This is a genomic window from Dyadobacter tibetensis Y620-1 (genome assembly GCF_000566685.1).
Classification (GTDB): Bacteria; Bacteroidota; Bacteroidia; order Cytophagales; family Spirosomataceae; genus Dyadobacter; species Dyadobacter tibetensis.
The window spans coordinates 173015-288357 of sequence record NZ_AZQN01000001.1; the positions used below are offsets into that span (position 1 = coordinate 173015).

Genomic DNA, 115343 nt, shown 5'->3' on the forward strand with positions numbered 1-115343 from the left:
CAGAACTTTGAATTAATGAGAGATCTTGCATTACTAGAATTATTGGATGTGCCTTTGCTAGCGGGTGTCTCCAGGAAGTCGATGGTCTGGAAAACCCTAGGTTGTACAGCGGAAATGGCCTTGAATGGGACGACCGCGTTGCATATGGCTGCACTGGAAAGAGGAACGTCTATACTGAGAGTGCATGATGTGAGAGCCGCTCATGAAGTGATACAACTCTGGACGGCTATTACCAATTAACGGTTTATTTTTTTGTAACTTTGCAGAGTATTTTTATAAATTTTATGCGTATCGGTTTTTTGGATATACACTGGACAGATGTCCTGGATATTTTTTTAGTAACAATTTTACTTTATCAGGTGTACACCCTAGTGCGTGGCAGCATTGCCAGTAGGGTGTTTATGGGGTATTTGTTTGTCTACTTCTTTTACTTGGTGGTTAGAGGGCTGGGCTTGGGGCTGATGACGGCCATTCTGCAATATTTTATGGGGGTAGGGGCAGTGGCACTCATTGTGATATTCCAACAAGAGATTCGTAGGTTCCTATTAATAATAGGTAAGTCTACCATTTATACCAATAGTGGTTTGTTGAAAAAAATCCTGGGAAGTGCGGTTGTTGATGTTAAATCACATAATTTAAAGGAAATAGTCGAAGCATGTAAAGCCATTGCAGCCAGCTTCACGGGAGCTTTGATCGTGATCAATAAGAAGGATGATCTGGGGAAGTACATCGAAACGGGAGATATGCTGGATGCTAAATTGTCTAAGCCCCTGCTCGTTTCCTTATTTAATCAATACAGTGAGTTGCACGACGGAGCGGTCATGATCATTGACGGGCGCCTTAAGGCAGCGCGATGTGTACTACCTGTTGCCGATGGGATTGATATTTCGTCTTCTTTAGGATTTCGACATAGGGCCGGTATAGGTATGAGTGAAGCCACGGATGCGCTGGTGATTATCATTTCGGAGCAAACGGGTAAAATTTCACTGGCTATAGAGGGTGAGCTAATTTCCAACGTGCCTGTTTCGGAGCTCTTCACCAGACTAGAAGAATATCTTTCTTCTGACGTGAAACTCTTGGCAGAATAAAAAAATGAAGAATTTATTAACTTAAATATTTGTCAATTTACCAGCTTATCTCTATTTTTGCAGACAGATTGAGAAAAGACTCATAATATCATTATACAATGGCAAATCATAAATCAGCATTAAAAAGAATCCGTGCGAACGAAACAAAGCGTTTGCGCAACCGGTACCAGCATAAAACTACCCGTTCGTATATCAAAAAACTACGTGATACTACTGACAAAACTGTAGCGATCGAAGTTTACAAGACTGTGGCTAGTATGTTGGATCGTTTGGCAAAGAAGAACATCATTCACAAGAAAAAAGCTTCTAACCAAAAGTCAAAATTGGCTAAGCATGTAAGTACCCTTGCTGTTGCTGCTTAAGAAGTAAAAGCTTATATAGAAAAGCCCTGATGCGTAAGTGTCAGGGCTTTTTCGTGTCTGCATGGATAATTTCTACCCGGCACGTTCCACAGAAATCCTAAGGTGTTCATCTAATTAAACCGGCCAATTCTTCCTATTGGGCATTATTTATAGTATATTGCGTTATCGTGGAAGAAACTTTATGTAGGCCTTTTGGTATTATGGGGTTTCTTTCGGCATGTAAAAAGGCATGGATAATGTCGAATTTTTTAATCTAACTTACTTTAATTTTTATGAAAAAAATCGCCCTATTTGCCGGTTTAATCGCCATGGGTCCGGCAGCAGCCCTTGCCCAGTCTACTATTGATTTCAATGCCAAAGGAATTGTTGTTCTTTCCGATGGAGACATGGAAGCTTCTGCTTTAGTAGATGGTAAATTACTGACCGACATCGCAGCGAAAGATCAACTGACGACCATCAAATTTCCTGTGGTAAGAGGCACTAAAGGAGTGGGAAGTAGTATTATTTCCAATTCTGCCATTGGTTATACTAAGACAATGGCTGTTCCAAGTTTTGGAAGATTAGCCTTTGTTTTGGAAAATAAACTAAAACCTGCCGATGGTACCTCAGAATATAAAGATATACTCTCTGAATTTCCGGTTGGAGAGAAGCTATATGTGGTAGACATCTCTAACCTGGCTGATCCCAAAGCCAAATTCGGCTTTCCGGTAGGAAAAAATCCTACGGCTATTGATATAAATAAAAATGAACTTATCATCTCTACCCAGGACGCTGGTAAAGAGTTAGTATTTATTGAAACTGCTGCCGATGGAAAACCTACCCGATTTCTGAATCTGCCGGCAGCCTTGGATAGCACCACACACATTGTGGACTTAAGCTGGCACCCGTCGGGAGACTTTATCGCTTACACACTTAATAATAATGAGGTGGGTATGTATAAGGTCATTCGGGAAGCCGGTAAATTGAAAAATGTAGACCAGGTAGGTAAGGCCATCAAGGTTGGCGTGAAACCTACTTTCGGGTCTTTCTCAACTGACGGCAAGAATTATTACGTGGTAGATGCTAAAGGAGAGCAAGGGAAATCGACAGAAGCAGGAGAGTTGATGCTGGTGAAATTCTCTATGGATGGCTCTACTGAACACCAGCTGGCAAGCCAAACCGCTGTAGGTGTGAATCCCGGTTCTTTTGCCATTAGTCCTGATGGAAGTATGTTGGTTGTTGTAAATGCAGCCAAAAGCGGTTCTCAATGGACCGAGGCTGGTTCGGGCGTGGGATCTTCCTTGACTTTGTTTAAGATTGGAGCGGACGGAACATTGTCTAAAGTTGCTGACTATCCATTCGAGGGAATTTATCCACGAAGTGTAGCCTTCGATAAAGATGGGTCGAATCTTGCCGTTACCGTCTTCGAGTATCTTGAGTTTGGAACTGGAAATGGAGCGGTTGAATTTTGGACAGTAACCAAAGGAGAGACGCCTTCACTGAAAAAACAAGATGCGAAAGTAAGCCTCGGAAAAGGCGCACACACTGTGCGGGTAATACCTTGATCTAGGGTTAATTTTTTAAGAAATGATTGCACTGGGATCTCTCTTCACGAGGGATCCCTTTTTTGTGCAATCTGCTCTGATACCATCGGCTTCGCTGGATGATTCAGATTGATATTATATTACCCTTGTATTAATGCCTGTATTAACTGCAGTGGAAACCAAGGATTGGAAACCTGTTTTTTTGACTTGAATTATTCGGTGACACAATTGACTTCAGAGCACACCATTGACTGAGATTGATCTTGTGCACAATAAACCTGCGAAAGAGTTGGCCTATAACAGATGAAACCTTAGTATTTTGCTGTAAGAAACATGTTAAATCAGCTTAGATTATGTAGTTTTGCACTTTCGTTCATAAAAAAAGTGATATACAATGCTTACGGTACAAAACGTATCTTTAAGGTACGGTAAAAGGGTTTTATTTGATGAAGTGAATATTAAGTTTGTACCCGGAAACTGTTACGGTGTCATTGGTGCCAACGGAGCCGGGAAATCAACTTTGCTGAAAATTCTGTCGGGGGAGATTGAGCCTCAGACCGGTTCAGTTTCGATGAATCCTGGAGAACGGATGGCATTCCTTAAACAAGATCAATTTGAGTTTGACAGTTATTCGGTAATGGATACTGTGATACTAGGCCACGAAAAGCTCTACAGAATAATGAAAGAGCGGGAGGCCATATATGAAAAAGCTGACTTTACTGATGCTGACGGAGAAAAGGCAGCCGAACTGGAGGCCGAATTTGCCGACCTGAATGGATGGGAAGCAGAGACAGAAGCCGCTCAGCTATTAAGCGGACTCTCTTTGGGAGAAGAGCTTCATGGCACCATGATGGCCGACCTTAACTCTAATGATAAGGTTAGGGTTTTGTTAGCCCAGGCTCTCTTTGGTAACCCAGATGTATTGCTGCTCGATGAGCCTACCAATAACCTGGATGTTGAAACGGTCTTATGGCTGGAGAATTTCCTCGCGGACTTTAAGAATACGGTTATCGTTGTTTCACACGACAGGCACTTTCTGGATGAGGTATGTACACATGTTGTTGACATCGACTTCAACAAGGTACAGATGTTCTCGGGTAATTACTCCTTCTGGTATGAATCTAGCCAGTTGGCTATGAAACAACGCCAGGATGCTAATAAGAAGTCAGAGGAGAAAAAGAAGGAACTAGAGGAATTTATTCGTCGCTTTAGCGCCAATGCTTCTAAGTCAAAACAGGCCACATCGCGTCAGAAGCTATTGGAAAAACTTACGATTGAAGACATAAAACCTTCTTCAAGGAAGTATCCGTACATTGCTTTTAAGTCGGACCGGGAAGTTGGCGACCAGATTCTTGCCGTGGATGGTCTGGCCAAGACTGCCGATGACGGAACGCCGCTATTTAGCAATCTCAGTTTCAACGTAAATAAAGGTGATAAAATAGCCTTTATAAGTAAAAATGTGATGGCTGTCAGTACGCTTTTCGATATCCTTAACGAGGAAGATAAAGCGGATAAGGGGACTTATACATGGGGAGTAACGATCACTAAATCGTATTTCACCAAGGATCCTACATCCTTCTTCGAGGTGGACCTAAATTTGGTAGACTGGCTTCGTCAGTATTCCGAGGAAAAGGATGAAAGCTTTATCCGTGGCTTCTTGGGCCGAATGCTGTTTTCAGGTGAAGAGTCTTTAAAAAAGGCAAGCGTACTCTCAGGAGGTGAGAAAGTACGTTGTATGCTCTCACGGACTATGTTGTCTGGTTCGAACGCGCTGATTATGGATGATCCTACTAACCACTTAGATCTGGAGTCCATTACAGCCTTGAATAATGGTTTAATTGATTTTACAGGCTGCTTACTGTTTTATTCTCACGATCATCAGTTCGTGCATACCGTAGCCAACCGAATCATTGAAATCGGTCCAAAGGGCGTTCTCGATAAGCTGATGACTTACGATGAGTATTTGAAAGATGACTACATCAAGGAGCAAAGGAAGCAACTATACTAGTTTACTAGTTACATTTTGAAAATACAATAAAAGAGGAGCCATCGAGCTCCTCTTTTATCGTATTACTTAATATATTTTTCATATTGTTTGATGACATCGGCAGGAGGGCCGGTCCATACATTGGGCGTATTGCCCACATACCCGATGTCGTCAATGCCTATTTTAGAGGTGTAAAAACCTGAAGCAGTCAAGTTTCGCATTAGGGTAAAAAAGGCTACTCCTTGGCTAAATTGAGGTTTGGCTTTTTCAGGATAAGCGATATCGTCAACGATATTAATCCGTTGTTTGTGGGTCAAGGCCGTAAAGTTTTTTTCGAATCGTTTATTGGATTCTCTGTCCAGCCAGCGCAATCCACCCCGAAGGGGAACCTGATGCTGAGGCATATCTTTGGCAATAAATGCGATGAATTCGGGGACTCCAGCACTGGTAGCACTTCCCGATTTTTCGTCTGCCGGGATGATAATATCGGAAAGAACGGCAATGGTGGCCAGCTCTTCTTTGGTCAGAAATTCCTCCTTCATGAGTCGGGCATCCCGGATCGCTTCCTCCTTGGTACGACCACCAGGAATTACCAAATCCTCATTGGGAAGACTCGGGGAAGAATCCAGCTTACGCTGCTCGGCCAGTCCCACTTGTGGGTTTATAGCTGCTAATCCCAGGGAGCTTAGGGTCAGCGCTCTAAGTGAGTCTCTACGTTTCATAATGTTAGTTAATCGACTTAATGATTATATTTTTTTCTTTTTGACTTGGTCAATAATATAGTCCGAGGCACGCCATGACAAGGCCAGAATGGTCCAGGTAGGATTCTTATCGGCTTGTGAGACGAATGAGCCACCATCTACGACAAAGACATTCTTAGCATCATGAGCCTGTGAGAACTTATTTAGCGCCGATGTCTTTGGATCATTACCCATACGTACGGTTCCAACTTCATGAATAATTCGTCCCGGAGCTTCTAATCCATATTGCGTATCGGCTCCTGGCTTATTACCGTTGGGCACCCCACCTAAGGCATGAATCATTTCTTCAAAGGTTTCCTGCATATGACGGGCCTGCTGTACCTCATAGTCCGACCAGTTATAATTGAATCGCAGAACAGGAATGCCATATTTGTCAACAGTATTGGGATCTATTTCGCAGTAATTATTATAATTCGGTACCGCTTCTCCGCGGCCAGCCATACCGACATGTGCTCCATAGAATCTACGGTAATCGTCCTTTAAGCTTGCGCCATAGCCGCCTGCCGCGCGCATGGAACCATCCGATGTCGGGTATTTACCATTCATTGCTTCTATGCCAGAGCCGAAGCCATAGCTGGGCATTCCCATTCCACCTCCATATTCAATATGGTACCCCCGAGGGAAGTTTAACTTCTTGTTGTCCAGCCACCAAGGGGTGTAAACATGCATGCCACCCGTTCCATCTTCATTATATCTCTTGCGCTCCATAAGATGAGGCAAGAAGGCACTTCTGGAAGCGCCGGTAGAATCGTGAAGATAACGACCAACAACGCCACTGGAGTTGGCTAATCCATTAGGGTGTTTGTCCGATTTTGAGTTTAATAATAAACGGGCGGACTCCCCCGCACTCGCCGCCAGTACCACAGTCTTAGCTTTAATGGTATGTTCGGTTAGCTTTTCACGGTCTACATACGATACACCCGTGGCCAGACCAGTGATCGGATCGGTAAGCACTTCCCGAGCCATGGCATTATTAATCAAGGTAACGTTTCCTGTTTTCAGGGCAGGTATTACCAGTACTGAGCTGGAAGAGAAATCTGCATAAGCCTGACATGCTCTGCTGCACTGTCTACAGTAGAAACAGACTCCTCGTTCGTTATTAATCGGTTTAGTAAGAATGGATAATCGTGATGGAATTACCGGTATGTTCGCCTGTTTTCCGGCTTTCTGAATGAACATCTCGTGAAGTCGGGGAGCGGGTGGAGGAAGGAAGATGCCATCGGGCTCATTATCCATATTCTCCACCGTGCCAAAGACACCTATCAGCTTATCCACTTGATCATAATAGGACTTAACGTCATCGTAACCAATGGGCCAGTCGTCTCCCAGACCGTCTATGCTTTTTCTTTTAAAATCTTTTGGGCCAAATCGCAGGGAGATTCTTCCCCAGTGGTTGGTACGACCTCCTAACATTCTGGATCGAAACCAGTCGAACTGTGTTCCATTTTTACGGGTGTAGGGTTCTCCGTCGATCTCCCAGCCACCCCAAGCCGCATCGAAATCGCCGAAAGGACGGTGGTTACCCGCGCCCCGTCGCGGTGACTCCCAAGGCCATTTGAGTTGAGTGATATATTTAGGGTCGGCAGGGTCAAAATACCCTCCAGCTTCCAGCAAGGCAACTTTGGCCCCAGCCTTCGCCAGCTGATAAGCAGCCATACCTCCACCTGCTCCCGAGCCTACAATGCAGACATCGAAAACAGCTGGTTGTTCTTTTATTTGAAACATAGTCTCGATTTGGGTTAAGAAAAATTAAGAATGAATAAATATATGCACTGTAATCTAAAAGTTGAGGGAAATCAGGAATTATTTAAAATAATTTAAAAACATTCTAAGTGGCCTAACTCTAAATTATGGTCATTTAAATCCTTAAATAGTCCTGCTGGTCGACTATAATACTGGATATTGTCAGAGAAGGGCCCCTGCAAAGGGTAATTGATTTTATTATCTTTACATTTTTATAATCATATTCCCGTGGCAGAAATTAACAGAGATCTGGCGTTGGCCAAAAAGATATTAGACCGAGGCGACCTTGTGGCCATACCCACGGAAACGGTATACGGCCTTGCAGGAAATGCTTTAAATGAACAGGCAATTCTAAAAATATTTGCAACTAAAAACAGGCCAGCTTTCGATCCTCTAATAGTTCATACGCACTGTATGGAAAATGTGGAAGCCTTGGTGCGATCTATACCCGTTGCTGCGCGACGTCTGGCGGAGCAGATCTGGCCTGGCCCGCTTACGCTGTTACTACCCAAAAAATCTCAGGTTCCCGATCTGGCTACTTCAGGTCTGGATACAGTTGCTATTCGTATTCCAGCACATTCCTTAACCTTAGAACTACTACAAAGCCTTGAGTACCCCCTTGCTGCTCCTAGTGCCAACCCATTCGGATATATAAGTCCTACCACACCAGAACATGTGAATCAACAGCTTGGAGACCAGATTGAGTTGATTTTGGACGGGGGAGAGTCCCAAATCGGAATAGAATCAACCATCATAGGATTTGAAGGTCAGCAACCCATCATTTATAGGCTCGGAGGCTATGCCTTAGAAGATATTGAACGCTGTGTGGGGCCGGTAAGCATGTTGCCTCATTCTACTTCTAACCCGCAGGCCCCCGGTATGCTGAAGAGTCATTATGCTCCGAGAAAACCATTTTTTCTCCGATCCCGGGAAAGCCTGAATAAGGGATATAGAGAAGGAGCAGTATATTTATTGTTCTCAGAATATTTACCAGACATAGATCCATCTTGTCAATACCTGCTATCGGAGACCGGAAATATGAATGAGGCCGCTAAAGCACTTTTCTCAGCCCTTAGAAAACTGGACCAAATGCCCATATCCCAGATATTTGCCGAAGAAGTTCCGAATACAGGCTTGGGAAGAGCCATAAACGATCGCTTGCGCAGAGCAGCAGCCGTTTAGTAAACGGGGAGTAAACTGTACGGTTCTCAGGTATAAAAGTGTGTGTGGAAATTCATTAAAAAAACTTCCTCAGTCGATCTTGTGATTGCGGTATACAACCAGCGTATAAACTCTACATTTACCTGCTCCTCGGGTAAGTAGCCTTGGTCTATAAAAACGGCATTCCATTGCCCTCCCTGCGATTTATGGCAGGTAAGCGCATAGGCAAATTTTACTTGTAAGGCGTTGAGGTAGGGGTCTTTTCTAAGGGCCTCCATCCTTTCTTTTCTGGATTTGATATCTATGTAATCTTGCATTACACTGTCGTAAATCTTTCGATTTTCCTCCGATGAAAGGGAAGGGCTAGCGGAATGCAGGGTGTCCAGCATGATCTTAGCTTCGAAAGGAGGCTGTTTCTCATAATCGGTCAATCGCAGTGTCGCATCGGCAAAACGGGTTCCATGCATTTCTTCAATATTTCTTAATTTGAGAAGTTCCACAAAATCACCATTGGCTATAAAACCTGCCGGAGCATCTTCAGAAAGTATACTATAGTTATTTCTTACCACCATTAATCGATCACCGGCATCCACTTCATCTTCCGCAAAATGGATGGTTCTGCGGATATATTCATTATACTGGACGGCTGACTTGTTCGATCGGGTAAGGATGATTACATTTTCTTGGCCGTATTTGTCGTAGGCATAGCGAAGTCCCTCTTCCAGCTTGTCTCCCGTCATTCGATAAAGGTCTTTGAAGCCCTTAGTCTGTATGCTAATCTGAGGCTTATCCATGGTAAGCTGGTTGCGCAGAGCAGTAGCGTTAAATAGAATGCCCGAATGCTCCTCTTGCCGCATTACCTCTCTAAGTTCCTCTTCAAAAACAGACATATAATATGCTTTCTCAAGATAGGGTAGATCCAGAGCCGGACTGAGCTGCTGGCCAACAGGAGGTAGCTGGGCAATGTCCCCAACCAGCATCAATTTATTGCCGGGATTTTCATAAACATACTCTACCAGATCTGCTAGCAGACTCTGACTGCCAAAATCAGCCTCGTCGGTAATCATTGAAGCTTCATCAACGATGAATAAGGTATTGTCATGATAATTTTTTTGACGCTGGAAAACTAAATTCCCTGAATTAGGGTCGGCCGTCTGTTTATAAATTTTCTTGTGAATGGTTAAGGCTATTCTCTCGGCATAACTGGACATCACCTTAGCGGCTCGGCCTGTTGGAGCCAGAAGGACTGCATTAAAGCCATATCCTTTTAGTACTTTTATTAAGGTGCTGATAATGGTGGTTTTTCCGGTACCGGCGTAACCCTTCAAAATAAAACAATCGCGATACCGCTCCAGTCCTGGCTCATCTACCAGGTAATCGTCCATTTTTTTAAAGAAACGGAGTTGACCTTCCGTTGGCCGGAAGGGAAAACGCTGCAAGAGACGTTCGGACGGTAAAGGATCATTCTTTTTCATATCTGCGAAACTACATCTGGATGTGTCATTTTCAAAACGGGAAGGTCAATAAGAAAATATAGCAGGTTGCATTTGGATTATTTGGTCATAAATTAATATATTAGGATGCAATTTATACATAAATCTAACCTACAAGAGTATGCAAGTATTTCAGATCCTAGAAGGTAAGACCATAGATACCATTTATTCGATCGGGGAAAATAATACCGTTTTCGAAGCTTTGGAGCTAATGGCCAATAAGAATATTGGAGCTGTGCTGGTTATGGACGGAGATAAGCTAATCGGCATTTTTTCTGAAAGAGATTATGCTCGTAAGGTAATTTTGCTTGGAAGAGCCTCCCGAGATACCTTAGTAGGAGCTGTGATGACGTCCAAGGTAATAACCGTGGAAACCGATCAGAAAATAGAAGACTGTATGCAAATTATGTCTGATAAACATATACGACACCTTCCTGTTAATAAGGAAGGAAAACTCGTTGGGATTATCTCCATCAATGATATAGTCTCCGCTATAATTAGGGAGCAGAAGGCGCATATTAAATCCTTGGAAAGCTATATTTCTGGAAGCCCCCTTTAAGCATTATTCTTTCATTCATTGCTCATATCACTGCTATCGCTATCTTTGTGGCCCGATGGCGAAGGATCAAGAAGAATACGGTAGTGAGATTACTAGCCGATATGGAAACCATATTCGGGTAAGAGTCAATGGTCTATTACTGGTCGATGACCAACTTTTGTGCGTAGGGCATCAGATGAGTTCCAGTCCCAATCGTTTATTCTGGGCTCCTCCTGGAGGTGGACTGGCATTTGGTGAACGCATGGAAGAAGCCGTTCAGAGGGAGTTTCTTGAAGAAACAGGGCTTTCTGTCTCCGTCGGTGAAATGATATCTGTAACAGAATTTATCAATGATCCCCTCCACGCTGTAGAACTGTTTTTTAAAATTACTAGTCATCACGGTATTTTACAGAAAGGAAAGGATCCTGAGCATGATCGGAAAGATCAGATTATTTGCCAGGTCAAATTTATTCCCGTTTCTGAATTAAACCGAATGCCCCCCGAACAGGCACATGTAGTATTACGGAAATTTAGGTCTTTTGAAGAAAGTGGATCCTGGAAAGGATTTCTTCATCGTTAAGTTTATTTGCAGACCTTATTTTTTAGTTTTTAATAATTAATATGACACATTCAGAAAACCAGATAATAGAGATTATTCCTAGCCTGTTGGCTGGCGACGCTTCCTTTGACATAGAATCCATCCCTTTTAGTACGCTATGCATTGAAGTTGACGAAAGACGTATCCGTTTTTGCATCATTCGTGACGAATCTTTGGAATGTGTTTGGATAGAAGATTATGGGTTCGATAAGGTGTTAAGTTCCCATGAGGTATTTGAAAGACTAAAACGCATTTTTAAAGGCCATCTGCTGTGGTCGTCCAATTCCTGGCTGAATGTACGCATTGCGATTAACTCCCATGCCTTCAGTTTAATTCCTTCTCTGCTATTCGATGAGCAGGGTGTGGAAGACTATCTTAAACTGGCCATGGGCCGTCCTGTAACCGATGATGAAACTGTTTTATGGCACGAAGTTCCTTTAGTTCATGCCCATAATGTTTTTAGTGTTCCCACTTTATGGTACGATTGGATTATCAATCATTTCAGCTCTTCGCATATTAGTTTTTATCATATTACTAGTCCCCTGATTATCGGATCTCTGGTGAGTCATGCTGAAAATGAAGTGCTAAAAATTGTATCTTTATACTTTGAGGCCGATCATTTTACTATGATCATTAGTGATAGCAACCAACTACTTTTTTGCAATCGTTTCAAGTTTCAACATGCTTCTGAGTTAACGTACCTGGTGTTATTTGCATTAAATCAACTCAATATTACTCCTGATGAAGTTCAGCTGATTTATTACGGGGAAATAGCATCCGACTCCGAACTGGTAGTAGAATTAGCTCGATTTATCCCCAATTTATCGATTGGTAGGGGGCCAACCACTCTGAAATATAGCAGACGTTGTGGAGACATTCCAGGTCATCGTTATTTTGGTTTGTTCAATACTTTTCTGGTCTCCTCCTAGTTGGAAATAGATCTGGAATGAGTCTGTCTAAGGTAAGGATGACTTCGTAAATGCATGAAATTATAGCTATAATCGTACTTTATTGTTGGTAAATGAGGTCATTATTGAAATAAATGCCTTTACTTTCGGAAAAAGTTGTCTCCAATAATTCTGGAATCGAATTGTTTATGAAAAAAATTGCATTGTTCCCGGGTTCTTTCGACCCTTTTACAAAGGGTCATGAAGATATAGTTCTTCGTGGTTTACGAATCTTTGACGAGGTAGTCATTGGCATCGGAACCAATTCTACCAAGAAGCGTTATTTTCCATTAGAAGTCATGAAGGAACTGATAGAACGGACCTTTGCAGATTTTCCCAATATAAAAGTCATTGCCTACGACGATCTTACGGCGCATACGGCGAGGATGCTTGATGCTCGGTTCTTATTGAGAGGATTGAGAAATACGACCGATTTCGAATATGAAAATGGTATTTCTCAGGTCAATCGGTATGTATATGAAGAAATAGAAACGGTGTTTTTAATCACTTCTCCCCATCTGGCCCCGATCAGTTCGAGTATAATCCGGGATTTGCATCGTTACGGGCAGCGTGTAGACGACTTCCTTCCTTATTCTTTGAATGAATTGAATGAATTAAATCAGGATCAGTAGTGGTCTTATAATCAAAGAAGCCCTCAAAGTTCAAGGAATCTGCGCTCTGAGGGCTTTCGATTTTAAAGACTATAGGCCTTGCTCACTTCGAATTTGTGTCTTAGCCAAGGCAGAGATTACATAGCGAATAGAGCTATAGGAGTTTACCAATACTGTTTTTGAATCCTTCGGTGTGAGCCACTCCAGTTTTTCGATCTGTTCTTCAGCCTGAGGAGACATGGCTGTATCGTCGGTACAATCCAACAAATACCATTTCGTTTTCTTTAAAATTCTGCAATTATTATAGTGATATGTATGCCAGGTAGTACATATCTTATCTTTGATTAAGGCTTTCACACCAGTTTCTTCCTCAATCTCCCGAACCGCAGCAGATTTACTATTTTCGCCCTTATCGAGTTTGCCTTTGGGTAGGTCCCATTTTTTGCGCCTATACATCAGCAGATATTTATCATCTTTGATGACTACTCCTCCAGCGGCCTTGATGACCTTATACTGTCCTTTAATTTTGTCCTCTAAAATCGATTTTTCACGAGTTGCCATCGTAATGGATAACAAATCTTTAGGGACCTCTTTTTCCATCGCCTCTATGAGCTGAACTGCGACGGATCCCGTAGTGTTTAGGAACAGGACATGACCCGTTAGCATGGAGACGGTGAACTTCGTTAAACGCAAATCGACAATATTGTCGAAATGAGCCGTGTCCTCAGCCGAAAGGCGGCTGGTTCGTACAACTTTGCAGGGGCGGTCGTCAAAAAATATGATCATAGTTGGGTTGCTACATTATAATGCCTTGCAAAATAAGTAAAGAGTTTAGTTTAGACAGCCATAATTATTGATAAATTTGCAGTTGGAATAAATTTATCTTTCTTGGAACTTCTAATAATATTATTTTTGGTTATTCTCAATGGAATATTTTCCATGTCTGAGATAGCACTCGTTTCTTCTCGTAAGTCTAAATTAGAGTCCGCAGCTAAGCATGGCGATGCTTCCGCCCAGGCTGCTCTTAATCTGGCTAATTCTCCCAATCGATTCTTATCTACAGTTCAAATAGGCATTACACTGATAGGCCTTTTGACAGGTATGTACAGTGGTGATAATATCACTTCGGATTTTGAAGCTTTTATTGCGAAGTTTGGCATATTTGAGAAATATAGCCATACCATAGCGGTTGGAGGGGTACTGGTGCTTATCACTTATCTTTCACTCGTATTAGGGGAGCTCGTACCGAAACGCATCGGGATGTCCAAGCCAGAAGCTATTTCTAAGTTCATGGCCCGACCGATGAATATCTTGTCTAAAATTACCGCTCCATTCATTACCCTATTAAGCTTTTCGAGTGATATGATAATTGGGCTGCTTAATATTAAGCAAAGTGAGAGCTCTGTTACTGAAGAAGAAATTAAAAGTCTGATGCAGGAGGGCACCAGCGGCGGCGTTTTCGAGGAAATCGAACAGGAAATTGTACATAATGTATTTCAACTCGGAGATAGGAGGGTGACCTCCTTGATGACCAACAGACAGGAACTGGTTTGGCTGGACATAGAAGATACGGCTCAGGAAAATAAAAACAAGATTTTTGAAAGTCGCCATTCCATTTATCCCGTAGGGAAAGGTTCGATCGATGAAATTTTTGGCTTAGTCTACGTCAAGGATTTGATAGCCACCGATATTGATAAGCAACTGGGAGATCTCGAGTCAATTATGCGAGATCCGGTATATTTGCCAGAAAGCAACCGGGCCTATCAGGCCTTAGAAAAATTTAAGGAAAATCGTGTCTACTTTGGGGTGATCGTCGATGAATATGGTGGCATCCTGGGTGCAGTAACCATGCATGATATCATGGACGCCCTGGTGGGGGACATTTCCGAAGATCTGGAAGAGGATACGGAAATTGTAAAAAGAGAGGACGGATCCTATCTGATTGACGCCCAGCTCCCATTTGACGATTTTATGCATTACTTTAACATCAATGTTCCTGAACAGGAAAAAAGAGAATTCGAAGGTTTTAACACCCTGGGAGGTTTTGTTTTACATGTGTTAGAAAATATACCAGTAACCGGTGAGCAATTCCAATGGAAACATTTTGATTTCGAAGTAGTGGATATGGATCGCAGTCGTATAGATAAGTTGTTGGTAATCAATCATAAAAAAGAAGAATCTGAAGATTAAGATGGCAGAAATGAATAAGGAAGTAGCAAAACAGGTGGCTGGGCATTTGCTACAGGCACAGGCAATTAAGCTCAGCCCGGAAAAACCGTTTGTCTGGAGTTCTGGTTGGAATTCACCCATTTATTGCGATAATCGTGTGGCTCTTTCCTACCCTCAGACCCGTAACTATATTAAAGAGGCCCTTGCAAATGTCGTTAAGGAGCAGTTTGCTGGGGTAGATATCATAGTAGGCGTTGCCACCGGGGGTATTGCTATGGGTGCTCTGGTAGCAGATATTTTGGGTCTTCCCTTTGCTTACGTGCGCCCGGAACCCAAAAAACATGGAATGGGTAATCAGATTGAAGGCCGGATTGAGGCAGGTCAGACGGTGGTGGTGATTGAGGACCTGATCTCTACGGGGGGGAGTTCGCTTAAAGTAGTTGATGTACTGCGGGCTCAGGAAATAAAGGTGGCTGGAATGGCTGCAATATTTACCTATGGATTTGAAGTAGCTGCCAAGCAGTTTTCAGCCAAGGAGGTCGATCTTATCGTATTGAGTAATTATTCGGCATTAATGGAAGCTGCCTTGGGTCAGGGGCTCATTAATAAGGAGCAGGAGGCGCATTTGTCGGCATGGAGATTAAGTCCTGACACCTGGGGTAAGTAAGCCCGTATGGTTAGAATATTCGTTATCAAAAAGGTCAGTGCTTTACAATTAAGCACTGACCTTTTTACTATAATTGCTTTAGAAAATCAGCTTCTATGATTATCCAGTTTTTCAAAAAGTCCTCCGAAAGCCTCTTCCTTTACCCCTTCTGATTTCAAAAATTCGTGAGGGAAGCCGAGTTCAATAGCGCTTGCAAGGTTAAGCCGGTCAATCATTTCCTTGGGAAGTTTAAAATCCAGACAGCCTAGTAAGTCCTTCATTTGAGTGGCACGGGAAGCACCCAGAATAGGGATCATCACCTGATTGCGGTGGCGGGTCCAATTGATAGCCACCTGAGCGGGTGTAACACCCATTTCATCTGCGATGTCCACCACTGTTTGTGCTATCGCTGCGCTTTTTTCATTTCTTCGAGAACTATCGTCTGGCACACGACCCGATTCTCCCCTTAGATATTTCCCGGTAAGAGCCCCACCGCCGATGGCTCCCCAGGGAGTAACGGCCAGATCCAGGGCTTTGGACATAGGCAATAAATCCCTCTCCGGGGTTCTCTGAAGTAGTGAATATTCGAATTGAATGGCCGTAAAGGCATTCCATCCGCGAAGATCGGCAATGGCGTTGCTTTGCGATACAATCCATGCCGGTGTGTCGGAAATGCCAATGTAATGAATGATGCCCCGGGAAATCAGATCGTCGAGGCCACGTAACACCTCTTCAACATGAGTAGTGGTATCCCAGAGATGTACCCATAACAGGTCTATGTACTCCGTATTAAGTCGTTTCAGACTTTCCGTTACCGAACGAAGCATATTTTTTCGATGGTTACCAGCATAGTTCAGGTCTCCATTCCGATCTTTCAGGGTGAATTTAGTTCCTAAAACCCAGTGGTCGCGATCCGCTTCGATAAACTCTCCAATATATTTTTCGGACGTACCCTCGGTATAGCGGTTGGCAGTATCAATAAAATTGCCACCTGCATGGGCGTAATTATCGAATATTTTAAAACTTTCATGCTTGTCAGCTCCCCATCCCCATTCTTTGCCAAAGGTCATGCTACCCAAGCACACCTCAGAAACTCGGAGACCAGAACGGCCTAATAATTGATAGCGCATTGATTTAAGAATTAAGGTTTAATTTTTATCACTTGTGAAACAAGAAATTTGTTAATGAATTTTCTGTTGCAAAGTTATACCCTAAGCCGGCAAATGTCTTTATATTGCTGCAAAATTTGAATTTTATTACCCCCCTTCAATGATTGATGCCTCTTATCCCTATTTTGACGTTAATTTAAGTTGGCTTTCCAATAATTATCGATTGCTATTGGAGGCGCAGGATGAAACTGTGCCTGTTCGGGAGAGAATGCATTTTCTTGGTCAGTATGCCTACCAGACCAACGAATTTTTCAGGGTGCGTATTCCTACCATTCTCGCTATGGGCGAAGTGAGTAGTGATATCCGGGCCAAACTGAACCTGTTTCCTCAATCACTCATCGAGCATGTTCAGGAGACTATGGAAAACCAATTGGTAGAATTTCATAATATTCTTCAAAACGCCGTACTCCCCCAGCTATATGAACAGGGTGTACACCTGTATTTTCAGGAAAACTTTGTGAACGAACATCAGGAATTTTCCCGGTATTTCTTTATTGAAAAGCTATTTCGTTACCTGCAGCCCATATTTTTGGAAAGTAAGAAAAGTGCAAAATTTGCCCTGTTTGAACCCAAAAGGCTGTATCTGGTAATCCGGATGCAACGATTGCTACAACCCGACGAAGATTTATATGCAACGGTGAATATTCCTACTGACCTGTTTGGCCGGTTCATCGAATTGCCGGAACTTGAGGGTAAGAAGCACTTTGCTTTCGTGGATGATATTATCAAGGAGAATTTAAACATTCTGTTTCCTGGTTATGAAATTTTAGATTCATACGCATTTCGGGTAGAGAGTGAGCTGGAATTCAATATTGAAGATGAGTATCCCACGGCAATTGCACAACGTATTTTGAAGCAATTGGACAAGAGAAATTTTGTGCTGCCCTTTCCCTACTTTAACGAATCGGGAGTGCCGGCGAATATGCAAAACTATCTCGTTACCAAACTGGGGATCAGTCCTAACGAATTGAATGATTCAGGCCCTTATATTTTTATGCAGGACCTGATGACATTTCCTTCAGTTTCAAAAAAATTAGAATATCCTCCAATACGCCCCATACAAAGCAACCTCTATCAGGATCAGATATCTGTATTCTCTGATTTGCAAAAAGGCGATAGATTATTGCATCTGCCTTATCATTCATATGAACCTATTATCAGGTTCTTTAATGAAGCTGCTGTCGACCCTCTTGTTAAGGAGATCCATGTTTCCTTGTACAAAATTAGTCCGAACTCTTTTGTGCTTAATTCGCTATTAAGTGCGGCTCGTAATGGGAAACGCGTTTTGACCTATGTGGAGCTCAATAATAAGTTGGATATGCAGGAGAATATTCAGTGGTCTCGCAAAATGCGGGAAGCGGGGGTGAAAATAATCCTGAACAACCCGGCATTAAAAGTACATGCTAAAATAGCTTTGGTAAAGCGAAGAGGGCAGAAGGGGTGGGAGCGGTATGGCTTCTTAGGTACTGGTGGGTTTTACAAGCTTACCAGTCGGGAGATCGTAGATCATGCATTGCTGACGAGTCATAGGGAGATTACCAACGAATTAGAATTACTCTTTGGATTCCTTTCTACCCAAGAAGAGCCTAAAAAATATAAATACCTTCCGTTTAACACCCTGGGGGTAACTCAGTTTAATCTTCAAAAACGATTGTTTGAACTTATTGACAGGGAAATTATAAATTGCAATGCGGGGTTGAAGTCGTTTATAAATATAAAAATCAATCAGATTCAAGACCATCACCTGATTGATAAACTATATGAGGCAGGACAGGCCGGGGTCCCTGTGCAGATTATCGTCAGTGAAAGTAGTTGTGTTATTCCTGGTTTACCATCAATTAGTGATAACATTACCGTTTACAGACATATTGATCGATTCGTTGAGAATACCCGAATTCTCCATTTCTGTAACCGGGGGGATGACGAAATTTATCTTTCTTCCTGCGACTGGACCTTCAGAAACCTGCATAGACGAATGGATATCTGTTTTCCAATATTAGATGACAACCTAAAAAATCAACTTAAAGTTGTTTTGCGCAATTATCTAAATGATAATCAAAAATCTGTACGTCTGGATTTGTACCAAAACAACCTGTCTCTTAAAGACGATGGGAAGCCTAAATTGAGAGCTCAGGACAGTAATTACCGGTTGGTAGAGAAGTGGAAAAAGCATTCGAAAAATAGACGGAAGGATGAATCTGAAACCGATTAGGATTGAGCTACTACCTACTAACTGGGGATAGAGTACGCTGTGGGTATCACTAAGAGTCATGCTACCATCCTGCAATGGTCCTGAACAAACTCAGGCAGGTTCCTATTTGTTTTGAGTTCTAGAGGGTTACTGTTTATATTTGAGCGGTTTTATATACACTACACAGGTCATTAGTATGGGAAGTGCAGAGCGTCGTGAAAGGCTCAAGATAAAAGTTAGAGCAGCTATCATCCAGACAGCTAAGGATATTGCAAATAAATCAGGATGGACCTCGGTGTCCATCCGTAAGATTGCTGATTTGATAGAATATAGCCCACCTATCCTCTACGAATATTTCGACAATAAGGACCAACTTCTGGAAGCCATTCGCCAGGAAGGCTTCGACCAGCTTGAAACAGACTTTCAATCAATAAAAACTCATTATAGTAATGCGGAGAAACAACTGATCGAAGTGGCCCGAAGTATATGGAATTTTGCGGTAACTCAGCCCGAGGTTTTTCAGGTTATGTTTAATCTGGAAGGTGCCTTTTGTGAATCTAAGCAAGTATACAGCCGAGCCATGAATATAAAAAACAATCCGGTTTGGGAAATGATTGCCCAGCTAAGGCCGAAGTCGGCAGAGGCCGTAACCAAGACATATTATGAGTACTGGTGCCTTACCTATGGCTTTGTAGCCATAACGATGACCACACAGCCTTCTTATGCCTTTCCCAAAGCGGAGCCCCTGTATATGGAAGGGATTCGCAGATTTATTAAAGGGATATTATAAACTCAAACGGCGGTTTGCTGCCTTACATCAACCTTACTTTGGTGGTAGACCAACGAATTTGCCGGAACACTTTTTACCACCCATGCGTTGCCCCCTATAATGGAATCATGGCCTATTATAGTTTCACCTCCTAAAATAGTAGCATTAGCATATATTACCACATTGTCTTCTATGGTAGGATGGCGTTTTTTCTGAGCCATAGATTTAGAAACATGCGTTGCACCCAGGGTAACACCTTGATAAATTTTTACGTTTTTCCCAATTACCGTAGTTTCTCCGATGACGACTCCAGTGCCATGGTCTATAAAGAATGAATCGCCGATGACTGCATTGGGGTGAATGTCAATACCAGTTTGACTGTGCGCATATTCCGTAAACATTCGGGGTAGTAAAGGGATGCCATAATGCGCCAGGCAATGAGCAAAGCGATACGTAGCGATCGCAGTGAAACCGGGGTAAACAGCTATGACTTCCTCAATGCCTACGGAGGCCGGATCATTTTCCGTTATTGCACGGGCATCTAGCATCAAACTCTGATAAACCCCAGGCAGTTGATCGAATAGCGCATTTAAAATATCGGTTTTAGAACTCGTCAACTGTGGTTCCAGGGGAGTAAGCAGACAGTCTAACTTATCCCTCAAAAGGGCATATGCTCGTTTAATATCCCTATCCTGCCGATCCTTTTCGCAGTCTTTACTGATAGGAAATAAAAAGTTAATCAGGCTTTGTATGAAATGACCAGCATCCTGACGCGAAGGTAGGTGATACCGGAAAGAATCATTTTGTTTACTAAGTAAGTCTAGAAAAGCTTTTTCTTTTTCTGTTATCATCAATCCTGATTTTTAATTAGGGCCCGGATGGGTACGTTTTTTTATATGCTAACAGTAAAACCTCGGTTTTAAGTTGCGTCATCGTAAAATTACTTAGGTCTAAACTTTAAAACACCATTATTTTTATGTAAATTAAAGCTGGTGTGCCCATTTATACCGTTTTGCATATGTTTTACCGTCACTTTCTTCTTCTTTTAGTCTTTTTTTCATCTTTTTCCTGTTATTCCTGTTTCAGGAGCTATATCATTACGGAGAAAGATGTCAGGAAACACTATGCTCATAAACCGGTCAGACCTACCAATACCATCATCAAAAATGATACCTTATCTTTAGGGTTAGCCTCAGTGGGTGCCGATACTCTACCCATGCTTCTACTGATACATGGCGCTCCGGGTTCTTGCTGGGGTTATATGAACATTATGGATGATCCTGAATTAAGTAAGCGTTTTCATATCGTTTCTGTAGACAGGCTGGGATACGGAAAATCTAGGATGAAGAAGATAAAAACGGTGACCTCTATTGAAACGCATGCCCGAGCCTTGTTGCCAATTTTGGAAATGAACAAATCTGGCAGGAAGATAACCGTCCTTGGGCGGTCGTATGGAGCCCCCATTGCTGCCACCCTCGTATCCCTTATGCCCGACCATTTTAAAGAATTAATTATGGTATCTCCCGTTATTGATCCAGAACGTGAAAAATTCTATTGGTTTTCTAAATGGGGACGTATGTCGGTAATTCAATGGTTTCTACCCACCTCATTTAACGCCGCTACGGCAGAAAAGTACAGCCACGCCGATGAACTTAAGAAAATATTGCCGGTTTGGGAACGGCTTAGTATTCCTACTACTGTAATACAGGGAGGTAACGATTGGATATCAGACCCAGCCAATATTGATTTTGCCAAAAAACATATAAAGGTTAAAAAGGCTCAATTTATCTTACTCAATAATGCCGGTCATATGATCACCTATACCCATATGGCTATGATCAAGGAAATGCTGATGAAAAACGCTCTTTTTTCAGACCGTTTAAGTATTTTAGCTCCTCAGGATTTATCGGTTACTGACTCCAAATAATGGTTGCTTCTGGGTTAGAGTCTTTTGACGCGGCCTAACGAACCAAACCTTAGTGATCTTTTTCGACAGCATAAAAGAAAACGACCGGACAAAGTCCAGTCGTTTGTCTGTAACATAATTAACCTATATTATTGATGTCGAATTCGGTTGAAAACGACATTTATCCTTATAATACTGACGATAGTTTATGCTCGTTACCACGAAGGCTTTGAAGTATTTTTCTTTTTATTATAAGATTTGGGTGAGAATCTATCGACTCCTGTTTCATTTTTGTGCAAAATAATACCCATACATTTAGTACATGTATGGGTATAAAGTCCTGTTCCGAAAAGAAAATCTTTGTTTGCTGAAGTTTTATATTATTTAATAACGACTTTTTTTACTGCAGTACCCTTGGCAGAAACCGCTTTAATAAGGTATAGGCCTGAGCCATGTTTTTTCAAGGAAAATGAAGACTCCGAAAGATGGACTGCCGATTTCTGGACTTTCTCTAATTCCTGCCCATTAACATTCAATACCTTAATAGTTACCGGCAGCGCATCCTGGCTGGAAACTATAACCTTAATCTGGTCATCGGAAGGGTTGGGGTAGGCCTCTATAGTTATCTTAACTGCTGAGGCTTCATCCGGGTTGGACGAAGGCCGATTCATTGCCACCTCGGCGGATTGATATGCAGGAATCTCAATCTTATCTCCCGGTTTCTCCACTACTCGTACAGCTGCTTCCTGGTAAGACTCGGAAATTTTAATTCCATTACGCCATTCCGTAGCAATTATAGCATAATAGAAATCTCCGGAGCGGGTAGGAGCTGTCCAGTTTAATTGATTGGAACCATCTATATAAAATACGCCTTCCTTTTCAACATCATTAGGGTAAGTAAACTGTTTGGCCTGCATACGCACTCCACAGGTTCCTGGCGAAGGTATGGCAGTTCTTGCCAACCGATAAGAAAGGCTATCCGACTCCAGGTCTGTTCCTTGAAGAGAAACGGCATAGGCTTGGCGCAACCCAGCCTCCCGAACCAGGGGGCTGGATAAGGGGGTACTATTAGGGAATTGAGTATTGATGACGGTCCAAAGAAATACATTTTTATGTTTGCTTTCGGACCTATTTAAAAGTGAAGCACTTCTAGGTGGCGAAGAAACGGCAATTTGATAGGTGCCAGACTCCACATAGGTATGAGTACCCGTATAAGTTAATAGCGTCAATCCTTCAGCATCCGTAGCGGGCTGTGAATTCGTCAAAGAAAAATTAGAGGTTTGTCCGTCGCCAAAACAGACCAGAAGGTCTTGAGTATCGACCTCTTTGCTGGAAAGATCTGACAATAGCTGAACTTCAATCTGATAGGTTTGTCCTGAAACATGTTTCACCTGAATCGCTCCACCTATAATGGGTGAAGCTTGGGCGGGAATGACAAGTGAAATTATTAGCAACAAAAGGGTATAGATCATTCTCATATTTGTACTTTTTATTTGAAACGTCAAAATAGAGCTTTTTGTATCGAAAATGACGTTTTTTGTTTGTTAATCTTAATATATTTCCAGCTCGGCTATTTGCAATGAGGGTTTAAGGTCACTGATTAGAACAACAAAAAGAATGCTCTAATAATTTGCCAACTTATATTTATACAGATGATCCGCTACTCCCTCATTGGATTTCTAAATTTGTCTATATTGGCCGTTATTATTTTAAGCCTATGAAGCCAACATACCCTCGATACCACCTTAATAACTTTTCTGGAGAAGAAAAGGAATCCTTGTTTTATATGACCAGGCTGCAAAGACTGGTAAAAGACTTTAAAGGGATCAATAAGGCACATACACATTCATTTTATCTGGTCATGTGGATTACGAAAGGGAAAGGCATTCATACAATTGATTTTAAATCGTATCAGGTAAAAGGTCAACAGCTCTACTTTTTAACTCCAGGACAGGTTCATGGATGGGAATTTTCTCAGGATATTGAAGGGTATAATCTTTATTTTGACTATAATTTCTTTCAATCGCGATATCCTGGAAGACTATTGCAATATCCATTTTTCCATTCGCATCAGCATAAACCGATATTAGAAACCGATTTTGACAGAAATTTGACGGCTAATCTTTTTGATTATGCCTATGCCGAATATAAAGTCAAGCGGGTTCAGCAAGGCGAGGTATTTCTTTCATTCCTACATATTATTCTAGAATCTGCCAACAGACTTTATCAGCAGAATCTTCCCATTGGTGACTCTACTTTTTATGACCGAATTATGCAATATGAAGGGTTAATCGAAAGGCATTTTATAGAAATCAGAGATATCAAAACTTACGCTGCTTTAATGAATATAAGCCCAAATCACCTGAATCATATTTGTAAGTTAGTATTAGGCAAAACAGCCAGTCAACTTTACTATGACCGGATGATGATAGAGGCTAAGAGGCTACTGTTGCATACCGAACTTACTATCAAGGAAATTGGCTTCCAGCTTCGATTCGAGGATCCGTCCTACTTCGTTCGTTTTTTTAAAAAACACAGTCAAATTACTCCTCAAGAATTTCGGAGTCGCATGACTTTGGTATGATCCTACAGAATGGTAAAAGAGGATTCCTGCCGCAATTGGCAGAAATCCTCTTTATAAAACAAGGGTGCCTGACAAGGGTGCCTGTTTTATTTTTTCATTTGGGCTTCAATAACCGCTATAGCCACCATATTTACGATTTCTCGAACGGAACTACCAAGTTGCAATACGTGCACCGGCTTTTTCAAACCAAGCAGAATAGGTCCTATAGTCTCCAATTCTGCCGCTTCTTTGAGCAGGTTATAGGCAATATTGCTGGCCGAAAGATTAGGGAAAATAAGGGTATTGGCTCCAGCATCGGCCAGGTCACTAAAGGGGTGATTCTGCTTCATCAGGTCCGAATCGAAGGCTAGGTGTGCCTGCATTTCCCCTTCGACGATCATTCCTGGATTACGTTCTTTCAAAATGGCCGTAGCTTGCCTCATCTTTTCGGCATCTTTACCTCCTGCACTTCCGTAATTGGCATAAGTTACCAAAGCAATTCTGGGCACAATATTAAAACGCTCAATTGCCCGAGCCGTAAGTTCTGTGATTTCTACGAGCTCGTCCACTGTAGGATCAAGGTTTACAGTCGTGTCGGAGAAGAATAATGGGCCTTTCGGAGTCAGTAAAATATACATACCGGCTACCTTAATAACCCCTTCTTGCTTACCGATTACGTGAAGAGCCGGCCGGATGGTATCGGGGTAATTTCTTGTCAATCCCGAAATAAATGCATCAGCTTCTCCCGATTCCACCATCATGGACCCGAAGTAGCTCTTGTAATACATAGTTCGTTTTGCTTCAAAAGGGGTCATACCCTTTCGTTTTCTCTTATCGTACAATTTTGCGGAATACCGCTCGATCATGGAACTGCTGGTTTCAGAACGAGGATCAACGATACTGATCTCGGAAAGATCGAGATTGTGCTCCTGAATAAGTTTGTGAATAGTTTCCTGATTTCCTAGTAGGATGGGTATAGCAATCCCTTCGTCGCGAACCTGCTGAGCTGCTTTTAGAACCTGCACATTTTCTGCATCGGCAAATACGACTCGCTTAGGATCAAGCTTGGCTTTGTTGATGATGACTTTGGGTAGCTGGTCATTCTTTCCAAGGCGTGCGGAGAGCTCTTGCTCATAGGCGTCCCAGTCTGTAATAATTTTTCTGGCAACCCCACTTTCGATAGCAGCCTTCGCTACGGCTGGAGCTACCGTCGTCAATAATCTGGGGTCAACGGGTTTGGGGATAATATAATTGCGGCCAAAGACCAAGTTAGTCTCATTATAGGCAAGGTTTACGATATCGGGTACCGGTTTTTGAGCTAATTCGGCCAGAGCATATACTGCTGCCAGTTTCATTTCCTCATTAATTTCGGTAGCTCTTACATCCAGAGCACCCCTAAAGATATAAGGGAAGCCCAGTACATTATTCACTTGATTGGGGTAGTCCGATCTTCCCGTAGCCATAATAACGTCTTCACGGGCCTCTACTGCATCTGGGTAAGGTATTTCGGGATTGGGATTGGCCATAGCCAAAACGATAGGATCCTTAGCCATGGATTTTACCATGTCTTTGGATACAATGTCGGCTGTTGACAGACCTAGGAAGATGTCGCAACCCACCATGGCATGCTCTAAAGAGTCATAGGCGTTTTCGGTAGCGAACTGCTTTTTCATTTCGTTCAGATCTTCCCGACCATTATAGATATGGCCTTTAGAGTCGAACATAGCTATATTTTTAGGGTCTACACCCAGGGAAATATAAAGCTTGGTGCAGGATACGGCCGATGCACCGGCGCCGGAAACAACAACCCGGATGGTTTTGATATCTTTCTTAACCAACACGAGTCCGTTGAGCATGGCCGCAGCACTGATTATGGCAGTTCCGTGCTGGTCATCATGCATCACTGGAATATTCAGCTCTTTCTTGAGACGAGCCTCGATTTCAAAACATTCCGGTGCTTTTATATCCTCAAGGTTTACACCTCCAAAAGTAGGCTCAAGGATTTTTACAGTTCTGACAAACTCGTCGACATCTTTGGTGTTCAGTTCCAGATCGAAAACGTCGATATCAGAATATATTTTAAATAAAAGGCCTTTTCCTTCCATCACTGGTTTTCCGGCTTCGGGACCAATGTCTCCCAATCCGAGCACGGCGGTGCCGTTGCTGATTACGGCCACAAGGTTTCCTTTAGCGGTATACAGATAAGCATTTTCTACGTTGGCAGCGATTTCCAGACAGGGCTCAGCAACCCCTGGGGAGTAAGCTAGCGAGAGATCGCGTTGGGTATTAGTCTCCTTGGTGGGAATTACTTCTATTTTCCCCGGGCGACCTTTAGCATGGTAATGAAGGGCGTCTTCTTTTCTGATTTTTTTGTTCATACCTACGATACGATTATTTGGCGCAAGGTACAAACATTCAGGATAATCCCTGCAAACCCTATAGGATTATCCGGTCATATTATGGTTAGATTCGAGCTAAAACCTTATAGATCACCTCACAAGGAATTAGTCTCTTTAGGGTCTTTTTGGATTGAGGATGGTACCACTAAACTGTTTTTTTTTCTCTTTCACACTTACAGCTCTTCGCTTCATGAGGTGAGCCATTACCATGTATGCACCGAACATACCGATATAGATATACATAGATGCTGTATTGGTAATATTGCCATGGAATACGAAAAACAGGGCTGTATTAAGTATAGTAACCATCCAAAGTGTAAAGGAGGCCCAGAAATGGTTAAAACCATTGTCGATCAACAGGTGGTGCATATGGTTGCGGTCGGCAATAAAGGGGGAACCACCCCGGGCAATACGGACAATAAATACTCGTAATGTGTCGAAAATGGGAACAATGAGTAATACCAGGACAATGATGGGAGCGTTGAAATAGGCATTAGGGTCATGCAAATAGCTGACATTCAGGCTCAAAAACTCAACGGCAAATATAGATAACAAAAATCCCACAATCAATGATCCTGTATCGCCCATAAATATCTTGCTGGTTTTTGAAAAATTGAATCTTAGGAAGCCCAACAGGGAACCCGACATGGCGAAAGCCATACATCCAAAAGAGAAATGCTCATTCATGATAAACCAGATGCCGAATCCTAAGCCCGCAATTAGGCTTATGCCGCCGGCCAGACCATCAATACCATCAATGAGGTTTATGGCGTTGATGATAGCAATAAAGATAAATACAGTCAGAGGAATGCTTACATAGTCTGGTACATGATGAATATTGAAGATACCATAAAAATTATCTACCTTAAAATTACCCATAGCTACCAAAATCATGGAGGCGAAAATCTGGATTATCAGCTTTTTGGTAGGGTCCACTGCAAGTATATCATCCTTCAGTCCAAGGAAAAACAGAATGACCAACCCTGTAACCGAGAGACTTAATAAATTGGCATCTACTTGGTTATTTGCGTGAGGCCATAAAAAATAGCCTATAAGTGTGGATGCAAATATGGCTATCCCCCCCAAAGTAGGCGTCTCTGTTTTATGAGAGCTCCTGAAGCCCGGTTTAGCCGTTAAATTGAGCAGATTCGATAGATTGATGATGACAGGGATTGCCACAATCGAAAGGAAACAGGCAATCAGAAATGAAAGCACACATTGGTAAATGTCATGGTGCAACATTGATTCGTAATTTCCTCCCTGCAAAAATTGAATGGGTAGCATGTCTTCCATATATACAAAAAGATTAAAAATCTTAGTTAATTTTTAGGAATGCGCTTATCGTAAATTTCGATATATTTTATCATAAATCGAAACTTAATAGAATATTATTCCAGGATGTCCCTCCTGCAAACGCTTTCCAGAATCTTATAATTATAAAAACTGTAGTATTTTTCTTAGCGGCTTCATATATAGGGTATAAAATCTTGGTTTTATACCATTTACCCGCCAAGCTTTCCGGTCGTTCTGATTAGCCTTGAGCCGGTTGCTCAAGGCACTGTTGCTTACTCCTCCGGCCCTCATCCGAATGAGCACGCTAGGGATATAGGCCAGCTTGATGCCTTCCTTATGTATCAATCGGAGCATCAGCTCATAGTCGGCCGCACTGCCCATGTCGAGCCGGAAATTTCCATACCGATTGTAGCAGGTCCTTCTAACGAAAAATGTAGGATGTGGGGGCATCCAACCGTTCAAAAAAGCACCCGACTTATATTCTCCCGACTTCCATAACCGGGTCACTTTGTCTATGTCCTGAGCGTGCACATATTCCAAATCGGCATAGCTTGCGTCTACGGAAGGGTCAGCGAAGGCCTGAGCGACCAGGGATAAGGTGTGGGTACTCGTATAAAAATCATCTGCATTGAGAATACCAATAACCTCCCCACTGGCAAGCGCTATCCCCTTATTCATGGCATCATAAATCCCTTGATCGGGTTCACTGACCAGGTGGTTAATCTTATTTCCATACGATCGAACCATTTCCTGGGTCCCATCGGTAGAGTTTCCATCTATAATGATGTACTCTAAGTCAGGGTAGTCCTGACTCAATACCGAATCGATACAACTTTGTAGTGTCTTTCGCCCGTTAAAGACTACTGTTATAATACTGATTTTCAATTTAATATCCTTCTTTTTTTCGTGAGTATAGCTGGATTTCCCTGATAAATACCAAAGGATTCCATATCCTTGGTCGCTACTGAATTGACGGTTAAAATGGCATGTTCACCCACGGTAACTCCGGGACAAACAATGGCTTTAGCTCCAATCCACGCTCCTCTGCCAAGATGTATGGGTCGAATCAGCAAATCAAAGGCCGACTGGGTATAGTCGTGGTTTCCGGTTAGCAAATAACAGCCTTGGGATAAACAACAATCCGACTCAATGGTGACCATGCCCAGGTTGTCGATCCATACCTCTTCTCCAATCCATACCGTCCCCGTTATTTTAAGAAACCAGGGATATTTAATATTTACTTTAGGTTTGATCACCACCCCGGGGTCAATTGTAGCCCCAAAAAAACGAAGAATCATTCTTTTCCAAGCCATGGGAATGGGGAAGTAGGTATTAACAAATAAATTCGAACATATGTACCAGGCGAGAATTTTTAGTTTACCTCCTGGCCTATACCAACTATTATTGTACAGGGACAGATTGGTTTGGCTTTTCAAGGTCTTTTCCATATTCTGTCCTAAAATGTTCTATAATTGCTTCTTTATTGGTTCCTGCTGCACGATATACTTCATAAATCTTGGCGTCGACCAGGAAGCGATACCAGAATCCCTGTAAGAAATGCCATATAAGGCCCTTTTTCCCATCAAGGAATCCCAGTTTGAAAATATACCGATATACAAAGTAAATAAATGGCCGGGTAAAGAGGGGGAAATTGGCGTATTTAATCTTCAGAAAACGGGTCTTTTGTTCTTGTGTCCCGAAAAAATTAGGTGTTACGGTTTCTTTGTTGCCGAAGTTATACTTAATATTGAGCAAGTCTATTACTTCGCGGATTGCATAATTATTATGCTTCTGGGTCCACCAAGTTAAGTTATTCAAATTGTGATCGACAATATCATGCTCAAAGGTTTTGCTTATTCCTCCACTTAGCTTGATGTGCTCGTCCATCCATAACTCTTCGCATGTTCCCTTTCCTTGACGCCATACCCGCAAAAGCCATATTGGATAGTAACCACCCCTTTTTATCCATTTATCCATGAACATGACCCTTCTTTTTACATGATATCCGCTAACCTGTTCGGCTGCATGAGGCAGGGTCTGCTTGATTTCTTGGGCAAGTTCAGGAGTGATATATTCATCAGCATCCATGCGCATAGACCATTCCGTATCGGCAAATGGCGTATGGGCAATGCCATAATTAAACTGAAATGCGTAGGAGACCCATTTATGCTGAGTGACGACAGCCCCCAATTTCTGAGCAATCTCAACGGTGTCATCAGTTGAATACGAATCTACAATGAAAATTTTATTCGTAATCTGTTGTAAACTACGGATACACCTTTCTATATGTTTTGATTCATTATGTGTTAGTATGATGACAGATAAATCTACCATAGCTAGGGAATAAGGGAGCGTCGGATTAGTGTGTTGAATATTTTCAATAACAAAGGTAATTACATTTTCTTAACATTCTTGTATTCTTCTAATAACTGATTCGCAATGACCCTGATATCAAAATTCTTTCTAACCATTTCCTGAGCGTTAAATGCAAGAGTTTGGGCATAGGTACGGTCTTGTAATATTTTAAGGATTCCCTCTGCCACATCAGGTACTTCCAATTTGCAAAGATAAGCGGCTTCGTGCCGTTGTATATAGTCTCCGAAGCCTACACGGTCAGAGACTAATGCCGGGACTCCCGAAGCCATCGCTTCCAGGACAGCTATGGAAAAGCCCTCAGAGTAAGAAGGTAGGGTAAACATATCCGCATCAGCCAGGGCTTCTTTTTTTAGGCTGTCGGTAAGCATTCCTACCAGTTTCACCCTTCCCTCCAGCTTATGACGCCCAATAAATTCTCTCGTAGCCATTTCGTATCCATCATCGGGGCCAGCCAACACAAGTAAGGCATCCGGAATTTGCTGCTCAATTTGCTTAAAAGCAGGTAGCAGTAAATCCAATCCCTTTTTTATATTCAGTCGGCCCATGAAAAGGATAATCTGCTGGTTTTCTGTTATTCCATGCCGTTTTCGGAAAGCCCCCTTCGCAGGAAGCTGCTCATATTCTTCCAGTTTCATGCCATTCGGAATTATTTTTAGATTTTTAGGCCTATTTCCTAAATAGCGAATGACATCTTCTTCCTCATCGGTATTATTGATCTGGATCAGATCGGCCTTGGCAAGTATGTTTTTTTGGTATAAAAAAGTGACTATATCCTTTTTCCACTTGTGATGGGCAACGGCCCATTTATCTAATAATCCGTGAATGGTGATCACTTTCACGGCACGATTCGAAATGATAAAAGGTGCCAGACTACCGAAATGCCAGATTCCGTGCATATGTATCACATCATATTCATCAGCATGATTTTTCAGGTACTGGTACATGGGTATTGAAAACTCTCGATATACCTGACTTATCGGGGTGCTGCGGGCACAAGAAATAAGTTTTGCTCCCTCGGGTACCGGGTACATTTTTTCGCCAGGAGTCATCGGACTCAATATATCCACCTGGTGACCCTGTTTGAGAACCTCAAGCGTATGATCATAAATAATACGGGCAGGGCCGCCAATGGCCCATGTATATGCACAAATATTGAGGATACGCATGTGTATAATTCTATTTATTTTATTTAATACTTTTTATCAAGCCGTTTGAATGTATCTACCATTTCGTCGGCCACTACTGCACTGGCGAAGGGTTGGATCATTTCCCTGGAAGCCTGCCCCATCTTTTCAAGGGCTTCAGGGTGATCTATAAACCAGGTTAGCCTTTCGGTCAGTCCATGTTTGTCGCGGGGTGAAAAGGTAAAGCCATTTACGCCGTCATGAACGAGATCCGGGCAGCAGCCACAAACCTCAGATACCAGCACGGGCATGCCACATACCATGGCTTCGTTGACCACCAATCCCCAGGGCTCAGATAGGCTGGGAAGGACGAGAACCTTACTCTTAGCAAGATAGTGAGGCACTACATACCAGGGATGGCTTCCTTCCAAGATGATATTGGAATGAGCGGCTGCAAGCTGACTGATCTCTTCTTCCATCGGACCAGCACCAACCAGACGTAATTTCCAATGATGTCCCGGCCTGAGCACACTGAGTGCAATAAAGGCATTTATTAACGTAATAAGATTCTTTTCAGGCGACAGTCTTCCCACATATATAAATGCCGGTTCCTGGCTTACCGATGTCTGCGATGCTGCTCGATGATGGGCTAATATTTGCTCTTCATCCACAACTGCAGCATGACGCACCGCTATTTTGTTGTCGGGGACACCCAGCGATTGTAAATATTGAGCGGAACTGCTACCGAAACAAAAACAGGCATCAGCGGTATTAACAATGAATCGTTTAATACTTTCTTTAACCGGCGATCTTTTATGATCTGCTGTGGAGGATTCAGATGAAAGTACTACTCTGACCCCTCGAATCCGGGCATAGAACATAAGTAAAACTTGAGCCCAGTCAAAATATCCAGTGATGTTGAGTACGGTAGGTTTAAATTCATGATAGGTACTAAACAAACTGGTAATCCGCTGTTTAAAAGTCACTTCTTCTAAACTCTGATCATGCAGTACTCGATAGGGATAGTTATAATTATACTTTTGATCATTGCTCTGCATGTTTTTACGGCTGGCCTCATAGAGGGCAATTTGAGCTACCATCATGGTGCTCTCAGTCTCTTTATCCTGCAAAGACTTATAAATTTCAGCAAAGAGTTTGGACTTGTAGTGTGCCCATAACTGATTATGTACGATTAAAATTCGCATCATTGCTGGGCGGTTAAATAGTTTAGAAACAGTGGGTAAAGCTGTTTTTCCAAAAATTTTTGCCCCATGCTATTATAATGTACTACATCCATGGGGCGATAATAAGTACTATCGATACCAAGTTCGAATTCGTTAACCAATCGAATATTATTATGTTGGGCAAACTCTATAATTGACTGTCCCTGTTCATTAAAATGACCTAATGCGAGCTCTGAAGTTTCAGGATGAAGGTAAATAAAGAATGGTATTCCTTCTGCTTTGGCTATAGAATCTAGTTCCGCATAGCCAGGATTAAAACCAATACCGTCCTTCTGTATGCCCTCATCAGCTATTTCTGTTGGTGTAGGGTTCGGGTCCGATGTAGGTATCGTGGTTTCTATTGTTTCAGGAGTTTCCTGAAATATTGATGCCATGGGTTCGAATATGCCTTTTTCTAAGCCATACCAGATAATATTGCGATAACGATCCCATAACTCTATAAGAGCCAGTGGATACTGCTTTTCGGGATAGCCCGAATCGATACCTACAGGGCTTATATGAGACATGATATCGTGTGCATCATGACTACTGGTGACCAAGCAGATTAACTTGGCATTGAAGGTTCCATATTTCTTGAGATAAGCTGCTATATTATCAGGCCCCCAGGATCCAGCAGATATATTCAAAACCTTGATTCCAGAATAACCTTCCGCCCTAAATCTTTTTTGAAGTAGGGTGGATGCAATGCTGTCCTGATCTGTCATACTTCCGCCATTGACTACGGAGTCTCCAATCAGTAGGATATTTAGCGTATCGGTAGGCTGAATTTCTTCGTTCCTCATGGAGAAGCTATTGGTTTTCACCACATTCCCAAAACGCTTGACATCCTGATTAGGCGCATAAATATACTCAAAATCTGGATGACTTATATAAAGGGGAGAGTTGCAAAAACCAAACTGGAAACGCAAGAAAAACTCCAACAATCCGGCTAAGAGTAAGATAAGTAAGACAAACAGAAGGATGTTTTTTAACATATGGTCACGCGACATTCTGAGTCGTAACAGGCCGCAAATTTAGAATTACTTTTTATATTATACCTTTTAGTACTAGCTAAAGCCTAATCAATACGTATGCTACAGTGACTTTAGATCATTTCTATTAATTCTATCCTATTTCCAAATGGATCCCAGAAAGAGAAACGCTTACGATCGGGTATTTGACTGTCGGGACGGATCTTTACCTGAGCCTCCAGCAGCTTCAGACGAGCCGCCTCCAGGTCGGTCACAACGAAAGCAGAATGCCTTTGTGACAGGGGACCAGGCTGATCTTCGGCTCTGATATGGAGTTGGATATTGCCTATTTGATACCATATAGCTCCATTGGGAATCGGGTAGCCCAAATCGGTTAATTCTTTCAGACCTAGTGTACCTCCGTAAAAAGCCCTTGCTTCATCTTCCTTTCCAGGAGGAAAGCAGATCATGACGTGGTCTATTCTTTCAAAATTTATATTCATGTTAAAGGAAAGTGAGCAAGGATAATTGTCCTATTGAGTGCTGAAATACTTTTTAACCCAGGACTCATCCGCTTTGATACCAGCAATTAGATGATCTAAAGTATCGAATTTTCTTTCCGATCTGACGAATGCGTGGAGCTCAATGGTCAGTTCTTCTCCATAAATGTCCTTGTCAAATTCGAAAATATTTGCCTCGATTGTTCGAGATATTCCGTCTACCGTAGGGCGCACGCCGATGTTGAGCATGCCTGTATAGATAGAATCTTTATGAGTGGCCTTTATAGCGTACACGCCATTAGCCGGGATGAGTTTATATACCTCGGGAATCTGCATATTAGCCGTGGGAAAACCAAGCTTTCGGCCCAATTGCTTTCCTTTTACAATCGTACCCGTTATAGAATAGGGCCGTCCGAGGAGTTCCTGAGCCTCATGGACATTACCGGAAAGCAGAGCACGACGTATTCTAGAGGAACTAATGGCCATATCTTCAATGTCCTGACGCGGAATTTCCTCCACTTCAAAGCCAAAGCCCTGACAATTGGATTGTAAAAACTCGAAACTACCCTCCCGGTTTCTTCCAAAACGGTGATCATAGCCTATTACCAACTTCTTGGTTCCGATCTTTTCTACCAAAATTTGCTCAATAAAAGCCAATGAAGAAAGCTCAGAAAAAGACCTGGTAAATGGTATAATCACCAAATGGTCGATACTGAGCGCCGATAATAGGGCTATCTTTTCTTCTATAGTTGTCAATAATTGTAATTCGTGGGCAGGTTCAGAAACCACCATCCTGGGGTGTGGCCAATAGGTTACTACAACCGATTCTCCGGCTTGCTGTTTACTTAGTTCGTTTAAACGGGCCAAGATTTTCTGATGGCCTAGATGCACTCCGTCAAACGTGCCGCTGGTAACAACGGCATTGGGGAGCTTCTGTAATGTATCAAGGTGCTGGTGAATTTTCATTACTCTGTTGGCAAATTGAGCTCTTCTCTTTTTGCCTGAATAAAGGCGGTAAGGTCTGAGGCCTGTTCCACAGAAAAATCTCCAATACGGGTGCGCCGCAGAGCGGATAGATATGCCCCACTGCCCGTTAGGCTACCAAAATCGCGAACCATGCTTCGTATATATGTTCCTTTGGTACAGATAATTCTGAAATGAATTGTAGGAAATTCATTCGAATTTATTTCGAAAAGACTGATGGTTACCGCTCGTTTTTTAATTTCCACAGTTTCACCTCTGCGGGCTTTTTTATACAGTCGTTCTCCATCGACCTTAACAGCTGAATAGATAGGAGGGGTCTGCTCTATATCTCCGGTAAGCTTCATTCGGGCCTCTTCCAAAAGATGCTCGTCAATATGATCAAGGGGGAATTCTGCGTCAAACTCCGTTTCCAAGTCAATAGAAGGCGTTGTTTTTCCCAGTACAAAGGTGCCTGTATATTCCTTTTCCTGTGCCTGATAAGTGTCAATCTGCTTGGTTTTCTTGCCTGTGCAGAGAATCAAAAGCCCTGTAGCCAAGGGATCCAAAGTTCCAGCATGACCAATTTTTTTGAACTTACAGGCGCGCTTTAATTTATTGGCCACGTCGAAGGAGGTCCATGTCAGAGGTTTGTCAATTAATATTACCTCACCTTCGTCGGGAATGGGTTGTTCTGTATTCAAAATTCTATATTATTCATTTAGAGATAGGGTAGTCTATACAATGTCTAGCTTATACCCAGAAGCCAAAAGGCCCAGCAATACCAGCCCCAGTACGATACGGTAGTAGCCAAATACTTTAAAACCATACTTGGTCAGAAAGGAAATGAAAAACTTAATGGCCATCATGGCTACCACAAAGGCTACCAGGTTTCCGATCAATAAGGTTTGAATATCGGATGCTTGAATGGTATCGTAGGTCTTCAAAAGTTTGTAACCCCCTGCAGCTGCCATGGTAGGAACCGCAAGAAAGAAGGAAAATTCTGCAGCTTGTTTCCGTGATAATCCTTGTATCATACCACCAATGATAGTAGACGCCGACCTGGATACACCGGGTATCATGGCTATGCATTGAAATAGGCCAATTTTCAATGCTTCAAAATAGCTGATTTCTCTGTCCTCAGCATCTTCATTAGCAATGCGATCGATAAATACGAGTATGATACCCCCTACCAATAAAGATACGGCTACCACGACCACGCTTTCCAACATCGCATCGATCAGATCGTTGAGCAAAAAGCCAAAAAAGGCTGCCGGTAAGAAAGCAATAAAGAGTTTGAAATAAAATTGTGTACTCTGAAAAAATCGTTTCCAATAAAGTACGATCACCGACAGTATGGCCCCAAACTGAATGTTCACGGTAAACATTTTGGTAAACTCCAAATGACTGATCCCCATAAATGATGAGGCGATAATCATATGTCCGGTGGAAGAGACTGGTAAAAATTCTGTGATTCCTTCTATGATAGCCAGGATAATTGCTTGCCAGATTGTCATGCCTTAGGTTTACGTAAAATAGCCCAAAATTCGATTACAAAGCCCAAAATGGTAATTAGAGGCCCTACCGTTAATCCTAAGATGCCAAAGCCAAATTCTTCAGTGTCCAGGGTCATGATCAGGAATCCACCCAATATGATGGCGATGCCCACCAGCATAGTAGTATAGTTGCTTGCCGCAAAGGGCATTTGCTCTTTAGCTGGACGGAAGCTGTTCTCTGTTTTTCGAAATTCCATGTAATACGTTAGTTAATAATTTATACAATTAATAAAGTTGGTCAAGGGACATTTTCAAATACCGGTTCAAGGACTGATAGGTACTGGCAAGACCGATTAATAGACCCAGAATGACCACTACCCCGACCAAGATGATCAGTTTGTCGTACTCCTGTAATACTGCCAATCCTTCAATATTCTTCACAGCAAGTTGTTGCAAGAAAATAAGAAGGGCAGAAGCGACTATTCCACCGACCAAACCTTGCATGGCTCCGCGCATTAGATAGGGGCGTTGAATGAATCCGTCAGTGGCACCAACCAGTTGCATACTCCTTATTAGAAAGCGTTGAGAGTAAATGGCCAACTTAATAGTATTATTTACTAGCAAGACAATAATTACCAGCATAATCAGAGCAAAACTGGCAAGCACCGTATAAATCTTGGTAACGTTCCTGTTGATATTATCTGCTAAATCTTCCTGATAGACCACTTCATAAACCCCTGAAATAGTTTCCAAATCCTTTTTGATGGCCTGAAGTTTAACCTCTTCAAAAAAGTCTTCTCCAATTTTTATCCTGTAACTATCTCTCAACGGGTTTTCTCCCAGCAGGGTGGTAAAATCTTCTTTGGTCCCTTCAATAAATTCCTTGGCGGCCTCCTCTTTAGAAACAAAAGAAATAGCTTGCGTATCGGATCCTTTGAGTACATACGCCTTCGGTTGTATCTGGGCCAGTATAGAGTCCTGGCCTGGCTTGGATACATCCTTATCAATAAATACCCGTACTTCAATATTTTCCCGGATAATGGAAACCAGTTTTTTGGACTGAACAACGAGAAGACCACAAAATCCTATCAGGAATAAGGCAGCACTTAAACTCATCACAATCATGGCGTTAGGATAACTGCCAATTTTCTTTTTCTTAGGCATATAGCAAGTAATTTCAGTCGGTCCGAAACGCAACCTGCAGAATCGAATGAGACAAAAGTAGTATTTAATCGGCACTCTGGCCATTTATATAGGCCGCCTTAACTATTTTTAACGGTTGACCCTTATTTTAATTGCGGCTCCCCATTTCATCTCTAATTTTTGCAGCTTTTTCATAGTCCTCATGAAGCAATGCTTCATCTAATAATTTTTGTAAGGCATCGAATGACATGTCCCGAAGTTTCTCCTGCTTTTTGGGAGCATCTACATTTTCGATGATTTCTTCATCATCATCGGACTCCTCCTCCAGGTCAGTGTTGGCTACCAGTCCAGCTTCCGACATAATGGATTCCGTGGTGTAAATGGGTATATCGAAACGTAAGCCAATAGCGATGGCATCGGAAGGGCGGGCATCGACTTCCACTTCTCTTACTTTGTCGGTACAGATTATTTTTGCATAAAAAATACCTTCCCTAAGTTCCGAAATGAATATCTCCTTGAGCGTATAGTTCATACCATCGGCAAAAGACTTAAACAAATCGTGCGTCATAGGTCGATTGGGGACGATATTTTCTATCTGAACGGCAATAGCCTGGGCCTCGAATACGCCAATTATGATTGGTAGTCGACGGTTTCCCATTTCTTCTCCTAATACTAAAGCGAAGGAGCCTGCCTGCGACTGGCTGGGACTAAGACCCAATATTTCTAACTTAATCTTTTTCACGTGATATATAATTTGTTAGCCTTCAGGATTTCAGGCCTTTCTTTTATTGCTAATCTGATTTATCGGGCTTCTCAGTCCCAAACCTCAAGTCATTCCTATGCCTCACAGGTTTGATTGGTATAGATGGATCCCAATCTGACGCAAAAATAAATAACCTGCCCTGCATAAAAAAATGCAAAACAGGTTATCTCCGGGAAGTAATACAATTAATGTTACTACAATCGTTTTAAATGGCTCAAATTCTTCTTATTAGCTGGCGCCAAATGGTCTGAACTAATTTCGAAATGAAAATCTATCGATTTTTAATTGCTTCTGTAAGTTTCGGAAGAATTTCGAATACATCACCAACAATACCATAATCTGCAGCCTTGAAGAAAGGTGCTTCAGGATCTTTGTTGATAACCACAATACATTTGGATCCATTTACTCCTGCCAGATGCTGAATGGCTCCCGAGATTCCACAGGCAATATACAAATTGGGTGCTACCTTAATTCCGGTTTGACCGATATGTTCATGATGAGGTCTCCAGTCTAAATCAGAAACTGGCTTCGAGCATCCTGTGGCTGCCCCCAGGGCGGAGGCCAGTTCCAGTAGGGGTTGCCAATGTTCGGGTCCTTTCATACCCCGTCCCCCGGACACTATTATGTCTGCATCGGTGAGCAGGATGTCGCCTGTTGCCTTTTCAGTGTCTTGAACGGTGGCTTTAAAGTCTTTATCATTTAATGTTGGCGAAAAGGTCTCTACGACTGCGGTGTCGGTAGTAGGAGTCACTTCGATAGTATTTTTATTTACGACCAATATCTTGATCTTCGAGGTAATCCTGGTGTCGGAAAAGGCTTTCCCGGTAAAGATGCTCCGTTGGACTGTAAGGCCATCACCATCAAAGCTGGGAAGTGCAGTTACACCCGATACGATTCCAGCCTTTAATTTTGCAGCGGCACGGGCGGCAACCGCATCTGCCAGTCCGGATTTGGCGAGAATAATCAGTTCACTAGATTCCTGCTGAATTACCTCGGCCAATATGCTGGCATATGCCATGCTATTATCATGCTCTAATTTGGAGTCAGCAGCATGTAGTACCCTGGAGGCTCCGAAGTTTCCTGCTTTTTCCGCCTCAGAGGGGTCTATATCACCCATGACGAGTGCGGTAACCTCGCCACCTTGCGCATTAGCTACCGCTTTAGCATAAGCAATAGCTTCCTGAGCATTTTTCTTTATCGCCTTGTTTTCTGTTTCTATAAATACGAGAATAGACATGATGTCGGTATTTTTAATTTTCAAATAAATTGGATCGGGATCTGTACCTTAAAGTACTTTTGCCTCGGTCTGTAATAAATTCACCAGACTGGCCACATCATCGGAGCTTATCATCTTACAAGCCCCTTTGGGTGCAGGCAAACTGAAACCGGTTGGCTCGGTATGACTCTTTGCATCGGTCGGCTCTACAACAGTTAATGGCTTGGACCTTGCCGTCATGATACCGCGCATATTGGGAATTTTCCATTCAGCGATTGGCTCCTGACAACCCAGTACTAAGGGGAGGTCGCAAGTGAGTAACTCCTTTCCCCCTTCTATTTCCCGGGTAATCGAAGCTGTACTTCCATTAATTTCAAGTTTCATAACAGGAGAATAGGAGGGTATATCTAGCATTTCTCCTACGAGTCCATGAACGACCCCACTGTTATAATCCAGGCTTTCCCGTCCCATTAAAATGAGATCATACTGACCTTCTTTGGCGATGGCAGCAATCTGCTCAGCGGTGCTGTAGGAATCTATAGGTTCCATATTGATTCGGATAGCATCGTCGGCTCCGATGGCTAAGGCTTTCCTTATCTGGGGTTCAGCATCTGCCAGGCCGACGTGGAGCACCGTTAGGGTTCCTCCACTCTGATCTCTTAGTTCAACCCCACGAGCCAGAGCATAATCGTCATAGGGACCTATAATATGAGGAAGGCCTGCCTTGTTAATGGATTTTTGATCATCGCTGAGTGATATTTTAGCTGTCGTGTCGGGTACGTTGGTGATACAAACTAATATTTTCATGTTTCTTTTCGATTCTAAATTGATTTTTCTAAGGCTATCTTTGTGATGCAATATACAGAAAATCTGAAATAGTATGCAAGCATAATAAGTAGTTATGGAAAATTCATTATTAGATAATTTATTGGCATTTTACCGGGAAGACCCTGAAGATCCTTTTAATATTTATGCTCTGGCATTAGAATACTTAAAGTCTGACCTGCATCAGGCAGCTCAACTCTTTGATCGTCTGTTAATAGAGTTTCCCGACTATCTGCCTACCTATTATCATGCTGCGGCCTTGCAGGTAGAAATGGATAAAATTGATAGGGCAGAGGAGGTTTATGAAGCGGGAATTGCTATGGCCCAAAAACAGGGGAACGGTAAAGCAAAACAGGAATTGGTGAATGCCTATCGTTCATTTCTGGATGAACTGGAGGATTAGAGGGGCTAAGGATAATTTGGTTTTCTCCTGTATTTGCGCTAATTTTACGCATAATTGTCGGCGAGCATTTCAATTGACTCTTTTAGAGTAGCATTACATTTCCTCTTGAATTTTTAAAAGCGAATCGTAGTATATCAAGATCTTCAGAAAATGGGGATCATATTTTTATAATGTTTATGGAAAAAGATAATTTTATACCTCTGGCGGTAAAATGGGCCCAGGCACATGGTTTTAAGGAAATACAGGCCAATATGGAAGGCTATGATACTCCTACGGCTTATGAGCGTGCGGCGGATAACGAGAAATTTATTCCAGACGTAACTGGGGTAAATATGTTTAACAGACATTATCTGGAGGTTTCTTTGAAAACCGATCAGCCCCGAGGAAGTGTTTCCAAATGGAAGCTTCTTAGTGAACTGGCAGGTATGAAGGGTGCTAAACTATATTTACTGGCTCCCAAAGGCCATGTGCGCTTCACCAAAGAACTGGTTTTGCAATATAATATTCCTGCTGAAGTTGTGAAAATAGACTAAGGCTGTGGTTGGTAATAACCTCGTGTGGCTATTACCAACCATTTTTATTTTTTAAGAACGATTAGCTGCTTTTCCTCGACCATTTGTACGAGGTTTTTTTATGTCTAAAAGTAGGTGCTCAGTGTGTGGCCTGGCCTATTCCTTCTTCAACATTTTCAGTAACCAATTATTCATCTGATCCCTTTCTTCCGGATAAGTCCAGTGGCCGGTATCCTGGTAGAGGGAAAGTTCTTTTGCTGCAGTAATCATGTTATAGGCAGCATACATGGACGTAGGAGGGCAAGTTTCATCGTTAAAGCCCCACATATAATGGCCGGGAATTTTTATTCGGCGAGCAAAATTCACTACGTCATAATACGGGATTGTTTTTAACTTCTGTTGATAGTTATTATGGTCTAGATTGGAATCGCTGAAGTAATGAGGCCAGCCTCCGGCTCGTCCGTGTAGGTATCCCGTAACATCACTAAGCGCCGGATAAAATGCCCCAAGCCACTTCACCCGAGTGTCCAATCCTGCCGTAATTATGGATAAAGCGCCTCCCTGACTTCCGCCGGTAACGGCCAGATTCTTCCCGTCGTATTGCGGCAGACCAGTTAAAAAATCGTTAGCTCTTATGCATCCCAGATACACTCTCTTATAGTAGAAACGGTCGCGGCTGTCCATGTCGAAATTCCAGTATCCGGACAGGGCACCAAAACGTAGATCATTATATAATCCTGCATCCATGGTGACAGGAATGCCATGAATACCTATCTCCAAAGTGATGATACCCTTTTCGGCCATATCTATCTGACCATAATAAGGGCGCACTCCTGCTCCAGGAACCCTGAGGAGGGCAGGGTACTTGCCTTCTTTTTTAGGTATGGCTAATATCCCGTAGATCCGCGAGTCTTTCGAGGTATTTTGTAGGTTAACATGATAAACATTCACTGTCTCTGTACAACGCTCGGGAAGTAGGGTCATACGTGCATCAATAGGCACTTTTGCCAATTCCTTTCTGGCCTGGTCCCAAAAAGTATCAAAGTCAGCAGGATTATCAACGGTAGGTTGAATCTTTTCTGGTTCAAATCCCGCCGTGGCGATTCCTCGATATCGCTTGCCATCGATATTTATGGTTACAATGCAACGGAGAAAACCGGGCTTTTTCAGAGTACCCGCATCAATAGTGCCTTGACCATTTTTAAGGACCTTTTTTTCAGACATCGTCGCGGGCATTTTTTCTGGCCCAACTTCATAACTGATCTCAGCGTTAGGTACTAAATTGCCGTAATGATGAACTTGAACATTAAACTGAACCTTCTGACCCGTCTGGTAGGTCCAGTCGGGTCGATCGGGAGACACAACTATTTCGTAAGGAGTTTGGGTGGGTTGGGCGTTAATCTGCAGGCAATACAGAGAAACTAACAATAATAAGATTAGTTGGCGAATTTTACTCATTTTTCAATTAATAAACGTGTGAAAATATAGGCTTCAGGGCCTGTTCTAGCTTAAGAAGGCTAAATTTGACTAATTTTACTTTTTAGTAAGCTAATCAGGATTTTAAGGAAGACTAATTGTTATGGCCGAGTTAAAACGTATCAATAAATTTATAAGTGAAACGGGCATTTGTTCCCGACGCGAAGCCGACAAATTGGTGGAGGCAGGGAAGGTAAGCCTGAATGGCCGAATCGCTGTACTGGGCGATAAGGCTGGGACGGAAGATATCGTTTTAGTAAATGGAAAACTTCTAAAGCCGAAAAAAACTCCAGTCTATATCGCTTTTCATAAGCCAGTAGGAATTACTTGTACTACGGAAAGAGATATTAAAGGAAATATAATAGACTATATCAATCATCCCGAGCGAATTTTTCCTATAGGCCGGTTAGATAAGCCTTCCGAAGGACTTATTTTCCTTACTAATGACGGCGACATTGTAAATAAAATTCTCAGAGCGGGGAACAATCATGAAAAAGAATATCAGGTAACGGTTCATAAGCCTATTGACTCGACTTTCGTTAACAAGATGTCAGCGGGTATCCCCATCCTGGACACTGTAACAAAAAAATGTATGGTTCGTAAGGATGGACCTTTTACTTTTACCATCGTACTGACCCAAGGTTTAAACCGCCAGATAAGACGTATGTGCGAATATCTAGGCTATAGGGTTACCCGATTGAAGCGGGTACGCATCATGGATGTTACCATCGAAGGTATTTCTGAAGGCAAATGGAGAAACCTGACCTCAGCGGAATTAGGAGCCATAGAGGAGGCAGTTGCTAAAAGTGTAAAAACGGAAGAAGGCTCCATGCTACAGGAATGGGATAATGAATAAGCTCATAAATAGTGAAGGATACTCATCCACTTACTTTTTGGGTTGAAATGATATTGAAATTCGGGAATATATGGATCAGTTCGTTAATTTGTAGGTTACTACCTGGTATCGGGCCCTTGAGGGCTTTTACAAATTAATATTCCTAAACCATGCTTAAAAAAGTTTTTACTACCGCATTGCTCGCCATATCCGGATTGGGCGCTTATAGTCAACAGCTTCCCATTTGGCAGAAAAATTTTGATCAACAAAAGCCCGTAGATTGGCAATTACAATCACAGGGGAATGCAGCCAAAATTTATTCAGATCATGATGGACAGGATTTGATCCTCTATAATGGATTGGTAAAACGTAGTTTCCGGATTGTGCCAGATCTGGTATGTTTCGAATATAAAAATATGTCGAATGGACAGCAGCTTCTAAGGTCTGTCACCCCCGAAGCGCTCATTACACTAAATGGCCGTGAATATCCTGTAGGAGGACTTGAGGGGCAAAAGGAAAAGGCCTATTTGTTAAATTCCTGGCTAAAGGATATGAGCAGGTATGATAGCGCTTTTCATTTTTTTGATTATCAGATAAAAGATTTGGATCCCATCATAGACTGGAAACCCAAAATGTGGACTCCAAAGACGGGTATCCGTCAGGCTAAAGGCAAGGAGTTGGTTTTCCTATTCAAAAGCAAGCTTTCGCAACTGGAAGGAATTAATATCAAGGTCCATTATGCACTTTACGACGGTATTCCCTTACTCAGTAAATGGGTGACTGTTACCAACGGTTCCGGGAAGGAGGTGGTTGTCGATCAAATAATGAACGAAGTGCTAGCCATTGTAGAAGAGGAAAGTGCTGTAGATGGCAGTCATGCGGCTATGAAAACCCCGAATGGCTTGTATATAGAGAACAACTTTGCCTTCAACAATTCCATGCGGGCGCATCTCAGTGACCAGGCTACACATTGGCTGCCCGATAGTAGCTATACTTCGCAGGTGCATTATAATTTTCAAACACCAGCACTATTGAAAGTCTTTCCCCCGAAAGGGTATGGGATGACTCTTTCAGGTGGACAGGCCCTCACATCTATACGCACCTTCGAACTCTTACAAGATAGTTATGATCGTGAGCGTAAGGGGATGGCCCTGAAGAAAATGTATAGAACTCTGGCACCCTGGGTTGCCACCAATCCTATCTTTATGCATCTGGTAAGCAAGAATGATCAGGAGGTCTATACGGCCATTGATCAGTGTGCCGACACAGGCTACGAAGCCCTGATACTAAGCTTTGGAAGCCATTGTAATATGGAAGATACGTCGGCTCAAAATATAGCTAAATGGAAGTCAATTGCAGATTATGCCCATAAAAAGAATGTTTATATAGGCAGCTATAGCTTATTTAGTTCCCGTAAAATTGGGCCTGAAACCGATGTGATAGATCCTGAAACCGGATTGCCTGGAGGGGCATATTTTGGTAATGCACCCTGTATGGCAAGTGCCTGGGGATTAAATTATATCGAAAATCTAAAGAAATTTATGATTTCAACTGGTTTCGATATTTTTGAAAATGATGGCCCATATCCTGGTGATGTCTGTGCTTCGCAGGCCCACCCAGGGCATCGAGGACTTGCCGATTCTCAATGGAAGCAAATGCAATTACAAAAAGGTCTGTACCGCTGGTGCAATGAAAATGGTATATATGTCAATGCGCCAGACTGGTACTTCCTGGACGGAACCAACAAAATTGCCTTGGGATATCGGGAGGTTAACTTCTCCCTATCCCGGGATCAGCAGAAGATATTGAACCGGCAAAATATCTATGACGCCATGTGGACCGAGACGCCCTCGATGGCTTGGGGGTTTGTTCCTTTGACAAAATATCAAGGAGGAGGTCCTGAAGCCATTTTGGAGCCTTTATCGGATCATTTAGACGCCTACGAGCAATTGATGATGCAATATTATGGCTCTGGCATACAGGCATGTTATAGGGGCCCCCGACTATATGATACTGAAAAGACTAAAGATAAAGTCATTGAAGTAATTACTTGGTACAAAAAATATAGAGATATACTTAATTCGGATATCATACACCTGAGACGTGCTGATGGTCGAGACTGGGATGGAATACTACACGTAAATCCAGAAACACCTCAAAAGGGGCTAGCCATGCTTTATAATCCTACTGATCAGGAAATTGTCCGGGAAATTGATTTACCATTATATTTTACAGGTAAACATCAAACTGTGCTGGTAAGGGAGAAGGAAGGGGCATCCCGGAGCTATAAAGTTGGTCGGGATTATGCCATATCGGTTCCGCTAAGGATACCTGCCAATGGATATACTTGGTTGGTTCTGGAATAAACCCATTGGTGCTAGTGTAAAGAGCAGGGGAATTTTCCTGGACTGCAAGAAATATTGATGTCTTCCGATTCTTGTATGAATTTTTGGTTTTACCCAATAGATTAACTCCCATAGGCTGGGAAATATGGTGATCCATCAGTTTTCTTAAGGCACGATTTTTATTCACTTTAAGGAGTAGTAAGATATAAAAAGGAAAATAATTTCAAAATTTCTTAATGATATTCATATGAATCTGAGCCACCAACCAGTCCCGGGAGTTACCCCTCCCGAAGCCCCTGACGAAAATCCTCTCCTTCCGGATATTCCAGAAGCTCCTCAGCCCGGTATTCCGGAAGAAAATCCCCCATTGGAAGATCCTGTACTTCCTCCTTATGAGCCTACGCCAGAACGACCACCTGTGGAGCCGGATACACCGGAACTAGACCCCGCCACAAGTCCCCGCTAGAAAGCATCCTTGGGGAAATGTTTTATAAATTAATTAAATAATGATACAAGACCAGCTAGTACAGGATAGCTGGTCTTTTTTGTGCTGTTATATTGCTCTTGCATAATTTATACTATTATTATTCAGGAGCTGATCCCTTGTTACTCCTATTTTTTTGAAAAATACTTCAAAAAAATAGGTTAAGATTCTTCAAATGGACGCTCCTTTAGGAAATGAACGGCAGAACATGGCGCAACGGTTGGCTTACGAAGAAGCACAAAATTTATGGCAAGAGTATAAAGATGGCGATATCACTGCCTTAGGGAAGATTATGGAAGGGTATTATTCCGACCTGTTCAATTGGGGATTGCGTTTTAATGCCGATCGAGAGATGATAAAGGACTGTATTCAAGAAACCTTTTTGACTTTGTGGAAAAAGCAGGAAACCATAAGAACCGTGGAAAATGTTCGCGCTTATCTCATGGTTATGATCAAGAGGAGGGTATTGTCCGAAAAAAATAAGCAACAAGGGGATGTGGCTATAGATAGGATAGAGGGTTATGAATTTTTAGTAGAGTTCGCCCCCGATCTAAGGTTAATAGAAGAGGAACATGAGGTATATCAAATAAAAAAACTATCTCATCATATTAATCGCCTGCCCAATCGGCAAAAGGAAGTGATTTATCTGCGCTTCTATCAGAATCAGAATTTCGAACAAATTGCCGAGACCATGCAACTAGGAAGGCAGTCGGTTTATAATCTATTCCATAAATCTCTGAAAAGTCTTCGGGAAAACTGGGCCTACGGCACCCTGCTACTTCTGCTCTGGTGGTGCTAAGGAGTATGGCATCGTCTTAAAAGTGAAAGTAGCCAAATTACATTATCATAAGGTCATGAAAAAATACGAGAAATATGGAGTGGAGGACTTTATTCAGGACGAAGAATTCCGGAGTTGGGTATTGGGCAGCAGTCAATATGAGCTACTATGGTTCAATTTCATACGGAATTATCCTGAAAAGAGAGAGGAATTAGAAGAAGCAGAACGGTGGATTCGTGCCAGCCGAGTCTCAGAGGCACCCATTTCTAAACAAGAGATAAGAAGTGAAGTACAGCGATTTCTGAACAGGGCACAGGATGGAGTATCGCATTTCAATGAGGTTGGCAGAAATGAGTCTGTGTTGATCAAGACGAATGAAAAGCCGAGTCACATATGGTTCCATGCAGCGGCGGCAAGCCTGATTATACTGACAGGATTAATAATTGGAAACCACTATTACCGCATGCCTTCCCCGGCTAAGGTAAACAACCTGGTAGAGACCTTTAATCATACGGGAAAACCCCTTCCCATTTTCCTTGCCGACAGCAGTGTAGTAGTCTTAAGTGCAAATAGTGCCTTGCGCTATCCGTCACGGTTTACCGATTCTGCACGGATCGTATATCTAAAAGGGGAGGCTAGCTTCTCTGTTGCGCATCAGGGACAGCCTTTTTTAGTGTTTTCCGGAGAAATGATCACTAGGGTATTGGGAACCAAATTTGTGGTCAATGCTTTCGAAAATCATAAAAAATATACGGTTCAGGTATTGTCAGGGAAAGTATCTGTTTATCAGGGCAAAGAAGGGGGGCGGAATCCTGATCTGGCCTCTAAGGGGTTAATATTAACGGCCAATCAGGCTGCAATTTACGAAAGGCAGGATCAGCAGCTGTTTAAAACGATAATTGCAGATCCCCAAGCATTGGATGAGCGACTAAAGCTAAAGGACCGAACCTATGACGAGGTGCCATTGCCCAAATTATTTGAGGACCTCGAAGCCTTATATGGAATTACTATTTTATTCGATACGGCTGCATTTAGAAAATGTCGTATTACTGCAACTTTGTCTACCGAGCCTTTATTTGAACAATTAAAGGCGGTATGTAAAACTGTTTCGGCTACTTACGAAATAGTTGATGGGCAGATCGTAATCAATGGAAAAGGATGTTAAAGATATTTTTTTTACCAACTAAACCCGTAGCCTTATGAAAGTTGTTTAGCAGCATAATATCGGCAGCAGACTAGCTACTGCCGACCGGTCGATGGAAGTAGTGTACGCTCGCCAAAGTTATCACTACTACCGATAGTTCCTTCAAGAAACGTTAACCAAATCCAAACATATGAAAAAAATAGCGTTCAGGCAATTTTGGACAATACTTATGAAATTTACATTTACACAAGGATTGGTGATGCTCCTACTAATGAGTGCTTCCTATGCTCATGATAGTAAAGCACAGGAATATCTAAACAGGCGGTTATCGCTCAATGTGGAGAATGTTGAGATCAAATCGGTGTTAGCAGAAATTGAGAAAGCCACAGAAGTGCGATTCGTTTATAGTTCTCAAGTGATCAATAAAGCGCAGAGGATCACGCTGAAGCAAAACCAAGTCAGTCTGGCAAGTTTACTGGACAAGCTTTTTGAGCCCTTACAAGTTCGTTATGAGCTTATGGGGCGAAAGGTCATATTAACCAAAGGGTCTGATCGTGAAGCTCCTGAGATGGAAGGTGCGACGGGAGCCCTACTGCGACTAATAAAAGGTCGTGTGTTAGATGAATCAGGAATCCCTTTACCAGGTGTAAGTGTGGTAGTGAAGGGAAGTACTCTAGGCACCAGTACGGATGTTGAGGGGCGGTTCGAATTAGAACTTCCCACAGATGCATCTGTGCTTGTCTTTAGTTTCGTAGGTTTCAGGAGTGAAGAGGTTGCCTTAGGAAAAGCAAGCGAATTGGACATCATGCTGCGAGTAGAAAATAAGGCATTGAATGAAGTTGTGGTAGTAGGTTACGGAACGCAACGTGCGAAAGATCTGACCGGAGCAGTAGCTACACTCCACCAGGAAGTAGTCAAAGACTTACCCGTCTCAAGTCTCGATCAGAAGATGATTGGCCAGGTTGCAGGAGTTCAAATACAACAGGTTTCCGGGGCTCCTGGAAGTGGAACCTCCGTACGCATCAGAGGTAGCGGCTCATTAGGTGCAGGTAATGAGCCTTTATATGTAGTGGATGGCATGCCGTACTCGGCGGGCCTCAACCAAAATCTTAATCCTTTGATGCTTATCAATCCCAATGATATTGAGTCTATATCTATACTAAAAGATGCGTCTTCTACGGCCATTTATGGATCCAGAGGATCCAATGGCGTGGTGCTGATTACTACAAAAAAAGGGTCATTCAATAAGACACAAATTTCATTTTCAGCGATGTCTGGCGTACAGACAGTACCCCAACGTGGCCGACCTGATTTAATGAACCAGCGTCAGTTTGCGGAGTTACAAAGAAACAAAATCGATATTGCGGTGTTCCGCTCAGAGAAGAGAGCGGCAACAGAGAACGATTACCCTGTGGAGTATCGTAATCTGGACAATCTGAATGGTTCGGGGACGGACTGGTACGACCTGATACTGCAGAGTGCTCCTATTCATGATTATAATGTCAATGTACAAAAAGGTGGAGAGGATTCGCGGATGAACTTTAGTATGGGCTATTTCAAGCAAGATGGGGTGTTGAAACACACTGGTGTTGAGCGTATTACCAGTAAGGTAAGTATGGAGACTACGTTGAAGGACAAATTTACAATTGGGGGGACGCTTCAGCCTACTTACATCAAGCAAAACAGAACCAATACCAATTCCAATAGGGAGGATGTGATCGGGATAGCCAATTGGGCCAATCCGACCATGTCACCATATGACGCCAATGGGCAGCTGATTCCCTATATCCGGTCACCACAGAGCAAATATCACTCGGCATGGAGTTTTGCCAATCCACTTTTTGTCCTGCAGGAGTCGAAACAAATTCAGGAACAGTTCCAAAACCTGGGAGTTGCATTCATCCAGTGGGACATACTACCGGGCTTGGTCGCCAAGTCCTCTTTAAATACGATCTGGTCCACGTCAAAATATTTCCAGTTTACGCCCAGCACCGTAGGTGGGTCCAACCGCCCTCCGGTTGCGGGTACGGGACAGGCAAGTAGCAATAACGGGACGAGCTTCAATTGGTTGATAGAGAATACGCTAACTTATAACAAGAATTTTGGCGATCATCGAATCAATGCCTTATTGGGCTATACCGCACAGAAAAGCACGAGTGGAGCGGTTAATATCGATGCCGGCCCCTATTCCAATGATCTGGTTCAAACTATTAATGCTGCTCAAGGCATTACCAATTGGGATCAAAATATTAATGAATGGAGTATCATTTCTTATCTGGGTAGACTCAACTATGGTTTCCAGGATAAGTATTTATTGACCGCAACGCTTCGGTCAGATGGATCCTCCAGATTTGGCTCACAAAACCGTTTTGCGTATTTCCCATCGGTAGCAGGAGCATGGAGGTTGTCGGAGGAAGAATTTCTTAAGAATAACAGCGCAATTAAAGATTTGAAACTGCGTGCCAGTTTTGGAACCAGTGGCAATAATAATATAGGCAACTACTCACACCTGGCTCAGATTCATCAGGGTTCCTATGCCTTTAATAATACCCAGGTAGCCGCTGCCTATGTAGGTTTGCCTAATCCTTATCTGACTTGGGAGGAATCCAGCCAGATCGATGCCGGGTTAGATTTGGAGTTATTTCAGAATAATCTTTCCTTGACCCTGGATTTCTATAGTCGAAAGAGTAAAAACATGCTTTTGAATGACGTGATACCGGCCATCACCGGGTTCAGCAATCAGATTGTCAACAAGGGGAATGTTCGAAATCGTGGTGTAGAGTTAACCCTGGGTGCAAGCCCCATTTCCGGTCCTTTTAACTGGGATGTAAATTTAAATGTGGCCATAAACCGAAATAAGGTTCTTTCATTAAATGATAATAGTGATCGAATACTCTCAGGATCTAATGACGGGAATCCAACCCATGTGAGTGTGGTTGGCAAGCCTATCGGGCAATTTTTTGGGTTTGAACTGGAGGGTGTATATACGGCTGCTGATGTGGCAAATCCTGATATTATTAAAACAACCCAGGTGTATGAGGGAAATCCAAAGTACAAGGACGTTAATGGAGATGGGGTTGTCAACGACCTGTTAGACTACACCATTATCGGTAACCCTCATCCAAATTTCACTTTTGGTTTTACCAACAACTTTAGTTACAAACGGTTTAGTGTAGGGCTGATTGTTAACGGTCAGCAAGGGGGACAGGTGATGAACGGACTCCGTCAGACGGTTGATAATTTACAAGGATTCTTTAATGTTCGTCAGGCCTGGGTCAACAGATGGGTAAGCCCCGAGCAGCCAGGAGACGGGATGCATTCCGGCGTTCCTAAACTCACGCCAAGTTGGGGGCACCGGGTAAACAGTCTATGGGTAGAGGATGCCTCATTTATACGGATTGCCAATGTTTCCCTGGGATATACCCTTCCCGATGCTTGGGTGAAAAAATCTGGATTTATTAACGGATGCAGAATTTATGCCACTGTTCAAAATCTGGCCATGTTTACCGCCTACGAGGGAGCAAATCCTGAAGGACAGTCTCGCAACATTAATAATACCTTATCCCCGGGTTTCGATATGTCCTCTTATCCCCTGGCTCGTACTACCTCATTTGGTTTAAACCTTTCATTTTAAGCAAAACCTATATATCGATATGAAAAAAATAGCGATGATGTTTCTGGCTTTTATGGCCAGTTCATGCTCCGACTCATTTTTAGAATTATATCCTAAAGATGGATTGAGTGAAGGGAATTTTTATAACACTCAAGAATCCATTATACTATTGGCAAATGGTTGCTATCTACCCATGCGTGATTATGAAAAGTCCCAACACTGGGTATTAGCCGAGCTAATTTCCGATAATGGAAGTCATCAGAATAATGTAGTCACTGGTGAGGCCACCCGGGGCGTTATTGATCAATTTATTCTGGTTTCCGATAATGTTGCTTATTTACAATTTTGGCAATTGTCCTACAGCGGAATTACCCGATGTAATAAATTACTTGCAGAATTTGATAGGGAGGAGATTGTCTGGGAAAACAAAGCTATCAAACATCGGTCAGCCGGTGAAGCTTTATTTTTACGCGCCCTTTATTATTTTAATCTCGTTCGGCAGTTTGGAGGCGTGCCATTGGTAACCACCCCGTTGCCTTCTCAGGAAGCTGTAGGAATAAAACGTTCTACTGAAGCTCAGATATACGATCAAATTATTGCTGATTTAAAGGCCGCTGACCTGCAATTTCAACAAGCGGCCTCTGTAAAGGAAAATGGTAGAGCCAATCAGTGGGCTGCTAAGGGGTTGTTAGGTAAGGTTTACCTGACGCTCCGAGATTACCCCAAGGCGGAAGAGCAGCTATTAGCAGTAATTAATTCAGGCGCCCATCAGTTGCTTGGAAATTATGCCGATATTTTCAACCCGGCCAAAAAGGATTACACCGAAACATTATTCTCTATACAATATTCTGAGTCGAGCGCCGAAACGTCTAATCGGTTTATTTTCTGGTTTGCTCCTCATACTTCTGGAGGGCAGGTGACCAATAGGCCGAACATAAATATCATAGGGGCTGGTTGGAACCAACCTACTGCCGATTTGATAGAAGCCTTTGAGCCCGGTGATAAGAGAAAACCGGTTTCCATAGGTTTTTGGGAGGGACGCGACTGGGATAATCAGGTTCGGCCCATTGCCTATGTGAACAAATACAAGCCACCCATATCGGATCCTAATGATCGGAGCAGTGATAATTTGCCGGTATTACGCTATTCTGATATCTTGCTCATGTATGCCGAAGTTCTGAACCAGCAGGGCAAGGTAACAGAGGCAATCCCATTTGTTCAGGAGGTGCGCAATCGGGCTGGGCTTACTGCGGAGCTAACTGGACTCAGTCAGGCTGAACTGGAAAAACTAATAGCCAAGGAACGACAGGTTGAATTCTGTTTTGAAAATCAAAGGTGGTACGACCTTAAAAGAACTGGTAAAGCCGTAGAGGTGATGACCCGGCACGGACAGCGGGAACTACTGTTAAAGCCGTATTCTTATGAAGGTGCCTATGTGATTACCCCCAACAAACTATTGGCACCAATACCAGTCAATGAAGTTTCGGTGAATAAACTGACGCAAAATCCAGGCTACTAATTGCACTTTAGCCCCTGGAAAAATGCTCATTTCGGGGAGTTTTTTTAAATTAAATTTCATTAAATATGATCCATTTCAAAAGTAGAAGTTTATTCTGCTCATTATTACTTTTCTGTTCTGTACTGAACCTCCACGGGAAAGCAGCACCACCGAAACCCAATATTGTATATGTACTGGTAGATCAGTGGAGGGCGCAGGCCATGGGCTTCACAGGCGATAAAAATGCTTACACGCCTAACCTCGACCGCCTCGCCACGAGCAGTGTGGTGATTAAAAATGCAATTTCAGGAATGCCTGTTTGTTCTCCCCATAGAGCATCACTTCTCACAGGTCAGTATCCCCTCACGCATGGGGTATTTATGAATGACGTATTGCTTGGTACTGACTATATCACCTTGCCTAAAGTTTTCAATAAGGCGGGCTATGAAACAGGATATATAGGTAAGTGGCACCTGGACGGACATGGACGAAATTCTTATATTCCTCCTTTAAGACAACAAGGTTTTGGTTATTGGAAGGCCCTTGAATGTACCCATAATTATAATAACTCATATTATTATGCCGGATCGTCGGATAAGAAACTGAAGTGGGAAGGCTATGACGTTATAGCCCAAACTCAGGATGCCTGCTCCTATATAAGTACCCAGGCAAAAAAGCGTCAACCTTTTGTCCTGTTTATCTCTTTGGGAGCACCTCACGATCCTTACCAGACAGCGCCTGATAGATTTAAGGCCATGTTTGAAAATAAAGATCTGGAAATCAATCCCAATGTATCCCCTGCGCATAGAGAAAAGGTAATTCGGGACTTGAAGGGCTATTATGCCCATATGGCAGCTATTGACGAATCGGTAGGGGTATTATTGAAAAAAATAGACGAAAGCGGTATTGCAGAAAATACAATTTTTGTGTTTACCTCTGATCATGGTGATTTGCTTGGTGCCCATGGGTATTGGAACAAGCAGCAACCTTATGCTGAAAGTATTAAGGTTCCCTTCTTGCTGCGCTACCCAAAGGCATTCGGGGCGGAGGGGAAGACTTCAGAAATACTGTTGAACTCACCCGATATTATGCCTACCTTACTTGGATTAACAGGGATTGATATCCCCTCATCGGTAGAAGGGGTGGATTTTTCAGAGGTATTAAAAGGTAAGAAGAAGGATAAAAAAGACTATACTTTAATTTCCTGTGTGCAGCCTTTTGGTCAATGGGCCCGGCGCCAGGGCGGTAAGGAATACAGGGGAATCTTTACGGGGCAGTATACCTACACCCGCGACCTTAACGGACCGTGGCTGTTATTCGATAATGACCAAGATCCATTTCAACTCAATAATCTAATTGGAAAGCCTGAATACGCTTCCCTTCAAGCGGATCTGGAAAAGAGATTATCCCAAGAGTTGCTGGAGCGCGGAGATAAATTTCTACCTGGAATGGAGTATATCAAAAAATGGAACTATACGGTTGACGAAACAGAAACAGTACCTTATGTAAAAATGAATTATGAAGGTAAGCCTTTAAACGAAGAAAGCCGGGACAAATAGGTTTTTCGCTTCAAATGTCGTCATTTATAATAAACAATTAATATACTTCAATGAAATACGCAGGAAATGCCTTAGTGATGCTCCTGGCTGCATTTGGACTAGTCGTACTGGTAGCAGCCAGACATGAGCCTAAATACCCCCAAAATTTGGACAAGCCAAATATAATTTATTTGCTTACTGATGATCAACGTGCAGATGCGATGGGTGTTATGGGTAATTCCATTATCAAGACACCCCATCTGGATCGGCTGGCTAATGAGGGAATTCTATACCGAAACGCTTATGTCACAACTTCTATATGTTGTGTGAGCAGGGCCACTATGCTAAGCGGCCAGTATATGTCTCGCCATGGAATTAAGGACTTCTCTACCAGCTTTAGCAAAGAAGCATTTGACAATACTTACCCGATGTTGCTTAAGAATGCCGGCTATCAGGTAGGGTTTATCGGTAAATTTGGCGTAGGTGCTCCCAAAGATCAGCCGGCTTCAGCTTTTGACTTTTGGGCCTGTACCACCAAGTCCCAGCCAGATTATGAAATGAAGGATGAGAACGGTAATTATTTACACCATACCGATAAAGTAAGTAACGATATCCAGGATTTTCTTAAAACCACGGACAAAAAGAAGCCCTTTTGTCTTTCGGTAAGTTTTAAGGCACCACATGTCCAGGACAATGATCCTCGCCAATTTATTATACAACCTCGTTACAAATCTATGTATGCTGCTGATAGTATAGCAGAAACGGAAAAGATGGATCCGAAATATTGGAATGAATTTCCGGATTTTTTCAGAACCGAAAAGAATATTGCCAGGGAGCGCTGGCACTTACGCTTTGAAAATAATCGTATGTATCAGGAGAGTGTCCGGAATTATTATAGATTGATCAGTGGTGTTGATGAGGTTGTAGGAAAATTGGTTAGTTCTCTTGAAAAACAAGGAATGGCTGAAAATACTGTGATTATTTTTATGGGAGATAATGGCTTTTATTTAGGGGAATATGGACTAGCTGGTAAATGGTATGGTCATCAGGAGTCTATCCGGGTTCCTCTTATCATATATGACCCTAGAAACCGGCAGATACAGGGAAAGAAAAGCGACGAAATGGCGTTAAATATTGATATAGCACCTACAATTCTGGAAATGGCGGGTGTGAAAATACCTGCCAGCATGCAGGGAGTGGACCTGGTGAAAATGGTTAGTAAGAAGGGCAAGTCGCTTCGTAGACACGAATTTTTCTATGAACATACCTTCATGGGCGACCCAGGCATTCCTAAGTTGGAAGGTGTAGTACAGGATCGATATAAGTATATGAAGTTTATCGAACATGATTATGAGCAACTTTTCGACTTGCAAAAAGATCCTGATGAGCGTTATAATGCGGCAAATGATCAGGCTTATCAAAAGGTACTGGCTACCATGCGTGCCCGACACAAGCAGCTGAGTCAGGACATGAAATAATTTCGAAAACTACCGAAGATGGAAAAAAGGCCTATACCTTAATTGACTTGGTATAGGCCTTTTTTTGTTGTATTTACAATCGACTCAGGCTTCGTGCAATTAGTTCGGTCCATTCCGGTAGTTCTGGAATGCCAGGTTTCCTTTTACCAAAATACTGATTAAACAGGGTTCCAAACTTGTCAATAAGTTCTAGCCCGGTTACAATTCCAGCTTCGCTCGGTTTCCTGACCACCCAGGCTTCGGCAATAGCATCTTGTCGAAGGTGCAGGTTAAAGGTTGGATCCATAATATTAAGCCATGGACCCATTTCGAATATTTTATGGATGGGCCCGGTATGAATTTGAATACAATTGCTGTTAGACACGAATACCATAATGGGTACTTGCTGTTCACTGGCATTTTTGAATAGGGTATTAATGTCCGAAGGATTAATCCGGTAAGCATAGCCTTCAGGGGCGAGCCTCAGGGCCTGCTTACGGGTAAGACCATATTTATTTAAAAGAGTAAAAAAGTCATGGGTGTCTTTTAATGCGAGCCACTCCGACTGAAAAGCATGTTGATCGATTTCAGGAAGTATCTCTGGCTCTACTAATTTCTCGGGTGAGGTCTTAATGTTTGTTTCCAGCTCTTGTACAGAAGCGGTATAGCGGTTTATTAATTGATGGTACTGCTCAAGGTTACTGGATTCGGTCAGGTATATTTTGTGAGCAGCTTCGCCATAGCTGTTATAAAATTGTAGGCTACGCCGTCCTTTCTCTTCGACAGCAAAGCCGAAACGCCAATCGCCTAAAAACAGGCGAAGGTCAATGTCAGTCCCAAGAACCAGACCCACATGTCCCTTGAAGGAAATATTTTCATACACCCCTTTACGCTCATGGACGACATGATCGTTCCGGGTAAGGGCCATGACATGGCCCAAACTTCCAACTTCCTTAATAATATCACGAAAGTCACCAGCAAGAAGGGTAACTCCTTCTCCCAGGCCGGTGGCCAATAATTGGGCCTCCGAAGTACCCAGGTTATTTGCAGCATCTCGTATACGAATACTAGGATTTTCTATCTGATATTGAGACCATTTCTGTTTAAGTTCGGTTACTCCTGCTGTGCTCATAATAAATTGGAATTAATGTAAAATTGTAAATTCTTAGTTGCCCTGAGAAGCTATATTTTTAATCTGAGGGACGATCATAGCTTTATTCATATCCGGTTCCAGATGGACTACCCGCACGGGAAGACCAAAAACCTTCTCAATATTTTCTTCCGTCAGAATTTGCTGTGTTGGCCCAAAATCTTCTACTCTGCCATCCTTCAATAGAAGTATTTGATCGGTAAACTGGCTTGCCAAATTCAAATCATGGACTACGGCAATAACGCCTGCCCCCTTCTGTGACATCTCTCTTGCCAAAAGAAAGGTATCGTATTGATGCCGTAGATCCATGCCCGTAGTAGGTTCGTCAAGTAGTAAGAAGGCCTGGTTGACATCCCATATTTGTGCCAAAGCTCGAGCCAGTTGCACCCTTTGCTGTTCCCCCCCAGAAAGGGTAGGATACTGCCTCTCCGAAAGACCATCAACCTTTACTTTTTGCATTGCACTCCGAATGATGGACTGGTCCAACTGGCTGGGGTGGGAGGAATAATAGGGGTACCGTCCCATCCCTACAATTTCTTGAACAGTAAAGTCCAGATTTACAGCATTTTGTTGGGCCAGGACTGCCCTTTTTTGCGCTAAATCGGCACGCTTATATTTCCAAAGCTCCTGACCATGGAATGAAATCGAGCCGCTCGTTGGGCGATGTTCACCCGATAATAATTTTAATAATGTGGATTTCCCGGCACCATTGGCACCCAGGATTCCCCAGAAGCTACCCGGCTGAAATCTGGCATTGATCTGTTCTAGTAAGAGACGTTTCCCTCCTTTGGCTTTGAAAGACAGGTTTGTAACTTCCATCATCGCTGTTTAGTTTTTTGTTTCCAAAGTATATACATGAAAAAGGGAGCGCCGAGTAGCGCTGTAATAATTCCAATAGGAATTTCCGATGGAGCTGTCAGGGTTCTGGATAAGGTATCAGCCAAGGTAAGCACGATGGCGCCTCCCAGAGCCGAGGCCTTGAGCAAAGTCCGGTGGTCGGGCCCCAGGGTGTTTCGGACCATATGGGGAACTACTAACCCAATGAATCCAATGGTGCCCGCCACAGCCACGGAAGCACCTACACCTAAAGTGGCCAGCAGTATGACCATCCTACGCAAATGAGTTAGATTGACGCCTAAGGCTCTTGCCTGACTTTCACCCAAAACCAAAAGGTTCAGCGACTTACCCAGGAGGGGAAGTCCCAAAACTGATAACAAAATAAATGGAGCAACTGCAGCTACGGCAGTCCAGCTAGCTCCACCAAGGCTACCCAGGCTCCAGAAGGTGATACTCCGCAGCTGGTCGTCGCTGGCCAGGTAGGTCATAAGTCCTGTAAATGCGCCTACCAATGCGTTAATGGCGATGCCGATTAATAAAATAGTGGCCGCTCCGCCATTGCCCGTGATTGTAGAGAGCTGATAAACTAAGAAGGTGGTTAATGCAGCACCTGTGAAAGCGGCTAACGAGAGGGTATAAGCTCCACCATATTCGTTAACAATGCCTAGGAATCGAGCATTGAGCATGATGATTAGGACAGCAAAAAGAGATGCTCCGGAGGTTACTCCAATAAGTCCGGCATCTGCAACAGGATTCCGGAAAAGCCCTTGCAGAGCGGCACCAGATATGCCAAGTCCAGCACCTATCAATACAGAAAGCATTACACGGGGTAGTCTTATGATCCAGAAAATAACAGATTTTTGTTCCTCAATGATTTGTAATCCTTCATATCCCAGAGGTTCAGCGATAAGAGTAATAATTTCGGATATGGTAATATTAACTGCTCCAAGTCCGGCAGAGAAGGCCATTGTAATTAATAAGCATAGAAAAAGAACCCAAAGAACCATAGGGCCTTTTCGAAGAAAGCTGTAGTAATTAGCATGCTTAGTCAGCTTATTATCAGGGGGCATCAGGATACTCTCGTTCATGTTTTTACTCGATTTTTTGTGAAAGTTCCATGGCTGCCTGGCCCAACCTGGGGCCAAATCCGGTGAGTAGTTGCCCATCCATACTGACGATTTTTTTGTTTTTCCCCGCATTGGTAGCCGATACACCAGGAATTTTAAGCAGTCCTTCCGGTCCTTCAAGGCTCTGGAGGCCACTATCGAAAAGAACAAGGACGTCAGGATTAGCCATTACCAATGACTCGGCGGTTAATGGTTTGAAATCACTAAATCCTTGCACTGCATTCTGATGACCTGTTAAGGTAAATATTTCATCAAGGGAAGTTTCCTGCCCCGCTACCATTAATGTCCCGGTTCCTCTGGCGTAGATAAATAAAAGTTTTTTTGGCTTGGTTGGTTTCATGACGGTCTTTAAAGATTTTTCCAGTTCGGCAACCATTTTTTCCGCCTCTTTTGATTTCTTAAAATACCTTCCAACCGCTCTAATTAATGCGATAGTGCCTGCTTTAGTATACTGCTGTTTGAATGCCACTATCGCAATTCCACTGGCCCGTAACTGCTGAAGTACGTTCGCTGAAACGGGACTCTGATCAGAATAAATTAGCACGTTGGGACGGAGGGCCAGAATTCCCTCTGCATTGAAGCTTCTATTATGTCCTATTTTAGGAAGATTATGTAATGATTCGGGATAAGTGCTCGTCACGTCCACCCCTACCAACTCCCCGGCAAGGCCTAAACCTGCAACAATTTCGCTCAGTGTGCCATTACACGAAACTATTCGTGCTGCGTTTACCTCCACCGACCAGAATAGCAAGAGGCACACTAACAGGCTTCGGTGATATTTTATTGATTGCATAATTGTTTTTTGATTTAATAGTTTTGCTAAGGTGCAGGCCAATTAAAATTCTATGGTGACCTCTGATTTTTTACTTTGCCGTAGAATAAATACCGGAATCCGGTCACCGACTTCATGGGCTCCAAGTACCTCCATATAATCATATATGTTCTGGATATCCGTCGCACCCATCTGGATGATGATGTCTCCCGCCCGAATTCCAGCCTTATCGGCGGGGCGTCCCTTTGTAACTGCATCAATTTTTAGCCCCTTCTCACTAAAGCTATAATCAGGCATTACACCCAGGGTAACCTTGAACGATGTTCTGGTATTATTTTGGTGGGGATTTCCTGCTTCTGTATATACTAGGTCGTAGGATCCCTGGTCCAGACGATATAATAGCTTGGTAATAACCTGTAGGACCTTGGACTCGCCCCAGTAATTTATTTTTTCTATATCGTCGGAAATCTTATGGTAATCGCTATGGGTACCCGTAAAAAACTGCAATACGGGAATTCCCTTTAGATAGAACGAAGTATGATCGGAAGCGCCTATACCGGAAGAGTCAACTGTAAGCTTTACCTGCTCCTCTCGGACGATTTCCGGCAATAGTTTTCCCCAGGATGGACTGCTACCAAACCCCGAGACCATTAATCCCTTTTCCGGCAAATAGCGACCAATCATGTCCATATTGATCATTGCTTTTATATTGTCCAAGGCAATGGTTGGATTTTCGCAAAAATATTTGGAACCTAAAAGCCCTAACTCTTCTCCAGAAAAAGCAATGAAAAGGTAGTTGTATTTCTCTTTACGGCCATTTTTAGCTAATTCTTGGGCTAAAAGTAATAATCCTGCCGTTCCCGAAGCATTGTCATCGGCTCCATTATGAATTTGATTTTGACTTTCTGGCGTTAAGGAACTGCCCTGAAATCCCTTTCCTAAATGGTCGTAATGGGCACCTATTACCAAGGTTTTATTAGATCCATTATCTAATAGGCCCACCACATTACGACCTAATACTTTATGGGGGATAGATTCTATAGCGATTTTAGTTTCGAAGGTCTGAAAAAAAGAGCTACCCTCTCCTGCAGGCTTGAGTCCTGAGGCTAAAAAGGATGCGGCTATATAGTTGGCAGCTCTTATTTCACCTAAGGTGCCGGTTCCACGCCCTTCAAGATCTTCGGAAGCCAAATACGAAATATGTTTCCGGATACTCAGGCTATCGAAAGTTTGAGCCCGGGTATGAAGAGTACTCAGTAATAGTAGGAAAGTAAATAAAGTTTTCATGGAATGGGTATTTAAAAATGGCCTTGCCGATTGGCTAAGGAATATCTAAAGGTATAAAAGCCTGCGTCTTCGGTGGGAACCAACTCGGGCATTCCCCGATAATAGCTAAGAATTTGCAATTTAACATAATTCCCATCCGTAGTCTTGAGAAGGATGCTCCTTTCAGGGATTGGGAGAATGGCGTGTTTGCCCATGTCATATAGATACCAACCATTCCCTGATCCGGGAGCAATGACGGTTTTAGCCCTAGTATCCAGAAGATATCCATCCGTCGGAGCCACCGAAATGGAGTCAAACCATTGGTTTACGACCTGAACCATGACCTGTCTCGGTTTAGTCCTTAGGCTGTTCACCTTAACCGTCGTTTTACTGAATGCTATATCCCAGTCCTGGTTTTCTTCTACGAGTACACCAAGGTCTAAGTCGTAATACCGAAAGGAAGAACTACGGGCATCTATATCCTTGGCTATCTTTATGATGGGCGAGGAGGGTAGATTCTTTTGAATAAGTAACTCCCTTAATTGGAGGTTGGAAAAAAGGAAAACGATTAAACCATTAATTAGTAGGGTATTCATGATATGAAGGTTTGTTGGGGAGAAAAAGATTCCTCCCCTTTTTTTTGTTTATCCGTTTTTCTTAACCAAGGAATATTCAAATTTAGGTTTACCTCTTTCACCACCGTCATTGGAATGGAAACTAAGGAATCTAAGTTTGTAGATATTCCCGGTAGTGTCTTTGATGAGATAATAACGATCGGTGCGTACACCCACTGGCTCTGTTGAAGAGGAGGTTACCCTCCAATTGGATCCTATTTTGTATACGTCATTTTCGAAAGTGATTCCCGCTAAATCCGCCTCCGTAAAATTGCTATATGAAATTTTACTAGCCATGACTTCTGCCGCTTCTACGCCCGAGTGTTGATTGATAGCTATCAAATCGAAGAAGGCATAAGGTATGTTGGTTGTCCCGAAGGCCGTTTGGTATAAGGCATAGGACCAACGAAAATCCCATTGAGAAGATGCTGGGCTAAAATCCACAATTTTTGCCTCGGTGGAAAGCTGAACATATTGAAAATGGTGATCAGCTCCTTTTTTAATTTCAATTGTTTTAAAACTTTGGTCTTGAATGCGTGCATATTGAAGCAAATAGCCATCATTGCCTTTCCGTAGGATTCTTAGTTTCCACCATGGTCTTACAGGAAGTCCACCCCCAGTGCCAGGATTCAGGATATACACTTGGTTTTCGCCATCGGAGGGGGAAATTCCAGCAATCACCGTTTTAGAAAGATCTCCTAATGGATCATCAATTAGATTGAATGATTCAGGAGTATAACCTAGCGACCAATTGCCTGCTTCAAGGGTGTCGGCGGCTGTCACTTGGTTGAGGTCTGTTTTGTTAGTAAGGCGGGCTGTTGCCGAAGTGAGGTTATTGATTATAACTCTAAATTCTTCTCCATTCGAAAAACCCAGGTCCCAACTTGACCTCCCTACGGCGGTCTGCCTGTTATTGCTAAGATCAACAAATACCGCATTTCCAGCGCTGGATCCAGATTCATTACCAATTAAGCCATTAAGTTGCAAGGTAGTTCCGATAGAAATGATGGGTCCGAATTTTAAGAGCAGGTTGCCTGTACTGCCAATTATTACGGGAGCAGTGACCGACTTAATCTTAAAGTTTACCGATTCGTCTCCATCTAGGAGTAAATCACTAGCTTTTTTGATAATGAATTCCGTCTCCGACTTGCCTTTAGGAATGCGCAGTTGGATACCGCTCTCACTGGCCTGGGGTGAGGTAGTGAATTCTGTACCATAAGTTATTCCTGAGGTTGTCAGATCAATTACGAGAGAAACGTCTTCAGTTGCTTCTCTATTCAATTTAAGTTTAATGGATAGCTCCTCATCTGTCTCATTCATTCCTTGTTCGCTGGCTTCGAATTGAACCAGCTGATCGGGTAGAGATATTTCATTATCCTTGCAGGAACTCCAGGTTAGGGATAAAAATATAAAGGCCAGGCAGTAATATAATTTTGTGTTCATGATTGGGAAGTTTATTAAGATTTATTTATTGATTTATTTTGGCCCAGTTATAAGCAAGTCCAAGAAAAAAAGATCGGCCATAGGCCAGGGGGATGTCGGCAGTCGACTGATGCCCTCTTCCCCCTGTCAGTGCCGAGCCACTGTTAATACTGGTGACATTGAAAACATTTCGAATTCCACCATTCAATTTTAAATTCCATCCCAACTTTTGGGTGAAAGTCAGGTCTGCCATATTATAAGCTGCCCTGTTTATTAAGCGATACGTATCATCAGAGGGGGATTCATATAGGGGCTGCTTGCCTGTGTGCTTAAAGGAAATACCTACTGTGGTTTCTGTTTTCTTAAATTGATACGATATGTTGCTATTGACTTCGGGTGTCCAGTTAAAATTGTTGCTCTCACCATTGGTAAGCGCATCGGCTCCTAAACGATTGTACCTTCCGATGTATTGAAATCCTATACTGGCCGAAACCTGTTTGAAGAATAACTGATTGTTCCAACTTGCTCCGGTGGTTTTGAACTTTTCAATATTTAAATAGGTGGTAATAGCAGGGTTGTCCGCCCTTATTGCCGTTCCAATAAGATTCTGGAAATGATTATAGAATCCACTTAAGGTCGAAGTAATACGAAGGGGGCTCTTGAATGGAATTCCTGCAGTTAATGAAGCATTAAAACTGTTGGAATGTTCAGCTTTTAGGTTTGGATTTCCCTGAATAGAATGTGAGGCATCGAAAAACGAAAAATAGAGTTCACGAAGATCGGGAGAGCGGAATCCCCGGGCATACCCCATTCGCAAATCTAGCCATTTGCTGATCTGAAGCTTGCTGTTGATGCTAGGAACGACGGGTGGGGCAGTATACTGGCTATTTTTTAGAAAACGTAGCCCTGGCCTTACCTTTAGCCTGCTTATTCTGAATTCAGGCGATATATACAGGGCAGTCTCTCTAATAGAAGGTGCGTTCACCTGTATACGTGCTCCTTTACTTTGGTTTTGTGTAAAGTCGATTCCGCCTAGGAGGGTTAGGTGTTTGGAAAACTGATAGACCACTGTGCCTCTGCCAAACGTGGTTTGAAACGTGGATCGGTCCTGGGCTCCTGCGTCCATGGAAAGGATTCTATTACCAGTTGTAACATCCAGGTTAGAGCTTTGAGTCTTTCGGCTGTAATCGGTAAAAGCCCCTTGTACTCCTAGCTTTAACCGGTCACTTATCTGATAGGAACTGTGAAGTTGATGGAACCAACGCTTGGTCAAGTAATATTTATCTGCAGCCATCTGAGTATTAGTATTAACGTCCCCCAGGCTCCGTAAGCTTTCATCGGTACCATTGAGACGATAGCTTATTCTTATTTTTTGGTTGTTATATCCGATTCCTGCACTTCCCAACCATTGTTCCTTGGGCATCCAGGCCTTGGCTCTTCCTGGCTTATCACCCTGCCATCCTCCAAAGTTGTTTCGACTTAGGCTACCCTCCAGACCCCATCCATTTTTCTTATAGCCCAAGGATAGACTGGCATTATGCACCCCCGACGATGTGAAAGGTTGATATTCATGGGCAACCGTTTCTTCCTGAAGCCGTGCATTTATCTTGAATATATGGTCGTCGGACCTTTTTGATATAATATTAATGACACCAGCCAGGGCGTCGGTTCCGTACATAACAGACATGGGCCCTTCAACAATTTCTATACGCTCAATCTGATTAATGTCAATCTGCCCTAAACTTTCCCGGGTGGCTCCTCTATCCGTCATAGGTACTCCATCCAGCAGGATTTTAACGTTCTGGCCTGACATACCTAATAATTCTATATCGGTCGTTCCTAAAATCAGATCATTGGAAAATCGAATTCCTAATTCTGTATTCAGAATAGCCTGGAGATTGGTCCCCCCCCGAAGCTGTATCTGCTCCTGACTGATGACCCTGGTCTGATAAACCGTTTGTTTTAGACTCTGGGGATAAAGGCTACCTGTAACCACCACTTCTTCGAGTAGATTACTGCTGTCCTTTAAAGTAATACTGGATAGGGTCAGATTATTCCTGGGTTCCATTTGAATCTCCTGTCGGAATTCTTCTTTACCTAGCATGCCAATAATTAGTTCATATCGTCCCGGCTTAATCTGCAGGCTGAACTCACCATTTTGGTTGGTAAATGTGCATTCAATGAGGGGGAGTACTCTAACCTGTGCTTTAGGTAGAACCTGTCCCCATTGATTAATAACTCGTCCCTTCAAGAAAGCGCTTTCATTTTGTGCTTGTAGGGCAGTACATTGCCCCATAAGCAGTATACTTAACAGGAAAATATATCTCATATTTATTTAGACTAATTATATTTTACAAAGGAAGTTTAATTTGGACTAATTCCAAATAGAAATAATTTATTTTTCATTTTCAGGATGGCGAATTGACATAATATCAGATAAATTATAACAAATTGACTTTATAGTTGCTGATTAGGGTAGATGCACCTGCACCAGACAAGGTTCATGAAGAATTCGCTAAAGGTAGAGACATGAATTAGCTGCACATGGGTGGACTATACCTGTCAGTTTTAATAGAAATTTATCAGGATATTACTCGATTTTAATACTTTTATACATTCTAAACCTTTAATAGTATCATAATGAAGAAATGCATCGGCATCTTATCACTCCTTATTGGGAGCTGCCTGGTTAGCTTTGGCCAGCCGTCCAAATTTAAATCAAAGCCCAATATCATTGTAATTTTTGCGGATGATATGGGATTTGGAGACTTAAGTGCTAATGGAGCCCTTAACTATCAAACGCCAAATCTGGATGGAATGGCCGCCAACGGTATGCGCTTTACCAATTTTCTGTCAGCCCAGGCCGTATGTAGTGCGTCAAGGGCCGCCTTGCTAACAGGCTGTTACCCCAATCGTATTGGCATATCAGGGGCTCTGTTTCCCTATGCAAAAAAAGGTCTGCATCAAGAGGAAAAAACCATTGCAGAAATGCTAAAAGAGCAGGGCTATTCCACAGCAATATTTGGGAAGTGGCACCTGGGCGATCATCCAGACTTTTTGCCTCTACAGCATGGTTTTGATGAATTTGTAGGTTTGCCTTATTCAAATGACATGTGGCCCGTAGACGAAAATGGTGTGCCCGTAGATACCGTGCATCGTAAAAATCATTATCCGGCCCTGCCCCTAATCCATGGAAATAAGAAGATACGTTCGATCAATACCCTAGAAGATCAGGCAGAACTTACAGCTACGTATACAAAAGAGGCCGTCAGATTTATCAATGCACATCAGAATGACCCCTTCTTTATTTACCTGCCACATTCCATGCCTCACGTACCGATAGCCGCCTCAGATCGATTTAAAGGAAAGAGTGGGCAAGGAATATATGGCGACGTAATCATGGAAATCGATTGGTCGGTAGGAGAGGTGCTGAAAGCCCTTCGGGAGAATGGGCTGGAAGAGAATACCTTGGTAGTTTTTACCAGTGATAATGGCCCCTGGTTAAATTATGGAGAACATGCAGGTTCGACTGGAGGATTACGGGAAGGGAAAGGTGTGTCGTTTGAAGGAGGACAGCGGGTTCCCTGTGTGATGCAATGGAAAGGTGTGGTGCCAGCAGGAAAAGTTTGTAACGAACTTTCCTCAACCATCGACCTACTGCCAACTTTTGCGACAATCAGTAGAGGAAACCTTCCTGTGCATAAAATAGACGGTGTTGATATTTTACCCTTGCTTAAGGGAGACTTTAGTTCACGGCCCCGCAAGGAGTTTTATTACTATTATCGGACCAATAGTCTGGAAGCCGTCAGGAGAGATCAATGGAAGCTGGTTTTCCCGCATCCAGGGAGAAGTTATGAAGGATTGCAGCCTGGAAAAAATGGCCATAGGGGGCCTACCCTGGAAACACGTCCTTTTCCTTTAGCACTTTATGACCTTCGAAGGGATCCAGGAGAGCGGTATGATGTACAAGAGTCTCATCCAGAAATAATGGCAGAACTTCAGAAGCTTGCGGAAAAGGCAAGAAAGGACTTAGGTGATGAACTTACCGGGATTGACGGAACCAATAATAGAAAAAGCGGGCAGGCTACCTGGTAGCCTGCTATACTCGGGGAATTACGGCACAGCTAACATGGTTCTCCCATTCTATTCTTAGGGCATGTTGCCCATCCGTTATACTGTTTAAGGGGATATTTTCCTTCCCCCTAAACAGTATAAACCCTTTGGAATATACCTTTCCGTGCCCATTGGCCACGATTTTACTGATAAGTGAAGTACTGGCACTAGGTTGTTGACAAGTCCCTCCGGTAAGTAAGAGGGTATGCTCGATATGGCTTGGGCGCTTCTTCAACCGAAGTGTATATTTGGTCCGAGTAGTATCTCCTGAGAGAATAAGCTTTCCCAGTATTCTTGAGCTATCTGAATCTTTAAATATGATTTTGATTCGTTTTGCCGCTAATAAGTTGGTAGCCGAAATCTGTAAGGCCAGAAGGAGGAACACAGTTTTGAAATCAGGAATTCTGATGGAGATATTCATGGCAGGAATGCTTCGCTTTTAATCCATATTTTTGTAAAACTAATGAATTAATACCTTATTAATTAGCTTTAAATTCCTTCAATTCGTGAGCGTTATACCAGGAATAGTCCTGAGCTTAGAAATAGTAACCAATGTTAATATTGAAGCGCATATCCCAACCTTCAAAAACGTTGGTGTCCCGATGTTGAGTACCTCCACTGCCCAACGCATTGGTCCATACTGGCCCTAGCCAGGGCTGATTTTTTCCTGCTGCAAAATCAATATAAGTATAAACGCTTCCTGCTGTCAACATAGCACCTGTAACGTTCATGATTGAAGGATCGAAGTTCTCTTTTAATTTGTCCATAATGCCAAGGTCGTTATACAATACCATATTGGAGATTGGCCCCCAGCTGAGTGGAATACTGTAGCTTAGTCCAAGGCTATAAATATTTGCACGGCTCGCTACAAGGTAAGGAGCCCCATAGGCAGTCATAGCCATCACCTCCCGGGTCTCACCCAGGGGATTTTCAGGGTTGTATCCATAATTGGCAAATTGCCCCTTGACACCGAATTTTTTTACTTTAAGTTCGTAATGAGCCGCGAAGGCGTAATGATTTCCAATATTTTCTGTGTCCAGATTAAATAAACCTCCATATTGTGCGGATATGCCGATTCGTTGCTGGCTTCCATCAGATACGATTTTATAGGTCAGATCTCCGTTAACCTGGTTTACTTCTTTATTTCTAAGGTTCAAATTTCCGTCTCCATTCAGGTCTATAGAAGCTACATCATAAGAATATCGGCTATCGGAGACATCGGTACCATTTCCAAAACGAAGCTCTTCTGCATTTTTAAAAAAGGCCAGGGTGTAATCCCAATGTTCTCCGGTATGCGTATATTTTATTCCCATGTCATGATCATCTTCCAGCCCTACATAATAATTTAAGCTGAAGAACCAGGAATTAGAATTATATTGAGTGATACCAAATGGAACCTGAGTAAGACCAATTTGTAGATTGCTTTGTTCATTAAAATCATATCCGATCCATCCTTGTTTAAGCATAGGGCCTCCAAAGTCTTTCGAATAAATTCTAAATTCACTATTAAGGGTTACTTTTTTATATGCGGCTTTTGCATTAATTCTAAATAGGTCGTATCCAAAATCTCCTCCACGCTTCTTTTGCGCAGGTTTCCAGGTAGAATAGTTGTAATTAAAGCGTAGCGCCCCACCTAGCTCTAAACTCGGCTTATCCTGGGCAAAGGAACATGGTGCCATGAGCGTCATGCTCATGAGAATTAAATATTTTAAAGAATTCATTTGTATTATATTAATAATTTGGATGCTCTTTGGAAGGTAGACCGGGGTCTATGGGCAGCCTAGTATTTATTTTAAAATGGCTAAGATTATCGTAGTTACCAAATAGTAAGAATCTTAGGAAAATTAAATTTTGAACACTTATGAAAGCGATAAGGAATAGAAGGTCTGAAGGTTGTGTATAGAGTCATAAGCCTGCAAATATACGGGTTTCATGCCTTTATATCAAGGGTAAACCTATCAGGATAGTGGGAGCAAGGCCCATTAATGTGCAAATTATTTGAATTAATTTCCCGGGGTTGATACTTCAAGTTGCCACATTTATCCTCTGGAAATGAAAAGACTGCCTGAAATTACAGAGGAGCATATAATGGATTGATAATCAGTATATACGAGCAATTAGTAGGTATTTGTAAGCATTGTTACGGGATAAGTTATTATTAAAAAGTATTTTATTCCAATCTGCTTTGCATATGTTTGCAATGACTTATCGTTTTCCAGAACATCCAAATCGAATTTTATGGAATTATTTATACTGTTTTCGATATTAATCACACTTGCAGCAGGCTTTTCATATATCAATGTCAGGTGGATTAAGCTACCATCAGGGATCAGCCTGATGTTAATGGGGACGATTGTTTCTTTATTGGTTATCATCGAAGGCTATTTCTGGAACGGTTTTACGGCATTGGTAAGGGAAAAGCTAGAATTAATTGATTTTTCTGAATTCTTGCTGGGTATGCTTTTAAGCTTTTTACTCTTTGCCGGATCCTTACATGTGCAACTGGCAGATCTAAGATCATCGGCCAAGAGTATCATTAGTTTTGCTACCCTTGGAACCGTCATTTCTACGGTGTTGGTGGGTTTTTCGTTTTATCTATTTATGCCTTTGTTTTCTCTGGAGGTACCCCTGATCTATTGTATGCTTTTTGGAGCCCTGATTTCTCCCACCGATCCAATTGCGGTAATGGGTATTCTTAAAAAAGCTAAGCTTTCCAAATCCATAGAGACGAATATTGTAGGAGAATCACTTTTTAATGATGGCATTGGCGTCGTGATATTTGCCACCATTTTACAGATAGCCTCAGTGGGGATCGATAATTTTGGAGCCATGGAAATAGGTATATTATTCGTTCAGGAGGCTATAGGCGGTATTCTGATGGGCTTGATTATTGGCTATCTGGGTTATGGCTTTATGAAGTCCATAGATCACTTTCAGACCGAAATTCTGATCTCACTGGCGATGGTAATGGGCGGGTACAGCCTATGTCATAGCCTGCATGTCTCAGGTCCGTTGGCCATGGTGGTAGCCGGAATTATGACCGGTAATCGGGGAAAGCGATTGGCCATGAGCGATATAACCAGAGATTATCTAGGGAAATTTTGGGAGGTAACGGACGAAATTTTAAATGCTATACTTTTTATGCTTATAGGGTTAGAGATTGTAGTAGTAAGCTTCGAGTTAGGTTACCTCGTCGTGGGTGTATTGATGGCTCTAATCATCGTAGTGGGTCGGTTTGTGGCTCTTTATATTCCATCAGTTTTATTTCGATTTAAGAACAGCATCGGGGGGATATCTACCCTGAAAATTATGACCTGGGGAGGACTCCGGGGAGGTATCTCCATAGCTCTTGCGCTTTCTATTCCTGCCAATCCGTATAAGGAGATTATTGTGTCAGTCACCTTTGTGATTGTACTGTTTTCAATTTTGGTGCAAGGATTTACCGTCGAGGGACTTATAAAACGACTTAGTAAATAGGAATTGATGAAAGAACGGATTCTGCGGTTTCGCAAGGTGATCGATCATATATTATTGATCATGAGTTTTTTATGCTCCCTTGGTGTACTGTTTCATATTGGGTACAATACGGATATCGTCATTGAACACCTTACCAACCGAATTCTGGAATGGTGTTTTTTGTTTTTTGCACTCGCACTGATTATCAAGACGGTTACCCAGTTTTTGAGCCAGTCGTCAAAAATTACCAAATATGCCGAGGCGATACTGTGTATTTATTTTATTGCGGTCACCATTGCCGATAATTATTATTTCAGTGGTGCCAACGGGACCCAACTCGTTAGGCCTGAATGGATGTATGTAGGTATTTATGGAATTTTTATCATCGAAATCTCAAAAAAGACCCTATTTTTCGATCAATTTTATTTTAATCCTACCCTCCTTTTTGTACTCAGCTTCTTATTATTAATCCTCTTGGGTACAGCTTTGCTTTTATTGCCCAAGTCCACCTATGATCGGCATATTACCTTCGTTGATGCCCTCTTTTTAGCCACCAGTGCGGTATGCGTAACGGGTTTGTCAGTGGTAGACGTAGCATCAGAGTTTACCCGATTTGGCCAAAGTATTTTACTGATACTTATACAGATCGGCGGGCTGGGGATTATGACTTTTACTGGTTTTTTCGGCTATTTCTTTTCAGGCGGATTCTCATTTAAAAATCAGCTGATGTTTACAGAGTTGATAGGAGAAGGCAAAATTGGATCGGTTATTAAAACCCTATATAAAATAATCTTTGTAACCCTCTCCTTTGAAATACTGGGCGCCTTCTTAATCTACCTGGCCCTGGACGACAATCAGTTTGAATCTGTGGCAGACCATATATATTTTTCAGTCTTTCATGCGATTTCTGCCTTTTGTAATGCGGGTTTTTCCACGGTTACGGGCGGCATTAGCAACGAGTCCCTCCGTTTTAATTATAATTTCCATGTGGTGTTAATTGCCCTTTATGTATTAGGAGGGTTAGGGTTTGCCATCGTATTTAATGTATATGAATTTGTGAAACGCTGGTTATGGAATCTATTCCATAAGGTTGTTTATCGGCGCGCCTTTATTTACCGGGCTCAGATTATTGGTTTTAATTCCAAAGTTATCGCTTATACCACCTTCTTTTTAATCACGGTGGGCTTTGCTGCTGTCTTCCTGCTGGAATTTACCAACTCACTTGCGATCCATCAAAGCATATGGGGGAAGGTCGTTTCTGCTCTGTTTACAGCGACCTCCCCAAGGACTGCTGGTTTTAATGCTGTGGATATGGCGCAGTTATCATTCCCTACCATCATGCTTATCTTCCTCTTAATGTGGATAGGAGCCGCTCCGGGATCGACAGGTGGAGGGGTGAAAGTAACCACTTTTGCCTTAGCCAGCATGAATATCGTTAGCTTGGTAAAAGGGAAGGAGTCCATAGAAATGTTTGGAAGGAGGGTTACAGGAGATTCTTCGTCCAGGGCATTCGCCATCATTAGCCTGTCTTTGATTTTTTTAGGAATATCAATTTTCTCCTTATCGGTTACCGATCCCGACAAGCATCTGATTTCATTAGCCTTTGAAAGTTTTTCCGCTTACAGTACGTCTGGGCTAAGTCTGGGGGTAACCGATAAGCTCAGCAATGCAGGAAAATTAGTCATTACAATTACCATGTTTGTAGGTAGGGTAGGCTTTCTCACTCTGTTGATTGCCATCATCAAAAAGGATAAGCCTAAGAATTATAGATTTCCTAATGAGCAAATGAATTTCTAATAGAAAAGAAACTGGACGCTATATAAGCCAGGATAGTTAGTACATTTGAACTGTATACCGATTTAGAAAAATAGCAATGAAATATGTAATATTTGGATTGGGGAATTTTGGTAAATCTCTCGCTATACGCCTGACTGAATTAGGTCATGAGGCAATTGGCGTGGATAATAACATGACCAAGGTGGAGCAATTAAAGGAAAAAATTACTCATACCGTGTGTATGGACTGCACCGATAAGAGTGCGGTAAGTTCTCTACCCCTCAAAGACGCCGATGCCGTGATCGTTGCCATCGGTGAAGATGAAGCTTCTTCCCTGCTTACTACCGCCTTGCTCAAGCAGCTTGGGATGAAACGAATCATTGGCCGGGTAGTGTCCGAGCTGCAACTCACGGTGCTGGAAGCCATGCAGATCGATGAATATGTGCTCCCCGAAGAGGAGTCGGCTGAACGGCTGGCAATGCGTCTGGATAACTCTGGAATCGTGGACTCATTTAAAATTTCGGAGCGCTATAGTATCATAGAAACGAAAGTGCCCAAAAAGTATATTGGTATGTCGCTGGCTCAAGCCGATTTTACGAAACGCTATCAAGTGATTGTACTAACGGTATTAACGGTTTCAAAAGCCTCTGAGAATGGCCTGATCAAGACATTTACCAAGGCTTCTGGCATTGCTACACCCGATACTATTATGCACGAGGACGAGGTATTGGTACTATTTGGCGAGATGAAGGATATAGAAAAATTAATGCATTAATAGCAGATCACAGACCTACGGTTTTCGGTGCCGAGGCAAGTTTACTAAAACTTGTACTGATAGCCCAGGCGGAATACCTGGGTTTCGAAATAATCGTTGCTCTTGTAGCTGAAGCCATCACCAAAAACCATCTTTCGGATTACCATGGTATTGAATAAGTCGCTTGCATTAAAGTAAATCTCGCCTTTTGAGAGTTGTTTTTTTGCTCCCATGTCAACTCCATATCGCGCTCCTATTTTTCCTTGAGGTATGCGGTCCGCAGCCATGTATTGGCCTGAAACTTGTATATCCAGTCCAGTTTTGAATTTCAAATTGGCCGTAATTTTGCTCTGGCCAGACCAAATTGACTGTTTTGTATTGGTATAGATTGTTGGTACGGGATAGAAATTTTGTACAGTAAATGCTTCGATTACATTTTGGTAGACGTTGACATTAGCACTAAGATCCAGCCAAGGAATTACGAGATGTTGTGCCATCAATTCAAGTCCGGTGTTATGGCTGTTGCCAGCATTTTGAAAGATATTATAAATGATGGTACTTCCTGGTAATATGCTTCCGATTCGCGTAATGGTATGGTTGGTAGCCTTATAATAAAGTGCAGAGAATAGATAACCCCGATCCCAGTTTCGTTTAAACCCTGCTTCAATATTAGAGGTGAACTGAGGACTGAGAGCCGGATTCCCTATTTTTATTATTTCGGGGTCATCATATTTAGGAAAAATACGGATGTCAACTTCATTGGGTCGATCCACGCGTCTGTTGTAAAACAGTGACACTTTGTTCCCTTCATTAAGTTTATAGGCCACTCTCAAGTTAGGAAAGGGCTGACCATAATTATATCCGTTACTTTTATAAGTGGGGTGGGAGGGGTTTACACTGTAACGAAGGTCGACGAACTCGAAACGAACTCCGGCTTCTATCTCGAAAAATTTATTTTCAAAAACATAGTTGCCATAAACCGCTGGAATCGTTTCATTATAGTTCGCCCATCCACCTGCCAGGGAGTCAATAGGCGAGTTAAGTCCTGGGAAAAATTCCATATTGGTAGGAATGTACCGCCTTCGTAGTTTTAGTCCTGCCTCTATCCTTCCGTAGCGGAGCGGCTCAATATAGTCTGTCGTGAGATCAACTACGTGTTCGTCGCTGAGAAGCTTGAAGGCATCTTTTCCGGTAAAATCCGGGAGTTCATTGGTAAAAAAATACTTTTCATCCTCTCTATGAAAGGTATAATTCAGGCCTACCAGCAAGGTACGCCCCGGTTGTTTATACTGGTGCTTATAAGTAGCGGCCAAGGTAGCAGTGGTCTTGAGCTCATCTTCTAAGAATGTCCAGAGTCGGATTATTTTGGTAAGGTCGCCATTGAAGAATGGTTCATCGCCATGATCAATTATTTTTTCCGAACTTATCAATCCTGAAACCGAGAATTGATTGAATTCTGACGGGCTCCAGTCCAGTCCCGTCTTTACTGTGCTGATATTGGTGTCCCGGTTTCTCCTCGTTTGTTGGTTCACAATTTGACCATCGTCGTAAATTCTCTCGACAAATTCATTCTTATTAAGCGTAGGGTTGTGGAGATAATCAGCCTGGAAGAACCAATTAATTTTATTCTTTCGGTAGTTAAGTGATAAAGATGGGTTTATTTTTGGCGTAAATTGATATTGTTTGCCGACTCCGGGTAAATTACTCTTTTTTATCCAAAGGGCACCCGCTCCCAAGGTTAAGCCTGCCTTTCCATTGAAACCATCTTCTCTGTTTTTCTTATATATAATATTGATAATGCCTGCCTGACCATTGGCATCATATCGGGCTGAGGGGTTGTTGATCACCTCTATCCGTTCCACCGCTGAGGCTGGTAGATTGTCCAGGCCTGTTTGAGACCCAAAACCGGTTAAAGCGGTTTGCTTTCCATCTAATAAGATGGCAACTTTATCACTGCCTCTCAAAAGTATCTTTCCATCCTGACCCACAGCCAGGCCTGGTAAGTTCCGCATAGCATCCAGTACCGATCCTCCTTGCTGACTAATATTCTCAGCGATGGAAAAAATCTTCTTATCCATGCTTTGATTAATACCGTCTTTCTGTCGGCCCGTAATGGTTACTTCCTCTAAACGATTCGGATCTGCTTCCAGCAAAATGGTGCCCAAATTTAAATATGGACTTAAGGTTCCAATTAGAATCTCATCTGTTTTAGTAAGGTATCCCAGATAACGAATGCTCAACAGGTAGGTTCCTGGTGAAATGTCGGCGAGGATAAAATGGCCGGTTGTATCACTGATACTCCCCCCGACGAAACTTTGATCAGTCGTTCTCAAAATACTAATATTGACATACGCCAAGGCTACTGATCCCTGTTGGGTAGCCACTTTTCCAGAAATTGTTACGCGTTTGCTTTGAGCCTGAATCTGCAGGATAGTGAGTAGGAAAATATATAAATGAATAAGGTATTTGAATTTTATCATGATACTTTAAAATTGATCAGCCAAAATATGATATTTAATCCGCATTAATTCTGAATATTTCCCAAAGTACGGGAGGTCGAGTTAAAGACGATTCTTCCCTTCACTCGATGGTTAAAGTCTGACTCACAAGTTTTCCTTCTTTTTCCAGACGTATAATATAGTTACCCAATGGCAATGGATAAATACTGCGAATTTCTATCAGTCCTAGTATCGTCTGGAGATCTATTTGAATAGGGTGTTGTCTGCCTTGAATATCATAAAGTTCTATGGTTTCAGGGTACCCGTTTTCTAGAGGGCGCACGAAGAATTGGTTACCGCTGACAGGGTTGGGGAAAACGCGGTATGTTGGAGGTGTGTCGCCTCTAAATGCCGCAATGATTCCCCCGTTTTCCTCGGTTCCATCGGTATATATTCTTCTGATTTGATAATAAACAGTTCGGTCTCCAGGAGTTTTGTCAAGGTAGCTGTAAATCTTGGACTCCGCTCTATTATCCAGGCCAGTAAACGTCTGTAGTGGTTTAAAATTTCTTTGATCGTTGCTACTTAATAGAATGACTTCTTTTAAATTGGGATGCGGACTTGAAAGCCAGGATATATATATACCATCGCCAAATGCACGGACATTAAGTCCTCTGGTCAATTGTGTAGGTTTTCCAGGGCCTATAAGTATGGGAGCCGATATATTTCCAATAATTTGCTTGTCGGCCGTGACTAATCTAACCACATAGCTGGCGGCAGGTAACGATTTTGGCAATTGCAGATATAAGGGACTTTTGTCTCCTGACCCCAGGGTAGCAATGTACTGTCCCTTTGCAGTCAGAAGTTCTGCTTCAATTTTTCGGGCAATGGAAACATTCTGGAGGTCAAAAGGGATAAACAAATAGGCGCCGGGGGAGCTGCTTGCAGGCACCATACCAGTAAATAAGAAGCCATTTGGTAGCAAAGGTTCTATACTCGAAAAAAAATCGTTGGAAAGGTTCCGATTCCAGGCTTGGGCGGCCTGGGAAATTCCCTGGATGCCGCCAGGAACATTTTCGAAATGGCCATGGGCCGGACGAGGAACCTGAACGCTATCCGTGTCCGCACCAAGCCAGGTATTGTATCCCGGAAGCGTCCCTAAATCTTTCTGAGCGGTCCTGACAGGCCAAAAAGGTTGGTCGCTGCGCCAGGTAACTGTAGACTGGCCTATAACCCAGGGTATGGCTTTGCCAAAATCCTGTCTGGATTGGTCTATGAGATATTGTATATTATTAAAATAGGTTTGGCGATCCATTCCTAGGTCGTAAGCGTCATTTTCTCCGTGAGACCAGAGCACGGCCCTGAGTCCTAGCCAGGAGTGGAAGTACCGTAAGGTGTTTTTAATATTAGAGTACGGCTGTCGATTAGGCCAATATTTGCCTACATAATGATTAAAGGCATTTTTTCCTTCTGCTGTTTCCCGGTAATGATTGCTATTGGCGGCTGCCCATCCAGCATTAAAAAATAGAACTGGGGTTCCCAATCTTTCATAAAGCATGTCTCCAAGCTCGCCCCATATCCAGGAGGTTTCACCAGCAGGGAATGTGAATCCATGGGCTCGAATCGGTGAGAAAATAGGGTGTTGCAAGGGTTGGTCTTCGGCTACTGTGATGTTAGATGGATCGAGAACCTTGTTGATAGTGTCAAATACAACGACATGGTCTAACCCCTGCTTTGCGCCCAATCCCTGAACGCCCATGGCGTTGGAGTTGCCTGCCACTAAAAATATTTCGCCTACTCCCACCCGTTCAACTATAGTCGTGTCTATCGGTCCATCGGCCCTTTGTCCCTGAACCAATAATCGGTGCCACCCCTTTGCTGCCGGCATTTGTAAATGAAAATTTCCTCGGGCCATTTGTCCTTGATTCAAGGAGCTATCAATGCTCATTTGATCGTCTTGATTGGGAATGAGCGTTACTCGAACACTTAAGTAAGGACAGTGCATATAGCCAGATATGGAGATTAAGGCGGAATCCTTCAGATCACGCTGAAATACCTGATGATTGCTTGGGTTGGTAAGTATGATTTGTGCAGTGGCAGCAATCAGATTACTAAAATAGAAGATAGCGGCAACGATCCAGTAAGTAAGAAGGGGGCCAGGAGCGATCATGAGCGCTAAGTTAGATTGGGTGACTGGTTTAGTTTGCAAATTAATGGAATATACTTTTGGTATGGCAATGGAATCCTGAGACTTATGAATTGAAAGAAATAATTTTTACAAATAAATAAAATCCAGCCTTGGTCTTTCATGGTAAGAAGGTGAATATACAGTCTTGTTATAGTAATAAAATTGTATACTAAGCTTTCCTTATCCGGAGATAGTTTATTATACTATTCAACCCATAATTAACCTTTGAACTTTAAATAATTGTAAAAATGTTTCAATGCCTTCCTTTACGCTCTAAAAATGCGGGTAGATTTACGTTGATTGCCATTCTGTTCTGTAGTCTATTGCTTACAGGTTACCGTCATCAATTCTCCAGCTTTACGAACAGTGCTGATAGTCTGAAAATTGCAGACTTTGTTGAGAAAGAATTTCCCTTCATCTCTACGCATATCGATGGACGTTCTATCGGAAATGGTTTTCCATCAAATAATCTAGCAGCTCGCACAGTTGCCATTCAACTAGGGGATAGTGCCTTTATGACCTTTGATACCGACCTTCTTCGCTGGTCGGTCGCATGGACACGGAAGTTTATGCCAATGACCTTAATGGCACAGGTCTCATACAGTGATTTTCACAACAAGAATAATCAGATCGCCACCATTGCAGGGATTCCTATGCTTGCTACGGGGCATTATGCAGGGTGGAAATCCGGGAACAAAACTGCTCAAATGGTTAATGGAAATGTGGTGCCAGAGGAATGGAGCGCCTTACCAGAGACTCAGGGTCGATGGAATGGAATATATACCTTGGGGACAAAGGTGGTAATGAATTATTCGGTAGGAGAGGCACAGGTGCTGGAACATCCTGGGCAAGTTTCATTTTCTAATCAAACTGCATTTACGAGAACGCTCTCGATAAAAAATAACAAACAGGATTTATGGCTTACAGCCGCTCATGTGACGAATACAAAGAAAGTGGTACAAAAGGGAAATGTAATCCTCCTCTATCAGGGAACCGCTCAGGATACGGTTACAGCGATTGGCTATTTGGGTAGAAAATCCAAATCTTTAACCTTAGGTGTGCAAGGTGACAGCCTTTTAACTGTTCGGTTTCTAGCCTCCGATGAGCCTGCTACGGCTTCCTTGGCGCTTTGGAAGGGGCCTGCTTCTTTGGTAGGGCAATTTGAAAAACTATGTAAGAAAACTAAAATCGATTTTCCTGATCCACTTCAGGGAGGTCCTGCATATTGGCCTCAGATCATTTCCACACAAGGCTCACTTTCGCCAGATACGGCAGCCTATGTTACCGATAAGTTGTCGCTTCCCTTACCTAATCCATGGAATAGAGGCGTGCGTGCCGCTGATATTGCCTTTTTTAAGGATGGTAGGGCCGCCTTGATAACCTTCGAGGGGGATGTCTGGATTATTGGGGGGATAGACAGAGGTCTACAGAATCTTCAGTGGAAACGATTTGCATCAGGCATGAATGAGACCATGAGCATTGAAGTGGTTGATGAAAAAGTACTCGTATTTAGTAGAAATGGCATTACCCGATTGCACGACCTGAATGGTAATGGTGAGGCGGATTATTATGAGAACTTCTCCAATATAATACCACAATCGGCCGAGGGCCGTGAATGGGCAGGAGATTTGGTTCATGCCATGGATGGAAGCTATTATGTCGCTATCGGAGGGAGTCTTAGCAATGGTCCTGGAATTACACCCAAAGTTGCCAATGGGTTTCGTCAGGGATCCAGGTATAATGGCTCCATTTTGAAACTTAGCGCGGACGGAAGATCCTTTGAGGTAGTCGCTACAGGTCTTCGTGGTCCCTACCTGGGTTACCACCCCGAAAAGGACATACTGACAGCCTCTGATCAACAAGGCAATTTTGTTCCTTCTACACCGCTTTTTGTTGTTAAAAAGGGTGATTATTTCGGTGTACCTCCTACGATGCACAGAGACGATAATCCCCCTATTACTCCACCGCTAACCTGGATACCTCATAACATCGATCAATCCGCTATTGGTCAGGCTTGGCTAACGGGTAATAAAATGGGTCCAATGAGTGGTGATATGGTTCACTTATCATTTGGCAGACCCGGTCTGTTCCGTGTCCTGATCGATAGCAGCGCTCAAGTGATTCAGGGAGCCGTGACGCCCATCAATGCGGATTATCCAACCCCAACTTCCAAGGCAGCTGTGAGTCCCAAAGATGAACAATTGTACATCGCTGGTTTTAATCTGTGGGGGTCGAAGTCAAAAGGAATAAGTGCATTACTTCGGTTGCGCTATACCGGAATGCCTAGTTATATGCCCAGTAAGTTCCAGGCGGGGCAACAAGGTGTCATTATCGGGTTCGACAGTCCCTTAGATCCAGAATCGATACATCAGAAAGGAAGTTTCAAAGTAAAACGATATAACTACCAGCTAACGGATGCCTATGGTTCGGGTCACTTTAAATTGGACGGTAGTAAAGGAGAGGAAATTTTACCCGTTCGTGCTTCATACCTTTCTGCTGACCGAAAGCAGGTTTTATTGCTGATCCCCGATATGAGAACGGTGATGCAAATGGAACTGGAATATGATTTGAAAGCCAAAGACGGCAAACGAATGCAAGATGGAGCTTATTTTAGCATTAATCATGCCGGCTCTATGGATCTTAAACCCTATGGTTTTTCAAATGTTGATCTGGCTCTTTTAGAAAAGGCTCCCGATAAGGCTGAACAGGAGGAAGAAGAACCCGCTACCGTGGCTCGTGGCGAGAAAGTATTCAGAACCATGGCTTGCGCCGGTTGTCATTCGGAAGGAACGCGAACAAAAGGAATGTACGGACCGCCTTTCCAGAATTTATATGGCGCTACACGACAATTTGAAGATGGAACTTCAGGCATTGCAGATGAGGCCTATTTAAGAGAATCACTTCTGGCTCCTGCCAAAAAGATCGTAAAAGGCTATAGTCCGGAGATGCCTTCCTTTGAGGGGATCTTGACTGAAACTGATATTGCTTCTGTAAGTATGTACATCAAGTCCTTAGGAAAAAAATAAGGCTCCTATAGTTCTGGTTCCTTAGGGTGTCATGATACATTCCTTCTGATTGATGTGGAAAGTGATTACTATTTTGCTATTGATGCGACTACGTCGATGTGGTCGTCTGGTATAAATAATGCAACGTTCAGAGTTAAGTGTGGTTTTACTTTTAGTAAGTCAACTTAAAATTCTAGTTGTCAGTATTTTATCGCATCTTATTTTTTTGAAAAATCTGAATTGAGGAAAATATTTTATTTTTCATAGTATATATGAGTAGTAGCCAATCGAATTGGCTCTTTATGAGTAGGATTATGTATGCCGTTATAAATAATTTTCTTCCTCTTAGTATCCATGAATATTTGTAAAGTATCTAAAGCCTTTCTGGCTATTTGTGTCCTCCTCTCCTTAACTGGGCTTCGACCATTATCGAAGAGGATGGGGCTGGAATTTCCCATTGAAGCAAAACAGATCAAACTCCCGTCGGGCTTTAGGGCCCAAATAATGGCTAAGGATCTAGGAACGACGCGGCATATGGCCATTAACGAGTTGGGCGATATATTTGTACGCCTATCTAAATTGAAGGATGGGCATGGAATGTATATATTAAAGGATCGGAACCAGGATGGAATTATAGAAGACCAGCAACTATTGGGCGACTATCCGGGAACCGGAATTGTTATAGGTGGCGGATATCTATATACTTCATCCAATTCGGCCGTATTCCGCTACAAATTAGGGAAGGGAGGAGAGCTGCCTGCCAATGCAGAACCTACGCAACTCATCAGTGGTTTGGTAGATCATGGGCGCGACAATGCCAAGCCCCTGACCCTCGATCGTAAAGGCAATATTTATGTGACCATCGGTTCGTATAATGATAATTGCCGTCAGGAGGGTTCTGGAACGGGCATGGCCCCCTGCACCATTTTAGATTCGGCCGGAGGCATATGGAAGTTTAATGCAGCCCGGGCAAACCAAAAGTTTTCGGATGGGAAACGCTACGTAACGGGACTTAAAAATGCCGTGGGAATCGATTGGGATTTTAATACCAATTCCCTCTATGCCACAGCCCATGGGAGAGGGAAGTTTGACGATAAGTTTCCGCAGTATTACAGTGCTCAGCAAAGCGCAGAACTTCCTGCAGAAACGCTATATAAAGTGAAAGAGGGTGATGATGCCGGTTGGCCCTATATTTATTATGACCAATTTCAAAATAAAAAAATGCTCGCTCCGGAATATGGAGGAGACGGGAAAAAGACGGCAGGAGAGCGTGCAATAGATCCAATTCAGGCCTTCCCCGCTCATTTGGGGCCCAATGCATTATTATTTTATACTGGAAGCATGTTTCCCAAACGTTACCGCAATGGCGCATTTATTGCTTTTCACAATCAGTCCCCAGAGCTGAAGAAAGGGTATATGGTGGCCTTTGTGCCATTTGTCAAAGGGAAGCCTGGTCAGTGGGAAATTTTTGCTGATAATTTCGCAGGGGTCGACTTAGCCATGCCCGATGGTCCGGTTCAGCATAGACCCTGCGGACTAGCCCAAGGACCCGATGGCGCACTCTACGTGAGTGACGATTTGAATGGTACCATTTTTAAAATCAGCTATAAGTCCGAATAGGACAGGTGAAATCTTATTAGAAAGCGCATATGTCTGGAATCCTTGCAAGACATATGCACTTTCTAATCATGACCAAATAATGGGCAACTACCCATCGGTTATACAGTCGCCAGGGGTCTTTCATTGAAATGATGAAGTAATTCCAGGAACTCTTCATTTAAGGCTGCAATTTTGCTGCTTTTATAATCATATAGAAGCATTTTTGTGCTGGCAGTAGAAAGCACCGTTTCTACATTATTGATGAGGCTAAGGATCATGCAATCAAGAGTAAACCCCATCGAGTTGACGTCAGAAACTCTGACAAATATTCTAGCAGGCTCTGGAAATTCCAGGGGATGATGTACCTCCAGTTTGGTCTCCTGCTCTATTAATCCTTTTTCTTTCCATTTGCCCTTTAAAATCTTAATCAAATAAAACATTCTACCTTGTTTCATTAAAGATTCGAAGGAGGCCTCCTTCGGTAAATTGAGGGAAATGATATCACTCCAGTTGATATCCAGGCGCATGCTGAAATCGTACTTCTCTCGTTCTTGCAGTGTGGCGTACATGATGTCTTAGGTGTATATGGATAAGGCTTGAAAATATTCTATACCAAACGATTCCTATGCTCTATGAATTTAGAAATACTGGCTGGTCTAAAAGCTATTCAAAAGTAACAATAATATTATGAAATACAGGTAGTGCTTGTAGAGTAATTTGTTTTTAAATTTATTAATCGGTAATAGAAATTGATGTCATATAATTGTTATCAATGAGAAGAGTTTAGTATTTCTTTACTCATTCGTTATCATATATTTTTATATATTTTTGCAGAATTATTTAGGGAGTAGCGAACTAAAATGCTAAGACATGCCTTCGTATAAAGTCAGAGTGAAATTGATTGAAAAAGTCGGAGCCCTTTTCAGCTATTCTCCCAATAATTATGGAGAATAGCCGTAAGGACGCCGACTTTAAATAATAATCCTTAGCCCTTACTTCGTTCTTACATAGAAGTGGGTAACGTTGCCTTTGCCGGAGTGTCGCGAATCAATCTCTATTTCGGGGATATGTCTTATCAGATCGACAAGCTTTTTATATCCATAGTTCCTGGAGTCAAAATCTGGTTTTTTCTTTAGAATCATAGTGCCTAATACCCCCAGAAAAATCCAACCATCCTCTTCAGAATTATCGTTAATGCTGTCGGCAATCAGTTTGACCAGTTCCTTATCTATTTTGGATACCGAATTATTATCGTCTTTGGCCGGATCGGTGTCGGGTTTGTTAGGCTCTTTCCTAGATTTCTTACTAGAAATATTTTCCTGCTTACTTTCTTTTTTGAGGATCTCTATATAAATAAATTTATTACAGGAAGCAATAAAGGCCCCGGGGGTCTTGCGCTCTCCAATACCGTAAACCTGCATGCCTGCCTCCCTAAGCCTGGTTGCCAATCGGGTGAAATCACTGTCCGAAGAGACGATACAGAACCCATCTACATTTCCGGTATAGAGAATATCCATGGCATCAATAATAAGCGCGGAATCGGAGGAGTTTTTTCCGGAGGTATAGCTGTATTGCTGGACAGGGGATATTGCGTTTTCCAATAATACCGTTTTCCAGCCCGATAGGGTAGGTTTGGTCCAGTCTCCATAAATACGTTTGAAGGTCGGTGTCCCATATTTTGCAATCTCCTCCAACATATCTTTAATGTTAGCGTAGGGTACGTTGTCAGCGTCTATTAACACTGCTAATCTTAACTCATTATTTCTATCCATAATTCATTCCATCTATATGATTGCGACTGTAAGGAAACTGTGGTTACAATCTTTACAATTTCTTAGCTGGGGCAAATATAAGGCTACATTATATATTTCAAGGATTAATATCTGATCCAGGGCATGCCGGGCACCAGGAGGTCAATAGGCCATTAAGTTTTCAGGGAGGCAAGGGTAAACCCGGTATTTTTCGTCGTAATACTAGGATTTAATTATTATTTAAGGGCGAAAAAATATAAAAATATTAATTCTGCAATGATGGCTCAACTGAATATGAAATCGACAAACCAACGAAGCTATGATGCAATTGTTGTGGGTACAGGAATAAGTGGGGGCTGGGCCGCAAAGGAGCTTTGTGAGAAAGGCCTTAAAACACTTATTCTGGAAAGAGGGCGTGATGTTAAACATATACAAGATTATCCTACCACCCATATGATGCCATGGGAGTTTGAGCACAGGGGCAGGCCAAGTTTAGCAATTCAAAAAGCCAATCCTATCGCTAGCCGCCATTATATTTTCAAGGAAGATGCCATGCATTTCGTGGTGAAAGATGCTGAGCATCCCTATATTCAAGACAAGCCATTCGATTGGATGCGTGGGTATCAGGTAGGTGGGCGCTCATTGCTCTGGGCCCGACAGACCCAGCGTTGGTCCGATTTCGATTTTGAAGGACCTGCCCGGGACGGGTTCGCCGTCGACTGGCCCATACGTTATGCCGATCTGGCTCCTTGGTATAGCTACGTGGAAAAATTTGTAGGTATTTGCGGAAACAATGATCATATTCCTCATCTGCCGGATGGGGAATTTTTGCCGGCATTTGAAATGAGTTGCGTAGAGAAGCATTTGAGTGAACATATAAAAAAACAATATGGAGGTTCTAGGCACCTCATTGCCAGTCGAGCCGCTCATATAACTGATCCTCAACCTATTCATACCCAACAAGGCCGGGCGAAATGCCAGCATCGGTATATGTGCCAAAGGGGCTGCCCCTTTGGTGGTTATTTTAGCTCTAATTCTTCCACCCTCCCTTGGGCTGAGAAAACAGGTAATCTTACTTTGAAGTCCGATTCAGTGGTCCATTCGGTCATTTATGATGAACACCAACAAAAGGCTATTGGCGTTCGGGTAGTGGATGCTCTGGATGGGGAAATCACGGAATATTACGCTCGAATTATCTTCCTTAATGCCTCAGCTATCAATACCAATCTAATCTTACTTAATTCCCGAACAAGAAGATTTCCTGATGGCCTGGGAAACGATTCCGGATTACTGGGAAAATATATCGGTTTTCATAATTATAGTGGGCGAGTCTCGGCAGATGTAGACGATTTCTTTGCCTTTCAAAGTGATGGAAGACGACCCACTGGCACTTACATACCTCGTTTTCGTAACGTTTATAAACAAGAAACAAATTTTTTAAGAGGCTATTCCGCCTCCTGTAATAGTTCCAAAAAAGATAATCCTACTCCGGAAATGGGAGCGGTTCTTAAGAAAAGCCTATTGATGCCCAGTCACCAAGGATGGACGATAGCTGCACAAATGATGGGCGAAACAATTCCTAAGGAAAGCAATAGTGTTAGGCTCGATGAGCTGGAGACGGATCGCTGGGGTATCCCTTTATTACGTATGTCAGTAGATTTTGATGAGAATGATGAAAAAATGTTGCAAGATTTCTATGAACAGATCTCTGAAATGTTTGATACAGCGGGTTTTAAAAATATTAAAACCAGTCATACCCGTCGTAATCCTGGGAGTGAAAATCATGAGATGGGAGGAGTTCGGATGGGACATGATCCTAAGACTTCACTCCTAAATGGCTTCAATCAAATGCATCTTTGTCGAAATGTCTTCGTCACCGACGGTGCCTGTATGACCTCCACTTCTACCCAAAATCCCTCATTGACCTATATGGCGCTCACAGCCCGTGCTGTAGACTTTGCCTTCTCCCAACTAAAACGAGGTGAATTATAGGGGAAATAATATGTTGGATATAGTATGAAAATACTGGGTATGAGCTATATATCCCTTTCTTTCTGATTGGGATACTTTTTTATTGTCAATATAAGATATATTTATTTGGACTAATTATAAATTAATATTAGGTTTGTAACCTGATTGAAATATCAATGCCGAAGGGGTCAAGCCAGAGGTTTGAAAATTAGATTGGATAAAATGGATCGTACGGCGCCAACCGTACGATCCCCCACAAGGTTGTGGTTCTTTTAAAATCGTCAAAATTTAAAAGTAATGCAAGTTAAAAAAATCTTTCTAACTGGGCTACTCGGGTCCTGTTGTTTCTTCTCTTATGCCCAATACGGGCGGGTAGAGGGGCGGGTTACCTCCGATTCAAACCAGCCTCTTCCGGGAGCATCAGTAACCTTATCAGGGAGCCAATATGGTACCAACACCGATTTTAATGCCCATTACGTATTGGAAAATCTTCCCTTGGGTAGCTATCAGATGGTCATATCCTATGTGGGGTTTAAAACAAAAACAGTTTCCATGCAGATCCGCCAGGGTCAAAGTCAGAGGCTCAATATAGCCCTGGAGGAGGCCACTGAACAGCTTAAATCAGTGGCCGTGCAGGGACGTAGTGTTGCTACCGAAGTGAATCGGCAGGCTTATAATGTTACGGCAATCGATGCCCGTAAGCTTCAGAATGCCACTCTGGACTTGTCTGATGCTCTTGACAGGGTTTCTGGGGTTCGCATTAGAGAAAATGGTGGTGTGGGGTCGAAAATGAACTTCTCTCTGAACGGGTTTACGGGAAGGCAGGTAAAATTCTTTCTGGACGGTGTACCTATGGACAATTTTGGGTCGAGCTTTCAGCTCAATAATATTCCTATCAATCTGGCCGAAAGAATTGAAGTTTATAAGGGTGTGGTTCCCATTTGGTTAGGGTCCGATGCCTTGGGAGGTGCTGTGAATATTATTACCTCGAACAGAGAAAGTACTTATTTAGATGCCTCCTATTCCTATGGCTCTTTCAATACGCATCGAACCACGATCAATGCCGGATTTACAGGAAAGAAGGGATTGATGGTTCAGCTCAATGCATTTCAAAATTATTCAGATAATAATTATTGGATTAATGTCGATGTAGCGGATATCAATACCGGAGAATATTTTAAAAATCAGCGTCTCAGACGCTTTCATGATACTTATCATAACGAGACGGTTATCGCCGGCATAGGTGTTGTTGGAAAGAAATTTGCCGACCGCTTATTGGTAGGCCTTACCCTTGGACAAAATAAAGCAGATATACAAACAGGAGCTCGAATGGTGAGTGTGTTTGGAAATTGGTATCGTAGGGGAAATATTGTGATGCCTTCTGTTAAATACCATAAAAAGAATTTGTTTGTGAAAGGGCTGGATTTAAATATTTCCGCCAATTTTAATCTGGGTATGGAACAGAACGTCGATACACTCAACAGACGCTATAATTGGTTTCAGCAGTATAAGCAATATGACGGCCCGGGCAGTGAACGCGAACGATCCTTATATAAATTTAAAAATAATAACGGGTTGGTAACGGCCAATCTTAATTATGCCCTTGGTAAAGGTCATACTGTTACGATCAATAACGTATTTAACAGCTTCAATCGTCGGGGGAAAGATGAGCTATACCCACAGAGTGAAAAATATGAACAACCGAAATTTAAAAGCAAAAATGTACTAGGATTAGGTTACAAGCTTGAGCCTACGGATCGTTGGAGCAGTTCGATTTTTATTAAACAGTTTTCTCAGTTGAACCGGTATTCTCAGACCTACAATCCAAGCGGAAATTGGGGAGATATAGCCTATTTGCGTCAAAAAAGTCAGTTTTATAAATATGGTTATGGAATGGCTGCAACCTATTTTCTCTCTTCCAATTTTCAATGGAAAGCATCCTTTGAGAAAAGCTACAGGTTACCAGAAACCGATGAACTGTTCGGTGACCTTATTAATCTGGAGGGAAATATTGAGCTGGACCCCGAATCTAGCAATAATTACAACTTAGGACTTGCTTACCATAGAAGGGTGGGGCTGCACCACCGCCTGAGCCTGGATGCTAATGTATTGTATCGGGATGCGAAAGATTTTATCCGGCCTAAACTGAATGCAAATCAGACCAAACAGGTGATGGATAACCTAGCTAATGTTACCAATTTTGGTTTTGACACCGAAATTCGGTACCACTATAAACGCATTCTGACGACCGGGGTAAATATTACCTATCAGAATCTTAGAAATAACACACGCTATGAAGATGGATATACCTTGGAAAGTCCCTTATACCGTGACAGAATCCCTAATATGCCATTCCTGTTTGGAAATGCGGATGCTTCTATATTCCTAGCTGATTTTCTAAAGAAGGGTAACAGCCTGACCTTTGGTTACAACCTTCTTTATGTTCATGCATATTATTTGTACTGGCCTAGTCTGGGGAGTGACAAACTTAATATCCCCCAACAGCTCAATCATGATCTGAATATTATTTATGCTATGGCCGATGGTCGTTACAACCTGGCTCTGGAGTGTAAGAACCTTTTGGACAGTAAATTATATGATAATTTTAGTCTGCAAAAACCCAGTAGAGGTTACTATGTTAAGTTCAGATATTTCCTCAGTAAATAATTTTTTTTCTCATTCATACTCATAATTTTTTATGAAAAACTTACTCCTGAATGTCGGAAGTTTTTTAACTGCCGCTATACTTTTTATTTCTTGTAATAACGAAAAGACAGTATCTCCTTCTCCAGAACCTGGGTCAGAATCGGGAGACAGATTTGTCATTGCCTCTTCTCCCATTGGATCATCGGGTGTTGCCGATTACCTACTCACGACAAGTGATCTGAGCCAGGGAATTATTAGTACCATAGGCCAGGGTATCGAGCAAGATGGTACTTACCGGTACTATATGACTCACAAAGGAAATTTTTTTAGCTTATTATATGGCCAGGGTAATCCTGGAGCAGTAACGACCTATAGATTGGATGAGAAAGGAGAACTCGAGAAGTTCTCGGATTTTCAAAGTGAAACAGTCCAAGTTTTTGCTGCAGTTAATGATGATATCCTTACCATAAAAGTACCACGTTCTGGAGATGAGAATGCCTCCTGGTTTAGAATAAATGCCCAGGAAGCCAAAATTGTAGGGGAAGGCAAAATCAATATCGTTGCTTTAGCTGGAAATGGGGAACGTGCTCATTTTACCTGGGCACAGCAGGTAGGTGATAAGGTATTTGCCCCCTTTATGAGCATAAAAGGAGCGGCTCCGGACGTCTTTGGAACATCCTTTCCCGACAGCAGTTGGATTGCTGTCTATGATTACCCGGGAATGCAGCTTCAAAAAGTGATAAAAGACAATCGTACAGGGGTGATCGGCACCTATTTTAATAATGGAATTTTGGTGGATGAAAAGGGAGATACCTATGCCTTTTCAGCAGCCGTTAGCACTAATTCCGGAAAGTTAAACGGGAAAAATCCGTCTGCGTTTGTCAAAATCAAGCATGGGACGACTGAATTTGATTCATCTTATTTTTTCAATATGGAAGAGGTTTCAGGAGGGAAAAAGGTGATTGGTGCGACCTATCTGAGTCAGGGAAATGTGCTAGTCTACATGTTATCCGATCCTGCCAACCAATATGGACCCGTAAGGATGGCACGGATCAATTTATATAACAAATCATTTGCCTGGGTAGGAGGTGTGCCGGAGGAAATACTTTCCAAATCGGCCAGCTACAATAATAACACCATTACTGAAGATGGCAAAAAGGTATTCGTGGGGATCAATACAGAGGAAGGAAGTTGGGTGTATTCTGTGGATATAGAAGCTGCTCAGGCCACCAAAGGCTTAAAAGTAGAAGGTGGGAAAATTACGGCTATCGTAAAAATGGATCGCTAAATATAGTTCTACACATATGATTTGGGGGCTAACTGTGAAATCAATTCCAGTACAGGATACATAGGTAGCCCTCATATCCATTAAATGACGCTCCATGAAATTTACATTCAGAAAGATTAATAATTGGATCCACCTCTGGCTAGGCCTGGTCTCCGGACTAATCGTTTTTATTGTTTGTGTTACGGCCTGTCTTTGGGTTTTTCAAGAAGAAGTAACTGATTTGGTTAAACCAGAACTTCGGATAGCGCCGAAGGATCAAGCCATTTTGCTCCCTTCCGAACTTTTGACAATTGCAGAGAAGAAATATCCCGATTTAAAGGTGAGTTACGCCATCTATCGAAGAGAGCGAACAATCCATCTGAATCTTGGGGAGAGAAGGGGAAAGGGCGTGGGATTGGAAATTAACCCTTATACAGGCGCTATTATATCTGAAAATAAAAGCGGTGAAGGACTCGCTGGTTTTTTTAGGTGGGCGATAGTAGGCCATCGGTTCCTTTGGTTGCCGGTTGAAATAGGCCGGCCCATTGTTAATTACGGAACATTAATATTTGTAATACTCTTGATTACCGGGTTAATCTGGTGGTATCCTCGAAAATGGAACCGAGCGACCCGGGATAAAAGTTTTAGAATTAAGTGGGGTGCCTCCTTTAAGCGTATAAATCTGGATCTTCATAATGTTTTAGGATTTTATTCCCTACTTTTTGTTCTGGCCATTGCCCTGACCGGAATGGTGTACGGGCTGGAGTGGTACAGTAAGGGGCTATATTGGGTCACCACTGGTGGTCAGCATCTCCCTGCACGTGAAAAGGCCCAGTCAGATACTTCACAGATTGGCCAACTTTATAGTCGGGCTCAGGCAATGGACAAGGCATGGGGGACTGTGATCCGGAAGCATCCGGAAGCCATGGGGTTCTATTACAGTTTTCCTGATACGCGTAGACCAGCATCAACTATCAATATGACCGTATACCCAAGTAAAGGACAATTTTATAATAGTCAGTCCTATACCTTCGATCAGCATACGCTTCAAGAATTACCGAAAAATGAAATTTATGGTACCCCCTTCGGCCAGGCGGAGTTCGGGGCAAAGCTTAGACGGATGAATTATGATATACATATAGGAAGCATTTTGGGTTTCCCTGGAAAAGTTCTCGCCTTCCTGGTAACTCTGATCGGCGCATCCCTTCCAGTTACCGGGTTTATTATTTGGTGGAATAGAAAGGGGTTTGGAAAAAGGAAGGGCAGAAGGCCTGCCCTAAAGCAACGGGAACGCGAAGTCAATGATAAGGCAAGACCCATCCGAATTCGACCCGAATTTAACCGCAGCTTTAAATCTGGAATCAATCAGCAATGATATTCCTGGCGAGCCGATAAAACAACGGTCTCGTTTTAGTCTCTAAAATTTTATGTTTTCTATCCAGTGAAAGGGGTGGGGCTGGCTTGATATTTTAGCTATCTTCACCTTTTCACTTTTATCAATCTATCCATGGAAGAACTCCCCAAGCATGTAAAACCTACTGACTTTCTTGCCAATGAGCGCACCTATCTGGCCTGGGTTCGTACCAGCATTGGCATTATGGCCTTTGGCTTTGTAGTAGTCAAATTTTCCCTGTTTGTCCGCCAAATATCTTTGGTATTAGGCAATGAAGTTAAAATGCCAACCCCCGCCCCAGGATATTCTCAATCTATCGGCGTTCTTTTGGTAGGCCTAGGTGTTATTTGTCTTACTCTTTCATATCTTCAGTTTCGCAAGACAGATCGGCAGTTGCGTAGGGGTATATATATGCCTACCAATCTGTTGACTAATTTGCTTACCGGATTGATCACACTAATCAGTATCCTGTTAATAATTTATTTGGCTAGGAGTGTTTAATTTCAGGATGGTTGTGGAGTTGAAATAAAACAATACGGAAGTCATGATGTAGGGTATCTATACCCAAGAAGGACTTATAACTTTATCAGAAAGTAAGCCCCGCCTGGGTGCTGTTTTAAATGATAACTTCGTTAATCTGTTTTATACTCTCTGCCAAAATCCGATATGAATGACGGCGGGCTTCCTGGTTATAGATGGGCGCCGTAGCCATAATTTCATCTAGCTCGTACTTGGAAATAAACTCCTGCAACATTTTGGTAAGCTTTTGTGGACCTCCCACAAAGGAAAACCGGAGCATTTGGTTGACAGCATATTCTTGTTGAATGTCCCATAAGGAATCCATATGATCGACTGGAGGCTGCAGGAGCCTTCTCTTACCCGAAACCATACCCAGAAATAATTGCAGTAAAGAAGTGGATAATCTATAGGCCTCTGCGTCCTGATCGGCCGCAATAACATTGACACAGGCCATTACATAGGGTCGGTCTAAATATTGTGAGGGTTTGAAATGCTGGCGATAATACTGAATAGAATCGGCAAAGTGGGTAGGAGCAAAATGGCTGGCGAAAGCATAAGGAAGGCCCAGTCCTGCTGCCAGCCGGGCACTGTCCGGACTCGAACCTAAAATCCAAATGGGAATATCCAGCCCCTCACCCGGTATGGCTCTGACTTGCGCGTTTTTATTTTCCGAAGAAAATAAGGTTTGTAAGGCCCGAACATCGGAAGGGAAATTATTGGCAGCATGTATATTTTCCCCCCGGATGGCTCTGGCTGTAATCTGATCGGTGCCAGGTGCTCGCCCTAAGCCTAGGTCAATTCTTCCAGGAAACAGAGATTCTAATGTTCCAAACTGCTCGGCCACTATCAAGGGAGAGTGATTGGGAAGCATGATACCTCCCGATCCCACACGGATAGTGGATGTGCCCCCCGCTATATGGGCAATGAGGACGGCAGTAGCCGAACTGGCAACGCTTTCCATATTATGATGCTCGGCTAGCCAGTAACGCTCATAGCCCATTTGCTCTACTGCTTGGGCAAGTTTAAGACTGTCTTTAAAGGAGTCGGATGGTTTCCTACCCTCCGAAACGGAGGCAAGATCTAAGACAGAGTATTTTAGTTGCTCTGATGTATGTAACTGCATGCGATCTGTATCAAATTAGTAAATTATAAAATTAGCCTTATGACTCCTCTGGTCCTCGGTGGAAGTTCTTAGACTTCATCTTTAACAACATTTGACCGAACATAGTTGTAGGAGCCAGGATTATTTCTCGCATACAGGACTTTCGGCTGGTATAGTAACTACCATGATCAATCTCCAGGATCTGATAAGATGGTAGTCGGATATGTATACAAATTCCTAAAGTTTGGATAATTCTTCTAATTATTTGATCTATATCTTTGTGGTACTTACAGATATTGAATTGCTGGATCATGCGAATAATAATTGGAGTGTTTTTTCTAGGTTTATGTTATGCTTGTCAACCGAGCCTGCCAGCTGAGGTGCAGATCGCCATGGAATCGTTACCAGATAGAGCCCTGGACTATAATAGGGATGTCAAACCGATTCTTTCCGACAAATGTTTTGCCTGTCACGGACCTGATGAAAAAAAGCAAAAGGCTGGCTTACGGCTCGATGTTGCTGAAGCTGCATATGCTCAGTTACCGGAAACACCTGGCAAATATGCCATTGATCCGGGAAGCCTTCGCAATAGTGAAATATTCCATCGCATCACTTCCGACGATCCTGAGGTGATCATGCCTACTCCAGGTTCTCATCTCACCTTATCGCCTTATGAAAAGGCCGTGTTAATACGATGGATAGACGAAGGAGCCGAATATAAGCCTCACTGGGCCTTTGTGAAGCCCGAAAAACCAACTCTGCCCACGCTTAAGGAAAATGCTGACAAGGTTAGAAATCCAATTGATCTCTTTATATTAAAGAGCTTGGAAGAACAAGGGCTCACCCCTTCCGCTTCAGCCGATAAGGAGACCTTAATCAGGCGGGTAACTCTGGACCTTACCGGTTTGCCCCCAACCATAGAAGAGATAGAGGCCTTTGTCTCCGATAAAGATAGCCGGGCTTATGAAAAATTAGTAGATCGGTTATTGGCATCGTCCCATTATGGAGAGCAGATGGCTACCAATTGGTTAGACGTGGCCCGTTTTGCAGACTCTCACGGATACACCGTCGATAGGATAAGAGATATGTCGCCATATCGGGATTGGGTAATTGGGGCATTTAATAAAAATCAAAGATACGATACCTTTTTACACTGGCAATTGGCAGGTGATCTGATGAAAAATTCCAAAGGAGGTCCACCTACCAAAGAAATGCGTATTGCAACTGCATTCAACAGAAATCATCCCCAAAATCTGGAAGGAGGAATAGTAGAGGAGGAATTTAAAACTGAATATGTACTTGATAGAGCCAATACGGTAGGAGATGGTATTTTGGCACTTTCCGTAGGCTGTGCACGCTGTCATGATCATAAGTACGATCCAGTTTCTCAAAAAAACTATTACCAGCTCAGTGCTTTTTTTAATAATATAGAAGAAGCAGGCCAAATCTCTTGGGATGATGCTATGCCAGCACCAACCTTGATGCTTCCCACCCCGAAACAGGAAAAGGCGCTTAATGAACTGCAAAGACGGATAAAACAGCTCGAAGAACAACTTAAAACGGTAGAAAGCCTTGGGAAGAATGATTTTGAAGCGTGGATATCCAGCAGAACATATCAAAAACTGGGTGCTCAGAGCCTGCCTCAGGCCGGATTGTTGGCTCATTTTGATTTTGAAGGCCCGGTAATGAAAAACAGGAAAAATCCCCGACAAATAGCTATTCAAACGCGTGAGACCAATAAGCCTGAGCCGGTAAGCCTAGGGGAGGGAAAGATAGGCAAGGGACTATCATTCAGTGGTGATTCCTGGGTCGATACTGGAGAGATTGGTATTTTTCGGAAATCAGAACCCTTTAGTATAGGAATATGGGTGAACATTCCTAAGGATCTGAAAGATGGGGTAATTCTTCATAAAAGTCAGGCAGAGCGTCTATATAATTTCAGGGGGTACCATCTATTTATCAGAAATGGACTTTTGGAAATGAATATAGGTCATGTTTATCCCTCGAATGCCCTCACCAAGTTGAGCCGGAAACCATTGCCTACCAATCAATGGATTCAGCTGACAATGACCTATGACGGTTCATCACGAGCAGAAGGAATGCAACTATTCCTGAATGGTGAGGTTTTGGCGATGGATACGAGGATGAATCAACTATCCAAAGATATTTTATTTGATACCAATAAAATCGGAAAACAACCAGGTATTCAACTCGGGGGATGGTGGCGTGGAAACGGATTTACGGGAGGACGTGCCGATGAACTTTTGGTATACAATAGAGAACTTACCGCTTTTGAGGTGAAAATTCTGGCTGGAGCCGACCGATGGAATCGTTTGGCTTCTAAATCACCGCAGCAGCTAAGTCAGGATGAAAGGATCGCCCTGAAGCAATATTACTATGGATATGTGTATGGTCCTGCCAGTCGGATGCGGACAAGGCTAAAGGAAATCCGAACCACCTTTGCTGATAGTTCGGAAAAGGTCCAGGAACTGATGGTATTTCAGGAGTCCTCCTCGCCGAAACCTGCCTTTGTCCGGGAACGGGGTTTGTACGATGCAATAGGTGAAGAGGTATTTCCTGATACCCCCGAGAGAATCTTTGGTTTTTCAGATAAATTACCCAAGAACCGGTTAGGGCTGGCCCAATGGATCACGCACCCCGACAACCCTCTAACTGCCAGAGTTGCCGTAAACCGATATTGGCAGATGCTGTTTGGAACAGGTATTGTTAAAACTTCTGAGGATTTTGGAAACCAAGGAGAATTACCTACCCATCCGGAGCTATTGGACTGGCTGGCTTTGGAGTTCCAGAATTCGGGGTGGGATGTCAAAAAACTAATGAAACTGATGGTTTTATCGGCTACCTATCAACAAGATTCAAAACCTAGTAAGCAACATATGGAAAAGGATGTGCAGAACCGATACCTAGCCCGGGGGCCAAGTGTTCGCTTGTCTGCTGAGATGATGCGGGATAATGCTTTAGCCGCTAGTGGCCTCATCAACCAAGAGATTGGAGGGCGGAGCGTCAAACCTTACCAACCCGAAGGACTTTGGCGTATTAATGGGGCCACCTACGTGCCCGATACCGGCCAAGCGGTTTATAAGCGGAGCCTTTATGTAATCATTAAAAGGTCGGTACCCAATCCTACGCTGGCTACCTTCGATGCCCCGGCACGTAATGCATGTACTGTTCGAAGACAGAAGACCAATACACCTTTACAAGCCTTGGTGACCCTCAACGATCCTACTTTTGTTGAGGCAGCCAAAGTGCTAGGAGAAGCCATGTCTAAATCTCAGGATCCTAAAATGGCGGTGATTAATACCTTTCGCAAATTAACCGGGCGGAAACCCATCGATAAAGAATTGAAGATTCTATTGAATTTGCGTGGTGAAGAGCTCAAAAAACTAAAAGATAAACCAGAAAAAACGAAAGGGTGGTTGGAAACAGGACAATATAAAATCGATTCAAGACTGGACCCCGTAACAGTGGTAGCCAATGCCATTGTCGCCAGTACCATTATGAATTCTGACGCCACTTTAACCAAGAGATAAAATTATGGCACATCATCACGACGAGTTCCGACTCAATGGTCCTGAGTTTGACGAATTGAACAAAAAACTGGATAGAAGAAAATTTCTGACGAAAACGACCCTAGGATTGGGAGCCCTCGCTTTTGGTTCTATTTACGGGGCTAGCAGGCTGTTTGGAGCGGAGGCGGTTGGTCCTACCCCCAATCAGTCTGCGGGGACAGATCAGGACATGCAGGAAGCGATATTAAAGGCTCTGCCCCATTTTGCACCCAAGGCTAAGCGAGTCGTGTTTTTGTTTATGAGTGGTGGGCCTTCTCAGTTCGAAACATTCGACTATAAACCCAAGCTCGCCGATATGTTTGGGCAGAACCTTCCTGATTCGGTTCGAAAGGGTCAACGGCTTACTGGCATGAGTGCAAACCAAAGTAGCCTACCAATCGCTCCATCCATTTATAAGTTTAGTAATTATGGTAAATCAAATACGCCGGTAAGTGAGTTGATGCCCTATACAGCGAAAGTGGTAGACGAGCTTTGTATCATCAAATCGCTCTACACCGACGCTATAAACCATGACCCAGCCATTACTTTTTTTCAGACAGGCAACCAACTTCCAGGTCGGCCCTCTCTCGGGGCATGGGTGAGCTATGGTCTTGGGAGTGACAATCACAATCTGCCTACTTTCATATCTTTAATCAGTAAAAATGGAAGTGGACAACCCTTATATTCGCGGCTTTGGGGGAGCGGCTTTTTACCAAGCAAGTATGAGGGGGTTCAGTTCCGAGGAGGTAAGGATCCTGTGCTTTTCCTCAATAATCCTGAAGGCTACGACGGGGCCGATAGGGAACAGATGTTACACTATCTTAATCAGTTGAACGATGTACAACGAAGCGTCTATGCCGACCCGGAGATAGATAGTCGTATGGCCCAGTATGAAATGGCCTATCGCATGCAGACATCTGTACCCGAGGTGATGGATGTAAGTAAGGAGACAGATGAGGTGTTCGAACTTTATGGACCCGATAGTCGGGATCCGGGAACATATGCTGCCAATTGTCTTTTGGCTCGCAAACTTTTACAAAAAGATGTTAAGTTTGTCCAGCTTTATCACCAGGGATGGGATCAGCACGGAGGCCTGCCTGGGGGAATAAAACACCAGTGCAAAAACACGGATCAGGCCACCGCTGCCCTGATTACCGATCTGAAACGGACTGGTATGCTAGAAGATACCTTGGTGATCTGGGGGGGAGAGTTTGGGCGTACCGTCTATTCTCAGGGACAGCTTACTCCGACAAATTATGGTCGTGATCACCATCCTCGCTGCTTTACCATGTGGATGGCGGGAGCAGGGGTTAAGCCCGGTATTAGCTATGGAGAGACAGACGATTTTAGCTATAATATTACCAAGAATCCTGTCCATGTACATGATTTCCAGGCCACAATGATGCATCTTCTCGGTGTCGATCATGAGCGTCTGACTTATAAATATCAAGGGAGACGATTTCGCTTGACCGATGTTCATGGACATGTGGTTCATGATATACTTACTTGAAATGAAATTTTATACCAAAGAAATATCCGATTCTCGCTTTGAGCAACAAGGCCTGAGACATATCACTGTCAAATCCGATCATCTTAATGGTCGGGGAGACATCACTGTTTTTGTTCCCCAAGGCTTTGAATTTTATAAGGGCATGCCCATGGTAACGCTTTTGCATGGAGTCTACGGTAGTCATTGGGCCTGGGCTTATAAAGCAGGTGTACATCTTACAGCCCAGCGTCTCATCGATGAGGGTACTATTGGACCCATGTTGCTAGTCATGCCTTCTGACGGACTCATTGGGGACGGTAGTGGTTATTTAAGGCAGCACCCTAGCGATTACGAAGCTTGGATTGTTTCGGATGTTCCCGCTGTTGTTCAGGAGTTAATCCCACAGGCCGATGCAACTTCTCCACAGTTCATTGCTGGCCTGTCTATGGGCGGTTATGGAGCCCTTCGGATAGGTGCAAAATATTCTGATCAGTATGTCGCTTTTTCAGGCTTATCCTCCATAACCCGTTTCGAAGAAATTGAACCCTTTTATCAACAAGGAAAGTTTGGGTTATTGGAGCAAGCTGTCTGGGAACGTGAGAGCGTCTTGGAGGTTTTACTCAAACATAAAGCCCATTTAAGCCCCTTTCGATTCGACTGCGGGGAAATAGACCCTTTAATCGTGGCTAACCGACAACTTCATCAAGCCTTGCTTACACATCAGATCGATCATCATTTCGAAGAAAATTCAGGTGGTCATGATTGGGCCTATTGGGAAAAAAATATTGTAAATACGCTTCATTTTTTTAACTGTAGATTGAAAACGATCTAATATAAGTTCCCTGATATAAAGGGCCTAACACTTAAAAGCGTGCAAGGGTCTAGTGGACCTTTGCACGCTTTTGGAGATAATATTCACGTTTTATTCTTCCGATATTTTACTTATTTATTTCTGTAATTCACCCAGGAGTTTCGTGGCTACCAGAGAGGAAGAAGCCGGATTTTGCCCGGTAATTAGATTTCCATCCTGTACTACAAAAGGTAGCCAATCCTGTTCCTTTGAATATATACCACCGTTGGCCTTTAACATATCTTCTACCAGGAAAGGTACCACATTGGTCAACTGAACGGCCTCTTCTTCTGAGTTGCTAAATCCGGTTACCTGCTTGCCTCTCACCAAAGGATTGCCATGCATATCCTTTACCGATTTAAGGGCTGCAGGAGCATGGCAAACGAAGGCGATGGGTTTTTCCTGGGCATAAAAAGTTTCGATCAGACGAATAGACGTTCCATCATCGGCTAAGTCCCAAAGAGGACCATGCCCACCAGGATAAAAGACAGCATCATAATCTTCCGCTTTTAAAGTGGCCAAGGAAAGGGTGTTTTTAATCACTCCCTGCGCTTCGATATCCTTTTTAAAGCGTTCAGTGGCTGCAGTGCTGGCCGACGGGGTGTCGCTTGTAGGGTCGATAGGTGCAGCGCCTCCTTTTGGGGTTGCAACCGTTATTTCGGCCCCTGCATCCAGCAAGGTATAGTATGGACTTGCGAATTCTTCAACCCAGAAACCAGTTTTCTTTCCCGTATTCCCCAGCTGATCGTGGGAGGTCAATACAAATAATATTTTCATGATTTAGATAATTTATTGGTGATGCCCCTCCAGGGGGCTCTTTATTTGGCTATAATCGAGACACAGGAATATCGTGCCAGTTAGTAATAGCTCATTTCAACAATCTTTTCTACATCCTCAGGATTCAATGCACCCCGTTCTCCCATACTCTTCCAGCCTCGGTCGCTGAATCTTTGAGCAATTGTCTGAGCTGTACCGACCACTTCCTCTGTATAGGCCGCTAGGGTAGTGGCTATGCCCATACCCTGGAAAAATGCTTCCGTTTTCTCTATCCCCTTCTGTGCCTTCTCTTCCAAAGTACCCTCGGTTATCTTCCAGACGCGTTCTGCATACTGGGCAAGTTTTTCCTTTTTATTATCGAAATAGTAGCGATAATGACTCGGAGCAATGATGGCTAACGTCCTGGCATGGTCTATTCCGTAAAGCGCCGTCAATTCATGGCCCATAGCATGAACGGTCCAATCTCCGGGTACCCCTTGCTGAATAAGTCCGTTTAGTGCCATGGTACAGCTCCACATAAAATTAGATGCCGCTTCATAGTTTGCAGGGTCCTTTATAATGACAGGTGCGACCTCTATTAAAGTCTGAAGGATGCTTTCGGCAAACCGGTCCTGTAATATTCCACCGGCGGGATAAGTCATATATTGTTCCAGTACGTGGGTAAATGCATCCGTAATTCCATTTACAAGCTGGCGTTCAGGAATAGAAATGACCACTTGAGGGTCCAGGATAGAGAATACAGGGAAGAGGCCAGGTCCACCCATCGCTAGCTTCTCCTTGGTCTCTTCACGGGTTATTACGGTTCCACTGTTCATCTCCGATCCTGTTGCTGGTAGGGTCAGCACCGTAGCAAAAGGTAAGCCTTTAAGAATCGGCTGTCGGCTTGTGAGCATGTCCCAGGGCTGTTCGCCCTGATAATAGGCAGCCGCAGATAAGAATTTAGTACCATCAATGACCGAGCCACCGCCTACAGCCAGCATAAAACTGATATTCTCCTTCTCGATTATCTGCAATGCTTCCAATAGAATGTCATATTCAGGATTGGCGGGAATGCCTCCAAACTCTATAACCTGAAATCCTTCTAAGGCAGATTTTACTTGCTCGTAGATGCCATTCTTTTTTATACTTCCACCTCCATAAAGCATTAGTATTCGGGCATCTGCCGGGAGTTCAGTTTTTAAGGTGGCAATCTTATCCTTTCCAAAAATGATTTTGGTCGGGTTCTTATATTGAAATGAGTTCATTTGATCAATTTTTATTTGCTGATGTGATTCAATTAATTTATATCTGGGTATCAGAAACCCTGAAAATCAGTCTACTTTGACAATCATTTTCCCTTTATTCGCCCCACTGAATAGATCAATAAAGGCCTTGGGAATATTATCGAAACCTTCAATAATGGTTTCCACATGCTTTAACGAACCATTATTTACCCACTGACTCAACTGTTGGACACCTTCGGGGAATTTTTCAGCATAATTGCTTACAATAAACCCTTGCATCAGTATACTGTTCTTAACAATGATAGGCTCTATACGAGGGCCCACAGGACGCTCAGTCTCATTATAAACTGCTATGGATCCACAAACAGCGATTCGTCCAAATTTATTAAGATTGATATACACTGCATCGGATATTTCCCCGCCAACATTGTCGAAATAAACGTCTACACCGTTTGGTGCCGCAGCGGCAATAGCGGCAGGCATATCTTCTGTTGAGTTGTAATTAATGGCCTCATCATATCCAAACTCAGACTTGAGAAGCTGTACTTTTTCGTCATTACCAGCGATACCGATAACTCTGGCTCCTTTGATCTTAGCAATTTGTCCCACAATACTTCCTACGGCCCCAGCAGCACCCGATACAACTACCGTCTCGCCCTCTTTTGGCCTGCCGATTTCTCCTAAACCAAAATATGCTGTAAGGCCTGTCATGCCCAATACACCCAGGTAGGCGGAGGGAGACGCCAATTGTGTATCGATCTTGTTAAGACCTTTTCCATTGGATATTTGCATTTCGGACCAGTCCAATGCTCCAATTACCCAGTCTCCCGGCGAATATTGATCGTTTTGAGACTCTATAACTTCGGCGACCACTCCGGAATTGATGGGTTTGTCCAGTTCAAATGGTGCGACATACGATTTTGCATCACTCATTCTGCCCCGTAAGTAAGGATCGACCGATACGTATCGGGTTTTTAATAGTATTTCTCCCGGCTGAATTCCTGCCAACTCCTGCTCAACAAATTTGAAATCGTTGGCGGTGGGCATGCCCACAGGGCGGCTATTTAATAAGATTGTTCTGTTGCTCATAATTTCAGTTTTTTTATTACAATGATTTAATCCGGTGGTTATACCAGCTCTAAGTTTACTTCTATATTGCCCCTGGTAGCATTGGAGTAAGGGCATACCTGATGTGCTGTTTCCAGCAATTTTTGGGCCAACTCCCTTTCAATGTTTGGAATAGAGACTTCTAACTTCACGGCCAGGCCAAATCCACCCGTTTCGGTGGCCCCGATGCTTACAGATGCAGTTACCGCTGTCTGCTCAAGCCGGATTTTCTGGGAGCGAGCTACATGGTTGAGTGCACTGTCAAAGCATGCAGCATAACCAGCAGCAAATAATTGTTCCGGATTGGTAAAGGCCCCCCCTTTTCCTCCCATTTCTTTGGGTATCTCTATACGAAGGTCTAAGACCCCATCTTCGGTAGTCGTTCTTCCTTCTCTTCCTCCGGTTGCGGTGGCTTTCGCCGTATATAAGGTTTTCATTTTTGTTATGATAAATTTATTGATAGATTAAAAATGAACGTTCATTCACTGGATTAACAAAAAAATTATTTTTTAATTCCATCCCAGGTTAAAATAAATGCGTCCTGAAGTTGCTGATCGCTCAGCATATATTGCTGTTGCTGATGGACCATAATTAAAAAAGATAGGGGGTGGATCGTATAAGCATATAGTAAATAGGGGGATATTTCCTTTATGACCCCCTCTTCTTGCCCCCTTAGCCACAGGTCTAAAAGTGGCTGGAGATGGACCAAACCTTTTTGCTTACTTTCTTGATCAATCATTGGGGTCATGTCGCACTGAGATAGAAACATGGCCTCATCGGGGTATTTTATCTTGTATCGCGCAATAGCATACCAGATCATTTCAAAACCTTTTTTAACGGGGGTAGAAGGGTCAAAATTTCTAAAGGCATGTTCGCTGAAAGAAGCTTTTACTTTCAGGTATAACTGATTAATCAAGTCTTGTTTGTTTTCAAAATAGAGATAGATTGTGGCAGGAGACACCCCAGCCAGCTTCGCTATTTTTGCCATGGGTGCATCATGAAACCCATTATTATTGACTAGAAACAGGGTTGCCTCCAATAATGCTGCTCTTTTATCTACAACTTTTTCTTTTTTATCTAATGTCTTATCTTTCATAATTTGGATGATTTAAAATCACTTTGAACTCGCTTATAGACCCGAAAAGCAGCCCAGATTAAGATGAATTGCAGAACCAGTCGTATTTCTGCCGATCTGCCACTGCCCATAGCCGGAGATTGCACAAACACATCGGTGATATGAATAGGCAAAAACAAAATCAGCAATCCTAAAATTCCCAGGCTGCCCCATTCCTTGCTTTTTCCTGGAATTAGTGCAAGGGCCCCGAACCCTATTTCTAGAATTCCTGAGAGATAAATTACGCTCATTTTCTCAGGCAGGAAGGAAGGAACAAACGCTAAGTATGCCTCGGGATTTCGGAAATGTTGAACTCCGCCCGTAACCATCAGAATGGCTAAAAAGTATCGGACTATTCTAAAAGTAATTTCTGCTACCTTACTCATATATATATGTGACAACCAATGATACAACAATAATAAATGAACATTCATTCAATATTGTTGATCTTATTTTTATATGACCTTAAATTTTAAGATTTATGAGTCATCTTCCAATAATAACGCTTCCTCCTCCAGGTATGAGCTGAAATAAAAGGCCTATTTTTTTTCGAAAACCCATATGCAATTCAAGGAAGGCCCTCCACTTTTCCCGCTGAGGAATATTGCATTACTTGCGCATTTGCAAGATATTCTAGCGATTCAAATTTATCCAAATACTTGGTTTGTATGTAAAATAAAGATTTCATGGAGTTTAGCGGAACCACGGTTACTTGCGAAGTGGATAGAAATTAGATCGGAATGTATAACTTGCATTTTACGATCGAAAAGTCATTTTTTACCCATCTATGCGCATTAACAACATTAATAAATTAGCGATATGGCTGGTAAGCGGAGCAATTTTTAATTTACTGCTTATGCTTCAGGGATGTAATCGTCATAAGAATGATGCATCTTTTAATCACTCAAAGGATCCGTCCTTAAACGACCGTCCAGACACTACTATTGAAGATAGTATATGGATATCCATCAATGATAGTACAGGGTTTTATTTGTCAGATAATGAAGAGACTCGGTTAAAGATGAGTTCATGGGAGGCTATCAAAAGATTTAAAGAAAATAACCTGGAGGAATATAGTTACAATTCCTTGGATGATACGACCACCTATCCTATAGGTTCATACCTAAGTCGATCCGGAAAACCAACCCAATACGAGTATACTTACGCTTTGGCAGGCAAGGATAGGAACGGACGGGAAGCTAAAGCTGAAGTAACTGTTCAAGGTAAGTTCGGCAGCGGGTGGGTATTAACGGATGGAGGCCACCGGCTTTCCCTTCGGGTTTATTGGGGAAAGGATGGCCTCCTACACGGCACCGATATTCATCAGATGGATTATATTTTCAAACCTTGATCGTACTAGAATGATATTTGATAACGAAGGGAAGCCGCTCTACCAGGTAGGTTATAGCCTCGTTTTTCGTAGTAATTCTCATCCGTTAGATTGCTGACTTTGAGCATGATCTGGTGCTGGGGGCCTAGCTTGAAGTTAACAGCGAGGTCTAATACCGAATAGGAGGGGTATCGTACCACCGGACTTTCAGCATCGTTGTAGTCGATGTCCTTGCGCCAGCCAATGGTTCTGCCCGTTAGTCTAAGGGACCACCATTTGTTATTGTCGTACTCAATACCATAATTAAAAGTATTTTTGGCAACATTGTGAATATCACGTTTACTTATATTATTTTCCTGGTCTACAATTTCTTCTTTGGCCTTAAAATAACTAGTACTATTGAAGAATGTACGCAGGGAATAACGATAGTCTGCTAGCACGCCCAAATCGTACTGTAGTTGAGTTTCCAAACCGGCCATCTGCGCTTTGGTCGCATTTACATAGGTTATGCGTGAAACTATTATATCATTATTGGGCTGTACTTCATTCACGGCGGTAACCGATTTGGTAATGCGATCGAAGACCGAGGTTTGAAAATAGGTAACTTCTGCAGTCAGACCATTTTTAGGCTTATAGAAGGATGCCGTCAGATCCCAGCTCAAACTACTTTCATGCTTCAGGTTTGGATTGCCAGCAGTTACAGCTATTTTGCCCTTATTATCTCGTACTTCATTATACCCGGCCACGGAGTAGGCATCTGCCGTTACAAATGCCCTGCCAATATTGCCCTTAAGCTTGAGACCCTGGCTGAGCCTATAGGTGAGGCCAAGACTTGGACTGGTAAATGGAATCGTTTTCTTGCCAGCCTGATAGCTTGGCAATAAATCGGTTTTCTTAACTTCGAAACGAATGTACTCAAATCTGATACCTGGCTGTATGCTAAGTCGGTCGAATTGCAAAAGTCCCTGAGCGTACCAGGCGGAGGTACGCAAAGCATAATGAGGCTGATAAGGCGCCCGCTCTGTGGTGTCGTTTGACCAGCGCTTGCTGTTGGTTGAAGCGTCCAGATAGTCATATCCCATCGTGACTTGATGGCGGTCTATGTTCCAATGATCCTTTAGCTGAATGCCTTTCCAGAGGTTCTGACTTTGTGCTGAACGGAAAGGAATAATAGGCTTGCCTCCACTATTGAGGTTATAATTTTGGCTATTTTCCTCAGAAGCGAATGCCTGAAGTGAAAGTCTATGCGCTCCCAAGATCCCGGTGATTCCAAGGTCCACCGCCGACCGATCTATATCTTTTTTGCTTGTCCCCGTACTACCCGATGCGATGTCGCCAGGAGACTCCACATCTTTCGCCTGGAATCTGTCGGTACGCACATCCATCCTCCAGCGATCATTAAGTTGATAACCGAAACGGAGTGCAGCGGAAGAATGATGAAAGGCAGTAAAGGGCCTTTTTTTTCCATCTCCAACCTTGTCATCTACAAATGCTTCAGGCTGGGAGCGGTAATATTTATAGGCCTGATCCAGATTAAAAGCATTTCTCAACAAATTGTCTTTACCGATCCTATAGTCTGCACCCCTTTCAAAATAGCTCACTGATACGTCATAATCAAGCTTCGGAATTATGTTACCCCCTACCTGGAGGCCGGTCTCTAGCGTTTGGAAACTACCATAAGCTGCATAAGCAGAACCTTTCGTCGGGCCTTTTGAGCGCATGCTGACCACATTAATTACGCCCCCCATGGCTTGAGAGCCATATAAGGCTGAGGCAGGACCTTTTAGTACTTCAATTCGTTCTATTCCATTAAAATTGATTTGGGAAAGATTGGTAGCCCCAGCAGGTCGTCCATCTATTAGCAATAGGGTTCTCTGGTTAAGGCCCGAAAACTGAGGTCGAAAGCCTCTTATTCCTACGCCAGAAGAGAGGGTGGGGTATTGGATAATGTCTACAGCAGCCAGTTTCCGAACCAGATCGGTAAGGTCATTGGCCGGCGTGCGTTCAATATCGGTTCTGTCCAGTACGATTACCTGCTGGGCAATAAGATCCTTACGGGTTTCCGATCGGGTGGCAGTAATCACCACAGGGGCCAATTGGTTTTGTCGTAGCGTGTCGGGATGAGTTCCCTGAGCATGGCCGCTTTGTAGGGCGGATAATAGTGTGATGGCCGTCAGAATGCGTGCGGCTGCTGTAAAATTACTTTTCATACAGTAAATAAAATAGGAGATCGGAAGACAGATTAATGCGTTAGCGCTTGTATGGAATGAAATAGGGTAATGGCACCGATAAGAATGGAGAATCCTCCGACCAGATAATTGATGATCTGAATAATTTTCTCTCTGTTGGCGGCGAAGCGGTTCATTGAGAAGGCGAAGAAATAGCCATAAGCTGACATAGAGACAATAATGCCCAGACTCTGGATGATGATGATCCAGACGGCGGTAGTGGCGTCGCTGGCTGCCAACGTTAGTGCCACCGCACAGGCACCTCCGGTACCCGCCAGTCCATGCACCATCCCTACCCAAAAAGACCGGCTAATTTTTTTGTTGGAGGTCGCTATAGACAGTGGTTTAGCGGGGCGATAATTCCTGGATATGGCCACTATACCGAGCCATATCATCAAGGGGCCCACTGCCAGTTCAACTTTTTCGGAAACTTCCAGCGAAATACTGGATTTCAGCAGCAATACCAGTATGGCAAAAAGAATTAGTGAGAAGGAATGGCCCAGCGCCCAGTGGGACGCCCTCCAAATCAGCTTCCAGCGATGGGCAGGACGTTTGTTGTCGTCGCTGGCCAGTACCGATACCGCCGCCATGTGGTCGGGCTCAAAAGAATGTTGTACCCCTAGCAACAGGGAGTCCAAAAGTAAAATATTGATCATTTTAGCTGCATTTCGCCTTTTCTATTTTTTAGAAAAGGGCATGAAAAATCAGAAACCTTGTTGAGGTCTCTTTTCCGTTTTTCGCAAGCTTAATGGGAAAGGGGTATACACGAGGGTAGGGTCAGGAGTGCGGTAGCATCCTGCCATTATCTCAATGCCTTTCTTCCCGAAAGCATGCGGATCGTATCTCAAATGGCAGGTCTTCTGGCTCGTTCAGCTTTGGCGCCTTCCCGGGAGTGAAGCAGTGAATAGTGGAGGCTATATGCCTTTTCGATTCACTGTTATTTCTCCTAGTGGCTTCTTGCCAAAACCCTTTCGTTGAACTTACAGCAGCGGGTACTGCTCCGGATTTTCACCGGATTCCCTTTCAATTGCGTCGATGACTTAACTCTCCGAACGCAAACCAATGAGGCTGCAAAACTAGTGGTTTTATTTTGATCCAAACAAATAAAACTTTAAGTCTACCCAAAAATCTTAATCGCCCAGGGCATTCGCTTTTATAAATCTTGATGCTTGTCAGTCTATTTTACCTCGGGATGATGGCAGGGCTGCCGCGCCTTAAGGACTTTGTTTGATTCACTGCTGTTAAGGTGATTTCACAGCCTCTTATAGCCTCAATATAAGCTATTTATAGGTAAGTACTCCTAAAAAAAGTAAAAGTAAATTTCCCGCATGGGAGAAAAATAGGGAAGGAGCCTATACTACACACCTTGACGCCTTGCTGCTGCGCAAGTTGATGGAATCCGCCAAAGGGGCGATATGGATGGCAGAAAGAAACCGGAGACCATGGAGAAAATTTTTAAACGCACCCGCAAGGAGGTTACTGCCAGTAATGTCATCCCCGTCGGCATCATCTACATGGACGCCCTGCTGTTAAGTGAGGCACAGGTAGAGGAAAACATCAAAGTCAAAAGCGAAGGAAAAAAGGCAGACGCGAGCAAATATGAAAATATAGAACTCATCACGGCCGGACCGCTGCAGGACGAGGTCTTTCAGGGTGATGTGCAGTTTCAGCGTGATGAGGTATTGGATGATGGGGAACTCAGAAGTGTACAGTCCTATCCTGAACTTAACCCGGATTCCTATTGGATTTACAACATCAGGCAGATATTGCGCAATATCTGTTTTTCCAATGACACAATTAAACATAAATGGCTCTCAGTTAATGAATTAAGGCAATTGCCATTCCAGACAATGCCTGATTCGGCACTCCGGATAAATTTTGTCAATCCCTGAGACAGAGGAATTGCATTGACAGTATTTGGGGGAATCGTGGTTGGAGCAGCCTTGGTTGGTGTAGCAAGCGGAGTTCGAAAGTTTGACCTTTTTACTGGCGATGATTCTAACCCTATTGTTGCGAGTTTTGTGTTAGGAGGTACTTTGAGAACCCTCTCTTTTATTTCAGCAGGGCGCAATTTTCGAAAAGCGCAACGTATCAGGATTGAGTCGATCAGGAGAGGTCAAATATGACTATGAAGTGGCTATGCCTTTTCTAAACAAAAAACAACGTATATACCTGATTGTAATTTTGGGACGTCCAGGTTATTTTTTATAAGTAATGTTCTGTTATGTAAGAGTATAAGTTAAATTTACTTGTCGTGTATTAAGTAAAAATATTGTCGTAGAATAAGCTAAAATGTTGTCGTACGACAAGTAATGAGTCGGAAATTAAGTAGTAATATTGGTCATTAAAACTATTGATATAACACTAAATTATATCACCATGAAACGAAGAACACTAAATTATATCGCGATGAAACGAAGACAACTATTACAGTTTTTGGCCCTGCCACTCTTTTTGGTCGGTTCCTGCAAAGAAAAACTACCCACTTCACCCACCATTGTCACTGGGAAGATTATTGATGAGAAAGGCCTGCCTCTGGAAGGCGCGGGGTTGAGGTTATCAGGTACGGACGTTAAGGGCTTTGCAGGAACTACCACTTTCAGTATTACTACTGAAAGCGACAAGGATGGCAACTATAAACTCTCGCAAATTATACCGAAAAATACGGATCATATTAGTATACTTTCCAGGCCAACAGATAAGGTGCCTACTGGAAATCAGGGCTATGCTCCGCATATATCCAGAAACAATAGTTTTGTTCTGGAAACTGCTCCTCGCGACATCGCACGTGAGAACTGGGGTAAAACAACGACTCTTAACTATCAATTCATCAAACAATAACAATCATGAAAGGAACCTCTATTGTTTTAAAAATTGCAGTGTTGCTTTGCTTAGTGTGTGCAGCCAATGTACACGCCCAAAGCTTCGAAGAAGAAAATACCAAAGTGATGGAGCGCATGGACACCGAAAGTTTAAAAGAGAAGGTGTTGCTCAATAAGGCCATTGCACTGGATTACCAGCTGGAACCGTTCCGAGCACGGGAGAAAAACAAGGAAGGAGCCTATGTTACGCACCTTGATGCCAGGCTGCTGCGCCAGTTGATCGAAACCGCGGAAAGGGGCAATATGGATGGCAGAAAGAAACCGCAAACCATGGGGAAGATTTTTAAACGGAGCCGCAAGGAGGTTACAGCCAATAATGTCATCCCTGTCGGTATCATCAACATGGACGCCCTGCTGTTAAGCGAGGCACAGGTAGAGGAAAACATCAAAGTCAAAAGCGAAGGCAAAAAGGCCGACGCCAGTAAATATGTCAAATCAAAATTTAATCCCTTTGCGCTGTTATTTTAACACGGGACTTACACAGTTAATTTAACGCTCTCTCAAAAAAGTCTCCTTATGATACTCTTTGACTTTTATGACTATTTGTTAAATTAGAATTTATCATGAAGCGGGTGATTATTCCAACTTAATTCTAACTTTTTCAACTTTCATATCAGCATTTTTCGCTGGTATACTATGTAAGTAATATATTCCACGAGGTAAATTTCGGACATCAATTGTTATTTTATTTCCATCTGTAAAGCCCTTTTTATTGTAAACCTCTGTAACAGCTACCGATCTTACAATTTCTATACTACTTTCACTATACAAATTAATTTGCGATGGTAATGATTCCTCAATTTCCGGATTAGCAAATTCCAGGGTCAATAATTCGGTAGTTGGATTCGGATATGCCATTAAAGCGCCTCCATTTAAATAAAATACAAAATCTTCATTATAAGTACCACATGCATTTGTAGCAGTAACTTTCACCTTTCTACTTCCGGAAGTTGACGTAGAATAAACATACATCTGGGTTGCTGGATTGTTAGGGCTATAAAGATCTATTGTCATATTTCCAGTTCCAGTATAATTATTATAATTGAAAGTCGTATTTGGACTGGTTGATGTAGCATTAAGATTATAAAGATTGCCCGCTGCTACCGGCGTAGTTCCTGCAACAACACCGTTTATAGTCTTAGTTAAATTGGGACTACCTGCCCAAACGCTTTTTGATAACCCAACAGCGCAGCCATTTACTGTTGCAGTAATGTTGCCAGCTACCGTATTTTCAACCCTAGTTGCCAACCCCGTGGTTGCGTTAATTGTTAGTACACTTGTATTTGAAGATGCCCATGCTATTGTTGAGCCCGCCAATGTTGGGTTCAATGTAAAGGTTCCGGTTGTACATAATGGACTTGGGCCTGCAATGGCTACTCCGGTCAGCGGGCACTCTGTTGTGCAGTGTAGGACGTTCGCCGCTGGGTTTTCCATTTCATTAAACATCCAATTGCTATTTCTGGCGGTAAACCTGACATGGCTTTCATTATTGGCAGTGACCGAGGTGCTTGGTTTTGTGTATGCCTCCTGTGCTATAAACCGCCCCATTCTGGATGGATTGCCAGGATTTACGCCATCTACATTGGAAGCAGTCAAACTTGCTGCATCCAATGTAGATAAATCCAGCGCACTAGGAACAGGAATAAAAGTGAAGTCCTTAACTGTCAGGCTATATCCTGCCTCCAGGAACCACAGAAATTTATAGGATGATGACGCACTACCACTACCATCGCCAAGAAACTGGCTACTTGATATTGATCCTCCGGCCGCACCATCATAAAAAGGAATAGCACCTCCATTTATTGTTTTCTGGAAAAGGGTAATGTTTATCGTAATCAATGAAAGTATCGTATAACTTGAATAAACTTTCAGATTAACCAACTGGCTTGCCGCTTGATTAGCCGACGCGTTAACAGTAAAATCAGTCTTTAACTTATTATTGGATATCCATGGAATAGGAGAAAAGAATCCCATCGCCGAAAAATTGACTAAGTTGGTGGATGGAGACATTAATGCTACTCCACACTGTGAGCCGTCACTCGTTGCGCGAATCTGGTAAGGAGGGGCACTCGGTAAGTTCACCATATTCCAATATTCATTGGCTAGGAAAGTGTTAGCCTGAACCGTAGGAAGAGCATCTGTAACCCGATTTATAAGCATTTGTGTGGGGCCAGGCTCATTGAGCAGATTTAATACATCATTCAATTGGGGAATGGTTTGCCGCGCATTAAATGATACAATGGTGTTACCAAATACATTCAGATTGAAATTATTAGCTCCGGCTGCCTGGGCGGACATCTGAATCCCCAAAGGAATGTTAGCTCCTCTATGAGGGCTATCATGTGTAATAAGCAAGCGGGTCTGTGTTGCAACACTCGTACGCACCATATTAGCTAACGCATACCTTCCCACCAGACCTCCCATACTTTGCCCTAGTACTACATTTTGTGCGTCTCCGGCTTGCTTCTGCCCATTTACCCAGGTTATCACTTGCTGCAACAAAGCAGCGTTTCTTGGGATGGCGTCAGAGCCATTGTTATAATTAATAAATACAATGTCGTAACCCGCATCATCCAGAGCCGCATTAAAATCATAACTTGTCGGGTTAGCACCTCCTAAATTATTTATTGCTTCTATAAAATCGATGACTGTATAATCTTCCTCCTGCAATCGAGGAGCAACCCTGCTTACATCCAATCCTTCTAATATAATCAGCGGTTTTTTTACCCTTCTCGGATTGCTGGTATTCGTGGCACTATAATAAATCTGGGCTGTTCCTCCTGCATGGTTAGCTGTTGGCGCAAATATCTGATTTGCATGAGGAGCTCCTGCATACCGGCATGTTGGGCAACCGATCACTCTGGTCACCTTTATATCAAAGTGGCTCTCGACGATTGCTCCTGTGGAAGGTGTCAGTCTGACTTTGATACGCTTTGCGCCAATGCTGGTAAAGTATAACTGATTGGGATGCCCCAGGATGCCGTCTGATAACCTGCACCAAAATCTATGGCGATGCTGTTAATTGCCCCGCCATTCCCCCAGCGGAGTGCGCTGTTAAATACGAAGGAAACTGTATTGTTTTTAGAGGCATCCTTTGCAGGAGCAGCTACAAATAATGTTCTCAGATCATACGGGCTTTGGGTTCGTCCGGGCACATCATTGAACTGATTGTTGGAAACATTAAGCAGGCGTGTACTAACTGCGTTGGATTTCAATGAATTATAATTTGCATAGAGTAGCGTAATGGGAATGGCAGTTGCCTCATTCAACGTATTGCTAACATTGGTATTCACTGTTGCGGGATTGACACCTGGAATGTCAGCCGAAGCAATGTAAGAACTATACCAGGTGGCATAGGTCATTTGCCAGATTTGGGAATTTGTAACATTGTTTGCATTCAGCGTCCCGTTGGAATTTTCTAGCGGCATAAATGGAAACCCATAATCCGATAAATAACCCGTTGTGATAGGTGTTTTGCTGATGTTGGCGAACACACTATTCATTTTTGTCCGGTAGTCGTCCGGGCTTTGTGCTAGTGATGACAGCGAAAAACAAATAAGAAACAGATAGTAAAGTTTGAGTTTCATACTAGTAGCTTGTTTAATGTTGAGTACTAAAATTTTGAATTAAATCTGTCCTTGGTTAGTTTAGGATTGCGCCTCCTACATTTTTAAATCAAACCGGCCTTCTGTGATTTTAAGAACCGGGTTGCATTCGGTTATTGGATTTTTTTTTGTCAATGTAAATTCGAATGTTCCTGAAATGATTCCTCTTCCCATATCTAACTTCGTTATGTTTAACATGCCAGAACGGGAATCCTCAGCGGCATCGTAATAGCACACCTTTGTTATTTCCGTGATGCCTGTTTGATCTTGAACAGCCATGGTATAATTGCCCAAAGCAAGCGAATCTTGGGTGTTAAAGGAGTACTGCCCAGGCTTCGAAACTTCTCCAAGCGAAATACTTATAAATTCTTTTGTTACAATGTTTATGTCGGGGTTCTCTTTGAACGACCGGTACGCTTTAATACTCATCGTTCCACCATTCCAGGTGGGATCATAGGAAAGGTCAAAAGCCGGGGTACTAAAACTCCCTTTTGGTTCCCAAATTCTTCCATCAACTTTACAGCCAAAAGTATTTTTACCCTCCTGGGTTGCGGCGGGTAATTCAGGATCAACGCTGATTTTTCGGCAGCTGCTGATGATTGTGATAGACACGAAGCATACAATTGCTATTTTGAATAGTTTCATAAGATTTTATATATTAATAAGATTAAACAACTATCTATTAAAGTGCTATCTATCAAATAGATATCTAATAAATGCAAAATCGTTTGTTATGAATACTTATGTTAGATAGTCGCCTTATTGGTTACAAATTAAATCAATATAAATATATTTAAATCTTGTCATAAAATATCATTTTTTGTTGATGTCCGACAAGATATTTTGTTGTCGCACGACAAGTAATCCGATTAAAGCCTAACTTGTATAATGGATAATCCTAAACCACTGTGGTTGTTAAAGGAAACATTGGCATCTTCTCCTTCTGCCGATTTGAAGGAACGCTTTACTTCAATGGCTAGCCCATATCGGGTGCGTAGAGGTCGTACTCTGGTTAATATTGGTCAAGTCAACGATAGTATTTATTTGTTACATTCTGGTGTGATGCGCTCTTATTATATCAAAAATGAAGAGGATATCACATCCAGACATATTGGCGAGGGTGAAATTGCTTGTATTGCAGAAAGCTTTTTCTTGCAGAAAAAATCCCCGGAAGCAATCGAGGCACTGGAAGATTGCGTTCTTTATTCTATTTCTTATGAAGAATACAGAAACGTGGCAAAAGAGGATATTCTTATATCAAATTTAATCATTCAGATGCTTGAATACCGGTTAGTAAGTTTCACTGAAAAAGTGAAGCTCTTTAAATATCTTACTGTGGAGCAACGAATAGGATCCTATATTAATCATCCATCATCTCTTTTTCGTCGGATACCTGATCATTATAT

General features: G+C 42.8%; 97 protein-coding genes and 1 riboswitch (2 of these 98 running past the window's edge). Of the genes, 46 read left to right on the plus strand and 51 right to left on the minus strand.

Annotated features, from left to right (window positions below):
* From folP to X939_RS0100730, 5 genes are all read left to right on the plus strand, one after another.
* Positions 1-240 carry the final stretch of a dihydropteroate synthase gene (gene folP / locus X939_RS0100710; protein WP_025761316.1) on the plus strand. It extends 603 nt beyond the left edge of the window, so 240 of the gene's 843 nt are visible here — the last part of the coding sequence; its start codon lies off the left edge, out of view; the stop codon is at positions 238-240.
* Positions 241-284: 44 nt separating this feature from the next.
* Entirely contained in the window at positions 285-1088 is an 804-nt protein-coding gene (cdaA, locus tag X939_RS0100715; protein ID WP_025761317.1) for a diadenylate cyclase CdaA, read from the plus strand.
* Positions 1089-1186: 98 nt separating this feature from the next.
* Positions 1187-1450, plus strand: a complete 264-nt coding sequence (rpsT, locus tag X939_RS0100720) for a 30S ribosomal protein S20 (protein WP_025761318.1) — start codon at positions 1187-1189, stop codon at positions 1448-1450.
* A 272-nt stretch (positions 1451-1722) separates the two neighbouring features.
* Positions 1723-2994 (plus strand): beta-propeller fold lactonase family protein, encoded by a 1272-nt coding sequence (locus X939_RS0100725; protein WP_025761319.1) that lies wholly within the window; start codon positions 1723-1725, stop codon positions 2992-2994.
* 373 nt (positions 2995-3367) lie between these two features.
* Positions 3368-4981 carry an ABC-F family ATP-binding cassette domain-containing protein gene (locus tag X939_RS0100730; RefSeq protein WP_025761320.1) on the plus strand — a complete coding sequence of 538 codons (1614 nt, stop codon included), beginning with the start codon at positions 3368-3370 and terminating at the stop codon, positions 4979-4981.
* Between the two features lie 62 nt (positions 4982-5043).
* On the opposite strand, the gene X939_RS0100735 is transcribed toward X939_RS0100730, so the two are convergent.
* Both X939_RS0100735 and X939_RS0100740 read right to left on the minus strand, forming a co-directional pair.
* On the minus strand, positions 5044-5682 hold the full coding sequence (locus tag X939_RS0100735; RefSeq protein WP_025761321.1) for a gluconate 2-dehydrogenase subunit 3 family protein: 639 nt from the start codon (positions 5680-5682) through the stop codon (positions 5044-5046).
* 24 nt (positions 5683-5706) lie between these two features.
* Positions 5707-7446, minus strand: a complete 1740-nt coding sequence (locus X939_RS0100740) for a GMC family oxidoreductase (protein WP_025761323.1) — start codon at positions 7444-7446, stop codon at positions 5707-5709.
* Between the two features lie 246 nt (positions 7447-7692).
* Between X939_RS0100740 and X939_RS0100745 the strand changes: the two genes are divergently transcribed.
* Positions 7693-8646: an L-threonylcarbamoyladenylate synthase gene (locus X939_RS0100745; protein ID WP_025761324.1), complete on the plus strand. Its 954-nt coding sequence runs from the start codon at positions 7693-7695 to the stop codon at positions 8644-8646.
* Positions 8647-8672: 26 nt separating this feature from the next.
* Here X939_RS0100745 and X939_RS0100750 read toward each other — a convergent pair whose 3' ends face one another.
* Positions 8673-10100 carry an ATP-dependent DNA helicase gene (locus X939_RS0100750; RefSeq protein ID WP_025761325.1) on the minus strand — a complete coding sequence of 476 codons (1428 nt, stop codon included), beginning with the start codon at positions 10098-10100 and terminating at the stop codon, positions 8673-8675.
* A gap of 139 nt (positions 10101-10239) precedes the next feature.
* Between X939_RS0100750 and X939_RS0100755 the strand changes: the two genes are divergently transcribed.
* The 4 genes from X939_RS0100755 (at position 10240) to coaD (ending at position 12833) form a co-directional block, all read left to right on the plus strand.
* Entirely contained in the window at positions 10240-10677 is a 438-nt protein-coding gene (locus tag X939_RS0100755; RefSeq protein ID WP_025761326.1) for a CBS domain-containing protein, read from the plus strand.
* 55 nt (positions 10678-10732) lie between these two features.
* Positions 10733-11236: an NUDIX domain-containing protein gene (locus X939_RS0100760; protein WP_025761327.1), complete on the plus strand. Its 504-nt coding sequence runs from the start codon at positions 10733-10735 to the stop codon at positions 11234-11236.
* Between the two features lie 41 nt (positions 11237-11277).
* Positions 11278-12183: a DUF3822 family protein gene (locus X939_RS0100765; RefSeq protein WP_025761329.1), complete on the plus strand. Its 906-nt coding sequence runs from the start codon at positions 11278-11280 to the stop codon at positions 12181-12183.
* Between the two features lie 167 nt (positions 12184-12350).
* Positions 12351-12833, plus strand: coding sequence for a pantetheine-phosphate adenylyltransferase (gene coaD / locus X939_RS0100770; RefSeq protein WP_025761330.1), 483 nt, complete (start codon positions 12351-12353; stop codon positions 12831-12833).
* Between the two features lie 69 nt (positions 12834-12902).
* On the opposite strand, the gene X939_RS0100775 is transcribed toward coaD, so the two are convergent.
* Positions 12903-13598, minus strand: a complete 696-nt coding sequence (locus X939_RS0100775; protein ID WP_025761331.1) for an NUDIX hydrolase — start codon at positions 13596-13598, stop codon at positions 12903-12905.
* Positions 13599-13700: 102 nt separating this feature from the next.
* Between X939_RS0100775 and X939_RS0100780 the strand changes: the two genes are divergently transcribed.
* Both X939_RS0100780 and pyrE read left to right on the plus strand, forming a co-directional pair.
* Positions 13701-15002 (plus strand): hemolysin family protein, encoded by a 1302-nt coding sequence (locus tag X939_RS0100780; protein ID WP_084299272.1) that lies wholly within the window; start codon positions 13701-13703, stop codon positions 15000-15002.
* Positions 15003-15012: 10 nt separating this feature from the next.
* Positions 15013-15648: an orotate phosphoribosyltransferase gene (gene pyrE / locus X939_RS0100785; RefSeq protein ID WP_025761333.1), complete on the plus strand. Its 636-nt coding sequence runs from the start codon at positions 15013-15015 to the stop codon at positions 15646-15648.
* 86 nt (positions 15649-15734) lie between these two features.
* On the opposite strand, the gene X939_RS0100790 is transcribed toward pyrE, so the two are convergent.
* Positions 15735-16757: an aldo/keto reductase gene (locus tag X939_RS0100790; RefSeq protein ID WP_025761334.1), complete on the minus strand. Its 1023-nt coding sequence runs from the start codon at positions 16755-16757 to the stop codon at positions 15735-15737.
* Positions 16758-16896: 139 nt separating this feature from the next.
* Here X939_RS0100790 and ppk1 point away from each other — a divergent pair, with 139 nt between their 5' ends.
* Positions 16897-19008 carry a polyphosphate kinase 1 gene (gene ppk1 / locus X939_RS0100795; protein WP_025761335.1) on the plus strand — a complete coding sequence of 704 codons (2112 nt, stop codon included), beginning with the start codon at positions 16897-16899 and terminating at the stop codon, positions 19006-19008.
* A gap of 175 nt (positions 19009-19183) precedes the next feature.
* Positions 19184-19777, plus strand: coding sequence for a TetR/AcrR family transcriptional regulator (locus X939_RS0100800; RefSeq protein ID WP_025761336.1), 594 nt, complete (start codon positions 19184-19186; stop codon positions 19775-19777).
* Between the two features lie 2 nt (positions 19778-19779).
* Here the strand turns inward: X939_RS0100800 and epsC are convergent, their stop codons facing one another.
* Positions 19780-20607, minus strand: coding sequence for a serine O-acetyltransferase EpsC (gene epsC, locus X939_RS0100805; RefSeq protein ID WP_025761337.1), 828 nt, complete (start codon positions 20605-20607; stop codon positions 19780-19782).
* 167 nt (positions 20608-20774) lie between these two features.
* On the opposite strand from epsC, the gene X939_RS0100810 reads away from it, so the two are divergent.
* A complete protein-coding gene (locus tag X939_RS0100810; protein ID WP_025761338.1) occupies positions 20775-21683 on the plus strand; it encodes an alpha/beta fold hydrolase in 909 nt (302 codons plus the stop codon).
* 359 nt (positions 21684-22042) lie between these two features.
* Here X939_RS0100810 and X939_RS0100815 read toward each other — a convergent pair whose 3' ends face one another.
* Positions 22043-23140 (minus strand): T9SS type A sorting domain-containing protein, encoded by a 1098-nt coding sequence (locus X939_RS0100815; RefSeq protein ID WP_084299273.1) that lies wholly within the window; start codon positions 23138-23140, stop codon positions 22043-22045.
* A 239-nt stretch (positions 23141-23379) separates the two neighbouring features.
* Between X939_RS0100815 and X939_RS0100820 the strand changes: the two genes are divergently transcribed.
* Positions 23380-24246, plus strand: a complete 867-nt coding sequence (locus X939_RS0100820) for an AraC family transcriptional regulator (protein ID WP_025761340.1) — start codon at positions 23380-23382, stop codon at positions 24244-24246.
* A gap of 86 nt (positions 24247-24332) precedes the next feature.
* Here X939_RS0100820 and X939_RS0100825 read toward each other — a convergent pair whose 3' ends face one another.
* The 17 genes from X939_RS0100825 to X939_RS0100905 all read right to left on the minus strand — a co-directional run bounded on the left by X939_RS0100825 (position 24333) and on the right by X939_RS0100905 (position 40496).
* On the minus strand, positions 24333-26603 hold the full coding sequence (locus X939_RS0100825) for an NADP-dependent malic enzyme (RefSeq protein ID WP_025761341.1): 2271 nt from the start codon (positions 26601-26603) through the stop codon (positions 24333-24335).
* A gap of 135 nt (positions 26604-26738) precedes the next feature.
* Complete coding sequence (locus X939_RS0100830) at positions 26739-27917, minus strand: MraY family glycosyltransferase (protein WP_025761342.1); 1179 nt, start codon at positions 27915-27917, stop codon at positions 26739-26741.
* Between the two features lie 141 nt (positions 27918-28058).
* Positions 28059-28802 (minus strand): glycosyltransferase family 2 protein, encoded by a 744-nt coding sequence (locus X939_RS0100835; protein ID WP_025761344.1) that lies wholly within the window; start codon positions 28800-28802, stop codon positions 28059-28061.
* On the minus strand, positions 28799-29365 hold the full coding sequence (locus X939_RS0100840) for a WcaF family extracellular polysaccharide biosynthesis acetyltransferase (protein WP_025761345.1): 567 nt from the start codon (positions 29363-29365) through the stop codon (positions 28799-28801). The genes X939_RS0100835 and X939_RS0100840 overlap by 4 nt, the downstream gene beginning before the upstream one ends.
* Positions 29319-30251 carry a glycosyltransferase family 2 protein gene (locus X939_RS0100845; RefSeq protein ID WP_025761346.1) on the minus strand — a complete coding sequence of 311 codons (933 nt, stop codon included), beginning with the start codon at positions 30249-30251 and terminating at the stop codon, positions 29319-29321. The genes X939_RS0100840 and X939_RS0100845 overlap by 47 nt, the downstream gene beginning before the upstream one ends.
* A 59-nt stretch (positions 30252-30310) precedes the next feature.
* Positions 30311-31459 (minus strand): glycosyltransferase, encoded by a 1149-nt coding sequence (locus X939_RS0100850; RefSeq protein ID WP_025761348.1) that lies wholly within the window; start codon positions 31457-31459, stop codon positions 30311-30313.
* 23 nt (positions 31460-31482) lie between these two features.
* Complete coding sequence (locus X939_RS0100855) at positions 31483-32625, minus strand: glycosyltransferase family 4 protein (protein ID WP_052353388.1); 1143 nt, start codon at positions 32623-32625, stop codon at positions 31483-31485.
* Positions 32622-33635: a hypothetical protein gene (locus X939_RS0100860; protein ID WP_025761350.1), complete on the minus strand. Its 1014-nt coding sequence runs from the start codon at positions 33633-33635 to the stop codon at positions 32622-32624. The genes X939_RS0100855 and X939_RS0100860 overlap by 4 nt, the downstream gene beginning before the upstream one ends.
* A gap of 110 nt (positions 33636-33745) precedes the next feature.
* Complete coding sequence (locus X939_RS0100865; protein ID WP_025761351.1) at positions 33746-34114, minus strand: VOC family protein; 369 nt, start codon at positions 34112-34114, stop codon at positions 33746-33748.
* Between the two features lie 30 nt (positions 34115-34144).
* Positions 34145-35077, minus strand: coding sequence for a bifunctional riboflavin kinase/FAD synthetase (locus X939_RS0100870; protein WP_025761352.1), 933 nt, complete (start codon positions 35075-35077; stop codon positions 34145-34147).
* Entirely contained in the window at positions 35077-35775 is a 699-nt protein-coding gene (truB, locus tag X939_RS0100875; RefSeq protein WP_025761353.1) for a tRNA pseudouridine(55) synthase TruB, read from the minus strand. Before truB ends, X939_RS0100870 begins: the two co-directional genes overlap by 1 nt.
* A gap of 33 nt (positions 35776-35808) precedes the next feature.
* Entirely contained in the window at positions 35809-36588 is a 780-nt protein-coding gene (locus X939_RS0100880; RefSeq protein WP_025761355.1) for an undecaprenyl-diphosphate phosphatase, read from the minus strand.
* Positions 36585-36824 carry a DUF3098 domain-containing protein gene (locus X939_RS21935; RefSeq protein ID WP_025761356.1) on the minus strand — a complete coding sequence of 80 codons (240 nt, stop codon included), beginning with the start codon at positions 36822-36824 and terminating at the stop codon, positions 36585-36587. Before X939_RS21935 ends, X939_RS0100880 begins: the two co-directional genes overlap by 4 nt.
* A 28-nt stretch (positions 36825-36852) precedes the next feature.
* Positions 36853-37731: a cell division protein FtsX gene (locus X939_RS0100890; RefSeq protein WP_025761357.1), complete on the minus strand. Its 879-nt coding sequence runs from the start codon at positions 37729-37731 to the stop codon at positions 36853-36855.
* Between the two features lie 127 nt (positions 37732-37858).
* Positions 37859-38452, minus strand: a complete 594-nt coding sequence (locus X939_RS0100895; RefSeq protein WP_025761358.1) for a bifunctional nuclease family protein — start codon at positions 38450-38452, stop codon at positions 37859-37861.
* 292 nt (positions 38453-38744) lie between these two features.
* Positions 38745-39710 carry an electron transfer flavoprotein subunit alpha/FixB family protein gene (locus tag X939_RS0100900; protein WP_025761359.1) on the minus strand — a complete coding sequence of 322 codons (966 nt, stop codon included), beginning with the start codon at positions 39708-39710 and terminating at the stop codon, positions 38745-38747.
* 48 nt (positions 39711-39758) lie between these two features.
* The gene (locus X939_RS0100905) at positions 39759-40496 is read right to left on the minus strand and encodes an electron transfer flavoprotein subunit beta/FixA family protein (RefSeq protein WP_025761360.1); all 738 of its coding nucleotides are present in this window, start codon (positions 40494-40496) and stop codon (positions 39759-39761) included.
* Between the two features lie 94 nt (positions 40497-40590).
* Between X939_RS0100905 and X939_RS0100910 the strand changes: the two genes are divergently transcribed.
* Both X939_RS0100910 and X939_RS0100915 read left to right on the plus strand, forming a co-directional pair.
* Positions 40591-40917 carry a tetratricopeptide repeat protein gene (locus X939_RS0100910; protein ID WP_025761361.1) on the plus strand — a complete coding sequence of 109 codons (327 nt, stop codon included), beginning with the start codon at positions 40591-40593 and terminating at the stop codon, positions 40915-40917.
* A gap of 176 nt (positions 40918-41093) precedes the next feature.
* A complete protein-coding gene (locus X939_RS0100915; protein WP_025761362.1) occupies positions 41094-41450 on the plus strand; it encodes a hypothetical protein in 357 nt (118 codons plus the stop codon).
* Between the two features lie 135 nt (positions 41451-41585).
* Here X939_RS0100915 and X939_RS0100920 read toward each other — a convergent pair whose 3' ends face one another.
* The gene (locus tag X939_RS0100920) at positions 41586-42887 is read right to left on the minus strand and encodes an acetylxylan esterase (RefSeq protein WP_025761363.1); all 1302 of its coding nucleotides are present in this window, start codon (positions 42885-42887) and stop codon (positions 41586-41588) included.
* Between the two features lie 121 nt (positions 42888-43008).
* Here X939_RS0100920 and rluF point away from each other — a divergent pair, with 121 nt between their 5' ends.
* From rluF to X939_RS0100965, 9 genes are all read left to right on the plus strand, one after another.
* Entirely contained in the window at positions 43009-43761 is a 753-nt protein-coding gene (rluF, locus tag X939_RS0100925) for a 23S rRNA pseudouridine(2604) synthase RluF (RefSeq protein WP_025761364.1), read from the plus strand.
* A 149-nt stretch (positions 43762-43910) separates the two neighbouring features.
* Positions 43911-46106 (plus strand): hypothetical protein, encoded by a 2196-nt coding sequence (locus tag X939_RS0100930; protein ID WP_025761366.1) that lies wholly within the window; start codon positions 43911-43913, stop codon positions 46104-46106.
* A gap of 226 nt (positions 46107-46332) precedes the next feature.
* Positions 46333-46551 (plus strand): hypothetical protein, encoded by a 219-nt coding sequence (locus X939_RS22860; RefSeq protein WP_025761368.1) that lies wholly within the window; start codon positions 46333-46335, stop codon positions 46549-46551.
* A gap of 193 nt (positions 46552-46744) precedes the next feature.
* Entirely contained in the window at positions 46745-47368 is a 624-nt protein-coding gene (locus X939_RS0100940) for an RNA polymerase sigma factor (protein ID WP_229235915.1), read from the plus strand.
* A gap of 55 nt (positions 47369-47423) precedes the next feature.
* On the plus strand, positions 47424-48512 hold the full coding sequence (locus X939_RS0100945) for a FecR family protein (RefSeq protein ID WP_025761370.1): 1089 nt from the start codon (positions 47424-47426) through the stop codon (positions 48510-48512).
* Positions 48513-48720: 208 nt separating this feature from the next.
* Positions 48721-52125 carry a TonB-dependent receptor gene (locus tag X939_RS0100950; RefSeq protein WP_025761371.1) on the plus strand — a complete coding sequence of 1135 codons (3405 nt, stop codon included), beginning with the start codon at positions 48721-48723 and terminating at the stop codon, positions 52123-52125.
* Between the two features lie 19 nt (positions 52126-52144).
* Positions 52145-53623, plus strand: a complete 1479-nt coding sequence (locus tag X939_RS0100955) for a RagB/SusD family nutrient uptake outer membrane protein (RefSeq protein ID WP_025761372.1) — start codon at positions 52145-52147, stop codon at positions 53621-53623.
* Between the two features lie 65 nt (positions 53624-53688).
* Entirely contained in the window at positions 53689-55161 is a 1473-nt protein-coding gene (locus tag X939_RS0100960) for a sulfatase family protein (protein WP_025761373.1), read from the plus strand.
* A 50-nt stretch (positions 55162-55211) separates the two neighbouring features.
* Positions 55212-56618: a sulfatase family protein gene (locus X939_RS0100965; RefSeq protein WP_025761374.1), complete on the plus strand. Its 1407-nt coding sequence runs from the start codon at positions 55212-55214 to the stop codon at positions 56616-56618.
* 73 nt (positions 56619-56691) lie between these two features.
* Here the strand turns inward: X939_RS0100965 and X939_RS0100970 are convergent, their stop codons facing one another.
* Genes X939_RS0100970 through X939_RS0101005 form a run of 8 tightly spaced genes read right to left on the minus strand, consistent with a single transcriptional unit; the run spans position 56692 to position 66114 of the window.
* On the minus strand, positions 56692-57729 hold the full coding sequence (locus X939_RS0100970; protein WP_025761376.1) for a hemin-degrading factor: 1038 nt from the start codon (positions 57727-57729) through the stop codon (positions 56692-56694).
* Positions 57730-57762: 33 nt separating this feature from the next.
* Positions 57763-58569: a heme ABC transporter ATP-binding protein gene (locus X939_RS0100975; protein ID WP_025761377.1), complete on the minus strand. Its 807-nt coding sequence runs from the start codon at positions 58567-58569 to the stop codon at positions 57763-57765.
* A complete protein-coding gene (locus X939_RS0100980) occupies positions 58566-59672 on the minus strand; it encodes a FecCD family ABC transporter permease (protein ID WP_025761378.1) in 1107 nt (368 codons plus the stop codon). Before X939_RS0100980 ends, X939_RS0100975 begins: the two co-directional genes overlap by 4 nt.
* A gap of 4 nt (positions 59673-59676) precedes the next feature.
* A complete protein-coding gene (locus tag X939_RS0100985) occupies positions 59677-60504 on the minus strand; it encodes a heme/hemin ABC transporter substrate-binding protein (protein ID WP_044198306.1) in 828 nt (275 codons plus the stop codon).
* A gap of 42 nt (positions 60505-60546) precedes the next feature.
* Positions 60547-61770: a M20/M25/M40 family metallo-hydrolase gene (locus X939_RS0100990; RefSeq protein ID WP_025761380.1), complete on the minus strand. Its 1224-nt coding sequence runs from the start codon at positions 61768-61770 to the stop codon at positions 60547-60549.
* Between the two features lie 11 nt (positions 61771-61781).
* Complete coding sequence (locus tag X939_RS0100995; protein ID WP_025761381.1) at positions 61782-62345, minus strand: HmuY family protein; 564 nt, start codon at positions 62343-62345, stop codon at positions 61782-61784.
* A 48-nt stretch (positions 62346-62393) separates the two neighbouring features.
* Positions 62394-63806 (minus strand): HmuY family protein, encoded by a 1413-nt coding sequence (locus X939_RS0101000; RefSeq protein ID WP_025761382.1) that lies wholly within the window; start codon positions 63804-63806, stop codon positions 62394-62396.
* Positions 63807-63831: 25 nt separating this feature from the next.
* A complete protein-coding gene (locus X939_RS0101005) occupies positions 63832-66114 on the minus strand; it encodes a TonB-dependent receptor (RefSeq protein ID WP_084299275.1) in 2283 nt (760 codons plus the stop codon).
* A gap of 311 nt (positions 66115-66425) precedes the next feature.
* On the opposite strand from X939_RS0101005, the gene X939_RS0101010 reads away from it, so the two are divergent.
* Complete coding sequence (locus X939_RS0101010; protein ID WP_025761384.1) at positions 66426-67880, plus strand: sulfatase family protein; 1455 nt, start codon at positions 66426-66428, stop codon at positions 67878-67880.
* A 4-nt stretch (positions 67881-67884) separates the two neighbouring features.
* Here X939_RS0101010 and X939_RS0101015 read toward each other — a convergent pair whose 3' ends face one another.
* Positions 67885-68319: a hypothetical protein gene (locus X939_RS0101015; protein ID WP_025761385.1), complete on the minus strand. Its 435-nt coding sequence runs from the start codon at positions 68317-68319 to the stop codon at positions 67885-67887.
* Positions 68320-68434: 115 nt separating this feature from the next.
* A complete protein-coding gene (locus tag X939_RS0101020; RefSeq protein ID WP_025761386.1) occupies positions 68435-69619 on the minus strand; it encodes a putative porin in 1185 nt (394 codons plus the stop codon).
* Between the two features lie 517 nt (positions 69620-70136).
* Here X939_RS0101020 and X939_RS0101025 point away from each other — a divergent pair.
* The 3 genes from X939_RS0101025 to X939_RS0101035 all read left to right on the plus strand — a co-directional run bounded on the left by X939_RS0101025 (position 70137) and on the right by X939_RS0101035 (position 73905).
* Entirely contained in the window at positions 70137-71375 is a 1239-nt protein-coding gene (locus tag X939_RS0101025) for a cation:proton antiporter (protein ID WP_025761387.1), read from the plus strand.
* 6 nt (positions 71376-71381) lie between these two features.
* Positions 71382-73151 carry a TrkH family potassium uptake protein gene (locus X939_RS0101030; protein ID WP_044198154.1) on the plus strand — a complete coding sequence of 590 codons (1770 nt, stop codon included), beginning with the start codon at positions 71382-71384 and terminating at the stop codon, positions 73149-73151.
* Between the two features lie 76 nt (positions 73152-73227).
* The gene (locus X939_RS0101035) at positions 73228-73905 is read left to right on the plus strand and encodes a potassium channel family protein (protein WP_025761389.1); all 678 of its coding nucleotides are present in this window, start codon (positions 73228-73230) and stop codon (positions 73903-73905) included.
* 44 nt (positions 73906-73949) lie between these two features.
* Here X939_RS0101035 and X939_RS0101040 read toward each other — a convergent pair whose 3' ends face one another.
* The gene (locus X939_RS0101040; RefSeq protein ID WP_025761390.1) at positions 73950-76364 is read right to left on the minus strand and encodes a TonB-dependent receptor; all 2415 of its coding nucleotides are present in this window, start codon (positions 76362-76364) and stop codon (positions 73950-73952) included.
* Between the two features lie 100 nt (positions 76365-76464).
* Positions 76465-78531 (minus strand): T9SS type A sorting domain-containing protein, encoded by a 2067-nt coding sequence (locus X939_RS0101045; protein WP_131694689.1) that lies wholly within the window; start codon positions 78529-78531, stop codon positions 76465-76467.
* Positions 78532-78758: 227 nt separating this feature from the next.
* Here X939_RS0101045 and X939_RS0101050 point away from each other — a divergent pair, with 227 nt between their 5' ends.
* The gene (locus tag X939_RS0101050) at positions 78759-81536 is read left to right on the plus strand and encodes a DUF6797 domain-containing protein (protein ID WP_025761392.1); all 2778 of its coding nucleotides are present in this window, start codon (positions 78759-78761) and stop codon (positions 81534-81536) included.
* A gap of 333 nt (positions 81537-81869) precedes the next feature.
* Complete coding sequence (locus tag X939_RS0101055; protein ID WP_044198157.1) at positions 81870-83135, plus strand: PQQ-dependent sugar dehydrogenase; 1266 nt, start codon at positions 81870-81872, stop codon at positions 83133-83135.
* Between the two features lie 98 nt (positions 83136-83233).
* Here the strand turns inward: X939_RS0101055 and X939_RS0101060 are convergent, their stop codons facing one another.
* Together X939_RS0101060 and X939_RS0101065 are read right to left on the minus strand one after the other, a co-directional pair.
* Positions 83234-83683, minus strand: coding sequence for a thioesterase family protein (locus X939_RS0101060; protein ID WP_025761394.1), 450 nt, complete (start codon positions 83681-83683; stop codon positions 83234-83236).
* A gap of 423 nt (positions 83684-84106) precedes the next feature.
* A complete protein-coding gene (locus X939_RS0101065; RefSeq protein WP_025761395.1) occupies positions 84107-84886 on the minus strand; it encodes an NYN domain-containing protein in 780 nt (259 codons plus the stop codon).
* A gap of 258 nt (positions 84887-85144) precedes the next feature.
* On the opposite strand from X939_RS0101065, the gene X939_RS0101070 reads away from it, so the two are divergent.
* The 5 genes from X939_RS0101070 (at position 85145) to X939_RS0101090 (ending at position 92643) form a co-directional block, all read left to right on the plus strand.
* Positions 85145-86857 (plus strand): GMC oxidoreductase, encoded by a 1713-nt coding sequence (locus X939_RS0101070; protein WP_025761396.1) that lies wholly within the window; start codon positions 85145-85147, stop codon positions 86855-86857.
* A 276-nt stretch (positions 86858-87133) separates the two neighbouring features.
* Positions 87134-89503 (plus strand): TonB-dependent receptor, encoded by a 2370-nt coding sequence (locus X939_RS0101075; protein WP_025761397.1) that lies wholly within the window; start codon positions 87134-87136, stop codon positions 89501-89503.
* Positions 89504-89534: 31 nt separating this feature from the next.
* Positions 89535-90770 carry a DUF4374 domain-containing protein gene (locus X939_RS0101080; protein ID WP_025761398.1) on the plus strand — a complete coding sequence of 412 codons (1236 nt, stop codon included), beginning with the start codon at positions 89535-89537 and terminating at the stop codon, positions 90768-90770.
* A 94-nt stretch (positions 90771-90864) separates the two neighbouring features.
* A complete protein-coding gene (locus tag X939_RS0101085; protein WP_025761399.1) occupies positions 90865-92124 on the plus strand; it encodes a PepSY-associated TM helix domain-containing protein in 1260 nt (419 codons plus the stop codon).
* Positions 92125-92256: 132 nt separating this feature from the next.
* Positions 92257-92643, plus strand: a complete 387-nt coding sequence (locus tag X939_RS0101090; protein WP_025761400.1) for a YidH family protein — start codon at positions 92257-92259, stop codon at positions 92641-92643.
* A gap of 115 nt (positions 92644-92758) precedes the next feature.
* On the opposite strand, the gene X939_RS0101095 is transcribed toward X939_RS0101090, so the two are convergent.
* Entirely contained in the window at positions 92759-93784 is a 1026-nt protein-coding gene (locus X939_RS0101095; protein ID WP_025761402.1) for an LLM class flavin-dependent oxidoreductase, read from the minus strand.
* Between the two features lie 290 nt (positions 93785-94074).
* On the opposite strand from X939_RS0101095, the gene X939_RS0101105 reads away from it, so the two are divergent.
* Genes X939_RS0101105 through X939_RS0101115 form a run of 3 tightly spaced genes read left to right on the plus strand, consistent with a single transcriptional unit; the run spans position 94075 to position 99653 of the window.
* Complete coding sequence (locus tag X939_RS0101105) at positions 94075-97314, plus strand: DUF1553 domain-containing protein (RefSeq protein WP_025761404.1); 3240 nt, start codon at positions 94075-94077, stop codon at positions 97312-97314.
* 4 nt (positions 97315-97318) lie between these two features.
* Complete coding sequence (locus X939_RS0101110) at positions 97319-98842, plus strand: DUF1501 domain-containing protein (RefSeq protein ID WP_025761405.1); 1524 nt, start codon at positions 97319-97321, stop codon at positions 98840-98842.
* A gap of 1 nt (position 98843) precedes the next feature.
* The gene (locus tag X939_RS0101115) at positions 98844-99653 is read left to right on the plus strand and encodes an alpha/beta hydrolase (protein ID WP_025761406.1); all 810 of its coding nucleotides are present in this window, start codon (positions 98844-98846) and stop codon (positions 99651-99653) included.
* 114 nt (positions 99654-99767) lie between these two features.
* Here X939_RS0101115 and X939_RS0101120 read toward each other — a convergent pair whose 3' ends face one another.
* The 6 genes from X939_RS0101120 to X939_RS0101145 form a co-directional block, all read right to left on the minus strand.
* Complete coding sequence (locus X939_RS0101120; RefSeq protein ID WP_025761407.1) at positions 99768-100448, minus strand: type 1 glutamine amidotransferase domain-containing protein; 681 nt, start codon at positions 100446-100448, stop codon at positions 99768-99770.
* 80 nt (positions 100449-100528) lie between these two features.
* Positions 100529-101692, minus strand: a complete 1164-nt coding sequence (locus X939_RS0101125; RefSeq protein ID WP_025761408.1) for an iron-containing alcohol dehydrogenase — start codon at positions 101690-101692, stop codon at positions 100529-100531.
* Positions 101693-101758: 66 nt separating this feature from the next.
* On the minus strand, positions 101759-102760 hold the full coding sequence (locus tag X939_RS0101130; protein WP_025761409.1) for an NADP-dependent oxidoreductase: 1002 nt from the start codon (positions 102758-102760) through the stop codon (positions 101759-101761).
* Positions 102761-102798: 38 nt separating this feature from the next.
* Positions 102799-103215, minus strand: a complete 417-nt coding sequence (locus X939_RS0101135) for an organic hydroperoxide resistance protein (RefSeq protein WP_025761410.1) — start codon at positions 103213-103215, stop codon at positions 102799-102801.
* A 65-nt stretch (positions 103216-103280) separates the two neighbouring features.
* Positions 103281-103874, minus strand: a complete 594-nt coding sequence (locus tag X939_RS0101140) for a TetR/AcrR family transcriptional regulator (RefSeq protein WP_025761412.1) — start codon at positions 103872-103874, stop codon at positions 103281-103283.
* Entirely contained in the window at positions 103871-104278 is a 408-nt protein-coding gene (locus X939_RS0101145; protein ID WP_025761413.1) for a DoxX family protein, read from the minus strand. Before X939_RS0101145 ends, X939_RS0101140 begins: the two co-directional genes overlap by 4 nt.
* Positions 104279-104679: 401 nt before the next feature.
* Between X939_RS0101145 and X939_RS0101150 the strand changes: the two genes are divergently transcribed.
* Positions 104680-105243 (plus strand): hypothetical protein, encoded by a 564-nt coding sequence (locus X939_RS0101150; RefSeq protein ID WP_025761414.1) that lies wholly within the window; start codon positions 104680-104682, stop codon positions 105241-105243.
* Positions 105244-105248: 5 nt separating this feature from the next.
* Here the strand turns inward: X939_RS0101150 and X939_RS0101155 are convergent, their stop codons facing one another.
* Both X939_RS0101155 and X939_RS0101160 read right to left on the minus strand, forming a co-directional pair.
* Entirely contained in the window at positions 105249-107432 is a 2184-nt protein-coding gene (locus X939_RS0101155) for a TonB-dependent receptor plug domain-containing protein (RefSeq protein ID WP_025761416.1), read from the minus strand.
* Positions 107433-107464: 32 nt separating this feature from the next.
* Positions 107465-108106 (minus strand): hypothetical protein, encoded by a 642-nt coding sequence (locus X939_RS0101160; RefSeq protein WP_025761417.1) that lies wholly within the window; start codon positions 108104-108106, stop codon positions 107465-107467.
* Between the two features lie 177 nt (positions 108107-108283).
* A riboswitch (cobalamin riboswitch) is annotated at positions 108284-108529 on the minus strand.
* A 363-nt stretch (positions 108530-108892) separates the two neighbouring features.
* Here X939_RS0101160 and X939_RS0101165 point away from each other — a divergent pair.
* From X939_RS0101165 to X939_RS0101175, 3 genes are all read left to right on the plus strand, one after another.
* Positions 108893-109342, plus strand: coding sequence for a hypothetical protein (locus tag X939_RS0101165; RefSeq protein WP_131694688.1), 450 nt, complete (start codon positions 108893-108895; stop codon positions 109340-109342).
* A gap of 487 nt (positions 109343-109829) precedes the next feature.
* Positions 109830-110291, plus strand: coding sequence for a carboxypeptidase-like regulatory domain-containing protein (locus X939_RS0101170; RefSeq protein WP_025761420.1), 462 nt, complete (start codon positions 109830-109832; stop codon positions 110289-110291).
* A gap of 5 nt (positions 110292-110296) precedes the next feature.
* Positions 110297-110800 carry a hypothetical protein gene (locus X939_RS0101175; protein ID WP_025761421.1) on the plus strand — a complete coding sequence of 168 codons (504 nt, stop codon included), beginning with the start codon at positions 110297-110299 and terminating at the stop codon, positions 110798-110800.
* A 108-nt stretch (positions 110801-110908) separates the two neighbouring features.
* Here X939_RS0101175 and X939_RS0101180 read toward each other — a convergent pair whose 3' ends face one another.
* From X939_RS0101180 to X939_RS0101190, 3 genes are all read right to left on the minus strand, one after another.
* Complete coding sequence (locus X939_RS0101180; RefSeq protein ID WP_025761422.1) at positions 110909-113200, minus strand: T9SS type A sorting domain-containing protein; 2292 nt, start codon at positions 113198-113200, stop codon at positions 110909-110911.
* A 44-nt stretch (positions 113201-113244) separates the two neighbouring features.
* Positions 113245-113919 (minus strand): hypothetical protein, encoded by a 675-nt coding sequence (locus tag X939_RS0101185; protein ID WP_025761423.1) that lies wholly within the window; start codon positions 113917-113919, stop codon positions 113245-113247.
* Between the two features lie 75 nt (positions 113920-113994).
* On the minus strand, positions 113995-114582 hold the full coding sequence (locus X939_RS0101190) for a Riean_0653 family protein (protein ID WP_025761424.1): 588 nt from the start codon (positions 114580-114582) through the stop codon (positions 113995-113997).
* A 243-nt stretch (positions 114583-114825) separates the two neighbouring features.
* On the opposite strand from X939_RS0101190, the gene X939_RS0101195 reads away from it, so the two are divergent.
* Positions 114826-115343 carry the 5' portion of a Crp/Fnr family transcriptional regulator gene (locus tag X939_RS0101195; RefSeq protein ID WP_025761426.1) on the plus strand. The gene runs 73 nt beyond the window's last position, so the window shows 518 of its 591 coding nt (coding positions 1-518); the start codon lies at positions 114826-114828; its stop codon lies off the right edge, out of view.

Excerpts from the sequence above, each read along its gene's own strand:
- cdaA (WP_025761317.1), top strand. The coding sequence starts at position 285 with ATGCGTATCGGTTTTTTGGATATACACTGGACAGATGTCCTGGATATT.
- rpsT (WP_025761318.1), top strand. The coding sequence starts at position 1,187 with ATGGCAAATCATAAATCAGCATTAAAAAGAATCCGTGCGAACGAAACA.
- X939_RS0100725 (WP_025761319.1), top strand. The coding sequence starts at position 1,723 with ATGAAAAAAATCGCCCTATTTGCCGGTTTAATCGCCATGGGTCCGGCA.
- X939_RS0100730 (WP_025761320.1), top strand. The coding sequence starts at position 3,368 with ATGCTTACGGTACAAAACGTATCTTTAAGGTACGGTAAAAGGGTTTTA.
- X939_RS0100735 (WP_025761321.1), bottom strand. The coding sequence starts at position 5,682 with ATGAAACGTAGAGACTCACTTAGAGCGCTGACCCTAAGCTCCCTGGGA.
- X939_RS0100740 (WP_025761323.1), bottom strand. The coding sequence starts at position 7,446 with ATGTTTCAAATAAAAGAACAACCAGCTGTTTTCGATGTCTGCATTGTA.
- X939_RS0100750 (WP_025761325.1), bottom strand. The coding sequence starts at position 10,100 with ATGAAAAAGAATGATCCTTTACCGTCCGAACGTCTCTTGCAGCGTTTT.
- X939_RS0100755 (WP_025761326.1), top strand. The coding sequence starts at position 10,240 with ATGCAAGTATTTCAGATCCTAGAAGGTAAGACCATAGATACCATTTAT.
- X939_RS0100760 (WP_025761327.1), top strand. The coding sequence starts at position 10,733 with ATGGCGAAGGATCAAGAAGAATACGGTAGTGAGATTACTAGCCGATAT.
- X939_RS0100765 (WP_025761329.1), top strand. The coding sequence starts at position 11,278 with ATGACACATTCAGAAAACCAGATAATAGAGATTATTCCTAGCCTGTTG.
- coaD (WP_025761330.1), top strand. The coding sequence starts at position 12,351 with ATGAAAAAAATTGCATTGTTCCCGGGTTCTTTCGACCCTTTTACAAAG.
- X939_RS0100775 (WP_025761331.1), bottom strand. The coding sequence starts at position 13,598 with ATGATCATATTTTTTGACGACCGCCCCTGCAAAGTTGTACGAACCAGC.
- pyrE (WP_025761333.1), top strand. The coding sequence starts at position 15,013 with ATGAATAAGGAAGTAGCAAAACAGGTGGCTGGGCATTTGCTACAGGCA.
- X939_RS0100790 (WP_025761334.1), bottom strand. The coding sequence starts at position 16,757 with ATGCGCTATCAATTATTAGGCCGTTCTGGTCTCCGAGTTTCTGAGGTG.
- ppk1 (WP_025761335.1), top strand. The coding sequence starts at position 16,897 with ATGATTGATGCCTCTTATCCCTATTTTGACGTTAATTTAAGTTGGCTT.
- X939_RS0100800 (WP_025761336.1), top strand. The coding sequence starts at position 19,184 with ATGGGAAGTGCAGAGCGTCGTGAAAGGCTCAAGATAAAAGTTAGAGCA.
- epsC (WP_025761337.1), bottom strand. The coding sequence starts at position 20,607 with ATGATAACAGAAAAAGAAAAAGCTTTTCTAGACTTACTTAGTAAACAA.
- X939_RS0100810 (WP_025761338.1), top strand. The coding sequence starts at position 20,775 with ATGTTTTACCGTCACTTTCTTCTTCTTTTAGTCTTTTTTTCATCTTTT.
- X939_RS0100815 (WP_084299273.1), bottom strand. The coding sequence starts at position 23,140 with ATGAGAATGATCTATACCCTTTTGTTGCTAATAATTTCACTTGTCATT.
- X939_RS0100820 (WP_025761340.1), top strand. The coding sequence starts at position 23,380 with ATGAAGCCAACATACCCTCGATACCACCTTAATAACTTTTCTGGAGAA.
- X939_RS0100825 (WP_025761341.1), bottom strand. The coding sequence starts at position 26,603 with ATGAACAAAAAAATCAGAAAAGAAGACGCCCTTCATTACCATGCTAAA.
- X939_RS0100830 (WP_025761342.1), bottom strand. The coding sequence starts at position 27,917 with ATGGAAGACATGCTACCCATTCAATTTTTGCAGGGAGGAAATTACGAA.
- X939_RS0100840 (WP_025761345.1), bottom strand. The coding sequence starts at position 29,365 with ATGGAAAAGACCTTGAAAAGCCAAACCAATCTGTCCCTGTACAATAAT.
- X939_RS0100845 (WP_025761346.1), bottom strand. The coding sequence starts at position 30,251 with ATGGTAGATTTATCTGTCATCATACTAACACATAATGAATCAAAACAT.
- X939_RS0100850 (WP_025761348.1), bottom strand. The coding sequence starts at position 31,459 with ATGCGTATCCTCAATATTTGTGCATATACATGGGCCATTGGCGGCCCT.
- X939_RS0100855 (WP_052353388.1), bottom strand. The coding sequence starts at position 32,625 with ATGATGCGAATTTTAATCGTACATAATCAGTTATGGGCACACTACAAG.
- X939_RS0100860 (WP_025761350.1), bottom strand. The coding sequence starts at position 33,635 with ATGTTAAAAAACATCCTTCTGTTTGTCTTACTTATCTTACTCTTAGCC.
- X939_RS0100865 (WP_025761351.1), bottom strand. The coding sequence starts at position 34,114 with ATGAATATAAATTTTGAAAGAATAGACCACGTCATGATCTGCTTTCCT.
- X939_RS0100870 (WP_025761352.1), bottom strand. The coding sequence starts at position 35,077 with ATGAAAATTCACCAGCACCTTGATACATTACAGAAGCTCCCCAATGCC.
- X939_RS0100880 (WP_025761355.1), bottom strand. The coding sequence starts at position 36,588 with ATGACAATCTGGCAAGCAATTATCCTGGCTATCATAGAAGGAATCACA.
- X939_RS21935 (WP_025761356.1), bottom strand. The coding sequence starts at position 36,824 with ATGGAATTTCGAAAAACAGAGAACAGCTTCCGTCCAGCTAAAGAGCAA.
- X939_RS0100890 (WP_025761357.1), bottom strand. The coding sequence starts at position 37,731 with ATGCCTAAGAAAAAGAAAATTGGCAGTTATCCTAACGCCATGATTGTG.
- X939_RS0100900 (WP_025761359.1), bottom strand. The coding sequence starts at position 39,710 with ATGTCTATTCTCGTATTTATAGAAACAGAAAACAAGGCGATAAAGAAA.
- X939_RS0100905 (WP_025761360.1), bottom strand. The coding sequence starts at position 40,496 with ATGAAAATATTAGTTTGTATCACCAACGTACCCGACACGACAGCTAAA.
- X939_RS0100910 (WP_025761361.1), top strand. The coding sequence starts at position 40,591 with ATGGAAAATTCATTATTAGATAATTTATTGGCATTTTACCGGGAAGAC.
- X939_RS0100915 (WP_025761362.1), top strand. The coding sequence starts at position 41,094 with ATGGAAAAAGATAATTTTATACCTCTGGCGGTAAAATGGGCCCAGGCA.
- X939_RS0100920 (WP_025761363.1), bottom strand. The coding sequence starts at position 42,887 with ATGAGTAAAATTCGCCAACTAATCTTATTATTGTTAGTTTCTCTGTAT.
- rluF (WP_025761364.1), top strand. The coding sequence starts at position 43,009 with ATGGCCGAGTTAAAACGTATCAATAAATTTATAAGTGAAACGGGCATT.
- X939_RS0100930 (WP_025761366.1), top strand. The coding sequence starts at position 43,911 with ATGCTTAAAAAAGTTTTTACTACCGCATTGCTCGCCATATCCGGATTG.
- X939_RS22860 (WP_025761368.1), top strand. The coding sequence starts at position 46,333 with ATGAATCTGAGCCACCAACCAGTCCCGGGAGTTACCCCTCCCGAAGCC.
- X939_RS0100940 (WP_229235915.1), top strand. The coding sequence starts at position 46,745 with ATGGACGCTCCTTTAGGAAATGAACGGCAGAACATGGCGCAACGGTTG.
- X939_RS0100945 (WP_025761370.1), top strand. The coding sequence starts at position 47,424 with ATGAAAAAATACGAGAAATATGGAGTGGAGGACTTTATTCAGGACGAA.
- X939_RS0100950 (WP_025761371.1), top strand. The coding sequence starts at position 48,721 with ATGAAATTTACATTTACACAAGGATTGGTGATGCTCCTACTAATGAGT.
- X939_RS0100955 (WP_025761372.1), top strand. The coding sequence starts at position 52,145 with ATGAAAAAAATAGCGATGATGTTTCTGGCTTTTATGGCCAGTTCATGC.
- X939_RS0100960 (WP_025761373.1), top strand. The coding sequence starts at position 53,689 with ATGATCCATTTCAAAAGTAGAAGTTTATTCTGCTCATTATTACTTTTC.
- X939_RS0100965 (WP_025761374.1), top strand. The coding sequence starts at position 55,212 with ATGAAATACGCAGGAAATGCCTTAGTGATGCTCCTGGCTGCATTTGGA.
- X939_RS0100970 (WP_025761376.1), bottom strand. The coding sequence starts at position 57,729 with ATGAGCACAGCAGGAGTAACCGAACTTAAACAGAAATGGTCTCAATAT.
- X939_RS0100975 (WP_025761377.1), bottom strand. The coding sequence starts at position 58,569 with ATGATGGAAGTTACAAACCTGTCTTTCAAAGCCAAAGGAGGGAAACGT.
- X939_RS0100980 (WP_025761378.1), bottom strand. The coding sequence starts at position 59,672 with ATGAACGAGAGTATCCTGATGCCCCCTGATAATAAGCTGACTAAGCAT.
- X939_RS0100985 (WP_044198306.1), bottom strand. The coding sequence starts at position 60,504 with ATGCAATCAATAAAATATCACCGAAGCCTGTTAGTGTGCCTCTTGCTA.
- X939_RS0100990 (WP_025761380.1), bottom strand. The coding sequence starts at position 61,770 with ATGAAAACTTTATTTACTTTCCTACTATTACTGAGTACTCTTCATACC.
- X939_RS0100995 (WP_025761381.1), bottom strand. The coding sequence starts at position 62,345 with ATGAATACCCTACTAATTAATGGTTTAATCGTTTTCCTTTTTTCCAAC.
- X939_RS0101000 (WP_025761382.1), bottom strand. The coding sequence starts at position 63,806 with ATGAACACAAAATTATATTACTGCCTGGCCTTTATATTTTTATCCCTA.
- X939_RS0101005 (WP_084299275.1), bottom strand. The coding sequence starts at position 66,114 with ATGAGATATATTTTCCTGTTAAGTATACTGCTTATGGGGCAATGTACT.
- X939_RS0101010 (WP_025761384.1), top strand. The coding sequence starts at position 66,426 with ATGAAGAAATGCATCGGCATCTTATCACTCCTTATTGGGAGCTGCCTG.
- X939_RS0101015 (WP_025761385.1), bottom strand. The coding sequence starts at position 68,319 with ATGAATATCTCCATCAGAATTCCTGATTTCAAAACTGTGTTCCTCCTT.
- X939_RS0101020 (WP_025761386.1), bottom strand. The coding sequence starts at position 69,619 with ATGAATTCTTTAAAATATTTAATTCTCATGAGCATGACGCTCATGGCA.
- X939_RS0101025 (WP_025761387.1), top strand. The coding sequence starts at position 70,137 with ATGGAATTATTTATACTGTTTTCGATATTAATCACACTTGCAGCAGGC.
- X939_RS0101030 (WP_044198154.1), top strand. The coding sequence starts at position 71,382 with ATGAAAGAACGGATTCTGCGGTTTCGCAAGGTGATCGATCATATATTA.
- X939_RS0101035 (WP_025761389.1), top strand. The coding sequence starts at position 73,228 with ATGAAATATGTAATATTTGGATTGGGGAATTTTGGTAAATCTCTCGCT.
- X939_RS0101040 (WP_025761390.1), bottom strand. The coding sequence starts at position 76,364 with ATGATAAAATTCAAATACCTTATTCATTTATATATTTTCCTACTCACT.
- X939_RS0101050 (WP_025761392.1), top strand. The coding sequence starts at position 78,759 with ATGTTTCAATGCCTTCCTTTACGCTCTAAAAATGCGGGTAGATTTACG.
- X939_RS0101055 (WP_044198157.1), top strand. The coding sequence starts at position 81,870 with ATGAATATTTGTAAAGTATCTAAAGCCTTTCTGGCTATTTGTGTCCTC.
- X939_RS0101060 (WP_025761394.1), bottom strand. The coding sequence starts at position 83,683 with ATGTACGCCACACTGCAAGAACGAGAGAAGTACGATTTCAGCATGCGC.
- X939_RS0101065 (WP_025761395.1), bottom strand. The coding sequence starts at position 84,886 with ATGGATAGAAATAATGAGTTAAGATTAGCAGTGTTAATAGACGCTGAC.
- X939_RS0101070 (WP_025761396.1), top strand. The coding sequence starts at position 85,145 with ATGGCTCAACTGAATATGAAATCGACAAACCAACGAAGCTATGATGCA.
- X939_RS0101075 (WP_025761397.1), top strand. The coding sequence starts at position 87,134 with ATGCAAGTTAAAAAAATCTTTCTAACTGGGCTACTCGGGTCCTGTTGT.
- X939_RS0101080 (WP_025761398.1), top strand. The coding sequence starts at position 89,535 with ATGAAAAACTTACTCCTGAATGTCGGAAGTTTTTTAACTGCCGCTATA.
- X939_RS0101085 (WP_025761399.1), top strand. The coding sequence starts at position 90,865 with ATGAAATTTACATTCAGAAAGATTAATAATTGGATCCACCTCTGGCTA.
- X939_RS0101090 (WP_025761400.1), top strand. The coding sequence starts at position 92,257 with ATGGAAGAACTCCCCAAGCATGTAAAACCTACTGACTTTCTTGCCAAT.
- X939_RS0101095 (WP_025761402.1), bottom strand. The coding sequence starts at position 93,784 with ATGCAGTTACATACATCAGAGCAACTAAAATACTCTGTCTTAGATCTT.
- X939_RS0101105 (WP_025761404.1), top strand. The coding sequence starts at position 94,075 with ATGCGAATAATAATTGGAGTGTTTTTTCTAGGTTTATGTTATGCTTGT.
- X939_RS0101110 (WP_025761405.1), top strand. The coding sequence starts at position 97,319 with ATGGCACATCATCACGACGAGTTCCGACTCAATGGTCCTGAGTTTGAC.
- X939_RS0101115 (WP_025761406.1), top strand. The coding sequence starts at position 98,844 with ATGAAATTTTATACCAAAGAAATATCCGATTCTCGCTTTGAGCAACAA.
- X939_RS0101120 (WP_025761407.1), bottom strand. The coding sequence starts at position 100,448 with ATGAAAATATTATTTGTATTGACCTCCCACGATCAGCTGGGGAATACG.
- X939_RS0101125 (WP_025761408.1), bottom strand. The coding sequence starts at position 101,692 with ATGAACTCATTTCAATATAAGAACCCGACCAAAATCATTTTTGGAAAG.
- X939_RS0101130 (WP_025761409.1), bottom strand. The coding sequence starts at position 102,760 with ATGAGCAACAGAACAATCTTATTAAATAGCCGCCCTGTGGGCATGCCC.
- X939_RS0101135 (WP_025761410.1), bottom strand. The coding sequence starts at position 103,215 with ATGAAAACCTTATATACGGCGAAAGCCACCGCAACCGGAGGAAGAGAA.
- X939_RS0101140 (WP_025761412.1), bottom strand. The coding sequence starts at position 103,874 with ATGAAAGATAAGACATTAGATAAAAAAGAAAAAGTTGTAGATAAAAGA.
- X939_RS0101145 (WP_025761413.1), bottom strand. The coding sequence starts at position 104,278 with ATGAGTAAGGTAGCAGAAATTACTTTTAGAATAGTCCGATACTTTTTA.
- X939_RS0101150 (WP_025761414.1), top strand. The coding sequence starts at position 104,680 with ATGCGCATTAACAACATTAATAAATTAGCGATATGGCTGGTAAGCGGA.
- X939_RS0101155 (WP_025761416.1), bottom strand. The coding sequence starts at position 107,432 with ATGAAAAGTAATTTTACAGCAGCCGCACGCATTCTGACGGCCATCACA.
- X939_RS0101160 (WP_025761417.1), bottom strand. The coding sequence starts at position 108,106 with ATGATCAATATTTTACTTTTGGACTCCCTGTTGCTAGGGGTACAACAT.
- X939_RS0101165 (WP_131694688.1), top strand. The coding sequence starts at position 108,893 with ATGGAGAAAATTTTTAAACGCACCCGCAAGGAGGTTACTGCCAGTAAT.
- X939_RS0101170 (WP_025761420.1), top strand. The coding sequence starts at position 109,830 with ATGAAACGAAGAACACTAAATTATATCGCGATGAAACGAAGACAACTA.
- X939_RS0101175 (WP_025761421.1), top strand. The coding sequence starts at position 110,297 with ATGAAAGGAACCTCTATTGTTTTAAAAATTGCAGTGTTGCTTTGCTTA.
- X939_RS0101185 (WP_025761423.1), bottom strand. The coding sequence starts at position 113,919 with ATGAAACTCAAACTTTACTATCTGTTTCTTATTTGTTTTTCGCTGTCA.
- X939_RS0101190 (WP_025761424.1), bottom strand. The coding sequence starts at position 114,582 with ATGAAACTATTCAAAATAGCAATTGTATGCTTCGTGTCTATCACAATC.